This window comes from Pseudomonas sp. G5001 (genome assembly GCF_013385475.1).
GTDB lineage: Bacteria > Pseudomonadota > Gammaproteobacteria > Pseudomonadales > Pseudomonadaceae > Aquipseudomonas.
Window position 1 is genome coordinate 113517 of sequence record NZ_JACAPZ010000029.1, and the last position, 112129, is coordinate 225645.

A 112129-nucleotide genomic window follows, 5' to 3' on the forward strand; every position below is an offset into this window, starting at 1 on the left:
GCTGGCTCCCGCACGGCACGACCGCAGCGTTGACCGCTGAATCGACTACCGCTATGCGCAGGGAAGCTGGCATGTGCTGATCTTTTATGAAGGGATGAACAAGGTGTCTGGAAACACCTGCGGCCGACTATAACCAGCTGGGGACATGCTTTGCAATAACTTCGCCCGCACAAATCCAGCGCATAAAAAAACCGCTCATCGGAGCGGTTTTTTCGTGCCAGCAAAAGCCTTAACCAAACAACCAATACCCCAGCGCCGTCAGCACCACCACCGCCAGCACTGGCCGCAGGATGCGATAAGCCTTCGGATGCTTGCGCTTCCACTGCTTGACCACGCCACTGAAGCTGTCGCTGAAGCGCTTGCTCCAGGCATACGCCTGGTTGATCCCGCCAACGCGTTCGTCATCCAGGTTCTGCGGTGCGGTGGCGCGCCCCAGTTGCGCGCTGACCCAACGGTTGATGCGGGTCATCAGGCGGTTGCTCAGCGGGCGTTCGATGTCGCAGAACAGGATCACCCGGGTGTGCTCGGTTTCGTTCTTCACCCAGTGCACGTAGGTCTCGTCGAACATTACATCTTCACCGTCGCGCCAGGCGTACACCTGGCCGTCGACGAAAATACGGCAGTCGTCGGAGTTCGGCGTGGACAGCCCCAGGTGATAACGCAGCGAACCGGCAAACGGGTCGCGATGCGGGTTGAGGTGGCTGCCACCTGGCAACAGGGCGAACATCGCGCCCTTGACGTTGGGAATACTGCTGACCAGGGCCACGGTTTTCGGGCACAGCAGTTCAGCCGACGGCAACGGTTTGTCGTACCACTTGAGGTAGAAACGCTTCCAGCCCTTCTTGAAGAACGAGCCGAAACCGGCGTCGTTGTTCTTCTCCGCGGCGCGGATGTAGCCCTCGTCGAACAGGTGCATGGCCTCTTCGCGAATCACTTCCCAGTTGTCCTTGAGCACGTCCAGCTCCGGGAACTTGCTGCGGTCCAGGTACGGCTTGGACGGCACGGCGGAGAAGATGTACATCAAGGCGTTGTACGGGGCGAACAGCGCTGAATGGTTGACGAACTGACGCAACATCGGCAAACGGGCCTTGCCACGCAAATGCACATACAGCGTGCTGCCGATAAACAGCAGCAACACCGACAGTTTGGCGGCCAAAGAAAAGGTCATGCAGCAACTCCTGGAAATAGGCGTCTGGCCATTAGCCTCCCGTTACGGGGAAACCAGACGTAGCAGCCGGCCATGATAAACACTCCGGGCCTCGGGAAAAACCCGCGCACTCCAACAATCAGCATCTAGCGGTGCGCGATAACGGGCCAATTATGCATAAGGGCCACGCCATCGCGCTGATTTGAATCAAGCCTGGTTTTCCTGATCGGTGAACAAATCGGCGAACAGCATGCTCGACAGGTAGCGTTCACCGGAGTCCGGCAGCACCACGACGATGGTCTTGCCCTGCATTTCCGGCTTCTCCGCCAGTCGCACCGCCACGGCCATCGCCGCGCCGCAGGAGATACCGCACAGAATCCCCTCCTCCTGCATCAGGCGCAACGCCATGGCCTTGGATTCTTCGTCGCTGACCAGCTCGACCCGGTCGACCATCGACAGGTCGAGGTTCTTCGGCACAAAACCGGCGCCGATACCCTGGATCTTGTGGGGGCTGGGCTTGATCTCTTCACCGGCCAGCGCCTGGGTAATCACCGGCGAACTGATCGGCTCCACCGCCACCGACAGGATCGGCTTGCCCTGGATGTTCTTGATATAGCGCGACACCCCGGTGATGGTGCCGCCAGTGCCCACGCCCGCTACCAGCACGTCCACCGCGCCATCAGTGTCATTCCAGATTTCCGGACCGGTGGTTTTCTCGTGGATCGCCGGGTTGGCCGGGTTTTCGAACTGGGCCGGCATAAAGTACCTGGCCGGGTCGCTGGCAAGGATTTCGCCGGCTTTTTCAATCGCGCCCTTCATGCCCTTGGCCGGCTCGGTCAACACCAGTTCGGCGCCGAGGGCCTTGAGCACCTTGCGGCGCTCGATGCTCATGGAGGCGGGCATGGTCAGCAACAGCTTGTAACCACGGGCGGCGGCGACAAATGCCAGGCCGATCCCGGTGTTGCCGGAAGTTGGCTCGACAATGGTCATGCCCGGCTTGAGTTTGCCGCTGCCTTCGGCATCCCAGATCATGTTTGCGCCAATCCGGCACTTCACCGAATACCCCGGGTTACGCCCTTCGATCTTGGCCAGGATAGTCACGCCACGCGGCGCGATACGGTTGATCTGAACCAGGGGCGTGTTACCGATGGAGTGCGCGTTGTCTGCAAAAATGCGGCTCATGACGGGTCCTTAAGGCAATTTCAGGAAGGCCCCAAGGGTATGCCTCGTGCTGCAAGGCGTCCAGTCAAGCGAACGTCCGGCGGCGCCAGCAGTCAATCGCCTACACGGATGGAGAATTTTCCTATGAAACGTCGCTACAGTTGGCCGCTCTGGACCCTCGTCGGGGTCGTGGTACTGCTGGTCGTCCTGGATATCGCCCTGCCCTATCTGGTGCGCAATTACCTGAATGACAAACTCGCCGACATGGGCGATTACCGCGGCCAGGTCACCGATGTCGACCTCGCACTGTGGCGCGGCGCCTATCGGATCAACGGCTTGCAGATCGTCAAGGTCGACGGCAAGGTGCCGGTACCGTTCGTCAAGGCACCGGTGATCGACCTGTCGGTCAGCTGGCATTCGCTGTGGTACGACCACGCAGTGGTGGCCGAGGCACAGTTCATCAAGCCGGAGCTGAACTTCGTCGACGGCGGCACCAACAAACAGGCGTCCCAGACCGGTCAGGGCACCGACTGGCGGGCACAACTGAGCAAACTGTTGCCGATCACCCTCAATGAGGTGCGCATCAACGACGGCAAGATCGCGTTCCATAACTTCAGTTCGAAACCGCCGGTCAATATGTACGCGACCCAGGTCAACGCCAGCTTCTACAACCTGACCAACGTGGTGGATGTCAAAGGCCAGCGCGACGCGCGCTTCGACGGCAAGGCGCTGTTCCTGGGCCAGGCACCGCTGGAAGCCACCGCCACGTTCGACCCCTTGAGCAATTTCGAAAACTTCGAATTCCGCTTCCGGGCCCGGGATATCGAACTCAAGCGCATGAATGACTTCGCCTCGGCCTACGGCAAGTTCGACTTCAATGCCGGCAACGGCGACCTGGTGGTGGAAGCCCAGGCCGAAAAAGGCCAGTTGACCGGCTACATCAAGCCTTTGCTGCGCAATGTCGAAGTGTTCAACTGGCAGCAGGATGTCGAGAACAAGGACAAGGGCATCTTCCGGTCGATCTGGGAGGCGGTGGTTGGCGTCAGCGAAACCGTGCTGAAGAACCAGCAGAAAAACCAGTTCGCCACCCGCGTGGAGCTCAGCGGCAACGTGCACCAGCAAGATATCAGCGCGTTCCAGGCGTTTTTGCAGATTTTGCGCAATGGTTTTGTCCAGGCCTTCAACGCCCGCTATGAACAACCCAAGCCCTCGACAGATTGATCTTCAACGTGACTGCCCATTCAGAGACTGAATAGCCCGTCTGCGTTCACAGTCGCCGGGGCTGCGCGGTATAGTCGGGCCAAGCTGATTACTCGCCCGCTTCGGTCCTGCACCGTTCGGCGTCACGTTCGAGGATTGATAGATGAAGTTCGAAGGCACCCAGGCCTACGTTGCCACCGATGACCTGAAACTGGCCGTCAACGCCGCCATCACATTGGAGCGGCCACTGCTGGTCAAGGGCGAACCGGGCACCGGCAAGACCATGCTCGCCGAGCAACTGGCCGAATCCTTTGGCGCCAAGCTGATCACCTGGCACATCAAGTCCACCACCAAGGCGCACCAGGGCCTGTACGAGTACGACGCGGTGAGCCGCCTGCGAGACTCGCAACTGGGCGTGGACAAGGTGCACGACGTACGCAACTACCTGAAAAAGGGCAAGCTCTGGGAAGCCTTCGAGTCCGAGGAGCGGGTCATCCTGCTGATCGACGAAATCGACAAGGCCGACATCGAGTTCCCCAACGACCTGCTGCAAGAACTCGACAAGATGGAGTTCTACGTCTACGAAATCGACGAGACCATCAAGGCCAAGAAGCGCCCGATCATCATCATTACCTCCAACAACGAAAAAGAGCTGCCGGACGCGTTCCTGCGCCGCTGCTTCTTCCACTACATCGCCTTCCCGGACCGCACCACCCTGCAAAAGATCGTCGACGTGCACTACCCGGACATCAAGAAAGACCTGGTCAGCGAAGCCCTCGACGTATTCTTTGACGTGCGCAAAGTACCGGGCCTGAAGAAAAAACCGTCCACCTCCGAACTGGTGGACTGGCTGAAACTGCTGATGGCCGACAACATCGGCGAAGCGGTGCTGCGCGAGCGCGACCCCACCAAGGCCATCCCGCCCCTGGCCGGTGCCCTGGTGAAGAACGAGCAGGACGTGCAGTTGCTGGAACGCCTGGCGTTCATGAGCCGTCGCGGTAACCGATAAGGGCGATTGCCATGCTGCTCAACCTGTTCAATGAAATGCGTGCAGCCAAGGTGCCGGTGTCGGTGCGTGAGCTGCTGGACCTGATCAACGCGCTGAAACAGCGCGTGACCTTCGCCGACATGGACGAGTTCTACTACCTGGCCCGGGCGATCCTGGTGAAGGACGAACGGCATTTCGACAAGTTCGACCGGGCCTTCGGCGCCTACTTCAATGGCCTGGAAAAACTCGATGATCACCTGCAGGCGCTGATCCCCGAAGACTGGCTGCGCAAGGAATTCGAACGCTCGCTGACCGACGAGGAACGCGCACAGATCCAGTCCCTCGGCGGCCTCGACAAGCTCATCGAAGAATTCAAGAAACGTCTCGAAGAACAGAAAGAACGCCACGCCGGCGGCAACAAGTGGATCGGCACCGGCGGTACCAGCCCCTTCGGCTCCGGCGGCTTCAACCCCGAAGGCATACGCGTGGGGGATGCCGGCAAGCGCCAGGGCAAGGCGGTCAAGGTCTGGGACCAGCGCGAGTACAAGAACCTCGATGACTCGGTGGAACTGGGCACGCGCAACATCAAGATCGCCCTGCGCCGCCTGCGCAAGTTCGCACGCCAGGGTGCGGCGGAAGAGCTCGACATTGACGGCACCATCGACCATACGGCCCGCGATGCCGGGCTGCTGAATATCCAGATGCGCCCGGAGCGGCGCAACACCATCAAGCTGTTGCTGCTGTTCGACATCGGCGGCTCGATGGATGCCCATGTGAAGACTTGCGAAGAGTTGTTCTCGGCGTGCAAGACCGAGTTCAAGCACCTGGAGTATTTCTACTTCCACAATTTCATTTATGAATCGGTGTGGAAGAACAACATGCGCCGGGGCTCGGAACGCACCTCGACCCAGGATTTGCTGCACAAGTACGGTGCCGACTACAAAGTGATCTTTATCGGCGATGCGGCCATGGCGCCGTATGAAATCACCCAGGCCGGCGGCAGCGTCGAGCACTGGAATGAAGAGCCCGGGTATGTGTGGATGCAGCGGTTCATGGAGAAGTACAAGAAGCTGATCTGGATTAATCCCTACCCGAAAGATACCTGGGGCTATACGGCGTCCACCGGGATTGTCCGGGATTTGATCGAGGACCAGATGTTTCCGTTGACGTTGCGTGGGCTTGAGGAAGGGATGCGCTTTTTGTCGAAGTAAGTTGTTTCCCAGACAACCACGATCAAATGTGGGAGCGGGCTTGCTCGCGAAAGCGCAGTGTCAGTCACCGAATATATTGGCTGATACACCGCCTTCGCGAGCAAGCCCGCTCCCACATTTGTCCTGCGGCGGTCTTTAGTTTCTGGCAAGGTACTGCAAATACTCCACTAGCTGGCGATGCGCCGTTTCCTGCACCACCGGCGCCAACCTCACCTTCTCCCCCGGCAAGCACTGCGCCAGCCGCGCCAACGCCAATGGCGTCAACGCGCCCAATCGTGGGTAGCCGCCAATGGTCTGCCGGTCATTGAGCAACACAATCGGCTGCCCGTCCGGCGGCACCTGGATCGCCCCCAGCGGGATGCCTTCCGAGATCAGCGACGGCCCCTGATATTCCAGCGGCGTACCCAGCAAGCGCATGCCCATGCGGTCGGCACGGCTGTCGAGGGTCCACTCGCTGTTGAACACATCAAACAGACTCTGCCCGCCAAACTGACCGATCTGCGCCCCGAGGATCACCTCAAGTGGCGCCTTGGAATCCAGCTTCGGCAATTGCCCGGCGGACAACACCTGCATCGCACCGCCCACGCCCGAATAGGTCAATTGCGCACCTTCGGCCAGTGACCGGCCAAAGCCATCCAGCCCGCCCAGTTCTTCACGGCCCACCGTGGCGCAGCTGCCCAGCACCTGCGGCGCATCAAACCCGCCCGGCGCTGCCAGGTAAGCCCGCGCACCGCTGAATGGCTGGGTAAAACGCAAGCGCTGGCCCTTTTGCAGAATAAAGCTGCGCCCCGGGCTGATCGCGCGCTCGTCGACATACGCGCCCAAGTCCGCCCCGGCCAGCGCCAGCAGGCAATAGGCCTCGGCCTGCACGGTGAAGCCACCCAAGGTGATTTCCACCACCGGCGCATCCAGGGCATTGCCCAGCAACCAATTGGCCCACGACATCGACACCCAATCCAGCGCGCCGCCCTGGGTCACGCCCAAGTGCCTTACGCCAAAACGTCCAGCGTCCTGCAACAAGCAGAGCGGGGTGCTGGCCTCGATCAACAAGCGGCTCATGCCTGGGCCTCCAACGGTGTGTCATCGCCACCCAGGTTGATGAATTCGCGATGGCTGACCGCTTCGTAACGCACGGTGTCCCCCGGCTGCATCAGACTGTAGCCGTCGCGTTCGCGGTCAAACAACTTGGCCGGTGTGCGGCCGATCAGGTTCCAGCCACCTGGCGAGACCACCGGATAAGCCGCCGTCTGCCGCTCGGCGATGCCCACGCTGCCCGCCGCCACCCGCTTGCGCGGGGTGTTGAGCCGCGGTGTCGCGAGCTGTTCATCCACCAGCCCCATAAAGGCAAACCCCGGGGCGAAGCCCAAGGCGAATACCTGGTACTCATGCTGGCTGTGACGGCGAATCACCTCCTCCACTGCCAGGCCACTGCGCTGCGCCAGCAACGCCAACTCCGGGCCGACACTCAGGTCATACCAGACCGGCAACACATGGCATTGCCCGCTGCCCTTGGGTTCGGGCTGCAATTCCTTGAGCGCCTGGTCGATCAACGCCCGTGCCTGGCCAGGGTCCAGCGCCAGCAGGTCGTAGTGCACCATCAGGGTCGTGTAGGACGGCACCAGGTCCACCAGCGCCGGGCCAAAACCTTCGCGCAAACGGCGGGTGGCGGCGAGCATCCAGGGCATGTTGTCTTCGGCGATCACCTCAAACAGGCGCACCATCAGGCAGTCGATGGCCACCACTTCAATCCGTGGCTTCATGCTGGGGTCAACGCCTCGCGGATGCGCTGCACGGCAGCCACTGAGCTAGCGTTATCACCATGCACGCACAAGGTATTGGCTTGCAGGTGCAACGGACTGCCATCACTGGCGACCAACTGTTCTCCCCGGGCGATGATCAAGGCCTGCTGGATGATCTTTTCCGGGTCATGATGCACCGCGCCCGGCAACTGGCGGGAGACCAGATGGCCGGCGCTGTCGTAGGCACGGTCGGCAAAGGCTTCGAACCACAGGGTCACGCCATATTCGTCACCCAGGGCCTGGGCGGCGCTGTTGTCGCGGGTGGCCATCAGCATCAATGGCAGGCTGGCGTCGTAGGCCGCCACGGCCTGGATCACCGCACGCAATTGCGCAGGTTTGGCCATCATGTCGTTGTACATCGCGCCATGGGGTTTGACGTAGCTGACCCGTCCGCCCTGGGCCCGGCAAATACCGTCGAGGGCGCCGACCTGGTAGTGCAACAGGTCCTGGATTTCCTGCGGGGTGTAGGCCATGGAGCGGCGGCCGAAGCCCTGCAGGTCCTGGTACGCCGGGTGCGCGCCCACCTGCACGCCATGCTCGAAGGCCAGGCTGACGGTCTTGCGCATGATGCTCGGGTCGCCGGCGTGGAAACCGCAGGCTACGTTGGCGCAATCAATGAACGGCATGACTTCGGCGTCCAGACCCAAGGTCCAGTTGCCAAAGCTTTCGCCGATGTCGCAGTTCAATAGCAGGCGGCTCACGGTAGGGCTCCTGTAGGCTTTATTTTTTTGTAGTGTGGGATCTTTTACCAAGATCTCGCAACGATGTTGTCCCGAGCCCCAACGACGCTTATCGTGAGACAGCTCGATTTTTGGCGGTTGCGGCACGCTGCGTCCAACTAATAAAAAACAATCCATGCATAAGAAAAGTTGATCCCATGAATTTGAAGTTCCTCGAAACCTTCGTCTGGGTGGCCAAGCTCAAGAGCTTTCGCCTCACGGCAGAGAAGCTGTTCACCACCCAGGCCTCGATCTCCAGCCGCATCGCCGTGCTGGAAAGCGAGTTGGGGGTGAAGCTGTTCCTGCGCGATTCCCGAGGTGTGAGCCTGACGCCGGAAGGCTTGAAGGTGCTCGATTATGCCGAGCAGATGATGGCGACCATGCAAGGGCTCAAGCAGTCCCTGGAAACCACCAGCAGCAAGGTCGGGCGTATCCGCATCGGAGTGATGGACACGGTGATTCACACTTGGCTGAGCGCGCTGGTGGCAGAACTGACGGACAACTTTCCGCGGGTAGAAATCGAGTTGGTCGCCGATACCGCGTTGAACCTCAGCGATCAGTTGCAAAAGGGCTTTCTCGACCTGATCCTGCAAACCGACCTGCTGCGCCAGGAAACCTTGCGCAGCCTGGAACTGGCCAGCCACCCCATGGGCTGGATCGTCGCCAGCCACTCGATCTACAACCGCGACTACGCGTCCCTCGCCGAACTGGCCCAGGAGCGCATCATCACCTACTCGAAAAACTCCTGTCCGCACCAGGACGTGCTCAGCCTGATGCAGGCTAACGGCGTATCCGCCCCACGGATGAACTGTGTGAACTCGGTGTCAGCGATCACCCGCCTGCTGCGGGACGGGTTCGGGATTGGTGCGTTCCCGCCCGTATTGGTCAGTGAAGAGCTGGCACGAGGTGAATTGACCATGCTGCCCATGGAACAACGGCCGCCGAACCTGCAGGTGGTGGTGTCGTGGCGAGTGGGCGTGGAGTTGGTGGAGGAGATTGTGGCGCTGTGCCAGAGCGTGGTGCAGCAGTATGCGCAGAAGGTGGGCGAGGACTTGATGGTGTTGAGCAAACCCATGCCACTGAAGGAACCGATTTAAAACTGTGGGAGCGGGCTTGCTCGCTCCCACAATTTGACCGCGTCAGCCTTTAAAGCCCCTTGAGGTCCCGCTCTTCAATCGGTCGGCTCTGGCGCAGGCGCTTGCCGCCCAACACCACCCAGTCGATCAGGCGGAACAGGCACTCGATGCCGAACGACAACAACATCGCCCCGCCCAGGCCCCAGCCCATGGCTTCCGGGGTCAGCAACAGCATGTAGCTGTAGCCGTTCCAGGTTTCCTGGCGAATCGCCGGGTCGGCGGCCACCGCCACTTGCAGCGCGCGGATGTACCACGGGCCCTGCATCGCCTGGAACTGCTTATCCAGCGCTACCTGGCGGTCGAGCAAGGTGCCCAGGCTGTTGGCATCGCTGCGAAACACCGGGTCGTCACTGGCACGGTAATGGGCCACCAGCGCCTGCAAGTCACCGTTGAAGAACTGTTGCGCCGTGGCATCGAAGCCGCGCAAGCCGGTCTGGGCTTCGATCAAGTGGGCTTCGACGCGCTTGGCGTAGTCGCTGATAAACCCCGGCACCTGCACACCGACCAACAGACCCACGGCAAACAACACCAGTCGCAAATAGCTGAGCAACATATTCGACGTCCTTATTCCGTTTTACCTTGGCTGACACATTCGCCGCGTCGCCACAGGCTCCACTGGCCCGGTTCGTAGCGGGTCCAGGTCTCGTTTTCGGTCAGGGGTTCGGTGGCAATTACCGTCACCACGTCATTGGGGGTGGTTTCGGCCTGAAAATCGACGATCACGTCGACATCTTTCAACCGTGCGGGGCCAAATGGCGCACGCCGGGTGATCTGTGCCAGCTTGGTCGAGCAATAGCAGAACAGCCAGTCACCGTCGCTGAGCAGGCAGTTGAACACGCCCTTGCTGCGGTATTCGCTGCAGGCGGCGATCAGGTCCGGCAGCACCTGTTCGATGTCCACCGGTTCCGGGAACGCTTCACGGACTCGGTTGAGCAAATCGCAGAACGCCGCTTCGCTGTCGGTATCGCCCACCGGGCGGTAGAACGTGGCGCGGGGGTTGAAGTCCGCCAGTTGACCGTTATGCGCAAAGCACCAGTTACGGCCCCACAGTTCACGGACGAACGGATGGGTATTGGACAGGCACACCTTGCCCACATTGGCCTGGCGGATATGGCCAATCACCACTTCACTCTTGATGGGATAACGCTGCACCAGCAGCGCGACTTCCGATTCGCTGCTGGCCGCCGGGTCCTGGAACAACCGCAGGCCACGGCCCTCGTAGAAGGCGATGCCCCAACCGTCGCGGTGGGGCCCGGTACGTCCGCCGCGCTGCATCAGCCCGGTGAAGCTGAAGACGATATCGGTCGGTACGTTGGCACTCATGCCCAATAATTCACACATGCCAGGCTTCTCGATACAGGGCGTACAACGTTAAAGGCGCGGTTCGACCCGCATACCGCTGACAGGTGCCGGGCGACCGTAACGCTCATCGGCGAAGGGTTCGTCGTCATCCTCCGGCTCGGCAGCAGCGGCTGCCGCAGCGGCGGCCTTCTGCTCACGACGAACCCTGGCGGCACGCTCGATGGGCCAGCGGATCAGCACGAACACCAGGTACACGCCGAACGCGATCATGCAATACATGAACAGATCGGAAATCGCCCGCCAGGCGTTGTTGCCGACCTTGAGCACCAGGTCCAGGGCGGTGATGGCCACGGCCGGGGCGAACTGGGTCTTCACCGGATCGACGATGGTCGGGCTGAACAGCAGCACCGCCACCAGCAACCGCAGTGGCTCGCGCAGCCAGCGCCACATCCAGCGGGTCATGGCAAACCACACCAACAGGCAACCCAGGGCTGCGAAGGCGTAGAGGCCCCAAGCGATCAGATAGTCGTTCTCGGTCATGGTGTCCATGGCAAGGTAGGCAAACAGGCCGCTATGATAACGGCTTTTCAGTGCCGAGGCTGCAATGCCGTCGGCCAACCGCCAGACAGAGAGTGATCCATGCCCCCATCGACCCACATCACTGCCGCCCCGATCGCCCGCAAGGCCCCAGGCACCGACCCGTATGCCTGGCTGCAAGCGCGTGACAGCGCCGAGGTGCTCGATTACCTCAAGGCGGAAAATGCCTGGCAAGAAGCACAATTGTCCGACCAGCAGGCGCTGCGCGAGACCCTGTTCGAGGAGATCAAGGGCCGCATTCTCGAAACCGACCTGTCCTTGCCCTCGCCCTGGGGCCCGTACCTGTATTACACCCGCACCACCGCCGGCGACGAATACGCCCGCCACTACCGCTGCCCGCGCCCGGCGGACGACAGCCAACAGGTCGACGAAAGCGCGGAAGAGCTGCTGCTGGACCCGAACGTACTGGCCAATGGCGGCTTTTTCTCCCTCGGCGCCTTCAGCATCAGCCCGGACCACCAGCGCCTGGCCTACAGCCTGGATACCAGCGGCGAAGAGATCTACACCCTCTACGTGAAGGAATTGGCCACCGGCAAGGTCAGCGAACTGGAGTTTGAAGACTGCGATGGCAGCATGACCTGGGCCAACGACAGCCTGACCCTGTTCTTCACCGAACTGGACGACACCCATCGCCCGCACAAGCTGTATCGCTATCGCCTGGACGGCACTGCCGCCGAAGAAGTGTTCCACGAGCCTGACGGACGTTTCTTCCTGCACTGCTACCGCTCCAGCTCCGAGCGTCAGTTGCTGCTGGCCCTGGGCAGCAAGACCACCAGCGAGATCTGGGCCCTGGACGCCGAAAAGCCGCAGCAGGCGTTTACCTGCATGGCGCCACGGGTCGAAGGCCATGAATATGACGTCGACCACGGCAAGCTGGACGACCAGTGGACCTGGTTTATCCGCAGCAACCGTGACGGCATCAACTTTGCGCTGTTCCAGGCGGCCGACACCGGCAGTGTGCCGACCCAGGACGACTGGCTGAACCTGATCCCCCACGACGACGCGGTAATGCTCGATGGCGTAAGCCTCAATGCCCGGGCCATGACCCTGAGCCTGCGGATCGGCGGCCTGCCGATCATCGAAGTGCACCCACAGGGGCAAGCCGCTTATCGCGTGGAGTTACCGGACGCGGCCTACAGCCTCTATGTGCAAAACAGCCTGGAATTTGCCAGCGACAAGATCCGCCTGCGCTATGAGGCCCTGAACCGCCCGGCCCAGGTTCGTCAGCTGGAACTGGCCGGCGGCGCACAACAAGTGCTCAAGGAAACCCCGGTGCTGGGCGTGTTCAACGCCGACGACTACGTCAGCCAACGCCTGTGGGCAACGTCGGCCGATGGCACTCAGGTGCCGATCAGTCTTGTCGTCCGACGCGACCAGTTGGGTAAGCCGACGCCCCTGTATCTGTACGGCTACGGCGCCTACGGCCACAGCCTCGACCCGTGGTTCTCCCACGCCCGCCTGAGCCTGCTGGACCGTGGCGTGGCCTTCGCCATTGCCCATGTACGCGGCGGCGGCGAACTGGGTGAGGCCTGGTATCGCGGCGGCAAGCAGGAGCACAAGCAAAACACCTTCAGCGACTTTATCGCCTGCGCCCAACACTTGATCGCCCAGGGCCTGACCACCTCCAAGCAACTGGCCATCAGCGGCGGCAGCGCCGGTGGCCTGTTGATCGGCGCGGTGCTCAATCAACGCCCGGAGCTGTTCCAGGCGGCGATTGCCGAAGTGCCGTTCGTCGATGTGCTCAACACCATGCTCGACCCCGAGTTGCCGCTGACCATCACCGAGTACGACGAATGGGGCAACCCGCAGGAGCCCGAGGTGTATGAGCGGATCAAGGCGTACGCACCGTACGAAAACGTCAGCGCCCAGGCCTATCCGGCCACGCTGGTGATCGCCGGCTACAACGACAGCCGCGTGCAGTATTGGGAAGCGGCGAAGTGGGTGGCCAAGCTGCGCGACACCAGGACCGACGACAACCTGTTGCTGCTCAAGACCGAGCTGGGCGCCGGCCACGGCGGCATGAGTGGTCGTTACCAGGGATTACGTGACGTAGCACTCGAATATGCATTTGTTTTCAAGGCGCTGGGGCTGATTTAAGGAACTCCGCCTGGCGGGCCGGTCTGAACACTTGACCGCCGGGCGCGCCCTGCACGATTTATGGACAAAGACTGTAAGCCTCATGCCAGAACCGACCTTACTCAATAACGAAATCCGCGACATGCTGATGGATTGCGGCCTGTTCGACCCGTTGCTGCCGGAAGACTTCCACGTAGCGGCGGGCTATTTCAACATCAGCAGCATCGCCCGCGATGAGGTGATTTTCCTCGAGGGCGACGCGGGCACCTTCATGTGCATCATTCACTCAGGCCAGGTGGCGGTGCAGAAGACCAACCATGCAGGCCAGCGCCTGACTATCGCCACCTTGCGCAGCGGGCGGACCTTTGGCGAGATGGCTGTGCTGGACGGCGAGCGCCGCTCCGCCAGCTGTGTGGCGGCCAGCGATTGCGTGCTGTTGAACCTGGGCAAGGATTCCCTGGAAAAGATGCTCAACGATGCACCGAAAATCGCGGCCAAGATCATTCGTGCGATTGCTATCGCCCTGTCCAGGCGCCTGCGCATGGCGGACGGGCAATTGCTGTCCCAGCAGTTTTAGCCGCCTGGGGTCTTGGGCTTGATGTCGTTTTGCTGCAAGCCGGGGATCGTCTGGTCCTTCGGCGGCGCGGGCAGCACGATCGGCGCCAACAATGGCTCACCGCTGCCGGCCGCCTTTGGCGTTGCCGGTGGCGTGACTTGCGGGTAAGGCGTGGGCGTTGCAGTACCCGGTGAACCCGCCGTGGGCGCGGGGGTAATCGGCACGGTTTGCGACTCCTGAGCCTGGGCCACACCGCCAAGGGCGAGCGCGCTCCACACAATGACCGTTAGAATGCTGCACTTCATCGATGGCTCCATGGCCTGACCGTAAAGTCGTAAGGCTACTCCCAACCGCGCAAGAATGCCCTTCCCAATGAGATTTCCATGAAACGTTTCGTTCTGCTGGACACCACCCCGATCCCCGACAACGGCGGTGCCTTGTGCCTGTTCGAGTACGGTGAGGATTTTGTCATCAAGATTCAGGGCGGTGACGGTGGCCAGTTGATGAACACGCGCATGCACGGTTCCGAGGATGCGCTGGCGGAGATTCCGTGCCGCAAAGTCGCCGGTCGGCCCGGCTCCAGGGTGTTGATTGGCGGCCTGGGCATGGGTTTTACCCTGGCGGCAGCGCTCAAGCATTTGGGCAAGACTGCCGAAGTGGTGGTTGCCGAGCTGGTGCCCGGCGTGGTCGAGTGGAATCGCGGGCCCCTGGGGGAAAAGTCCGGCCGCCCGCTGCTGGACCCGCGCACCGTGATCCGTATGGAAGACGTGGCCAAGGTGCTGCAGGCCGAGCCCCAGGGGTTTGACGCAATCATGCTGGACGTCGACAACGGCCCCGAAGGCCTGACGCAAAAAGCCAACAGCTGGCTGTATTCCGCCGGTGGCCTAAGCGCCTGCGCCAAGGCGCTACGGCCCAAGGGCGTGCTGGCGGTATGGTCGGCCAGCGCCGACAAGCAGTTCAGCGACAAACTGCGCAAGGCCGGCTTCAAGGCCGAGGAAGTGCAGGTGTTTGCCCATGGCAACAAGGGCACGCGGCATACCATCTGGATTGCCGAGAAACTCAAGGGCTGAAACAGCCGCCTGAATTCACTGCGCGGGTCGTAGGTCAGATCGACCGGCGCAGTCGATTCAAATGCCTCAAGCCTTCCAGCACCAACACCACCACGGCCAGCCAGATCGGCAGGTAGGTCATCCATTGGCCCGGTTTGAGGGCGTCTCCCAGCATCAGCGACACGGCCACCAGCAGCACCGGCTCTGCGTAACTGAGCAAACCGAACAGGCTGAACGGCAACAGCCGGCTGGCCAGGATGTAGGAATAACCCGCCGCCGCGCTGACCAACCCCATGAGTGGCACCAGCCAATAGAGCGCCGGGCGCTGCGCCAGGGTCTCGTTGATGGGCTCACTACCGAGGACGAACCACAGCGCGACCGGAATCATCAGCATCATGTCCAGCCACAGCCCGCCGAGGTTGCCGGTGCCACAACGCCTGCGCAGCACGAAATACAGCGGATAACCGACGCACACCACCAGGGTGGTCCAGGAGAACCCGCCCGTGCGATACAGCTCGTTGGCCACGCCCACCGCCGCCAGCGCAGCGGCAATTTTTTGCAGATGGGAAAGGCGTTCGCCGTAAACGATGCGCCCGGTGATGACCATGGTCAGCGGTAACAGGAAATAGCCCAGCGACACATCCAGGCCGTGGCCATTGAGGGGCGCCCACATGAAGATCCACAACTGCACACCCACCAGGGCACTGGTGAGCACGACACAAGGCAGCAACGCGGGTTTCTCCCGCAGACGCTTGTAGATCAACGGCACCCACTTCCAATCCCCGGACAGGCACAGCAGCAACGTCATGAAGGGCAAGGAGATGAGCATTCGCCAGCCAAATATCTGCTGGCCATTCAAGGGTTCAAGAAGGGAGGTAAATAAATACAGCACACCAAACAGGAAGGAAGCGGAAACCGCCAGAACAACGACTTTAGACACAACAGCCTCTACAAAAAATTGCATGCATTCAATTGAAGCAGGCCGTTGCATTCACGCAGTGTGAATGTCAGTGAGATGAACATCAGAAGTTTATTAACGGGCACCATAAACTTACAACTTGCACAGGACACCTATCCCGAATCTTCAAGTTATAACAACAGGGTAACGCGTTGATTTTTTATTATTTGCACGACGATCATCAGACACTTCAACCACCCGACTTCGGTTATTGGAAGCAGTACGCTCTGGATGAGCGCTTCTGATTTGAAACGCCACAACGTCAACCACGGCGGTTGATATCGTGAAAGGAAAGCCCGGCTTGCGGGAAACTGACAGTCGCCAGGAAAGACCTGACGTATTGACTACCTGACGCCACCACAGAACACACTAACGGCAGTAGGCCAAGAGGCGCCACATTAAACAAACTGGCAAAGTTAGTCCAACACTTTATCACCCTGAAGCCAATTAAATGCCCCACGGCATTTAAATCGATATCTGCCGGATCTTTACTGTATATTCAGCCGTTATACGCCCGACAGAAACAGCACAAGGCCGCCCCTGCCGGTTCGTCACTTAGTTACTTCTACTGTCGATAACGTAGGGCACTTTCTTCTTGAACGTATCGTTCAGTTCTTTGCGGTCAAGTGACGTGAAGCCGCCCAACTGCCGGGCGCTGAAGCCGCTGTCTCCTACCGGTGCCTCGGGCGCCAGGCTGACCATGCGCTTGGCTACCGCCTCGATTGCCTTTTCATACCCGCCTTGCTTGTTCAGGTTGAACGCGCCGAGGTCAATCTGCGTGCGCAACCACCCTCCCCAGTAAAACTCCAGGAATTCCGGCACCACCTCACCAGAGGTCGGCTTGCCGTAGGACGCCTTGCGGGAGAAGTAAACCAGGCTGCGGAACATATCGTCGCCGAGGTCCTTGAAGCCCAGGTGTGCCGGAATTTGCTCAGGTGTGATGGTCTTGCCCTGGCCGTCCTTGAGCCAGACCTTGCGGCCCTGCTCCATGCGTTTCCAGAAAGTCGCCAGGTCGGGACTGTCGCTGAAGTTATCGGTGACCCGCACCCACATCTTCAGTTTGGCGCCGGCACCTGGCTGCTCCCACAAGGTACTGAACGAGTGGTGGCCGTCGGTGAGGTACAACTGGCCAGCGGGACCGACCACCACGGTTTTCATATCCGCCGGGTGAGCGCCTACCGGGTCTTTGCAGGTGAAGCTGCCCGGCTTATGCAGATCGGCATCTTCAGGCACCTTGTCGACACCGCCCTGGCCGTTGGTTTCACAGTATTCGTCGAACACTTTTTTGGGCGACTCGGCAAATACCCCCAGCTTGTAATGGATCTGATCAAAACCGATGACGGCCTGGGTCGGGTGGAGCTGCTCCAGCGCCACATCGATCACCTGGCCTGGCTGGGGCGTGGAAAACGCCTGGACCTGAACACTGACGGCGCACAACAGCAGCGCCCACAACCATGAATGCATCCGCATGAGTACCGCTCCTTATGAATTCAGTTCGTCGATACTACAAACAATCCCCCTCACCGGCATGACCGCGCCTGAAAAAGCCGGAGGTTTATTAGCCCGCAAGCAGCTAGAATCAACGCTATCCGTGATCCACTAAAAGACAGGAGCCATGATGAGCTCGACCAACCCGCCCTCCCACACCGCCAAGCTGGATCGCATCCTCGCCGATGCCCAGCGCGACCGGGAAATGGGCTACCGCGACAAAGCCCTGAAGATGTACCCCCACGTGTGTGGCCGCTGCGCCCGTGAATTCGCCGGCAAGCGCCTGAGCGAACTGACCGTGCACCACCGCAACCACAACCATGACGACAACCCCCAGGACGGCTCCAACTGGGAGTTGCTGTGCCTGTATTGCCACGACAACGAACACTCGCGTTATACCGACCAGCAGTATTTCGGCGAAGGCTCCACCAGCAGCCCGACGATCGCCAAGGCGACGCACAACCCGTTTGCGGCGTTGGCCGGGTTGATGAAGAAAGACGACTGAGTATCTTCGCTGAATGTGACGGCCTCATCGCGGGCAAGCCCGGCTCCCACAAGGGATTGCATTCCAAATGTGGGAGCCGGGCTTGCCCGCGATAGCGATCGCCCAAGCAATGCATTAGCCCGAGGCCGTATAATCGCGGTTTTTCTCGAAGGCACCCTCTCCCGTGGGCAATAAACGCTACAGCTGCATCGGTCTGTACAACCCCAAATCCCCCGAAAACGTCGGCTCGGTGATGCGCGCCGCCGGCTGCTACGGCGTGGCCTCGGTGTTCTACACCGGCAAGCGCTATGAGCGGGCCCGGGACTTTATTACCGACACCAAGAAGGTCCACCACGACATTCCGCTGATCGGTATCGACGACCTGAAAAAGATCCTGCCCCTGGGCTGCATCCCCGTCGCCGTCGAGCTGGTGGAAGGCGCCCGCCCTCTCCCCGAATACACCCATCCGGACCGTGCGCTGTATATCTTCGGTCCGGAAGACGGCTCCCTCGACAAAGAGATTCGCGACTGGTGTGAAGACGTGATCTACATCCCGACCACCGGTTGCATGAACCTCGCCGCCACCGTCAACGTGGTGCTTTACGACCGTCTGGCCAAGGGCAACAACACCCGTTCGGGCCCCAAATACTGATTTTTTGGGAACATCCGCGGCCTGTGTGCAGTCAGCTGCATATCAATCAGCCCTTGTTGGAGACAGATCATGAGCGACAGCAAAACCCTGCGACCCGTTATCCGGTCCACCCCGTTCGAGCCCCAACCCACGCAAAACGTCCAGGGCTGGGAACGCATCGGCTCCCTGGCTGGCGGTGTGGTGATGATGGGCAAAGGCCTGCGCCGTGGCGGCTTTTTCGGTTTGATCCAGGTGGCGATTGGCGGCGTAGCGCTGGCACGCGGGATCAGCGGGCATAGCTCGGCGAAAGAGTTGCTGGAGCGCAGCCGCCAGGAAATGAACAGCGTGCGGACCAAGATCGAACGCGCCGGTGAGGAACTGAAAAACCTCAAGACCAAGGCTGAAGTGGCGGCTGAAAACGCCAGCAAAACTGTGGGTTAACCCGATCAAAAGTGGGAGCGGGCTTGCTCGCGAAAGCGGAGTGTCAGTCACTGACTGTGTTTCTGATACACCGCTTTCGCGAGCAAGCCCGCTCCCACCTTGGTTTCAGTGCAGCAGTTTGGTATCGAGTACTACCGACGACTCGCCAATAATGCTCTCCCCCAGCTGCACGAATTCCTTTGTGCTGATGCTGTTCAAGCGCATCACCGCCTGGGTCAAATCATCCAGCGAACGCTTGTTGTGGGTTTTCACACGAATCTCGCGGTCCAGCTCCTGCAACAACACCACCGCCCGTGAGACGGTCGCGCTACTGGCGTGCTCGACCCGCAGGGTGGTCACGTCCTTGCCTTCGTTGGCCAGCCGGGCCTGCAGGGCGGCATAACGATCGTCGCTGATCCCCCCTGCGCGGCGCATCAGCTCAATGGCGTAGTACTGCGCCAAGCCCTCGCTGATCCAGTCGCTGCCCTGGTGGTCGTTGAAGCGGCCGATAGCCTGCACCACTTCACGGATCAACGGGCTGCTGCCGTTCTCGCTGACCAACGGCGTACGGCTGTTGAGGTAAATCGAGTCCCGCGCCGAATACGCACCGCGCCTCATCAGGTCACTGGCGCCCACCACCAGCAATTTCGCCGGGTGCCGTGGGAATGCCGCTTGCACTTGCGGCCAGACAAACGTCAGCAAGGTCAGCACATCCATGCGATGCATGCCTTGCCCTTTGGGCGACGCCACGGTGATTTCGGTTTCCCCCAGGCGCATCCTGCGACTGCCCAGCGTACCCGCGAGCATCCAGCCGGTGGGCCGGTCAAACAGGCGGGAAACGTTATCGATGCGGAATTTGTTCTTGCCGATGCGCGGCCAGGACGTCTCGACGCTTTTCCAGCCGGCAGGCAGTTCAAACACCAGGCGCGACACCAGTTCAATGCCGTCCTGTTGATCTAGACGTGCAGTGGGCACCAGGTCTTCGCCGCGAAACAGCGCCCAACTCGGGGTCATCCGCGCTTCATAGACGCCTTTCTTGCGGGCGTGGGTGAGGCGTACACGGTAGGTCAGGCTGGCCTTGTCGGCACTCGGTTGCCACAGGCCGCGGCTGTCACCCGGGGTATTGCCCGGCAACACTTGCCACTGGCCATCGGCCTTGAAGTCGCTGTAGTCGCCGTCGCGGCCCAGGTCGAAGTTGAGGCTGCGCACCGCCGAGCCCTGGGACAGGCTCAGGCGCACTTCTGCCTGATCACTTTGGGGCAACAGCTTGACGTGATAGTCCAGGTCAACTTTCTTCGCCGCCCACGCCGGCGCACTCAATACCAACAACAGCAGGCTCGCCGCCAGCCTGGCTCCAACCGTCATACACACTCCTTCTCAGCCTGCTCGAAAAATCAGGTAATCCTCCCAGTCATCCTCGGGCACGCTGCCTTCGCTGAGCATGCGCCCGGACTGGGAAATGCGTTCCTGGTGCACAGCGTCGCGATCGCCGCAGACCAGGTGGTGCCACAGCGGCAAGTCCTTGCGCTCGCTGACCAGCCGGTAACCGCAGGTGGGCGGCAGCCATTTGAACTGGTCGGCCTGGCCCGGAGTGAGCTGGATGCAATCGGGCACCGAGGCGCGACGGTTGGGGTAATCGGTGCACTGGCAGGTTTTCAGGTCCAGCAGTTTGCAGGCGATGCGCGTGTAGTAGACGCTGTTGTCGTCTTCATCCTCGAGCTTTTGCAGGCAGCACAGGCCGCAGCCGTCGCACAACGACTCCCACTCATCCTGGTCGAGTTGTTCGAGGGTTTTGCGGATCCAGAAAGGTTCGACTTTGGCGGCCATGGCTCTACATCAATATCGGTATGTTAAAAGGCCGCCAGTCTAGTGCCCATGGCCCCCGGGGCCAAGCGCTTACGACTGTCGGTAGAACAAGACTTGTCAGCCACCCGGCGGCGAAGTAGTTTTGAACCCCGGTTTTTCATCAGGATCAGCCCAATGAGCAGCAACCCACGCGTCGCCGACTATCCGATCCACCCACAATTCACCGACCGCTGGTCGCCGCGCGCCTTCACCGGCGAAAGCATCCCGGTGGACACCCTGTTGAGCTTCTTCGAAGCCGCGCGCTGGTCACCTTCGGCCTACAACTCGCAGCCATGGCGTTTTCTCTATGCGCGCCGCGACACGCCGAACTGGGAACGTTTCCTGGGCCTGCTGAACGAATTCAACCGTGGCTGGGCGCAGCATGCCTCGGCCCTGGTGATCGTCGCGTCGAAGACGACCTTTGCCGTGCCTGGTGCCGCCGAAGAAACCCCGGCCCTGTGGCACACCTTTGACACCGGCTCGGCCTGGGGCCACCTGGCGCTGCAAGCCAGCCTCAGCGGCTGGCACACCCACGGCATGGCCGGTTTCGACCAGGAACTGACCCGCAAGGAACTGAAGATTCCTGAAGGTTACGCCCTGCACGCTGCCGTGGCGATTGGCAAGCTCGGCGACAAATCGACCCTGGCCGACTACCTGCAAGCCCGGGAAACCCCGAGCCCGCGTCGTCCATTGAACGAGCTGGTGTCCGAAGGCGACTTCAACCACCAGGACTGAACACGCTCTGGCAGTCGTTGACGGTCACGTCAAAACCCTGCTGCTGCGATCACAGCAGGGTACACCCGCCACAAGTGCAGCTACGCCTTGGCGATCAGCGCGTAATAGGCCCTGCGCAGCTCGTCTCGATCACGCTTGTACATACTGGCGAGAAACGGTGTCATGTCTTCAAGACCGTTTGCGTTCAAGTCCACTGGATAGATTTTATTATCCCTCGCTGAATACAGGAAATTACTTAACTGCAGATCGTTGTGGTAAAGATTTTTCTGTTCCATGCGCCGAAATGCGTCATCCAGTAAAAGCCTGGCCTCTGGGGGCAAACTTCCCCTTGCCAGGGTATTTACATCCACCCCGTCCAGCTTGCTCATTTTCAAATAACGGCGACCATTTTCAAATATCGTGGTTGCAAAGCCGTCACCGTAATAGCTGTTCAGGCACAGGGTCTCGTTATCGACAAAGTCGTCGGCAGAAGTCATGGATGAAGGGCCATAGTCCTTATAGACACTTTTCCCGTCGAGACTGTCGTAGATCGTCCCCTCACCACCCCCGCCAATTTCCGGCCCCAGGTCTGATGCCACAGAAGGCGGGTTACCGCCGCGTGCCCCCAGGCGCTGCCATTGGTCCCCCTGAAGGTGCTGCACCAGCAGCGGCGTTTGCCGGTTGTTGTGATAAATCTGCGCCTGTACGGCACCGTCGGCGGTGCGAGTCACTTGCCGCACTTCGTAGACCGCAGTGTTGCCGGCAGTATCGGTATGGCGGATGTGGGACAAGTGACCGTCCGCCGCCACATAGATCCCCTGACTGTTGCGCGCAAGCCCGGCTATTTTCGATTCGGCCACGCTGTAGTCGCCAAGCAACCGGTTGTTCAGGGCGCTGCCCGGCTCGGCAGGCGTGGTGATGATCGCCCCATCCATCGCACTCGTTTTTGCGGTGAAGCCTTCAAGAGGGCTGCCGTAAGGCCGCATCCTGTCCACATCAAACGCATACCATCGACCGTTCTGGAGTACCGCGCCTCCATCAACGCTTTGCCCGGCGACCTTGAAGGTACCCGTCGCTGCTGCGTCATAGTGTTTACTGGCAGCCTTCAACAGGTCATAGCTGCCGCTCGCGCCCCTGAGCTTGTTGACCACCTCTGCACCCGTGGCGCGTACAAAGTTGGCGCCTTTGCCCAGCAACCGGGCACCGCCCGCGACCAGTTCGCTGAAGCCATCCAATGGGTTGAATGCTTGAATGGCAGCCACACCGATGACTTTTGCCACTTGAATGGCCTTGGCGGCGGCGCTCGCGACCTTGGCCCCCGCCTTCGTGACTTTCGCCGCCACACCCGCGCCCGCCGTGACAAAACCAAAGACATCCAGCGCCAGGTCACTGGCCCCTTCCAGGTGGTTGCCCCTGGAAAAATTCACGATGGCTGACCTGAGCGGAATCAGGTCAAGAAAAAAGTGGGTGACGTTCCACTCGGTTGCCATTTGTTTATCGAATGAGGTGACACCCCGGGCATAGGTTTTTATATCATCACTGTCGAGATCAAGATGCTCAACAAAGGCATCGGCGATGTGCTGGGTTCGCGCACTGGAAAAACTGGGGGGCGGCGTTGACAAGCCGTCCTGGCTCTTTTGGCCAAGGGCAGCCTCGCTCACGGTCTTGGGCTTGAAGGGCTCCGTCTTGAACTCCTTGTTGGCCTGCCGCTCGCGTTTTGTTGTTAACTCCGAGGTCGGCACCGACTTGATTGCACCTGCGTTCAAATCAATTTCATAAACAGTGTTGCCATTCCTTCCGGTGGCCTTGACCCACAGTTTGTTTTCCGCGCCCTGGCGTTTTTTAGAGGTGAAGTCGAGGCCCAGTTCATAAGTGTTTTTCTGAAAAAACTCGAGCTTTGCAAACTCCAGGTTTTCCCGGTCAACCAAGGGCAGTGTTGCGACAAGGTGCTTGATGACGCGGCGAACCCCTTGCTGGCGAGAAGTGATTGCTTGTTCAAATTCTTCGTTGAAGATTTTGTTCACGCTGAAATCCAGGCTCTTGCCTTTGATTGCCTCGGCAATGCTCGGGTCCCTGGTTTCCCATGGGTATTGGCCAAGTCCGCTCATGGCGATGTCCAACAACGAGAAAAGCCCGCCGGGCGCCCGGTTCGGATCATAAAGTGGTTGGGCTGACGGTTGTTTCGAGTCAACGATCTTCAGTCGTTTCTCTTCAAAAGGTACGTGTTCGCCAAACCGCTCCTTCAAATGGGCCAACGCAATGTCTTTACGGCTTGGAATCTCGGCTTCCAACAAACCGGTAGCCGCAAGCGTCGACTTCAGTTGTGCGTTGAATGCCGTCCTTGCACGGTCTATCTCATCGTCGCTGTAATGATCACCTGACTGGCATGTGACGATCCCGTTGACCACGGCCCAGTCCACCAATGCCGCCTTTTGTGCATGTTCGGCGGCGGCTCGATTCGTCAGGATCGCGTTTTCCGCGCAGGACATGACTTGGGCAAAGGTCATGTGCGCCACCTTTCCGGGGAACTGCGCCTCTATGGCCGCCGCTGCGACCGCGAGGCTTACCCAGGCAGGGCTGCCGTAGGTCACGCGGTCGGGGATATCCTTGATCAAAAACTCGGGCGCCTTTCGTGCCAGTAACAAATAGGCGCCGGCCTTGGCCATCTCGGGACTGGTCTTGTGATTTTCGTGCAGGTAAGTGCTCAGGCGCTCGAGCACTGTCGAAGCCGGCTTGCCCCAATGGGCTTGTTGGGCGAGGTCGAAACCCGCCACGCGGTTACGGTGCGGCGCCGTGATGGACTCCGGGTCAAGCAGCAGATGGATCGCACTCAGTGCGTACTCGTTCACGCTGGTCTCGGACGCGGCGCCCCCAAGCTGGTCCTGTATGGCTTGCCCCAGTGCCTGCCCGCGGGTGGAGCTGACGAGGGTTTCGAGTGCCTTGGCAGGATCAGCCAATGCCTCGCCCGACAACGGCTGGTTCGCGTTCAGATATTCCAGTACACCCACGCTTGCGCCGATGTGCGGTGCATTGGGGTTCTGGCTGCCATGGTCGGTAGCCGCCGCCAGTACCCTGCGTTGTTCAGCGGCGCTCATGGGAACAGGCCAGGACAACCCGCCGCCAAAATTGCCGAGCGGATGCTCCAGTGCCCTGTCACTCACCGCGTGGGCATGACCGGTCAGCTGAAAATGATTGGTGGGCAACCCCAAGCCGATACTTCCGAGAAAGGTCTCTACCGTCGCCGCTTTACCCGCCTGGGTCGGGTAGGACGAGTCGGGGTGTATTTGCATCGGTGTCGTTTGCAGCGCGGCCAGCACCGCTTGAGGACTGGCATTCACGCCAAGACGGCTGGCGATTTCGTTGAGCTTCTGGCCCAGTGTCCGCAGATTCTCGCGGTCGCCCAACGCCGCGGTGAGACCGGATTGCCGGGGGACTGGGGCGAGGGCCTGCGTATCGCGATCGGCCGTAGCACCCAGAGCAGAGGGCAATAGAGGGAGCTCCGCCGGCTCGGTAGAAAGCAGGGAAAGTTGCGAAGTTACCCGTGGAGGGAGAGACACAGTGCCAGCATTCAACATGAGAATGTACCCATCTGGAGAGGGGTACGAGCCTCACATACGGCCTGCGAAACGAACATCTGATTAGTGTTTGCAGAAATTTGTAAGCGCCCGGCAACACGCGTTGCCGGGCCTTCGCGCTGTCAGTAACCGCGCTCGAAACTCACTTCGCCGCGCAACGTTTCCTGCGCCTGGTACGCGCGCAAATTCTCGACAAATAATTGCACCATCATCCCCGGCGAAGTCGGCGCCGAGCTGTGGCCGGTCAACAGCAAGCCCCAGGCAGTCCAGAACGGATGGCGCTGGGGCAATGGTTCCTGACGGCAAACGTCAATCACCGCGCCGGCCAGATGGCCTTCCTTCAACGCTTCCACCAGGTCCGCATCGACCACCGCCACGCCGCGCCCGACGTTGATGAACAACCCGGTCGGCTTGAACTGCTTGAACAGCGCCGCATTGTACAAATCGTGGGTGTTCGGTGTGTTAGGCAGCAGGTTGACCACGTAGTCCACCTCACCCACCAGGCGCGGCAACGCGTCGAGCCCGGCAACTTCGACAAACGGCGCCTGCTCACGGGCCTCACTGGCAATGCCGTACAGCTCAACGCCAAACGGCTGCAGGAATTGCGCAACGCTGCGGCCGATATCACCGGTACCGACGATCAGCACTTTGCGCCCCGCCAGGCTCTGGCCCATGCGGTTATCCCACTTGCGCTCGACCTGGCTGACCAGCCGCGCCAGCACTTCACGCTCATGGCCAAGCATGTAAGTCAGCACGTATTCGGCCATCACCTGGCCAAAAATGCCCACGGCGCGGGTCAGGCGGTAATCCCGCGGCAGGCCGTCGGCCAGCAGCGGCGTGATGCCGGCCCAGGTGGATTGCAGCCATTGTGGCTGGTGCCCCTGGCGCAGCAAGGTGGCCAGAAGATCCGGCTGGCCCAGCCACACCGGGCAATCGGCCGCCAGGCGCGACAATTCGGCGGAGTCGCCGCTGGTCATGACCTCAAGGTCCGGCGCCGCTTCGCGCAGCAGCCGGGCGTACAGCGGGTGATCGTGTTCAGCAATCAGAACGCGCATGGTTCAAACCTTTCAAAAACACTGCAGGCGGCCGCCGGTCCAGTTCACTGTACCGTGCGGCCGCCGCCAAAAATTGAATTCCATTGATGAATGTGCCCCGGACGGGGCACTGACCGATCACATCGGGTCATTGCGTCGCAGCAGCTCTTCGGGCAAGTGTTCGATGTACTCGTCCTCGGCCGGCGGCATTTGCAGGTGGTAACCCTGCTTTTCGAGGTTATCCAGAACCACGGTGATGTCCTCGCGGGACAGCTTGCGCTCCGGGCTCAGCACTAGGTCGAAGGCGTGGTGCGGCTTGCCGAAGGCGGCCAGCAGACTTTCCGGCACGCGCTCCAGTGCATCGCTTTTCAGCACGTAGAGGTACATCTCGTTTCGTTTGAGGCTGCGATAGATGGAGCAAATACGTTTCAAGGCTGTTCTCCGGCAGTGGCCAGGCTGTCCAGCAGCGCCTGGCCCATCAGTTCGCGGCGCCAGCCACGCAGCGAATCTGGCAATTGGTAAGGCCCCTCGGGGTAGCCGCTCTTGACCAGGGCTTCAAGGGTTTTCTTGCGCAGCATCAGTTCCGGCGCCATGTCCAGGCGTTCGGCCTCGGCCTGGCCCAGGGCGCGCAGTTGCTTGATCAGCGTGGCGGCGTCCACCGGCAATGGCTCGGCAACCGCCGGTGGCCACTGGTCCATGGGCACGCTGCCGGCGCGCTTGATCAGGCCCAGCAGGAACTCGCCGTCCTGGCGCACGGTGCGCGGGTGCATGTCTTCGATCTTGCCCAGCGCGGCGAGGTTATCCGGCTGGGATTTGGCCAGGGGCCATAACGAGTGCTCACGGATGATCCGGTTGCGCGGCAGGTCACGGGCACGGGCTTGCTGTTCGCGCCAGGCGCACAGTTCCCGCAATACGGCGAGCTGGGCACGGGAGAGTTTCCAGGCGAGCTTGGCGTCACGGTAAACCTCGTACGGGTCGACTTCGCGGCGCAGGTTGGCCACCAGTTCGGCACCGTCTTCCAGGACCCAGGCGTATTTGTCGTCGGAAAGCTTCGGGCGCAGGCGTGTGTAGACTTCTGCCAGGTGCACCGCGTCTTCGGCGGCGTAGCTGATTTGCGTCTCGGACAATGGCCGCTGCAACCAGTCGGAGCGGGTCTCGCCCTTGGGCAACTCGATATCGAGGACGGCTTGCACCAACCGCGAATAGCCCATGGAGAAACCGAGGTTCAGGTAGGCCGCCGCCAGTTGCGTGTCGAACAACGGCACCGGCAGGCTACCGGTCAGGCGCAGCAACACTTCCAGGTCTTCGCTGCACGCGTGTACCACCTTGATCACCGCCGGGTTCTCCAGCAAGGCGGCCAGGGGTTGCCAGTTGTCGATGGTCAGGGGGTCGATCAGGTAAGCGCGCACGCCATCACCGATCTGGATCAGCCCGGCAATGGGATAAAAAGTGTCGACCCGCATGAATTCGGTGTCGAGGGCGACGAATGGCAACTGCTGCCATTCGGCGCAGTGCTGGCCGAGGCTATCGTTGTCGCAGATCCAGTGAATATCGATGGCCACACGGCTCTCCCTTGAAGAATGGCGCGCAGTATATATCGCGAAAGGGAGTTGCGAGCATTCGCAGTACAGCATCCGCCATGAAAACTCTTATAGGAGCTGAAGAATAGTCCGACAGTCGGTACTTATCCTCTCTTACGCAGGACATACACCCGCCACATGGCTGAGCCGGGCATGAACTCCTGTTGACCGAGGACCTTGAAACCCGCCAGGCGAAACTCCGCCTCCACTTGCGCCCGGTGGCTGGCAACTGCCGCCGGGCCAGGCTGCAACGCCCGGTACCCGCTGTCGCTGTTGACCGAGACGATTACCGTGTCGCGGCTTACCCGATGAAACTCACCGAGCAGGGCCAGGCGCCCTTCTGCCGTTGGCACATGGCGAAACAACTCCAGGCAAAAAATGCAGTCCACCGCGTTGGCCGAAAGGCCGATGGAAAATGCCGAGCCCTGGAAGGTCTTGATCCGCTTGAGCAAGCCCGGCGCGTGGTGGGTACGGGCGTGGTCGAGCATGTCCTGGGAGTTGTCCGACGCCAGGATCACCCGGTTGCTGTGCTCGGCCAGCACCGGCCAAAAGCGCCCGGAGCCGCACGCCAGGTCGAGAATCAGCCCTGGCTCGCCGGCGATCTTCAGCGCACGGCGCACCAATTGCTCATCGCGCCACAACCCCAGGCGCCGCAACAGCCCCGGCGGACGCGTGTCGGCGCAGACCAGGGCATGCTGCTGGCCAGCGCGTTCGGCAAATTCAATCTCGATGGAAGACGGCGGTTGCGACGGCATCACACGACTCTGTTAATGGATCAGACATTCGCAGCTTAACCACCGTCTCGTGAAAAAAAGGTCGAAGGATTGTTCGCCGTTAATGCAGAACCAGTATCCAGCCCGCTGCCTGTCTGTTAACTGTCTGTGATCAGCGCCTTCATCTTCAGGCCTGGTGCAGATACCAGCGCCAATCCTGCTCGCCCACCTCGCCCATGAACTGACGGTATTCGGCCCGCTTGACCGCCAGGTACACGCCGAGGAATTCGCCGCCGAACGCCTCACGCGCCCAAACCGAGCCTTCAAGCGCACGCAAGGTGGTCAGCCAATCGGTGGGCAGCAACTCCTTGGCCTGGGCATAACCGTTGCCCTCCACCGGCGCGCCGGGGTCGCGCTGTTCGCGGATGCCCCGGTGGATACCGGCCAGAATCGCGGCCGCCGCGAGGTACGGGTTGGCGTCGGCGCCGCAGATACGGTGTTCGATATGCCGGGAAAACGCCGGCCCGCCGGGCACCCGCAGCGTGACGGTGCGGTTGTCCACGCCCCAGGTCGCGGCCAGCGGCGCGTAGCTGTTGGTCTGGAAGCGTCGATAGGAGTTGGCGTTGGGGCAGAACATCAGCAACGAGTCGAGCAAGGTGCTGAGCATGCCGCCCACCGCGTGGCGCAACAGCGGCGTGCCGTCGGGCGCTTCGCTGGCAAACAGGTTATTGCCGTCGCGGTCGGCCAGGCTGACGTGCATGTGCATGCCGGTGCCGGCCAGATCGTCAAACGGCTTGGCCATGAAACACGCGGTCATCCCGTGCTTGTGGGCTACGCCCTTGACCAGGCGCTTGTAACGCACCGCCTCGTCCATGGCTTGCAGGGCATCGCTGCGATGTTCCAGGGTGATTTCCACCTGGCCCGGGGCGTATTCGGAAATCGCCGTGCGCGCCGGGATGCCCTGGAGTTTGCAGGCGCTGTAGAGGTCGGCGAGGAACGGTTCGATCTGCTCCAGCTCCCGCAGGCCGTAGACCTGGGTCGAGCGCGGGCGCCCGCCGTCGACATCCCGCGCCGGTTGCGGGCGGCCGTTGCTGTCGGGTATCTGGTCGAGCAAATAGAACTCCAGCTCCGCCGCCATCACCGGGTAATAGCCGTCGGCCTTGAGGTCGTCAATCACCCTGGCCAGCAGGTGCCGGGGATCGGCCACGGTAGCGGGCATGCCTTCGGTGGGGTGCATGCTGACTTGCACTGCTGCCGTCGGGATCAGGCGCCACGGCATGCGCTGCAAACTGCCGCTGACCGGGTAAGCGCGGCAGTCGATATCACCGACTTCCCAGACCAGCCCGGAGTTCTCCACGTCGTCGCCATTGATGGTCAGGCCGAGGATGGTACTCGGCAGCGGCCGGCCACTTTCATAGACCGCCAGCAGTTCATCGCGGTGCAGCAGTTTGCCGCGAGGCACACCGTTGTTGTCGAGGATGAACAGCTCGAACATCTCGATATCCGGGTTCTGCTCAAGAAAGGACTGGGCTTCGTGCAGGGTGGCAAAGGGCGTGTTCATGGGCATTCTCATACGTTCGCGTCAGGCAGGCGCGCGGGCGCTGCCGGGCAGATGCGCGGGGCATCCATTCGGGCAAATCAACGTAGGAGAAAGGTGTCCGGTGGGCGCGCGTGGCGGCAGTGCCAGAGCGCCCAGAAGGCGAGTTCGGAAGGGAGGGCATCAGCGGTGACTCGACGACGATCCGGACGGCTGGACGCGGTGGCGCCTGGCGATGTCTCAGGGTGTGTGTCGGGGGAACCGTCCATGCGGGATTCACAGTAAAGAGATGCCGGGCAGCCTCACACGCGAGGTTAAGCCGTTAAATCCAGTCTTGATGGAGTTTGGTTGTGCCGTGGCTAAACATTTGCAAATAATGGCGGCCCTGCCCATGCCCAAGGACCCGACCGCATGAAAGCATTGCTGACCCTTTCCCTGCTGGCCGGCCTGTCTGCCCAGGCCCTGGCCGACAGCCCTGCGTCGCGCCTGGATGAAGTGCTCCAGCGCGGCGAAATGAGCGTCTGTACCACCGGCGACTACAAGCCCTACAGCTATTTGCGCCCGGACGGCAGCTACGAAGGCATCGACATTTCGATGGCCCAGTCCCTGGCCAAGAGCCTTGGGGTGCAGGTGAAGTGGGTGCCGACCACCTGGAAAACCCTGATGCCGGACTTCCTGGCCCAGCGCTGTGATATTGCGGTGGGTGGTATTTCAGTGTCCCTGGAGCGGCAGAAAAAGGCGTTTTTCAGCCAACCATTGGGCGTCGACGGCAAGATCCCGCTGGTGCGTTGCGCCGATGTGCAGCGCTATCAGACGGTGGAGCAGATCAACCAGCCGCAGGTACGCGTGATCGAGCCTGCGGGCGGCACCAATGAAGTATTTGCGCGGGCGCATTTGGGCAAGGCACAACTGACGCTGTTCCCGGATAACGTGACGATTTTCGAGGAACTGCTGGCGAACAAGGCGGACGTGATGATCACCGACGCCAGCGAGGCGCGGTATCAGCAGAAGCTCAAGCCGGGACTGTGCGCGGTGAATCCCGAGCGGTACATGCAGTACAGCGAAAAAGCGTTCCTGCTGCCCCGCGATGATGTCGCATGGAAGAGTTACGTGGACCAGTGGCTGCACTTGAGCACGGTGACCGGCGTGTATGACGGCATCATCAATCAGTGGCTGGCTGCGCCCTGACCAGCTCGACAAACGCCCTGCACGCCGCACTGCGATAGCCTCCCTTGCGGCTGAGCAACGCCGCCGTGCGTTGCGGCAACGGCGGGCTTAGCGGCACCGCCTGCAACCCCGGCTGCACCTGGGCAATCGCGCTGGGCAGGATGGTCGCCAACTGCGTATTTCGTACGATTTCGATAATCGCGCTGATGGAATTGGCCTCCATGGTAATCAGCGGTTTCACCGCCTGGCTGCGAAAATACTCATCGATATAGCGACGCGTGGCGAAGCCGGCATTCAGCAGCACCAACGGCTGCTGGAGCCACGACTGTCGATCAATGCCGGGATGACCGGCGCTCACCACTACGCTCAACGCCTCGACAAACACCCCTTCACACTCGATATCCGGCAAATGCTCGCCGGTAAAACCGATGCCGATATCCAGCAAATCCTCCGTCAGTGCCGCCTCCATGCGGTCCTGGGTCAGCTCCTCGACACTCACTGTAATCCCCGGATACAGCCCGTTAAATCGCGCCAGCAGCGGCCCGATCAGGTAGGCGGTAAATGTCGGCGTCATCGCCAGGCGCAAGCTGCCACGGCTCAGGTCCTGCACGTCATGCATGGCGCGGGTGCCGGCCTGCAGATCCTGCAAGGCCAGGCGCGCAAACCGCACATAGGCCTCGCCTGCATCGGTCAGGCTGACGCTTCTGCCGGAACGGTCCAGCAGTAGCGCACCGAGAGTGTCTTCCAGTTGCCGGATCTGCTGCGACAAGGTCGGCTGCGACACATGCAGCGCCTCCGCCGCCCGGGTGAAATTACGGTGCTCGGCAACGGCCAGCAGGTAGCGGATATGACGCAGCAACATGGAAGGCGCTCCAACTATAGGCATGACTTATAGAAACCATAATAAGCCGGTCTTGGACGCTATAGCTGAAAACTTCCATCCTTGCCCCATCAGCGACGCAAGGAGAACCACCATGCAAGATCTCATCGACGGCTTTCGCAAGTTCCAGGGTGAAGCCTTCACCCAACGCAGCGACCTGTTCAAACACCTGGCTACCACGCAAAACCCCGGCACGTTGTTCGTGTCTTGTTCCGACAGCCGCGTAGTCCCGGAACTGCTGACCCAGCAGGAACCCGGAGACCTGTTTGTGATCCGTAACGCCGGCAACATCGTCCCGTCCTACGGGCCGGAGCCTGGCGGCGTGTCGGCCACCGTCGAATACGCAGTGGCCGTTCTCGGCGTCAGCGACATCGTGATCTGCGGCCACTCCGACTGCGGTGCCATGACCGCGATCTCCACCTGCAAATGCCTCGACCACTTGCCCGCCGTGGCCAACTGGCTGCGCCACGCCGAGTCGGCCAAGGTGATCAACGCCGCCCGCACTCACGCATCGGATGCCGACCGGCTGAACTCGCTGGTACGGGAAAACGTGGTCGCCCAACTGGCCAACCTCAAGACCCACCCTTCCGTGGCCCTGGCCCTGGAACAAGGCCGGCTGAGCCTGCACGGCTGGGTCTACGACATCGAAAGCGGCGCCATCGACGCCCTGGATGGCCGCAACGGGCGCTTCATTTCGCTGCTCGACCACCCGGCCACCCGTGCCTACGCCGCCTGAACCTTATTCAAACCCAAGAGGACATCACCATGTTGCAATCCCAATTCGCCCAATCCCCACGCCTGGCCCTGGCCGACACCGTCATCGACATCAAGGCGCGCAAGAACCTGTCATGGCAGGACCTCACCGACGGCACCGGCCTGAGCCTGGCGTTCGTCACCGCCGCCCTGCTCGGCCAGCATCCGCTGCCCAAGGACGCTGCCGATGTGGTCTGCGACAAGCTTGGCCTCGACCAGGACGCCAGCCGCCTGCTGCAAACCGTGCCCCTGCGCGGCAGCTTCCCGGGCGGCGTGCCGACGGACCCGACCATGTACCGTTTCTATGAAATGCTGCAGGTCTACGGTTCGACCCTCAAGGCCCTGGTGCACGAACAATTTGGCGACGGCATCATCAGCGCGATCAACTTCAAGCTGGACATCAAGAAGGTCGAAGACCCGGACGGCGGCTCCCGCGCGGTGATCACCCTGGATGGCAAATACCTGCCGACCAAACCGTTCTGATTTGCCGGCAAACCGTCTACGCTCTTGGCACACCAACAAGATCGAGGGACGGGTAATGAAGGCAATGCTCCGAGCCACCTGGCTGCTGCTGTTATGTGTTGGCCAGGTGCACGCCGCCACCGCTGAGGAGGCGGATGCCCAAGCCGCCAAGGCCTTGCTGGAAAAGGCCTTGGCGTATTACCAGACGAATGGTGACAAGGCTTTTGCGGCGTTCAGCCGCCAGGGTGAATTCGTCGACCAGGACCGTTACGTGTTCGTGGTCAACACCAAGGGCGTGCTGCTGGCGAGTGGCGGGCCCTCTTCTGCGTTGATCGGGCGCAATGTTTCCGAGGTACTGGGGCCGGATTTGAACAAGTCGTTCAAGGAGGCGTTGGCGGTGCCTGAGGGCAGTGGCATCCAGCAGGCCGATTACCGGTGGCAGAACTGGAATGACGGCAAGGTGGAGCGCAAGCATGTGTATTACCAGCGCGTCGGGCAGCGGATTTTGGCCGTTGGCTACTACCTGCCGCGGGCGACGCCGGAACATGCCAGAGCGCTGCGAAACAAAGCCGTCAAGGCGCTGGAGAAAGACCCGGTTGGGACGCTCAAGGCCATCAACGCCATGCAGGGTGGTTTTCTACAGGACGATTTGTATGTGTTTGTGGTTGACCTCGACACCCAGCGCTACGTGGCCCATGGCACGACTCCGCGGCTGGTGAATACGGATTTCAGCAAGATCAAGGATCCCGACGGGAAGCCGGTGGGTGAGCCGATCCTGGCGGTCATGGCCGAGCAGGATCAGGGGGAATACAAGTACCGCTGGAAAAATCCGGTGACCGGAAAGGTTGAGAACAAGCATGCGTATTTGCGCAAAACCGGACATTTCATGGTGGCTGTGGGGTATTACAGCCCGTGAAGGTCAGCTATTTAAATGCTGGAACGTGATCGAATGTGGGAGCGGGCTTGCTCGCGAATGCGGTGTATCAGCCAACCTATTTATCAGCTGACAGACCGCATTCGCGAGCAAGCCCGCTCCCACATTTAATCTTCATTTTTTCGACTATTTGGCCTTGTCTTCCCGCCCCCGCAACACCCGATCAGGCATGGCAATCGCCGCCGCCAACCCCAACAACGACACCCCGGCACTGACCATCAGCAAATGCCTGAAGGTAATCAACAACTCCCCCCGCAAGGCATCCTGCGCCGGCCCAGGCGCGGCATTCAAACCATCCAGCAGCACATTCCCCGAACTCCCCTCCGCGACCAGCGCCCCACTGGCCAGGTGCGCAAAACTGGAGTCCTGCAACAACGCCAGCAACAGCGCCGACATGCATGCCACCCCAACCGCACCGCCCAGGGAACGGAACAGGTTGGTGGTGCTGGTCGCCACCCCGATATCCCGCTGCTCCACCGAGTTCTGCGTACCCACCAGGGAAGTCGGAAACTGCATCCCGGCGGCAATCCCGCACAGCAACATAAACAGACTGGTGACCGCCACCGCCTGAGGCGCACTCAACGCCATGCCGAAAATCGCGATCGGGCTCAGGAAGGCGCCAATCAGGATCATCGGTTTATAACGCCCGGTCACCGAGGTCATGCGCCCGGCAAAATACGCCCCCATCGGCAAGCCCATCGCCAGCGGCAGCAAATGCAAGGCGGCACTGTCGGCACCGGAACCGGTGACGGTCTGGTAGCGCAGCGGCATCAGCACCGTCAGGGAAATCGCCTGGAAACTGGTAAAGAAAATCGTGCACCAGCACAATACCGCGCTGCGGTTGGCAAACAGGTGCATCGGCAACAAGGGCTCCCGCGCCCGGCGCTCGTGCCACACAAACACCGTCAACGCCACCACGGCACAGACCAACAGCCCCAGCACTTCATCGTCGCGCCAATGATGGCCCTGGCCGATTTCGGTGATACCCAGCAACAGCGCCGTCAAACCGACGATCATCAGCACAGTGCCGAGGTAGTCGATCACCGGCTTGCGTTGCGGCACCGGCAGCCCCACCAGCGTGCGATGGGCCACCCACCAGGCGCCCGCGCCCAGCGGCAGGTTGATCAGGAACACCCAGCGCCACGACAGGTACTCGGTCATGTAGCCGCCCAATACCGGGCCGGCCACGCTCGCCACCGCGTACATGCTGCTGAAGTACCCCTGGTAGCGCCCGCGCTCACGGGGCGGAATAATGTCGCCGATAATCGCCTGGCTGACCGAAATCATCCCGCCGGCACCGATGCCCTGGAGAATCCGCGCCAGCACCAGTTGCTCCATGCTCTGGGCCATGCCGCAGAACAGTGAAGCGAGGGTGAACAGCCCCATGCCGATCAGCATCATTGGCCGGCGCCCGTACAAGTCGCCGAGCTTGCCGTAGATCGGCACGGCCACGGTCATCGCCACCATGTAGCCGGAGATCACCCAGGCCAGCAGGTTTACATCATGGAACTGCGCGGAAATGGCCGGCATGGAAACGGCGACGATGGTCTGGTCCAGGGCCCCGAGAAAGATCGCCATCATCAAGGCGACAAGGACACTGCGCACGGCGGGTGTGGCGGGCTGATTGAGGTTGGTCACGGCAGAACCTGCGAGCAAGGGCCCGCGGGAAAAGGAGGCCCACGGGAATGCTCGTCAGTGTACTAGATAGCTGACTATTCGATAGCCTCGTAAGGAAGTCCGACGTAATTTTCTGCAATGGTTTTACGGCCCGCCTCTGAGTCCACGAAATACTCCAATTCGCTCTGAGCAATGCGCTGGCTGAAGCCGTCTGCCTCAGGAAACTGATGCAGCATCGAGGTCATCCACCAGGAAAACCGTTCGGCCTTCCAGATCCTTCGCAGGCAAATCTGTGAGTACTTTTCCAGCAACTCTACCCGGCCCTCGCGATACACCTTGAGCAGGATATTGAACAAGGTACTGACATCGCTGGCCGCCAGGTTCAAACCCTTGGCGCCGGTGGGCGGCACGATGTGGGCGGCGTCGCCCAGCAGGAACAGGCGGCCGTACTGCATCGGCTCCACCACAAAACTGCGCAGTGGCGCGATGCTCTTTTCGATGGACGGGCCGGTCACCAGTTGCTCGGTGAGTGAGCTGGGCAAGCGGGTTTTCAGTTCATCCCAAAAGCGTGCATCGGACCAGTCGTCCACCGACTCATCGGCCGGCACCTGCAGGTAATAACGGCTGCGGGTCGGTGAACGCATGCTGCACAGGGCAAAACCGCGTTCGTGCTTGGCGTACACCAGTTCATCGTGGATCGGCGGGGTGTCGGCGAGGATGCCCAGCCAGCCAAACGGATAGACCCGTTCAAAGACTTTCAATGCCTCGGTGGGAATCGACTGGCGCGCCACACCGTGAAAACCATCGCAGCCAGCGATGTAGTCGCAGTCTAGCCGGTAATGCTCGCCTTTATGTTCGAAGCTCAGCCACGGCTCCGGGCTTTTCAGATCATGGGGCTGCACGTTGCCGGCTTCATACAACGTTGTCGCGCCGCTGGCCTGGCGCGCGGCCATCAGGTCGCGGGTGACTTCGGTTTGCCCGTAGATCATCACCGTCTTGCCGCCGGTCAGCGTCTTGAGGTCGATATGGGTCAGTTGCCCATTCAGCGCCAGCTCAAAGCCCTCATGCACCAGGCCTTCGGCATCCATCCGCGCACTCACGCCGGCCTGGCGCAGCAGGTCGACCATGCCTTGTTCCAGCACCCCGGCACGGATGCGCCCTTGCACGTAATCCGGCGTCTGGCGCTCAAGAATCAGGGTTTCGATCCCGGCGTTGTGCAACAGTTGACCGAGCAGCAGCCCCGAGGGACCGGCGCCGATGATGGCGACTTGGGTTTTCAGCGTTTTCATTATTTTTATGGCCCGCAAGCTTCACCCGAACGTATCCGGTGAAAGAGTTGTCATTGAAGGTGTTGCTGGCATTTTTCACTTGAGTGCCCGGCATAAGAAGGTGAAAACTGAGCCCAAAGCTGCGCTTTTCGCCAATTGGGGCGATTACCGCACAACTCTCCCGAAGTATCGGATGAAGCCATGACCAAAACTGCCAGTGCCGCGATTCCAGTGTTCAAACTCTACGGTGAGAGCCAGCAATGGCCGACCCCGGATTTGTTGCACTGTGAAACCATCTCCCGGCGTAGCCGTGAGTACCAGTGGGAAATCCAGCCCCACCGGCATGCGGACCTGTGCCAGTTGCTTTACGTGCACAAAGGCCAGGCACAACTGGAGATCGAGGGGCAGCGCAGCACCCTGAATGAATCGACGCTGCAGGTGCTGCCGCCGTTATGCGTGCATGGCTTTCGCTTTTCCGAAGACGTCGAGGGGTTTGTGGTCACCCTGGCCGCGCCGCTGATGGCGCACCTGCAGGGGCAACTGGGCGCGGCGCTGGATGGCCTGAATGCCCTGGGCAGCTACCCTGCCGGCAACGACAGTGACTACCTCAACAGCCTGTTTGCGCGCCTGCAGGAGGAATACGCCAGCGACCAACCGGCGCGGGACATGATGATGCACGCCCTGGTCAGCGTGCTGCTGGTGTGGATCAGCCGCCAGGCCATCCAGCGCCGCCATCCACGGGCACCGCGGGGCCGCGAATACTTCCGCCGGTTCACCCAGCTGGTAGAGCAACATTATCGCGAGCACCCGAAAATCGAAGACCTGGCCCACAAGCTCGGGATCTCGGTCTCACACCTGAACGGGACGTGTCGGGAGTTGGGCGGGCAGCCCGCGTTGCAGATCATGCACGACCGCCAGTTGCTGGAAGCCAAGCGCCTGCTGACCTACACCAGCATGACCATCAATGAAATGTCGGAGGTTTTGGGCTTTTCCGACCCGACCAACTTCTCACGGCTGTTTCGCCGACGCGTCGGGTTCTCCCCGAAGGCGTTTCGGGAGCAGTTGAAAGCCGACCAGGACGCTAGCGAAGCGAACTGAAGGCAGCCATGTGGCCAACGCATTGACCGTGATTGCAGCTGGAGGCGAAGCCCGGCTGCATGCGGGTCTGTTCGACGCGGTAGGCGGCAGTGCCATAGAGCGCGGTGGCGGCGGCGCACAGGGTGAAAATCATCAGGTACTTTCTTGTTTTGATCGACATGATGCTGACCTCTGATCCGATCAAGAAGGTGCTTTGATAAGCATAGGTCAGCTGGGGCAAGTCGCCATTATCGGGCGACATTCAACCTGTTTATGTCGGCTTAGAGACCGACGTCCCACACCGGCTCTTCCGGAAACCTCAATACCAGGAAATCCAGCAGGCTGCGCAGCGCCGCCGGCATATGCTTGCGCGAGGCGTACACCGCGTAGATGTTCATCTGCTGCGGCTCGGCCTCGGGCAACAAGCGGATCAACTCGCCACTGCGGATGTAGTCGCCCGCCTGATAACTCGGCAGCCGCGACACCCCTGCCCCCGCCAGCGTCACCCGCAATAAGGTACTGGCCTCGTTGGCGCTGATATTGCCCTGCACCGGCACCGACACCGGCTCGCCGTTCTCCATGAAGTGCCACAGGCTTTTGCCGAAGTAGGAGTGGGTCAGGCAATTGTGCCGGGCCAGGTCCTGTACCTGCCGCGGTTGCGGGTGCTCCAGCAGGTAAGCGGGCGATGCGCAGATCACCGAACGGCACAGCGTGAGTCGGCGGGCGATCAGGTTGGGGTCCAGTTCGAAGCTGGTGCGGATCGCCAGGTCGATGCGCTCATCCACCAGGTTCACCGTGCGATCAAGCATCTGCATATCGATGTTGACCAGCGGGTAGCGCTTGACGTATTCGGCCATGGCATCGGCCAGCTGTGCCTGGCCGAACGAGGTGCTGACACTCAGGCGCAGCAGGCCGCGAGGCGCTTCGTCGGGTTCGCTGACGGCGGCCTGCATGTCGCTGCACAACTCCAGCATCTGCCGGCAACGGGGCAGGGTTTCGCTGCCGGCGGCGGTCAGGCTGAGCTTGCGGGTGGTGCGGTGCATCAGGCGCGCGCCGACCCAGTCTTCCAGCTCCGCCAGGTAGCGCGACACCACCGGGCGCGACAGGTCCAGATGGTCGGCTGCCGCCGACTGGCTGCCCAAGTCCACCACCGCGACAAACACCCGCATTGCTTGAAGACGATCCATGATTTGCCCGCTTTTAGAAACAAACTATGTCCAAGCATCGCATTTTTTGTAGCGTTTGGTGCAACTAAGCTCTGTCCACACCTTACCGATGACTGGAGCTGCACATGTTTGGATTCTCCCCGCTCAAGCGCGTGGCCCTGGCCGCCGCCTCCCTGGCCTTCGCCGCGCACGCCATGGCGGCCGACTTGACTCTGGACGCCTACAACCCGGGCGAGACCGCGATGATGCCGGTCACCTCGGTACTGGTCAGCGGCGACAAAGATGCGATCCTGGTGGACGCCCAATTCGGCAAGACCCAGGCCGAGCAACTGGTGCAAAAAATCCGCGCCAGCGGCAAGCGCCTGACTACCATCTACATCAGCCACGGCGACCCGGACTACTACTTCGGCCTCGATACCCTGACCGCCGCCTTCCCCCAGGCCAAAGTCCTGGCACCGCAGCCGGTGGTGGACCATATCAAGGCCACCGTTGAACACAAACTGGCGTTCTGGGGCCCGAAACTGGGCGCGGACAAGCCTGGCAAAGCCGTCATTCCCCAGGTGCTTGAGGGCCACAGCCTGACCCTCGAAGGCAAGCAGTTGGAGGTGATCGGCCTCGACGGCGCACAACCGGACCGCACCTTTGTGTGGATCCCGTCGATCAAGGCGGTGGTCGGTGGTGTAGTCGTCGCGGAAAACATTCATGTGTGGATGGCCGATACGCAGACCGCGAAGTCCCACACCGATTGGCTGGCCACCCTGCAACGTATCCAGGACTTGAAACCGCGCACGGTGATTCCGGGTCACTACCTGGGCACGCCGTCGCTCAAATCCGTGGCGTTCACCGCCGACTACATCAAGGCCTTTGACGAAGAAACCGCCAAGGCCAAGGACTCCGCCGCCCTGATTGCGGCGATGCAAAAGCGTTACCCGAACCTGGGTGACGAGAGCACCCTGGAACTGGGCGCCAAAGTCGCCAAGGGCGAAATGCAGTGGTGAGTTGATTCAACCCTTAACCGTACTGGAGAACGTCATGAGCAAGATCGCAATCATTGGTGCCACCGGTCGTGCCGGTAGCCAACTGCTGGAAGAAGCGCTGCGTCGCGGGCACACCGTCACGGCCATCGCACGTAATACCGACAAGATCGGCGCGCGCCCTGGCGTCACCGCCAAGCAAGTCGATGCGCTGGATGCCCAGGCGCTGGAACAGGCCATCCGCGGCAACGACGTGGTGATCAGCGCGGCGCACTTCGCCACCCTGCCTGCGGAAGCGGTGATCAACCCGGTGAAAAAAGCCGGCGTGAAGCGCCTGCTGGTGGTCGGCGGTGCCGGTTCGCTGTTGTTGCCGGGCGGCAGCCGAGTGATCGACAGCCCGGGCTTCCCCGAGGAATACAAAGCCGAAGCCAACGCCGGCAGTGTTTTCCTCGATACCCTGCGCCAGGAAAAAGACCTGGACTGGACCTTCCTGTCACCTTCGGCGGAGTTCGTGGAGACCGCACGCACCGGCACATTCCGCCTGGGCCGGGATGAATTGCTGGTGAGCAGTGAAGGCCGCAGTTGGATCAGCTTTGCCGACTTCGCGATTGCGCTGATTGATGAAGTGGAAACACCGAAGCATTCGCGCCAGCGGTTCACCGTCGGCTACTAAGGCTGACGCGCACTAAAAATGTGGGAGCGGGCTTGCTCGCGAATGCGGTGTGTCAGTCAACAGATGGATTGGCTGACCCGGCGCCTTCGCGAGCAAGCCCCCTCCCACATTTTGATCTTCATTGTGACGGCGACTGTGCCTGGCTCACCAGCCAATCCATAAGCTGCTCCAACCCCGCCGAGGGCTCAGTGCCCGGCGGGTACACCAGGTAATACCCCATCCCCGTCGGCACCCGTAGTTCAAACGGCGTGGCCAACCGCCCCGCCTTCAGGTCCTCGCCAATCAGCGCGCTGTCACCAATTGCCACGCCCGAGCCTTGGGACGCCACCGTCATCGCCAGGTCCAGGGTTTCAAAATGATGCCCCTGGGCCAGATTGCTCAAGCGTGTATTCGCCGCTTTCAACCACAACGCCCAATCCCGCTCATCCCGCGTAGGGTGCAACAACACCTGTTGCTGCAAATCGGCGGGCGTGTGCAAGCCACCGAGCAAGGCCGGCGCGCACACCGGTGTCAGGCGCTCATCGAACAGATGCCGGGCCTGGGCCGACTGCTCGGCAATCGGCGCGTAGATCACCGCGGCATCGAACTGCTCGCGGCGAAAGTCGACCGTGTAGGCCACGGTGGTGGTCAACTCCACCGGCACATCCGGGCGTTCCTGCTGCCACTGCATCAGGCGCGGCAACAGCCAGCGCATCACGCAGGTGGAGGCCTTGAGCTGCAAGGTCTCGCGGCGGGTGCCGATCTGCTCCACCGCCTCGCCGATCAGGCCGAACACCTGCTGCGCCCGCAGTGACCATTCGCGGCCCTCTTCGGTGAGGCTCAAGCCACGAGCCTGGCGCTGGAACAACGCATAGCCCAGATGACTTTCCAGCCCGGCAATCTGCCGGCTCACCGCGCCCTGGGTGATGTGCAATTGCTCGGCGGCTCGGGTGAAGTTGCAGCACTGGGCCGTGACCCAAAAGGTGTGCAGGGCCGGCAGCGGCGGAAGACGTTTCATAAGGGCGCAGCCATGACGTGAGGACATGGCTAGTATGACTTTTTATCGATTGTTGCCGCTACGGGCCAGCCGTTCCAATACGGGCCTTTATCAACAATAAGAGCGACGACAATGGCGACCTGCGGCGAAGTATTGGTCAACCTGCTGGAAGGCTACGGCGTGGACCAGGTGTTTGGCATCCCCGGCGTGCACACCGTGGAACTCTACCGGGGCCTGGCGCGCTCGAGCATCCGCCACGTCACCCCGCGCCACGAACAGGGCGCCGGTTTCATGGCCGACGGCTATGCGCGCACCAGCGGCAAGCCCGGCGTGTGCTTCATCATCACCGGCCCCGGCATGACCAACATCACCACCGCCATGGGCCAGGCCTACGCCGACTCGATCCCGATGCTGGTGATCTCCAGCGTGCAGTCCCGCAGCCAGCTGGGCGGCGGGCGCGGCAAGCTGCATGAGCTGCCGAACCAGGGCGCGATGATCGCGGGCGTGGCGGCGTTCTCCCATACCTTGATGTCGGCAGCCGAATTGCCCGGTGTACTGGCCCGGGCATTTGCGCTGTTCCAGGCCGGACGACCGCGCCCGGTGCACATCGAAATCCCGCTGGACGTGCTGGTGGAAAACGCCGACGCGTTGCTCGGCAGCGAACCGGTCAGCGTTTCCCGCGCTGGCGCTGCGCCGTCGGCGGTCAAGCAGATGAGCCAGTTGCTGGCGGCGGCAAAACGCCCGCTGATTCTCGCCGGTGGTGGCGCCATCGACGCAGCGCCCGAGGTGACGCAACTGGCCGAAGCCCTCGGCGCGCCGGTGGCGCTGACCATCAACGCCAAGGGCATGCTGGCCGCCAACCACCCGCTGCTGATCGGCTCGACCCAAACCCTGGTCGCCACCCGCGCGCTGGTGGCCGAGGCAGACGTGGTGCTGGCGATCGGCACCGAGCTGGCGGAAACCGACTACGACGTGACCTTCGCCGGCGGCTTCGACATTCCCGGCGCCCTGCTGCGCATCGACATCGATTCCGACCAGACCGTGCGCAATTACCCGCCGCAAGTCGCGCTGGTAGCCGACGCGCAAATCGCTGCGCAGGCACTGCTTGCCGAGCTGGGCAACAAACCCCTGGCCGCCCGGGACAGCAACTGGGGCGCCCGCCGCGTCGCCCGCCTGTGGAGCGAACTGGAACCCACCTGGGACGCCGCCACCCGCGCGCAAACCCTGTTCCTCAACACCGTCCTGGACGAACTGCCCGACGCCGTACTGGTGGGCGACTCCACTCAACCGGTGTACACCGGCAACCTGACCCTGAACCTCGACCAGCCGCGCCGCTGGTTCAACTCCTCCACCGGCTACGGCACCCTCGGCTACGCCTTGCCGGCGGCCATCGGTGCGTGGCTGGGGCGCGGCAACGGCGCGCCGGTGGTGTGCCTGATCGGCGACGGCGGCCTGCAATTCACCCTGCCGGAACTGGCCAGCGCCGTGGAAGCGCGCACGCCGGTAATCGTGCTGCTGTGGAATAACCAGGGCTATGAGGAGATCAAGAAATACATGGTCAACCGCGCCATCGAACCGGTGGGCGTGGACATCTACACCCCGGACTTTATCGGAGTGGCCAAGGCCCTCGGCGCTGCTGCCCAGCGCATCCAGGGTGTTGAGGAATTACGCAGCGCCTTGCGTGCCGCGACTGATCGCCAGGGCCCGACGCTGATTGAAATCGACCAGGGCCTTTGGATGAAGGAGGTGGCGGTATGAGCGCGGTATTGAATGGGCTGTTTATCAATGGCGCGTGGCGTGCCGGCCATGACGTGCTGGACGTGATCAACCCGGCCACCGAGGCCACCCTGGCCCAAGTGAGCGTGGGTGATGCAGGCGCGGTGACTGAGGCCATCGGCGCCGCCAGCGCGGCCTTCCCGGACTGGTCGAAAAGCACCGGCCGCGACCGCGCCGCGCTGTTGCGCAAGATCGCCGAGGGTGTGAGCGCAGAGCGTGAACACCTGATGCAACTGCAATCGAGCAACAACGGCAAGCCGCTGTTTGAAGCCGGCATCGATGTGGATGACGTGATCGCCACCTTTGCCTACTACGCGAACCTGGCCGACGAAATGGACGCCACCCAGGACCGTCCGGTGGTACTGCCCACTGAGGATTTCAGCGCCCGTGTACGCCGTGAACCCTGCGGCGTGGTGGGCCTGATCGTGCCGTGGAATTTCCCGATGGTGACCACCGCCTGGAAACTCGCCCCGGCGCTGGCGGCCGGTTGCTGCGTGGTGCTCAAGCCTTCGGAAGTGACGCCGCTGGCAGAGCTGGAACTGGCCCGGATCATCGCCTCGGTGGGCTTGCCTGCCGGTGTGTTCAACCTGGTCTGCGGCACTGGCCTGGCGGTGGGCGCGCCGATGGCGGCTGACCCACGGATCGCGAAAATCTCCTTCACCGGCAGCAATGCCGTGGGCGTGCAGGTGATGCAGCGCGCCGCCGAAACGGTCAAGGGTGTGAGCCTGGAACTGGGCGGCAAATCCGCGTTGCTGGTGCTGGCGGACGCCGACCTCGACCTGGCCGTGGAACTGGCCTGCGGCGGTGGTTTCTTCAACGCCGGGCAGATGTGTTCCGCCACCAGCCGGGTGTTGGTGGCCGACGAACTGGCGGACGAGTTTCTCACCCGCTTGCAGGCCAGGGCCGAGAGCATTCGCGTGGCGGACCCGTTTGCCGAAGACGTGGAAATGGGCGCATTGGTCAACCGTGCGCAGTATCAGCGGGTGCTGGGGCATATCGAACGTGGCCTGCAAGCCGGCGCGAAGCTGCTGTGTGGCGGCGGGCGCCCGGCGGATTTGCCTCATGGGTATTTCATTCGCCCGACGGTCTTCACTGAAGTGCCGTTGGACAGCGCGTTGTGGAACGAGGAGATCTTCGGCCCGGTGCTGTGCGTGCGCAGTTTTGCCAATGAGGCCGAGGCGGTGGCGCTGGCCAATGACAGTGAGTTTGGCCTGGTCGCGAGCGTGCTGAGCAGCAACGTGGAAGCGGCTGAGCGAGTGGCCAATGCTTTGCAGGTGGGTTTGGTGTGGATCAATGCGCCGCAGGTGATCTTCCCGCAAACGGCGTGGGGTGGTTACAAGCAGAGCAGCATTGGCCGCGAACTGGGGCCTTGGGGGTTGCAGGCGTTTCAGGAGATCAAGCATGTGATCCGGGCGGTGTAGAAACACTCAAGAGCACCACTGTTCCCTGTGGGAGCTGGCTTGCCTGCGATTGCGGTCTATCAGACACAGATGTGTTGCCTGACCCACCGCTATCGCAGGCAAGCCAGCTCCTACCTGTTGATTTGTGCCGTGTCAGCAGATGCATTTTTTCAATAGCGCCAACGACTTTCTCATTTGCCGCCCTCCCCCACGCCCGGCCTAATACTGCCCTTGTCAGTTCAAGGCCTGCCCATGGAAAACGTCCGCGCAAAACCCGCCACCGCCGTTTGGCTGATGATCAGCGTTGTGCTGGTCGCCCTCAACCTGCGCCCGTCGATGGCCGCCGTCGGCCCGTTGTTGTCGTCGATTCGCGCCGATGTGGCCCTGAGTTTCAGCACAGCCTCGTTGCTGACCATGCTGCCGGTCATGGCCATGGGCCTGGCGATGTTTTTTGGCATGGCCGTGGCCAAACGCTTCGGCGAGCATCGCAGCATTGTGCTGTCGCTGGTGGTGATCGGCCTGGCCACCGTCTCCCGGTTGTTCCTGGACTCGGCGGTTGAGCTGATCCTCAGCGCCATCGCGGCCGGTGTGGGGATCGCGATGATCCAGGCGTTGATGCCCGCCTTGATCAAGTCGCGCTTCAGCGACAACGTTTCCCTGTTCATGGGCCTGTACGTCACCGCGATCATGGGCGGCGCGGCCCTCGCCGCTTCGTTCTCGCCGTTTATCCAGGTGCGAACCGGCAGCTGGCGCATCGGCCTGGCCATCTGGGCGGTTCTCGCGGTATTGGCGCTGGTGTTCTGGTACGCCCAACGCTCGGTGCTGCCGCCGCTGCCGCAAGCCGGCGCAGGCCCGCAGGCGTCATTCTTCGGCAATCGCCGGGCCTGGTTGCTGGCGATTTTCTTCGGCCTCGGCACCGCGTCCTACACCTGCGTACTGGCCTGGCTGGCGCCGTACTACGTGGAACAAGGCTGGAGCGAACAGAACGCCGGCCTGTTGCTGGGCTTTTTGACGGCCATGGAAGTGGTCTCCGGCCTGATTACTCCGGCCATCGCCAACCGCCGGAGGGACAAGCGGGGTGTGGTCGCGGTGCTGCTGGTGCTGATCATCGCCGGCTTCTGCGGGCTGATCCTGAGCCCGCAATACCTGAGCCTGCTGTGGCCGTGTTTGCTCGGCCTGGGGATTGGCGGCTTGTTTCCGATGAGCCTGATCCTGTCCCTCGACCACCTCGACAACCCGCGCCGTGCCGGTGGCCTGACGGCCTTTGTGCAGGGCATCGGCTACCTGATCGCCGGTTTGTCGCCGCTGATTGCCGGGATGATCCGCGACCAGTTGGGCAGCTTCGAGTGGGCCTGGTGGTCACTGACGGCCGTGGTGGTGGTGATGCTGCTGATCGTACTGCGCTTCGATCCCCGGCATTACGCGCGGCATATTCGCTGAGGTCGTGTTGTAAACATTATTTGTCCCACCTCAAACAGAGAAAGGTCCGACAGAGCTTTCTATTGGTACGAGCGTTCCGTTAACATTTTGTATTGTCTTGTACCGAGTTCGGTACAAAGCGCTTGCGGACGGAACGGATGCTAAACAGCAACTTGCTTAGAAAGCTCGATATGCAGGACCTGATGGTGTTTGTCGCTGTTTACGACCAAAGCAGCGTCACCGAGGTTTCCGAAACCCTGTTCGTCAGCCAGTCCACCGTGAGCTACAGCCTGAAGAAGCTGCGCACGAGCTTCGAAGACGAGTTGTTTATCAACACCCGGGCGGGCATGCGTCCTACGTACAAAGCCGCCACCATGTACGGGCATGTGCAGAAAATCCTCGAAAGCATCAACCTGTGCCATGCCGGCAGCCAAACGTTCGACCCCACCCAGAAAACTGTGACCTTCAACGTCTGCGCCCCCGAATACTTCGAACAGTTGATCCTGCCGCGCCTGCTGAAAAACTTCGACCGCGCCGACCTGCCGGTGATCGTCAACGTGCAGAAGCTCGAAACCGAGGTCCCGGCCGACGCCTTGCGCGACGGGCGTCTGGACCTGGTGATTTGCTTCGGGCCGCACTTTCATCGCGAGCACAAGGACATCAAGACCCAGATGCTGCTGGAGGACGACCTGGTGTGCGTGTTCGACAAACACTCGGCGCCCCGGGAACCGGCGTTCAGCCTGCAATCCTTCGTCGCCCGGCGCCATGTGTTCCCCACGCCCTGGAGTTCCGACACCAACATGATCGACGGCTGGCTGGCGCGCCAGTCCCACAAACGCCAGGTGATCGCCCGCGCCAACAGCTACAGCGCGGCGCTGAAGATGATCACCGGCACTGACTTTATCGTCACCTTGCCCCGTCGAGTGCTGAAGCTGCTGGCAGACACGACCGTGTTCGGCCATTGCGAAGCGCCGAACGGTTTGCCGGGGTTTACCCTGGATATGCAGTGGAATGAACACAGCGCGCAGGACAGCGCCAACACGTGGTTCAGGGAGCAGGTGGTGAAGGTGTGCGCGGATCAGGGGTTGCTATAACTTTTTTGTAGGAGCGAGCTTGCTCGCGAAGAACGTTAACGATGACACGGGCATTCAGGATCCCCGCGTCGTCTGTTAGTTTTTCGCGAGCAAGCTCGCTCCTAAAGTAGTTAGCCGATGGTGACTTTGCTGTAGGAATCGCGATCCATGTCTACCAGCAGGACGCTGAGCTGAACCTGCAAATCCGCCGGCCAATCGCCCAGGTCCTGCAGCGCCGCCAACAGGCTTTCCGACAATTGCTTCTTGACCTGCGGTGAACGCCCGCTGAGCAGCGACAGCTTCACCGCGATAAAAGCGCGCGGGCTGATGGACGTGCCAACCTGGAATGTCTCCACCTTCAGCGCGCGGCTTTTGATATCGAACTCGGAACCGAACTGCCCGGACGCCATCAGCACGTTGTTGAGCCGCAACAAGGTTTTCTCAACGGCCAGCTCTGTGAGATTGGCGGTGTATTCCAGATGCAGATGCGGCATGAAAGGCTCCGAGTTGTTGTAGGAAAAGAGTCATACATATAGCACGGGGCCGAGCGGAATCAGACCGCTTTCAGTGTGAAACTTCGGTCAGGCTGTGCAGCGAGCGATTTTCCCAGATCGCCACGATCACCAACACCGCCGACGTCAACGCCCCCAGTACCAACGCCGAAAACACCTGCTGCAATCCCAGCGGCAGCAACACCAGTAACATCAGCAAGCCGCCCAGGTGCGAAAACGGTGGCAACGGCCGGTCGCTCATCACCCACTTGAACAGCGCACTGCCCAGCAAAAACAACCACGGGCCGGCGATGATCGCCACCACGCCTGCCTGGCTGGCATGCCCCGGATGCACCAGCACCAGTTCGTCGGCCACGGCGCTGACGATAATCCCGGCGACGATCAATACATGCAGGTAGGTGTAGGCGATCCGCGCCTGACGGCCCGGGTCGGCAGAGCTGGCAATGCGATGGTGGGCGCGCTCGGCGCCGCTGTCGAAATAGATCCACCACAGGGCGATGCTGCCCACCACTGCCACCAGGAATGCCGCCAGCCCGTCCACGCTCCAGGGCAGTTCGGCGAAGGTCGCGCCGGTCACCAGCAACGACTCACCCAAGGCGATGATCACAAACAGGCCGCAGCGTTCGGCCATGTGGTTGCCTTCCACATTCCAGTCCGCAAGCGTCGAGGGCCCAAGCCCGGGCACCCAGAAATACACCGACGGGGAAATCAACTCGATCAACAGCGCCAGGGCCCAGAAGGCCAGGCGCTGCTCGCCTTCGAGCAGCGCACCGGTGATCCAGAACACCCCGGAAAACAGCATCCACGCCAGGATCCGCTGGAAATTGCGGGTCATGTTCAGCGACTCGCCGCGCACCGCCCACAACGCAAACAGCGTGCGTCCTACCTGCATGAACACATAGGCGCCGGCGAACAACAGCCCGCGATCGGTAAACGCCTTGGGGATCGACGAGGACAGCAACAGGCCCGCCACCATCAAACCGAACAGGCCGATGCGGATCGGGATTTTTTCCGGGTCCAGCCAGTTGGTGACCCACGAAGTGAAGATCCACACCCACCACACCGCGACCATCATCAACGCCACCTGCACGGCACCGCCGATGGACAAGTGGGCGAGCAGCGAATGGGACAACTGGGTCACGGCAAACACGAACACCAGGTCGAAAAACAGCTCGACCATGCCAACCTTGCCGCTGTCATGACTGCCGCGCCCACGCAGCAAGGAACGGGATGGGGCCATGCCTGGATCTCCCTGAAGGTTTTATCTCAAGATTTGGGTGCGACCACCGGCAGCATGTCCCGCTCGCTCATGAACGCCTCCAGCCGCGAACGCATCCAGCGCTCCGCCGGATCGGTGTCAACGTGGCTGAGCCAGACCATCGACAAGTCCAGGGTCGGGGTTTCGAACGGGAACGGTTCACAGAACAGATTGCCTCCGGCGGCCATGGCCTGGGCGGTGTAATCCGGCAGGCTGGCGATCATGTCGGTGCCGGCGAGCAGCGCCGGCAATGCGCTGTATTGCGGCACCGAGAGCACCACGTGGCGCTTGCGACCGATTTCCGCCAGCCACTCATCGGCAAACCCGGACACGTTGGCGGTGTGGGACACCAGCACATGGGGCCGTGCGCAATATTCGTCGAGGGTCAGGGGTTTGTCCGAGGCATCCGCCCGCAGCAGGCACGGGCGGATATGCCGCAATAATTTGCGCTTGGCATTGGCCGGCAGGCCGCGGGTCTGGGTGATGCCGACGGTGATATCCCCGGAACCCAGCAGGTCAGGGATGCGCCAGTAATCCACATGCTGCACCACGAACACCACCTGCGGCGCTTCCTGGCGCAAGGCGCGCAGCAGCGGCGGCAGCAGGCCGAACTCGACGTCATCGGACAGGCCGATGCGAAAGGTCATGGTGCTGATGGACGGGTCGAAATCGTGGGTCAGGCTCAGGGCCGACGACAAGGAGTCGAGGGCCGGCGACAGGTGCTTGATGATTTCCTCGGCCCGCGCGGTAGGTTCCATCCGATGGCCGACACGAATGAACAGCGGGTCATTGAACAACGTACGCAGGCGGTTGAGGGCCGAACTGATGGTGGGTTGCCCGAGAAACAGCTTCTCCGCCACCCGGGTCACGTTGCGTTCGAGCATCAAGGTTTCAAAGACCACCATCAAATTGATGTCGGCCTTGCGTAATTCATTGCGATTCATCGGCGACCGCCCCACTGCCCTGGATAAGTCGCAGTTTAGAAACACCCGGGGCCCTGCGTCTATGCGCACACTGTTCAACACGGGCCTTTGGGACTATAAAGCAGCTTCCAAGGCTTGCGAGAACACCATCGTGCTGGTCATTTCTGCCTTGAGCATCCTGGTTGCCGGGATTTTGCTCTGGGCCATCAAATTCATCGCTCATCCCACCGCCAGGACACTGTTACGGGTATTTGTCGGTTTGTGCCTGGCGGCAGTCGTGGCTTACCTGGTGCTGGCTTCGGGGTTTCCTACCTCGTTGCTGGTGTGACCGGGCTCCTGCTCCTGCCCCTGACGCAAACGCAAGGCGGCCAACGCGGCCACCACCAGCACCACGGCAATCACTTTCAAGCCATTCGTGGCATTGCCGGTGCTCATCTCGATCGCGCCCATCACCGACGGCCCGACAAACCCGCCGAGCAATCCGCAGGCATTGACGAAGCCCAGCCCGCCCGCCAGCGCCACGCCCTTGAGGCGCGAGGCCGGGTAGAGAAAGATGATCGACTGCACCACAAAGAACATCACCGCCGACACACAAAAGCCCAGCAGGCTGAACACCGGCCCCGACACCGAGGCAATCCCCAGTCCCAACGCCATGGTCAGCAAACCGGTAATCAACAGCCGCCGGGCACGGGTGGGCGTGGTCGCAAAGCGCGGCAGCAACACAGCGCCGGCCGCTGCGGCAATCCACGGCAATGAGGTCAGCAAGCCGACGCTCATGGTGCTCAATTCACCGTATTTGCTGATGATGCTCGGCAGGAAAAAGATCACGGTGTAGATGGTGATCTGATGGCAAAAATACACAAAGATCGCCAGCAGGATCTGCGGTGTCAGCCAGTTCTTCAGGGAATGCCCGCCCTCGCCTGCGCCCTCTTCGGTCTCCATCGCGATGCGCTGTTCAATCCCGCGCGCCTCTGCGGCCGAGAGCCATGGCGCCTTGCTCGGACGGTCCGGCAACTTGCACCACACCACCCAGGCAAACGCGACTGCCGGCAGCCCTTCGAGCAGGAACATCCACTGCCAGCCGTGCCAGCCGAGCAGCCCGTCCATGCGCATCAACGCCGCGCCCACCGGGCCACCGATGATGTTGGCAAAACACACGCCGAGCAGGAAATACCCGGTAGCCCGCGCCCGTTGCTCGCGGTTGAACCAGTAGGTGAGGTACAGCATCACCCCGGGAAACAGGCCGGCTTCGGCAATGCCCAGCAGCAGGCGCAGGATATAGAACGAGGTCTCACCCTGGACGAACGCCATGGCCGCCGAAATCAGGCCCCAGGTCACCATGATCCGGGCTATCCAGAACCGCGCGCCGACCTTGTGCATGATCAGGTTGCTGGGGATTTCCGACAGCGCATAGGTCAGGAAAAACAGCCCGGCGCCCAGGCCATAGGCCGCTGCTGAAATCCCCAGGTCAACGTCCAGGTGGTGCTTGGCCAAGGCGATGTTGGTGCGGTCCAGGAAGCTCAGCACGTAGGCGATGATCAGCAGGGGCATCAGCTTGACGAACATCAGTTTGTTCAACTCCCGTGGTTCACGGGTGGTGTTGGCAGTCTTCATCGGGCAATTCCTCTTGGCGCCCCGCCAGCGCAACGGCTGGGGGACGCATCGGTGTTGTTCTAGGGTTCGAGTTGCGCAACCAGCGCCGGCGGGCGATGGGAAAACAATTGCAGCAGCGCCCCGCCCAGGGCACAGCCGGCCATCACGAAGAAGCACACCGTGTAGCCGTGCAAGGTGGTCCAGCCTCCGCCCATGGCAATCAGGCTGCCCATCAGCACCGGCGCCAGGCCGCCACCGATAAACATCGCGGTGGTGATGATGCCGTTGGCGGTGGAGGTCGCCGACGGCTCGGCCGAGTCGCAGGCCACCGCGTAGTAGATCGGCCACACTGCGTTGGCCACCAGGCCGAACAGCAGTTGTACGACGATGATCAGGGTCAGGGTGTTGGCGAAGTAGAACGCACCGACACTGGCCGCCATCCACACCCCGCAGATGATCAGGGTGACGCGCCGGCCAATGATGTCCGACAGCGACGGCCACACCAGTTGCCCGAGAATCCCGGTCAAGGTGAACACCACGCTCATCCCCGCCGACTCGGCCAGGGACAGCCCGGCAATGTTGTACAGGTACGCCGGCAGCACGATGTTGACGCCCATGTACACGACTTGGGTCAGCATCGTATTACCCGCCGTCAGGGCGATATTGCGGTTGCGCAACGTGGCGATAAACGTGCGCCAGGCGTGGCCCTTCACTTGGCTGGCCGGTGCGTTGTCCGGCGGGGTCATGCCCTTGGCGGCGATGTCGACGTACAGCGCGGTGATGCGTTCGGCGGTGGAATAGCGCGCCCAGAAAATCATCAGCGGCAACGCCACCACGAACGCGAAGAAGAACACGTAGCGCCAGTTGTCTTCACCGAAGGTGCTGATGACAAAGCTGGCGACGATGCCACTGAGCATGGCGCCGATCGGGTAACCGGTGTGGTGCGCGCCAAGGGCAAAACCACGACGCTCCACCGGCCACCATTCGGCGGTGTTGCTCACGCCCACCGGCTCGCCCCAGCCTGCGCCGAGGTTGACGCCGACCCGCAGCGCGATAAAGGTCGCGAGGTTGCCGCTCAGGGCCTTGAACCCGGAGAGGAACGAAATAGCCGTGTAGCCCAGCACCAGCGGCACCTGGAACCGTGCGCGCTTCCAGCCACCGCCGTAGCGGTCACTCCACATCGAGCCTGGAATATCCAGCAGGGCCAGGGCGAGCATGATCACCGTGGCCATGGTGCCCCACTGGTCGGCCGACAAATCGAAATGCTTGGAGATGGTCGGCCCCAGGCGCAGCACGATCTCACGGTCGTAGGCGTTGAGGATCCAGATCATCCAGCACACCAGCAGCGACACCCAGGAGTGCCGGTGAATACTGCGCAGCGAGGCTTTTTTCAAGGTTGCCATGGGTTTCTCCAGGCGCGCGAGGGCGCGCACTGACACAAGGTTGCGAAAGGAAAGTGCCTTGTTGAAAAAAACGCGCTAGCTGGCGAACCGTCGCTCGGCTATTCCTTGCACGCCCAGCCCGGTGATCGCAAAAAGCGCCCCGCGCTGCTGACCGTCGGCCGGGAAACGCGGCAACGGTGGCTTGGCCATGGAGGTGACAAACAGGGTGTCCAGGTTCGGCCCGCCAAAGGTCAGGCTGGTGACCTTTTTCACCGGCATCTGGATGATCCGGTCGACCTCGCCGTCGGGTGTGTAGCGCACCAGTTTTCCGGCGTAGACCAGCGCCTGCCACAGGCAGCCTTCGGCATCCACGGTGCAGCCGTCGGCAGCGCCACCGCCGCTGGTATCGACCTTGGCGAAGGTGCGTCGATTGCTCACCGCGCCGCTGGCTGGGTCGTAGTCATAGGCCCAGATCTCGCCGGACCAAGTGTCGCAAAAGTAGAACGTATCGCCCGCCGGGCTCCAGCACGGACCGTTGGACACGATGATGCCTTCGTCCAGGGTGTGCAGGCTCAGGTCCGCGTCGAGGCGGTAGAGTTTGGCGCTGGCGCTGTCTTCGAGGGTGTCCATGGAGCCGAAGACAAAGCGCCCCTGGCGGTCGACCTTGCCGTCGTTGAGGCGGTTGTTGGGTAGTGCGGGTTCCGGGTCGATCACCAGGACCAGTTCGCCGCTGTTGAGGTCCAGGAGGTGCACGCCGTTTTGCAGGGCGACGATGGCTTGCTCGCCGCTATGGCGCAGGGCCATGGAGCCGATTTTCTGGCCCACATCCCAGGCGCGCAATTCGCGCCCATCCTCGGTGCAGCGCAGGATCCGGCCGTCGGCGCTGTCGATCCAGTACAACCGTTGTTGTTCGACGTCCCACACCGGGCCTTCGCCCAGGGTGGTCTTCACGTCCACAAGCACTTCGATACGCATGGTGTTATCCCCTTTTTTGTTGTTGTGCGGGATGGGCATGGCCGCGCCGTGACGCGGCCGGTTTATCACTTAGAAATTGACCTGGTCACGCCCCTTGAGCCCGAGGATTTCCCGCGCTTCATCCGGCGTGGCGACCTGATGGCCGAGGGCTTCGATCACTGTGCGAATGCGCCGTACCTGGTCGGCGTTGGACGCGGCCAGTTTGCCCGGGCCATCCCACAGCGAATCCTCCAGGCCGACCCGGGCGTTGCTGCCCATGGACAGGCCCATGGTGGCCAGCGGAATCTGCCCACGGCCGGCGCCGAGGATCGACCACACGTAGTCGTCGCCAAACAGGCGGTCGGCGGTGCGGCGCATATGGGCCAGGTCTTCCGGGTGCCCGCCGATGCCACCGCGCAAACCGAATACCGACTGGATAAACAACGGTGGTTTCAGCAGGCCGCGCTCCAGGAAATGGGCGGCGGTGTACAGGTGGCCGATGTCGTAGCACTCGATTTCAAAACGGGTGCGGTTCTCGGCGCAGGAATTGAGGATGTGGGTAATGTCGCGGAAGGTATTGCGAAAGATCCGGTCGTCGCTTTCTTCCAGGTACGGACGCTCCCAGTCATGCTTGAACTCGGTGAAGCGGTTGAGCATTTCGTACAGGCCGAAGTTCATCGAGCCCATGTTCAGCGAGGCCAGTTCCGGCTTGAACTGCATCACCGGTTGCAGGCGCTCTTCGACGCCCATGGTCGGTGCGCCGCCGGTGGTGATGTTGATCACCACGTCGCTGGCGGCCTTGATGTGCGGCAGGAATTCGGCGAACAGCGCGGGATCCTGGCTGGGACGGCCATCGATGGGATCACGGGCATGCAGGTGGACAATGGCGGCGCCGGCTTCGGCGGCACCGATGGCGGCGTCGGCAATTTCCTGCGCGGTGATCGGCAAATGCGGCGACATCGACGGCGTATGGATGGCACCGGTGACGGCGCAGGTGATGATCACAGGACGATTTTTGGACATGACGATTCTCCGACTTTTATTCTTATGAAAAAAATCCCGGGTGTGGCTTGTGTGTTCTTCCCTGGCTTAACGCTGACGCGGCCTACAGGTACTCGACGTTACCGTCGACACTGATCGCCTGGCCGGTGACATTGCGGGCGGCAGGCGAGCAGAGAAACAAGGCCATGGCCGCGACGTCTTCGGCGGTGACCATGCGCTTGAGGGAGATCTTGTTCAGGTATTCCTGGCGCATCTCGGCTTCCGGCACACCGACCTGTTCGGCACGGGCGCGGATCACGCCGTCCATGCGCGGGCCTTCAACGATGCCGGGCAGCAAGGCGTTGACGCGGATGTCGCTTTCACCCAGCTCCGAGGCCAGGGATTTCATCAGGCCGACGATGGCCCATTTGGTCGCCGCATACGGCGTGCGCCAGGCGTAGCCGAGGCGCCCGGCGACCGAGGCGATATGCAGCAGATGGCCGTGGGACGATTCCTTGAGCATCGGCACCGCGTGGTGGGCAAAGCGGTATTGCGCCGTCAGGTTGATATTGATCGTGGCTTGCCACTCAGCATCGCTGATGGCGTCGATGCCGCCGGTGGGCCCGGCAATCCCGGCGTTGTTGACCAGCACGTCCAGCCCGCCGAATTGCTCGCGCTGCACCTGGAACACCGCCTCGATCTGCGCGGCATCGCTCACGTCGGCACGGGTGGCGACAGTGCCCGGGTACTTGTCGCGAAACGCCGCCAGGGCCGCTTCGCTGACATCACACACATGCACCTTGGCACCCGCCTCCAGATAGGCCGCCGCCAACACTTCACCGATGCCGGCAGCCCCGCCGGAAATCAACACACGTAACCCAGGATAGGGCTGCAGCCGCTGTAGGACACTCATGCACGTTTACCTCCTGAAACAGACGACCGCGAACGGTCGTTCTTGACGAGCAGGCGCGCCAGGGAATCGGCGGCCTGCATGATGTCATCGGTCACGGCCGCGCGGGCACCGGCGCCATCGCGGGCGGCCAGGGCTTCGACGATGCGCGTATGCGCCTCCATCGAGCGTTGCAAGTGAGCTTTATCGGGGGCGACCAGGGCAAAACACGGGCCCATGTGCAGCCAGAAGTTTTCCACGGCGGCCATGGTCAATTCGGCCTGGGCGACGGCATAGATCCGACGGTGAAAGGCGAAGTTGGTCCACAGGTAGCGGGAAACGTCGACTTCGTCGGCGGCCTGTTGCATCTGTTGGCAGAGGTCGGAGATTTCGTCGAGGTCGGTTTTTTCCAGGAGCAATACGGCCTTTTCTGCCAGCAAACCTTCCAGGGCGACCCGCGCATCGCGGATTTCCCGCAGGCGTTCGACCGTCATCATGCGTACCCGCAGGCGGGAGGTTTCGGTGACTTCAAAGGCGTTTTCGGCGCTGAGGCGCTGGAGGGCTTCGCGCACTGGCATGGGGCTGGAGCCGAGGGCTTCGGCGAGGCCGCGGATGGTGAGTTTCTGGCCGGGCTGGAAACGACCACTCATCAAGGCTTCGCGGATCTGGCGATAGACCTGGTCTTGCAAGGTATCGCGGGACACCTGGCGCAAGGTCGGAAGGAGTAGCGGGCCATCTGTCATGAGTCAAAACCTGTGTTGTCGTTCTTATGGCTCCAATATGTGATCACAAATCAAATATGTCAAATAGTTTCCCGTTGACGGTATGGCTTCAGTCGCCGTCGACTGTATTAATCAGGGATCTATGGCGAGCGGGATACCGGCGACACCACCCTCTGCTTCGCAGGGCGGGATGAACTTCAAGGGCGGCGTGGGGAGGCGCAAAGGTTGTTTCTTGTGTGCGGTGCCCAGATGGCACGCTGGTGGAGTTGGGAATGCCGATTCAGTGAATCGTAATGTGGCGAGGGAGCTTGCTCCCGCTGGACCGGGCTGGCGCTCCAGTGCGAAGCGCTCCCAAAAATCTTGGGGCCGCTTCGCAGCCCAGCGGGAGCAAGCTCCCTCGCCACAGCAAGCTCCCTCGCCACAGTGAATTGCCTGCATCAAGGCCTGAGCGGGCGCTCCTGATCGCGCTCCGACAGCTCGGTGCCATCGTCCGGATGCTTCCAGGTCTGCGGCTTTTCTTCCTCGCGAAGCTTCCTCGCCCGCTCCTGCTCCAACTCTTCGCGCTGCTTCTGTTCGTTGCTCATACCCACCTCCCATCCGTAAGAATTGGACACACTGGGCAAGCATAGATGAGGGAGCGGTTTTGTGTGCATCCGGCAATTGATAACCACGACGCATCAATACATGTAAACAACTCACTTATCATTTCCAAATGTGTCAGCCACTATCCGCGGTCTTAAGCGAAACAAGCACTTTAAAAAGAACGCTGGAGACACAAGAAAATGCAAAACCCTTCACGGCCTGACTCTGCCCGCTCCAAAGTCGGCGCGGTCTTTCGCGTCACCTCCGGCAACTTTCTCGAACAGTTCGACTTCTTTCTGTTCGGTTTCTATGCCACCTATATCGCCGCCGCCTTCTTCCCTGCCGCTAATGAATTTGCGTCATTAATGATGACCTTCGCCGTGTTCGGCGCAGGCTTTTTGATGCGTCCGCTGGGGGCTATCATCCTCGGCGCGTACATCGATGATGTGGGCCGTCGCAAAGGCTTGATCGTGACCCTGGCGATCATGGCCAGTGGCACCCTGCTGATCGTGCTGGTGCCCGGCTATCACACCATTGGTTTGTGGGCACCGCTGCTGGTGCTGATGGGTCGGCTGTTGCAAGGTTTCTCGGCCGGTGCCGAACTGGGCGGCGTGTCGGTGTACCTGGCCGAAATGGCCACCCCGGGCCGCAAGGGTTTCTATACCAGCTGGCAATCGGGTAGCCAGCAGATCTCCATCGTGGTCGCGGCCGCCCTGGGTTATGGCCTGAACCAGTGGATGGAACCAGCCGTGGTTGCCGATTGGGGCTGGCGCATTCCGTTCGCCATCGGCTGCGTGATCATCCCGTTCATCTTCGTCCTGCGCCGCAACCTGCAGGAAACCGAAGAGTTCGCCAACCGCAAGCATCGCCCGACCATGCGCGAAGTGCTGGCCACCCTGGTGAAGAACTGGACCATCGTGATCGGCGGCATGATGATGGTGGCGATGACCACCACGGCCTTCTACCTGATCACCGTGTACGCACCCACCTTCGGCAAAACCGTACTCAACCTGACCACCGCCGACGCCCTGCTGGTGACCTTGCTGGTGGCCGTGTCGAACTTCATCTGGCTGCCCATCGGCGGCACCCTCAGTGACCGTTTTGGCCGCAAGCCGGTGCTGATCGCCATGACTGCTTTGACCGTGCTGACCGCTTACCCGGCACTTTCCTACGTGGTCAATGCGCCAAGCTTCGCGCACATGCTGGAAACCCTGCTGTGGTTCTCCTTCCTCTACGGCATGTACAACGGTGCCATGATCCCGGCCCTGACCGAGATCATGCCGGTGGAAGTGCGTGTGGCGGGCTTCTCCCTGGCCTATAGCCTGGCGACCGCGATCTTCGGCGGTTTTACCCCGGCGATTTCCACCTGGTTTATCCACGAGACGGGCGACAAGGCATCGCCCGCCTACTGGCTGATGTTCGCCGCGCTGTGCGCCCTGTGCGCGACGTTCGCACTGTATCGCCGCGCCAGCGCCCGTCTGCAAGTTGCCTGAGGAGTCGCACTGATGAACCCCATGCTGAAAACACTGGCGGTACTGGCGATCGGTTCCCTGGCGATGGTCGCCCACGCCGAAGAGCTGAAAGTCATGACCTCCGGCGGCTTCACCGCTGCCTACAAGGTGCTGGGTGCGCAATACGCCACCCAGAGCGGCGACACCCTCGACACCATCCTCGGCCCGTCGATGGGCAAGGCGCCGGAAGCGATTCCCAACCGCCTGGCCCGTGGCGAACACGCCGACGTGGTGATCATGGTCGGCTACGCCCTGGATGAGCTGATCAAGCAAGGCAAGGTCGACAAAGCGTCCCGGGTTGAACTGGCGGACTCGCGCATCGGCCTGGTGGTCAAGGAAGGCGCGGCCAAGCCCTCGATTGCCACCGATGCCGAACTGAAGACGGTACTGACCAACGCCAAATCCGTCGCGTACTCGGACAGCGCCAGCGGCGTCTACGTCGAAAAGGAACTGTTCAAGAAGCTCGGCATGCCGTCCAAGGGCACCATGATCGAACGCATCCCGGTGGCCTCACAGGTGGCCAAGGGTGATTACGAAGTGGGCTTGCAACAGGTGTCCGAACTGCTGCCAATTCCAGGCGTGACCTACGTCGGAAAGATCCCTGAAGACGTGCAGTCCGTCACCCGTTTTGCCGCCGGCATTCCGGTAAATGCGCAGCACCCGGCGCAGGCGAAAAAGCTCCTGCAATTCCTCGCCTCGCCCCAGGCGCAACCCGTGGTGCAATCCACCGGCCTGGATTCGGTCTCACACTGACCGGAACGGCATCTCCCGCGTCAACCGCTCCAGTTCCAGTGCCGCCGGCGTCAACGTACGCCCGCGGCGCTTGATCAACCCCACGTTGCGCACCACCTCCGGCTCCACCAGCGGCACGCTCGTCAGAATCGGATGTTCGCCGCCCGGCATCGCAATCGACGGCACCATCGCCACCCCAAGCCCCGCCTCCACCAGCCCGATCATGGTCGTCACGTGATGAGTTTCGCAGATGCTTGGTTTCTTCACCCGCACGCCGCGCAGGGCCTGGTCCAGCAGGAAGCGGTTGCCTGAGGTCTTGTCCACGGTGATGTAGTCGTGCTCGTACGCCTCGGCCCACGTCACACTGGCGCGGTCCGCCAGCGGATGCTCCCGGCGACAGGCCAGTACATAACGCTCCTGCAACAGCAGCTCGAACTCCACCCCGTCTGCCAGGCTGCCGCTGAAACTCACGCCGAAATCCGCCTCGCCACTTTCCACCGCCGCACACACCTCGCCCGCACTCGCGTCCAAGACCCGCAGGCGAATCTTCGGATAGAGCTTGTGGAATTCGGAGATCACGTGGGGCATGAAGTAGTACGCGGTGGACGGCACACAGGCGATGGTGACATTGCCCATGCGGGTCGAGGCGACGTTGCTGATGCCCATCAGGGCGATGTCCAGGTCATCGAGCATGCGCTCGACTTGCGGCAGGAACGCGCGGCCGACCATGGTCAGGCTGACCCGGCGCGTGGTGCGTTCGAAGAGTTTGACGTCGAGGGCGGATTCGAGCTTCTCGATACGCCGGCTGAGGGCCGGCTGGGAGATACGGATGGCTTCGGCCGCCGCACGGAAACTGCCCTTATCTACGACGGCGCGGAAGGCCTGGAGGTCGTTGAGGTCGAAGTTGATGATCATCGAGTGGGCCGTTGGGTAGTCGCGGGAGAAAAACGCTCAGATGCAAAAAACCCAGCAACAGGCTGGGTTTTTCCGGTATCTGCCGTATACAAAAATCCTGCCTCTGCTAACAGCTCAGTGAGCTGGGCTTGATCATAGGTCTCGGGTATTAGGGCGTCAATTGTCGCAAAACTGGCATCAAGCTTCACACGCTCGCTGGCACCGTCAAAACCCTTGATCAGCAGGTCTACGTGAATCTGCACACCGTATAAGCGTTTCAGTTCAATGACCTCTTGATGCTGTCCGGCTTCCTACGTGCAAGTCAGCTTCTTCCTGTTTTTCCTGAAGCAAAGACACCTCTGCCCAGTTTGCCTAGAATCGCGCGTTCGACTCGTTATGACTAAGGATTAAGCCATGACCGCCCCAATCTCCAAAAGCACACCGCTGACTTGGTATGTTGAAAATTTCCCTGCATTCAGCGGCATCGTTACTCTACTCGCCGTTGTGTGGCTGCTTTGTTTCATCTACCGACGCTCCGGCTCTCTGTTGTTTCTGCGCGACTGGATTTGGCGTTTTTTTGGTGGGCAGCCGCACTTCGAAACCGAACGTTTCGAACGCATGCGCAAGGACCTCCGTGAGCTGGAGTACTACCGCTATGAGTTCAACATTCCTGCAAACACCTTGCAGGATGCAGACTCGGCTGAAGAGTGGATGTACAACAATGGATTCACCCCACGCGATTTCGGTCGAGTGAAGCGCTACATTGACTGGAGCGACTTCACTGCCTTGAGCTTCATCACCAGAAGGTTCGCGCAGTGGAGGACCAATTGCTGTTTCTTGTTGGCCATCGTGCTGCTGGCAGGCGTAGCGATCACTCCACCTTTGATTGAATCCGGGTATTTGATGGTGTCACTGAAAAACTCTCCGGAGTCGCCATCATTCTACCTCTCCGAAGAAAACGTGAAGTTCGGGATATGGTCCGACGCAAGGCTCACTGTTGAGCAATGTCGGTCATCAGGGTCTCTGCAAGCCTTCATCCTTCCCGGTCTGCCAGAAGAAAAGCTCGACGTCATCTGCTCATTTTTTATCGATAAAAACTACAGTAAATACGTGCGCGACGGTTTGAGCGAACAGCGCGGGCTCCTGCTGTGGTTCGCCTTGCTCTCGATGGGCGGGATGATCTGGCTGGTTATCCTTATCGCGCGAATGGAAGTCGCCCGTAAGCTATACCGCCAGTGGCTTGCCAGAGGGATCAGGTGATTCCCAGAGACGTTTCAGGTGGGGCACGATATGCAGCCCTCTTGCAGGTGACCACGACAATTAATTTATATTCAGATCTTTTCTATTCACGACTACCTACCGGCAGCGCACTCAATGGATAACACAATAAAAAGGACTTCCAACCCAGCGCCTCTCTATCGCGCGCTTCTTCTGGGTCTGTGGCTACTGGGGTTGCTCTGCCTTGCCACCCTGGGCTTCTTCGCCTGGCAAAGTTTCTATCCGGTCAGCGCTGCCAATAACTGGAGTGTGCAAGTGATCCACCGCAATGTGGAAAAGGCTGCGTCGCTGATGCCAATGCTTGACGGTTCGCTGATGGTCAGCCAGGAATTGAGCAACAGCCTTGGCAGTATCGTGCGCATCTTGCCCGACGGAAAACGCGAACAGGTGGTAGGAAATTTATCCAAACCGGATGGGATGGTCGCCACTCAAGGCGGTTGGGTATTCAGCCAGGAAGTGGACGGCGCGCCGGTCAGTTTCCTCAAGGACGGCGTCGTTACCGAGCTGTTCAAGGGCGACAGCGTGCAAGGGCTGTGGGACGACGGCGAGTTCCTTTACGCCATCGAAGACCGCAAGGTAGCTGCCCGCATACTGCGCTATCGCTGGAGCGACAAGACCTTGAGCGTCGTGCGTGACCAACTCAGCGAAGGCGAGTCGATCGTTCGCTGTACCGATGGGCGCATGCTCTACACGGAAAAGAAGAAGGGTGTGGTCCGCGAATTAACCGAGGACGGTAGCGATCCAGTGGTACTGAGCCAATTGAACAAACCCACCTTCCTGATGTGCGATGAACGCGGGTTATGGATCAACGAGGATTCCACCCACCGCGCGCGTTTGTTGTTGATCGACAAGCAAGGACGCCAGCAGACGATCCTGTCTTTCCTGAAGGCGCCACAGTCGATTGTGCGTACGACGAAGGGAACGTACCTCGTGGCCGAAGGTGGCCGTGACCGTATCCTGGAACTGGTGCCATCCGTGGCACGAGTAGACCCCGTTACAGCTGAAACCGCGCCACCGCCTCATTGAGCGACACGGCCAAGCGCGCCAGCTCTAGGCTCGACCCGTTGATCTGCCCTGCTCCCGAAGACGATTGCGCGGACAGGTCACGAATGTTGACGATGTTGCGATCCACTTCCTTGACCACCTGGGCCTGCTCCTCGGCGGCGCTGGCGATGACCAGGTTGCGCTGGTGAATCTGGTCGATGGAGTCGGTGATCTGGCTCAAGGCTCCACCGGCGCCTTCGGCCAGGATCAAGGTTTCGCTGGCCCGCTGGGTGCTCGATTGCATTGAGGTCAGTGCTTCGCTGGAGCCACTGCGCATCGCGGTGACCATCTGGTCGATCTCCAGGGTCGATTGCTGGGTGCGATGGGCCAGCGCACGCACTTCGTCGGCCACCACGGCAAAGCCACGCCCGGACTCACCGGCACGCGCCGCCTCGATGGCGGCGTTCAGGGCCAACAGGTTGGTCTGCTCGGCGATGGAGCGAATCACATCGAGCACCTTGCCGATGTCCCGCGATTGATCGGCGAGGTTTTGCACCAGGCTCGAGGTTTCACCGATGTTGGTACTCAACGCCTGAATCGCGCTGACCGTCTCGCCGACGCGCTGCTGGCCATCGCGGGCCGTTTCATTAGAGAGCCGGGTGGATTCGGAAGTGGAGACTGCATTACGTGCCACCTCATCGGCGGCCGAGGTCATCTCGTTGACCGCGGTGGCGGCTTGCTCGATTTCAGCGGTCTGCTTTTGCAGGCTACGGCGGCTCTGGTCGGTGATGCCGTTGAGGTCGGTGGCCGATGCCGCCATCTGCCCGGCCGACTGGCGAATCAGCTGCAAGGTACTGCGCAGGCTGCCTTGCATGCTCTGCAGTGCCACCAGCAGGCGGGTCACTTCGTCATCGCCGGTGACGTCAACGGTCTGGGTCAGGTCGCCTTGAGCGACGTTTTCGGCGGCGCGCACCGCGTGGCTGAGCGGGCCGACAATGCTACGCGTCAGCAACCAGGCCAAGGCCACGGTGCTCAACGCCGCCAGCAGCACGAAGCCGAAGACCATCGTGCGCGAGCGGCTGTACTGCAACTCGGCCGTCTGGCCCTGCAGGTTTATCTGGGCGTTGTAATAGTCGGCCAGGGCATTGAGCTGATTGCCGGAACCGTCGACCACGGTCTTCATGTCCACCAGCAGCAACTTGTTCAGCTCGGCGGTCTGCTGCTTGTCGGCAAGGATGAACGACTGTGTGAGGCCTTGCTGGTATTGCCGCAGGGAGACCTGAAACTGGTCGTAGAGATTGCGTACCTCAGGTGTATCAAGCACCGCACTCAGGTCGGCCAGTTTCTTTGCCAGATCCTGGCTGCGGGTGTCCATCTGGCTGCGGTATTGCGAGAGGCTCGCGGGATTGGGATCAAGGGCCATGCGCAGGGAAATAGTGCGGATGCGCAGCATGATTTCGCGAATGTCCGAGACCAGGCGCATTTTCGGCACCAGGCCACTTTCAACCTGCACGGCGCTTTCGCGGATGCTTGCCATGTTCGAGAGCGCAAAGAACCCCAACAGCGCCACGAGCAAGGCAATCAAGGCAAAACCGAGACCCGCACGGCGGGCGATGGACAGGCTGCGGAGCGACATGGCGATTGTTCTCATTATGGGCATACGACATCGTATGACAGAGTTTCGGCCAGTCGGGGCGGGACTTTAGGGGTGTCGACCAGAAGTTAAGAGATATAAATTATCGACGTGAAAGGCCCACGGGTCGGACGCGCCTTGAATGTATTTCCAAGGCAGTCCGGGGCGCTTTATTCAGCGGGTTACATTGACCACGCCTGCGCACTTGCAAAAAAAGCCTGAGCATTACTGTCCAGCGTTTCCAGGTGATACCCGCCCTCCTGCACGATCACACACGGCAACCCCAATCCACGAATGCACTCCCCCAGCCGCGCAAATCCTTCCCGCGTCACCGCCACTTTGCTTTGCGGATCCAGCTCGTAGATATCGAACCCCAGCGACAACACCAGCACGTCCGCCGAGAAGTCCTTCACTGCCTTCAATGCCAGTTCCAGCTTTTGGAAAAACACCGCCTCACTCGCGCCATGCGCCATCGGCAGGTTGAGGTTGAAGCCTTCCCCCTTGGCTGCGCCGCGCTCCTCCGCAAAGCCTGCAACCCCCGGATAGAAGTTGGTCGGGTCGCCATGAATCGACACGTACAGCACGTCATCACGCTCGTAGAAAATCTCCTGGATGCCTTGCCCATGGTGCATGTCGGTGTCGAGCACGGCGACGCGCTCGAAGCCAGCGCGCAACGCCTGCGCCGCAACCGCCGCGTTGTTGATATAGCAGAACCCACCGGCTGCATCAAAACGCGCGTGGTGGCCTGGCGGGCGGCACAGCGCGTAGGCCGCGGGTGCGCCGTCGAGGATGTCCCGGGCGGCAGCGACGGCGCTTTGGGCGGACCAATAGGCCGAGCGCCAGGTGAGTTCGCCAATTGGGCAACTGCCGTCGGCGAGGTAGCGCGCCGCCTGGGCAAGGATGCCGCGCAGGGCGTTGGGCTCGCGCACGAAGATGTTGGACATGACTTCGTCGCCCCAGTCTTCGGGGATTTCTTTCCAGCGCTGGTGGGCTTCCTGGAGGAAGGCCAGGTAGGCCGCACCGTGCACAGCCAGCAGTGGATCAAGGCCGTGGTCGTGGGGTTGCTGGATGTCGAAGCCCAGGTTTTGCGCGGCCAGCAGCAGATTGCGGGCGCGCTCCGGGACTTCCTGCGGGGTACGCATCTGGCCACGGGAGTAGTAGCTGCGAGGATGGTGCAGGAGTTGTTCGGGGTGGAAATAAGTACGCATGGGATTTCTCCTGATGGGCACACATCTGCGGTTGAACACCGGACCTGTAGGAGCTGGCTCGCCTGCGATTGCGGTGGCTCAGATACAAATTTGTTGCCTGAACCACCGCTATCGCAGGCAAGCCAGCTCCTACATTTTGATCGCGTTCAACCTTGCAGAAATGTTTCGTTAATTAGCCTGGCCGGCACGTTTCAACACGGCATTGAGCAATACATCGGTGCCCTGGCGAACATCCTCGGGCAGCACATCTTCGGCTTCGTTATGACTCAAGCCTCCCACGCACGGAATGAACACCATCGCCGTGGGGCAGAACCGCGCCAGGTGGATGGCGTCATGGCCAGCACCGCTGACAATCGATTGCTGGGCATAACCCAACGCATCCACGGCGGACTGCACACAGGCGACACACTCGGCATCAAACGGTGTCGCCGGGCTGATCCAGTGCGGGCTGACGGTGACGCTCAGACCACGTTGGGCAGCGATATCCTGCAAGCGGGTGCGCACCTGTTGCTCCATGGCTTCTATGTCGGCGTCGCGGTGATGGCGCAGGTCGACGGTAAAATTCAGCAGGCCGGGAATGGTGTTGCGCGACGACTTGGCGATGCTCAATTCACCCACGGTCGTGAGGCCCTCAGGCGCAAAATCAGCCGCCAGGTTTTCCAGCGACTGGATCATCTGCGCGGCGCCGTACAAGGCGTCCTTGCGCAGCAGCATCGGCGTAGTCCCGGCATGGGCGGCCATGCCTTCCACGCGCACGTCGAGCCAGCGAATCGCCTGCCCACCGGTGACCACGCCAATGCTCTTGGCATTGTCTTCCAGAATAGGACCTTGCTCGATGTGCGCTTCAAAATACGCATCCACCGCGCCACCCAAGGGGCGCTCGCCGTTGTAGCCGGTGCTGCGCAACGCATCCGCCACGCTGACACCGGCGACATCCCGGGTGGCCAGCGCGTTATCCAACGCCAAGGTGCCGGTGAACACCGCCGAGCCGAGCATGGCCGGGGTAAACCGGGCGCCCTCCTCGTTGGTCCATACCGCGATTTCCAGTGGTTTGCGGGTCTTGATGCCGTGGTCGTCGAGGCTGCGGATCACTTCCAGTCCGGCCAGCACACCATAGACGCCATCAAAACGCCCGCCTTCCGGCTGGGTGTCGAGGTGGCTGCCCATCATCACCGGCGCAGCTTCAGGGTCGGTGCCAGCCCGGCGGGCGAACAGGTTGCCGATGGCATCGACGCTCAGGGTCAGCCCGGCCTCTTCACACCAGCGGCTGAACAGTGCGCGGCCCGCCTGGTCTTCGGCGCTCAACGCCAGGCGGCAACTGCCACCGCGGGCCGTGGCGCCGATTTCGGCCATGGCCATCAGGCTGGCCCACAGGCGCTCGCCATCAATCTTCAACATACACATTCTCCGATCAAACGCTTCAAGCCATTTCAAGACGGTGGGCGGTGGCGTGACGCCGGGACAACGCAAGTACGCACAGCAGCGAAACCGCCGCGATCGCGCTGTAGAACACAGCCATCGGCCACCACTGGCCCTGGTATTCATGGGCCAGCCAGGTGCCGATCAACGGCGTGAGGCCACCGGCCAGCGCGCCGCACACTTGATAGGCCAGGGAGATGGCGGTGTAGCGCACGCGGGTTTCGAACAAGCCGCTGACGAAGCCTGCAATCACCGCATAAAACGAGGCCATGCACACCACGGCCAGGGCGATGCCGAGGATGATCAATGGCGCCTGGCCGCTGCTGACAAGCACGAACATCGGATAAGGCGAGGCCATCGCAAGCACGCTCATCGCACACAGAAAGCGTGTGGCACCGACCTTCTCCGCCACCCAGGCCGCCAGCGGCTGGACACAGAACTGGATGATGGCCACGACAAACAGGCATTCCAGAATCAACGAGCGCGGCAGGTTAAGTTGCTGGGTGGTGTAGGCAATCATGAAGGTGTTGGTGAAATACACCCCGGCAATCCCCAGGGTGTTGGCACCGATGCACAGCAGCAGCGGGCGCCAGGCCGTTTTCAGCACTTCGATCACCGGGGCCTGATCCTGGGTGATGGCCCGGGCCTTTTCTGCCTTGGCTTTGTCTTCCAGGAACTCAGGCGATTCGTTGACGCCCAGGCGGATTGCCAGACCGACGATCAACAACAAGGCACTGGCCAGGAACGGCACGCGCCAGCCCCAACTGAGCAGGTCGGCCTCCGGCAAACGGGTTACCGCACTGAAGGCCAGCAACGACAGGATCAAACCCGCCGGGCTGCCCAACTGTGCAAAGGAGGCAAAGAAATTGCGACGGCCTTTGGGTGCATGTTCGCCGGCCATCAGCACCGCCCCGCCCCACTCCCCGCCAACGGCGATGCCCTGCACGATGCGCAGCAGCACCAGCAACACCGGCGCCGCGACGCCGATCTGCGCGTAGGTCGGCAACAGGCCGATACATACGGTGACCACGCCCATCATCACCAGCGTGATCACCAGGGATTTCTTGCGACCGATACGGTCACCGATATGCCCAAACACAATGCCGCCCAATGGCCGGGCGAAAAAGCCCACGGCAAAGGTGCCGAACGCGGCCATGGTGCTGAACAGTTTGTCGTCGGAAGGGAAGAACAATTGACCGAACACCAGCGCGGCGGCGGTGGCGTAGATGTAAAAGTCGTACCACTCGATCATGGTGCCGATGAAAGCGGCGGCCGCGGCACGGCGCGGCTGCGGCGAAGCGGAAGGCTTCATGGGGCTGGCTCCTTTGGTTATTTTTTTGGCAGGAGAAAGGTCTGGCGCACGCGCTCTGATGGCGCTGGTTGAGGGTGATTTTTCGTCTCGGCCCTATGATTAGTCAATTTTCTATTTATTATTCCGATTATAAATCCTGCTTATTATCGAGCTGTCGACATGCCTGAAAATCGCCGCGATGTTCATCCGCTGCTCAATGACCGCCTGGACTGGAACCTGTTGCGCACCTTCCGGGTGATCGGCCAGGAGTTGAGCATCAGTCGCGCCGCCGCCCGCCTGCACCTCACCCAGCCGGCCATCAGCCAGGCGCTCAAGCGCCTGGAAGAACAGCTCGACTGCCAGTTGATCGCCCGGCGCGGCCCGCGCTTCGTGCTGACCGAAGCCGGCGAGCAGATTTTCGCGATCGCCGGCGAGATGTATGGCCAGGTCTCGCAGATGAGCAACGCCCTGCAAAAGCCTGGCGACGAGGTGCTTGGCAAAGTGCGGTTGCTGATGATCAGCCGGATCAGTTCGGACACCTTTGATGACTTCCTGGCGGACTTCCATCGCCAGCATCCCCGGGTCGACCTGGACGTTGAGGTGATGCGCAGCTCTGACATCGTCGCCGCCCTGCTGGAGAAAACCGCGACGCTGGGCCTGAGCCTCAATCGCCGGCCGCAACCACGGCTGGAGCAGCACCTGTTCCTGCGTCAGCGTTATGCATTTTTTTGCGGGCGGCATCACCCGTTGTTCGGACGCACCGGGCTGGCGGAGGGAGATTTGCAGTCGGAGAACTTCGTGAGTTTTACCAGCGACCAGATCGGCGGGATGCTCTCGCCGTTGACGATCTTTCGCGACCAGCAGGGCTTCAGCGGGCGCATCGTGGCGTCGTCCTCCAGCCTGGAGGAAGTGCGGCGGTTGGTGATTGCCGGGTTTGGCCTGGGCTGCCTGCCGATTCATGTGGTGGCCGAGGATGTGAAGCATGGGTTGCTCTGGCGCTTGCCGCCAGACGAAGGGATTACCGACGTGGATATCCACCTGCTGTGGAACCGTGAGCAGAAGATGAGCCGGGCGGAGACGGTGTTTATCGAAAGCCTGTCGGCACGGTTGGCCGCAGAATAAATGGCGTGATATGCAAGTCACTTGGCGGCCTCTTGCTAGTGTATGAGAGAGGCCCGTCGACCATCATTCGTTCACAAGTTACTCCCGCAGTCTCAAACGAAGAGGTGTTCGAATGTCCAGGATATGGTTTATCACCGGCAGTTCCCGCGGCCTCGGCCGCTCGATTACCGTAGCCGCCCTGCGCGCCGGTGATCGTGTGGTTGCCACCGCGCGCAATCCCAAGCAGTTGGATGACTTGGTGGCCGAATACGGCGAGGCGATTTATCCGGTCACGCTGGACGTGACCAATAACCAGCAGGTGCTGGAAGCGGTGGATGCCGCGGTGAAACATTTTGGTCGCCTGGATGTGGTGGTCAATAACGCCGGCTACGGTGACCTGGCGTCGGTGGAAGATGTGACGCTGGAGGATTTTTCCGCGCAGATCAGCACCAACTTCTATGGTGTGGTGCACGTGAGCAAGGCGGTGGTGCCGGTGCTGCGCGCCCAGGGCCGTGGGCATATCTTCCAGGTATCGTCGTTGGGTGGCCGCATCGGCATGGCCGGCCTGGCCGCGTATCAGAGTGCGAAATGGGCAGTCGGTGGATTTTCCACAGTACTGGCACAGGAAGTCACACCACTGGGCATCCAGGTGACCGTGCTGGAGCCGGGCGGCATGCGCACGGACTGGTCGGGCAGTTCCATGACGATTCCGGCCATCAGTGAGCCCTACCAACAAACGGTCGGCGCCCTGGTTGAATTGCTCAACTCCCCCGGCATCCTGCCGACGGGTCCGGACCGGGTTGCCGAAATCGTGCTGGAGCTGGCACTGAACAAAGACGCCCCGCTACGCTTGCTGATCGGCAGCGATGCCGTGCAATACGCCGCCCGGGCAGCAGCAGACTTGGCCGAGTCGGATAAAAAGTGGCATGACCTCAGCGTGTCGGCCTCGGATTAATCTCACGCTTTTGAAAAAGGTGCCGCATGCCTGACGTGACCCAACCCCGTTTCAACATACCGGATGTGTTCTGGCTGGCGCTGCAGAGCGTCGGGCTGGAGCCGTCGGTGGTGTTGCGTCAGGCACGCTTGCCCATGACCCTGCATATCCGCGAGCGGCGAGACCGGCGGCAGGTGACGACGCTGGAGTTCTTTCGCTTGTGGGAGGCGGTGCGCATACTTAATCCTGATCCGGCTGTCGGGATATTACTGGTGACGCGGCTGGATATCACCGCGCTTCCACCCTCCAGCTTTGCCGCTTTTATCGCCCGGGATTATCGGGATGGCCTGCACCGCCTCGCCCGCTTCAAGCAATTGTGCACACCCGAGCGCCTGCTGGTTTGCGAGGATGGCCGTGCCTGTACGGTGACCATCGACTGGTTGCACACGCCAGAATTACCGCCTGCGCTGCTGGTGGATGCGGCGTTTGCGACGTTTGTTGAATTGGGGCGACGGGGAGCACGGACGCAGATCACTCCCCTGCAGGTCGAACTGGTTCGCCCGGACGATGGCAGCCGTGCACTGGCCGAGTTTTTCGGTTGCTCCGTGCGTTTTGGTGCCGGGCGCAACGCGCTGATACTGGACGCCGCCGATCTGGACCGACCTTTTCCGGCGTACAACCCGCAAATGCTCGAAATGCTGAACCCGGGCCTGGTGGCAGCGCTTGCGGAGGCCTCGACACCGGCCAGCATCAGCCATCAGGTCAAGATCACCCTCAAGCGCTTCCTGGCCAGTGGCCGCCCCGAGATGGTCGAGGTAGCGCGGGAGCTGGGCATGAGCGAACGCACGTTGCAACGGCGCATTACCGAGGCCGGCACCAGTTTCAGGCAACTGATGCTGGAAACCCGCCAGGAAGTGGTGCGGCATCTGCTCACCGAGCCGTCGATTGAGATAGACGAGATCGCGTGCCTGGTGGGCTATGAAGATACCAACTCGTTTTATCGTGCGTTTCGTTCCTGGGAGGGGACGACGCCGGCTCGGTGGCGGGCGTTGCAGACGCCCTCATCGTCTCATTGAAGCTATGCCGACAAAGCCTTCTCGGCACTGCGCGCCATGATCTGCAAATCCTCGAACGGGTTTCTGCCAATCAACATGAACGCATGGGACGGGCTGGACCAAAACACCACGTTCATGCCCCGGCGCTGTTCGGTGGCCATGGCCACCGCACCTTTTTTCGCCGCCGTAATGCACAGCGCCAGCGGGCCGTGGCGCGCGTCGAGGTAGGTCAGTTGACCGATCAGTACGCCGTCATAATCGAGGATTTGTGCGCGGCGAAATTCGGCGCCAGGCAGGTGTACTGCATCCGGGTTCAACGGCAGGCCGAGCTGGGTCCCGACCGAACTCAGCTGGGCGATATGGGCGTCGGGATCGGCGCTGAGGTTTTCCAGGGTCTGGGGCGTATACAGCGCCATGTATTCGGCAACCGAGGCACGCCAGCCCGAACCGGGCTCAGGCCGGGGCCAGGTCATGAACAAGCGATCAGCGACCACACCGGCCACCGCAAAGCTTGCTGCTACCGCGAGAAATTTGCGTCGACTCAGGGTGGGTGTTTGTGTCGGCGGCAACGCATCGAGCATCACCTGCAAACGCTCTGTAGGGGCTTGATCGAGAACCGAATCGAAGGCTGATTTGAACGGCAAGTGGCCGCGCTTGAGCAGCTCCAAGCGGGCTGTCACGGCAGGATCGATCCCCAGCAGGTTATCGATAAGCTGGCGCTGCCGAGGGTCTAACTCACCGTCCAGGTAAGCCACCAGCAGTTCATCCGACGGTGGTGTATTTTGAGTCATCGTCGTTCTCCGCTCGATTTATCCAACAAGCCGCTTGAGTGCGCAGTTTCAGCCAGCTTCATGCGTGCAGCGGCCAACCGGCTCATCACCGTTCCTACGGGAATATGCAGGACTTCGGCAATTTCCTTGTATGAGAGGCCTTCGACGTAGGCCAGAAAAACAGTCTCCCGCTGCGCTTCGGGTAATGCATTGACGCGCTTGATCACCTGCGCGGCCAGGACCTGGTCCTGAGCCAGGGCTTCACCGTCGAACGACAACGCCTGCTCGGCGTCGACAAACCCCTGCCCTTGCCGTACTCGCTGGGCGCGCAATTCGTTAAGCCAGATCGAATGCATGATCGTCAGCAACCAGCGGTCCAGCCGCGTGCCAGCCACGAACTGGCCTGCACGCTCCAACGCCCGCACGCAGGTGGCTTGCACCAGGTCATCAGCCACATGCTTTTGTCGCGACAGCACCAGCCCGTATCGCCATAAACGTGGCAACAGCTGGCTCAACTCTCGGCGCAACTCAGCGTCTGTGGTGATGGCAATCTCCCGGCTGTTCGCTCACAGCTTCAAGCCTGAGGCGCGGCGGCGATGGCTTCTGCCAGGTCTTCGTACTCTTCGCAGGTGGTGCTGCACAACGCCTTGATCTTCACCAGTTGCTCCTGGGCCAGGTCCACACGGCCCTTGATGACGTAGGCCTCCCCCAGGTACTCACGGACTTGTGCGTAGTTGGGGTCCAGTGCCACGGACTTCAGATAGTAGCTGATGCCTTCATCGGTGCGCCCCAGTTTGCGGGTGGCGTAGCCGCGGTAGTTCAGGGCCTTGGCGGTGTTCGGGTTTTGCAGGGTGTCGAGCAGTGACAGGGCTTCTTCGTAACGCCCGTCCTTGGCCAGGCGGTAGGCGTAGTCGGTGCGGTCGGCGTCCGACGTGGCCTTGCTGGTTTGCAGCACACACTTGCCGGTCTTGGTATCCCAGACCTGGCCTTTGGGGCAGTTGGGCTTGGGCGGCGCCGATTCGTCACCGGAGGCATGGGCCTGGCCGGCCAATAGCGCGGCGGCCATACAGGCGCCAAAGAACAAAGCGGTGCGGTAACCAACGGCGTGCTCGGGACGATTCTTCATGGCATTCATGCTCCGTAACGATAGGGAAAGTACAGCAGCAAACTCAGTAGGGAAGATCGCCACGAGGGGCCGGCAGCATGCGGCGCAACGTGCTGTCGCGCTGGATGTAGTGATGCCACAGCGCGGCGCAGGCATGCAGCCCGGCGAGTACGATGATCGCCCAGGCGACATTGTTGTGCAGGCCGCCCAGGGTGCCACGCAATTCGTGATCAATCACAAAAGGCGCTGGCACCGGGAACAGTCCGAAAAAGTTGAAGGGCTCGCCCTGGGCCCAGCGGAACAGGAAGCCCAGGGTCACCTGCGTCAGTAACAACAGGTATAGACAGCCGTGGGCGATTTTGGCGGCCACGTTAAGCGCAGGGTGATTGTCGGCCTTTGGGTGATTGCCGCCGAACACACGCCAGAGGATACGTGCAGCGATCAGCACCGCCATGGCGATGCCCAGGGAGATATGGACCGATTGCAGGCCCTTGCGCAGTGGCGTGCCTTTTTCCAGGTTTTCCCAGACGTGGGCGCTGGCGAACATGAAGATCACCAGGGCGGCGGTCAGCCAGTGGAAGGTGCGGGTCAGGCGGTCGTAGCGGTCGGCGGGATTGTTCATGGGCGTTTCCTGAGTGGTCTGTGTGGTGAACACCGCAGCAGGAAAACTTATTCAGAGGGATGGAAAATTTACAGATTAGACTTGTTTATTTTCCAACCCCGCATCCTTGGTCAAAATATGCGAACTAAATGCTAGAAACTCATCCAGGTGTTTTGTAATGATCGCTACAGTAATCGGCAATTGAAGCGTCTGGTACTCGTGAACAGCAATGTTACGGAACCCGACCATGTTCTTCAGGTTGGTCAGCAACGCAGGATTGACCCAACCGCCCTGACATAACAACTCAAACACGTCACGAGCTCCTTGTGGAACACCCAGGCGCTCACGACGAATCAAATGCTGGCCCATGTCCAGCGCTGCCTCACAGGCACGCTGAATATTCAAAATCGCCGCATCCTGGCGCGTGAAATCGGTGGTGAAGCTGGTGGGATCCTTATCGTATTCCTGACGGGCGCGCGCAACGCAACGCTCAATACTGGCTGCTTTATTGATGAGAACATCATCGACCATAAACTTTCCCTTCCTTCTGGATATCCGCCAACAACTCAGCCCTTGCCGTGTCCAGCGCGGTTTTTTCGCTCAGGACGTAGCTCTCGAATAGACCCGCCTGGACGTTCCCGGACCAGAGCCGACGCCCAGTGGTCAATACTTGGTATTGCATTACCGTTGAGGCTGCGCGCAAATCAAGCAAGTCGACGGGAACTCCAACGATATCGGCCAACTCCCCAGAAAGCTGCCATAGCAATAAAGGCTCGACCACTCCCGCAGAAAGGACCGCAACATCCAGATCACTCTCACTACCTGCCTCACCCGTCACTTGGCTACCGAACACATACACAGCCAATAGCTCGGGAACTTCAGCCTGCAAATGCGCCAGTACTTTTTTAAAATTCATGACCGATGTCCGAAGCGCCAATTAACGAAGACCGTAGCAGAATTCATTATGCAGTTTCTGACTGAAAGCAAAAAACCCCCGACAACATTGAAGTTATCGGGGGTTTTTCATTTTTCAATAATGGCGGAGAGATAGGGATTCGAACCCTAGGTACCGGTGAAGGTACAACGGATTTCGAATCCGTCCCATTCGGCCACTCTGGCATCTCTCCAACGGCGCGCATCATAACAGCCTGTTTCCTGGAAGCAAAGCGCAAAAGCGATTTTTTTCCGTGCTATCAGATGCTTGCGTCGATTACAGCGGTACGCCGAGACGGTTGGCGACTTCTTCGTAGGCTTCGATAACGTCACCGAGGCCCTGGCGGAAGCGGTCTTTGTCCATCTTCTTGCGAGTGTCTTTGTCCCACAGGCGGCAGCCGTCCGGGCTGAATTCGTCGCCCAGGACGATGGAGCCGTCGTGGAACACGCCGAATTCCAGTTTGAAGTCCACCAGCAGCAGGCCGGCGTCGTCGAACAGTTTGCTCAGGACGTCGTTGACCTTCAGCGACAGCTCCTTCATGCGAGCCAGTTGCTCAGCGGTGCCCCAACCAAATGCCACCACGTGGGATTCGTTGATGAACGGGTCACCCTTGGCGTCGTCTTTCAGGAACAGCTCGAAGGTGTAGGGGTTGAGCTTGAGGCCCTCCTCCACGCCCAAACGCTTCACCAGGCTGCCGGCCGCATAGTTACGCACGACGCACTCGACCGGGATCATGTCGAGTTTTTTCACCAGGCATTCGTTGTCGCCCAGCAGTTTGTCGAATTGGGTCGGAATGCCGGCCGCTTCGAGTTTCTGCATGATGAAGGCGTTGAACTTGTTGTTCACCATGCCTTTGCGGTCGAGCTGTTCGATGCGCTTGCCGTCGAACGCCGAGGTGTCGTTGCGAAACAGCAGGATCAAGCGGTTGGCGTCGTCGGTCTTGTAAACCGATTTGGCTTTGCCGCGGTAGAGTTCTTCACGTTTTTCCATGATGGGCTCCGCTTGCTAAGTAGGTGGGCTAGGCGATGTGTCGCCAGTCGAGCCCTGAATCTTGATCGGCCAGTTGCAGCCAGTCCGGGTCGCACCCAAGGGTGTCGACAAAACATTGCCGGGCCAGCTGCGGCAGGTTGTTCTTGCTGCTCAGGTGGGCCAGGACCAGGTGTTGCAGGTCTTGCCAGCCCAACTCATACACCAGGTACGCCGCCTGGTGGTTGTTCAAATGTCCAAACTGCCCGCCGACCCGCTGCTTGAGAAAGGCCGGGTAGTGGCCACGCGCAAGCAGGTCACGGCAGTGGTTGGACTCGATCATCAATGCGTCGAGGTCCCGGTAACCGTCCAGCACCTTGGCGCAGTACGAACCCAGGTCAGTGAGCAGGCCAAAACGCCGTTCACCGTCACTGAATACGTATTGCGTCGGTTCCTGGGCATCGTGGGCCACTTCAATCACATCGATGCTCAAGGCACCGATCTGCAATTGTTCGCCACCGGCCAGCAAACCTGCGGGCTCAATCGGTTTGCGCATCCCGCGCAAGGTACCGCGACTCAGGTACACCGGAAGATTGTAGCGCCGAGACAGCAAACCCACGCCATGCACGTGGTCGGCATGTTCGTGGGTCACCAGAATCGCGCTCAGCTGCGCGGGGTGAACCCCCAGGCGCAGCAGGCGCCGCTCGGTTTCCCGCAGGGAGAAACCACAATCCACCAGGACGTACGTGTCGTCATGGGCTACAAGCGTGCCGTTCCCTTGGCTACCGCTGCCGAGAACGGCAAAACGCATCGGATCAGCCCAGGTTGTCCTGAATCACGCCCAACACTTTGCGCGCCACTTCTGCCGGCGCCACGGTGTTGATGTTTTTCTCGACGGTGACTTGCACGCTTTCGCCTACCTTGCTCAAACGAACCTGGTAACGCTCGGCGCGGGTCTCGATCTCTTCCTTGGTCGGCTTGCTGCCGAACAACTTGCTGAAGAAACCTGGCTCGTCGTCTTTCTTCTCGGCTTTTTCGGCCAGGTTGATGTAGTACAGGCCCAGGCTGCGGTTGATGTCTTCAACGCGCCATTCGCCGTGCTCCAGCGCGCGGCCGACACTCGACCAGGCGCGGTCCAGGTCTTCACCCAGGTTGAGCACCACGTTGCCGCTGCCGTCTTCGCTGAGGCTGACGCGGCTAGGTGTGTCAAAGCTACCGGCGGCGAGCAGGGAGACGGAGCCGCCCTTCTCGGAAATACGGCTCATGCTGGCGAGCATTTCGTCGACCAGGGCAGCGTCCACGCCGGTGTTGACCGAGCGTGGGGTGAAGTCGACGTTGGCGGTGCTGCCGGCAGGACGCTCGGCGCTGACTACGTAGACTTCACTGGTGTTGCGTTGCACGCCTGGCTCGATACGCACGCGGATGCGGGCTTCGCTGTCATTGGCTACACCACCGGCCTGCAGGCGCTTGGCCATGGATGCCGACAGTTCGCTGGTGTGCTGCCACGCGGTGGTGAACTCACCGGTCTGCGGGCGTTGTTCGTCAAGGCGGAAACCGTTGTCCTGGAAGAACTGCACGGCCACCGGCCAGACTTCGGCAGGTGGGCGCTGGGCCATGACCCAACGGGTGTCGCCGCTCTTCTGCAGGCTGTAGTCGCTGGCATCGGCCACGGCCGACAACGGCTGTGGACGCGGCACTTCGTATTCACCCTTGACGGTGTCGTCGGCCACGTTGCGCGGAATCGGCAGCAACGGGTCAAGGCGCTTGGCGACATTGACGTCCGGCGGCAATTTCATCGGGGCGGTTTGTTGGGCTTCCAGGTAATCGCTACCGCGGTCGCGGAAGTAGCCTTCCGGGCCCCAGATCCAACCGCAGCCACTGGTGCTGGAGATAATCAAGGCAAGTGCGGAAAGTCCGGCCAATCGCTTCATGCGTAGTGCTTCCTCAATTAAACCAGGACGCCGGACTGGCGCAGGGCCTGTCGCAGCGGTTCGTGACAGGCTTCGCTGAGCCAGGTGAGCGGCAGACGGATACCGTCCGGCATCAGGCCCATCTCATGCAGCGCCCATTTCACGGGGATAGGGTTGGATTCGATAAACAGGGTTTTGTTGAGCGGTGCCAGTTGTTCGTGGATCGCCCGGGCCTTGACCGCATCACCGGCGATGGCCGCGGCACACAGCTCGCTCATGGCGCGCGGTGCAACGTTGGCAGTCACCGAGATGTTGCCTTTGCCGCCCAGCAGGATCAGCTCGACCGCCGTGGCGTCGTCACCGGAATACACCAGGAAGTCGCTGCTGACGCCGGCCAGGATGTCCTTGGCGCGCTGCAGGTCACCGGTGGCTTCCTTGATACCGATGATGTTCGGTACGGTGGACAGGCGGATCACGGTCTCGGCCTTCATGTCGCAGGCGGTGCGACCGGGTACGTTGTAGAGGATCTGCGGGATATCGACCGCTTCGGCAACGGCGCGGAAGTGCAGGTACAGGCCTTCCTGGGTCGGCTTGTTGTAGTACGGCGTCACCAGCAGGCAGGCATCGGCGCCGGCTTTCTTGGCGTTGCTGGTCAATTCGATCGCTTCGCGGGTCGAATTGGCGCCCGTGCCGGCGATGACAGCAATGCGCCCTGCAACGCGCTTGACCACGAACTCGATCACTTCGATGTGTTCTTCCACATCCAGTGTGGCCGATTCACCTGTGGTGCCGACCGCCACGATGGCGTTGGTGCCCTCTTGCAGGTGGAAGTCCACCAGTTTGCCCAGGCTGTCCCAGTCGAGATTACCTTGTGCATCCATGGGTGTGACCAGTGCCACCATACTGCCCGCAATCATGCAACCGCTCCTGCCGGAAAAAGAGAGCGGTAATGGTACTGGCGCCAAGATGCTTGTACAAGCGAAGTACCGCCTGAGGATGCGTTCTGGATCAACTTAGTTCGCGGCAGCGCCATCATTCTGCCAAAGCGGGGTTTGATGAAGCTGATTACGTAATGAAAACGCCACCTCCTAGCCCTTGGCGATGGTTTTCGCTACCCTTCATCCTTTGATTGATACCGCTTGCATCGTATCGACCGCTCATCGCTTTAGGAAGGCTGCATGTCCACCCCCACAGTCCGCGAACAATTCCTTGTCATCAGTGCCCTTGGCGCCAACCCCATGGAGCTGACTAACGTCCTGTGCCGCGCCAGCCATGAAAACCGCTGCGCCGTCGTGACCTCCCGCCTGACCCGCCATGGCGAGTGCAGTGCGCTGGTCCTGCAGATTTCCGGGACCTGGGATGCCCTGGCCCGCCTTGAAACCGGTTTACCGGGTTTGGCGAAGAAGCATGACTTCACGGTCAACGTGGTGCGCAGCGCCGCCCTGGAGAACCGTCCACAGGCCCTGCCCTACGTGGCCTATGTCAGTTCGGCCTACCGCTCGGACATCGTCAACGAGCTGTGCCAGTTCTTTATCGACCACAACGTCGAGCTGGAAAACCTGACCTGCGACACCTATCAGGCTCCGCAGACCGGCGGCACCATGCTCAACGCCACCTTTACCGTGACCTTGCCGGCCGGCGTGCAGATCAGTTGGCTGCGCGACCAGTTCCTGGATTTCGCCGATGCCCTGAACCTCGACGCACTGATCGAGCCTTGGCGCCCACAGAACCCTATGTAAGGAAGTCTTCATGTCTGTAGTGATCGACCAACCGGTAGCCGACTTCGAAGCCCAGGCCACCAGCGGGCAAACCTTCAGCCTCGCCGGGCTCAAGGGCAAGCAAGTGGTGATCTACTTCTACCCGAAAGACAGCACCCCGGGCTGCACCACTGAAGGCCAGGGCTTCCGTGACCAGCATGCTGCGTTCAAGGCGGCCAACACCGAGGTGTTTGGCGTGTCCCGGGACAGCGTGAAGTCCCACGAGAACTTCAAGGCAAAGCAGGAATTCCCCTTTGAGCTGATCAGCGACAAGGACGAAGCGGTTTGCCAGCTGTTTGATGTGATCAAGCTGAAGAAGCTGTATGGCAAGGAATACCTGGGTGTTGATCGCAGCACCTTCCTGATCGACAAGAATGGCGTACTGCGCCAGGAATGGCGCGGTGTGAAAGTGCCAGGCCATGTGGATGCAGTGCTCGAAGCGGCACAGGCGCTGAACCAGGCTTGATTCACCTGCTGGCTTTGAAATAGCTATCGCAGCCAAGCCAGCTCCCACCTGTGATCATTGTTCGACAGGACAACTCAGTCAATGTGGGAGCCGGGCTTGCCCGCGATGAGGCCCTGCACCGGCACCACAAATATCAGAGTAACGGCGCCACCACCGGCTCCTGCCGAGGCCAGGCATCCAGCACCGCCTTGAACAGCGTCGCCAGGGGAATCGCAAAGAACACCCCCCAGAAGCCCCACAACCCGCCAAACAACAACACCGCACAGATGATCGCCACCGGATGCAGGTTCACCGCCTCGGAGAACAGCAGCGGCACCAGCACGTTGCCGTCCAGCACCTGGATGATGCCATACACCGCCATCAGGTAGATGAACTGATCACTCCAGCCCCACTGGAACAGCGCGATCAACATCACCGGCACCGTCACCACCACCGCGCCAACGTATGGCACCACCACTGAAACACCCACCAGCAGCGCCAACAGGGCAGCGTAGTTAAGCCCCAGCGCGACAAAACCGATGTAAGTGACGCCACCGCAGATAAAAATCTCGATAACCTTGCCGCGGATGTAGTTGGCAATCTGCCGGTTCATTTCCTCGGCGACCCGGGTAATCAGCGCACGCTCACGGGGCAGATAGCCACGCACCCAGCGACCGATCATCTCGCGGTCCTTGAGGAAGAAAAACACCAGGATCGGCACCAGTACCAGGTAGATCATGATGTTGACCAGCAGCGGCAAGCTCGAAAGGGAAAAGGTCAGCGCCCATTGTCCGAACTTTCCGATTTCGCCGCGAGCCACCTCAATGGCCTGCAGGACCTGCTCGTCCGACACCAGGTGCGGATAGCGCTCAGGCAACAGCAGCAGCAATGACTGCCACTTGGCGAGCATGCCCGGTAGCTCGTTGAACAAGGTGATCAACTGGTGCCACAGCAAAGGCACCACGATCACGATAAATACCAGCAACAGCCCCATGAACAAGGCAAACACCAGACCCACCGCTGCCCCACCCGGCAAGCGCAGACGCTCCAGGATGGAGACCAGGCCTTGCATCAGGTATGCCAGAACCATCCCCGCCAGTACCGGCGCCAGCATGCCGCCCAAAGTGAGCACGGCCGTAAAGGCAAGAAATAGCAGGACGGCCAGCACCACGGCTTCTTCGTCGGAGAAGTAGCGCTGAATCCAGTCACGTAACACTTTGAACATCAATAAACCTCAGGCGATAAGGACAGCATATTCAAGCGATTCAGGCCTTGCGCAACCAGTAACGATAGACGCCCGCTTCGTCTTCTTCATGCAGCAGGGTGTGGCCGGCCAGCTTGGCAAACGTACGAAAGTCCCGCTGGGAGCCAGCGTCCGTGGCGATCACCTTGAGCACCGCGCCGCTGGCCAGCCGATTGAGCTCCAGCTTGGCCTTGAGCAAGGGCAGCGGGCAGTTAAGGCCACTGGCATCCAGTTCGGCATCGAAGGCTACAGCGTCGGTCATGGTCTAACTCCGGGTGGGCGTCGAGGGCGCTTAGAATATCTGGTCCGAAGCTCAGTGTCCGGCTACAGTAAGCTCTTTGTCGAAAGGCTTTGTGCATGACTTTTTTGCGCCCTACCCTGCTGACGCTGGCTTGCCTGCTTGCCTCTCCAGGCTTCGCCGACGACCTGCCGTCACTTGGCGACGCCAGTTCTGCCATTGTTTCGCCAAAACAGGAATACGATCTGGGTCGGGCATGGCTGGCCTACCTGCGTGGCCAGGTCTCGCAACTCAACGACCCGCAGCTCAAGGATTACGTCGAATCCAGCGTTTATAAGCTGGTGGAAACCAGCCAGGTCAATGACCGGCGCCTGGAATTCATTCTGATCAACAGCCCGCAGTTGAACGCCTTTGCCGCACCGGGCGGCATCGTCGGGGTCAACGGCGGCCTGTTCCTCAACGCCCAGACCGAAGGCGAATATGCCTCGGTACTGGCCCATGAATTGGCTCACTTGTCCCAACGTCACTTCGCACGAGGCGTGGAAGCACAGCAGCGCATGCAGATCCCGATGATGGCTGCGCTGCTCGGCGGCATCATCGCTGCCGCCGCTGGCGCAGGCGATGCGGGCATTGCCGCGATCGCCGGCAGCCAGGCCGCCGCGATCCAGGAGCAACGGCGCTTTTCCCGGCAAAACGAGCAAGAGGCTGACCGCATCGGCATTCTCAACCTGGAGAAAGCCGGCTACGACCCACGGTCCATGCCAACCATGTTCGAGCGCTTGATGCGCCAGTACCGTTTCGATGCCAAGCCGCCTGAATTCCTGCTGACTCACCCGGTAACCGAATCGCGGATCGCCGACACCCGCAACCGTGCGGAGCAAGCCAAGCTGGGTGGCATTGAGGACAGCCTGCGCTATCAACTGATCCGTGCTCGAGTGCAACTGTATTACGAAGACACCCCGGGGCTGGCCGCCAAACGTTTCCAGGCCCAGCTGGATGAAAATCCGAAGAACGATATCGCGCGTTATGGCCTCGCCATCGCTCAGATCAAGGGTGCCCAGTTCAACCTGGCCCGGGAAAACCTCAAGCCGCTGCTGGCCAAGGCGCCCAACGACATCACCTACAACCTGGCGCAGATCGAGCTGGACATGACCAACAATCGCCTGCCGGATGCCCAGCAGCGTACGGACCGAATGTTGACGCAATATCCAGGCAACTATCCGCTGAACCAGGTTCGTGTGGATCTTCTGCTCAAGCAGAACCGCAACGCTGACGCGGAAAAAGCCCTGGAAGGATTGTTGAAGTCTCGCCCGGACGATCCGGACGTCTGGTACCAGGTTGCGGAAACCCGTGGGTTGTCGGGCAATATCATCGGCCTGCATCAGGCCCGGGCCGAGTACTTCGCGCTGGTGGGAGATTTCAAGCAGGCCATCCAGCAATTGGATTTCGCCAAGCGTCGCGCCGGCAGCAACTTCCCGCTTTCGTCACGTATCGACGCACGCCAGCGTGAACTGATCGACCAGGAACGCATGATCAAAGACATGATGGGCTAAACCTTTCAGCCACAAAAAAGCCCCGCTCTCGAACATCGAGAGCGGGGCTTTTTATTGGACTAGCGGATTACTCGGCCAGTTTGAAGGTAATGAAGCTGGCACGCCCCTGACGCAGGACGCGCATCGACACCGAACGGTTCTTCGGCAGCGCCTTGGCGATGTCGGTGAACTCTTTGGTGGAGTTGATAGCCTGGTTGTTCAGGTGGGTGATGACATCACCTGGTTGCAGGCCGATCAGGGAGGCAGGACCGTCCTGGACTTCCTTGATCACTACACCGCTCTTGAGGTCGAAGCTCTTTTTCTGTTCGTCGGTCAACTCGACTACAGCAATGCCCAGGCGATTGCTGCTGCGCTCGGCACCTGGCTTGCTGTTGCCCAGCGCATCCAGCGCCGCGCCTTCTTCCGGGATCGCACCGACGGTCAGTTCGACGTTCTGGCGCTTGCCGTCACGAATCACTTCCAGCTTGGCCTTGCTGCCGGCCTTGAGCGCGCCCACCAGGTGTGGCAAGTCCGCAGACATGACGATCGGCTGGCCGTTCATGCTCAGGATCACGTCACCGACTTGCAGGCCACCTTTGGCAGCAGGGCCATCGTCCTGGATCTGCGCGACCAGGGCACCGGCCGGCTTGTCGAGACCGAAGGATTCAGCCAGGTCCTTGTTCACTTCCTGGATCACCACGCCCAGCCAGCCGCGGCTGACTTTGCCACCAGTTTTCAGCTGGTTCGAAACGTCCATGGCCACATCGATCGGAATCGCGAACGAAACGCCCATGAAACCACCGGAGCGGGTGTAGATCTGCGAGTTGATGCCAACGACTTCACCCGCCAGGTTGAACAACGGACCGCCGGAGTTGCCCGGGTTGATCGGCACGTCGGTCTGGATGAACGGCACGTAGTTTTCGTTCGGCAGGCTGCGACCGATGGCGCTGACGATACCCTGGGTCACAGTATGGTCAAAACCAAACGGCGAACCGATGGCGACGACCCATTGGCCGGCTTTCAGGTCCTGGGATTTGCCCAGTTTCAGCACCGGCAGGTCCTTGCCTTCGATTTTCAGCAGGGCCACGTCGGAACGTGGGTCGGTGCCCACCAGCTTGGCTTTCAGCTCACTGCGGTCCGCCAGGCGCACCAGGATCTCGTCGGCGTCGGCAATCACGTGGTTGTTGGTGAGGATGTAGCCGTCAGGCGAGATGATGAAGCCCGAGCCCAGGGACTGGGCCTCACGCTGGCCGCCACCACCGCCACGCGGCGTGCGCGGCTGGGGCATGCCGCGTTCGAAGAACTCCCGCAGCATCGGCGGCAGGCCTTCCAGGTCGGGCATCTGCTGGTTGGAGACCTTACGATCCGGCAGCTTCTGCGTAGTACTGATGTTCACCACGGCAGGCGACGCCTGCTCCACCAGTTGGGTGAAGTCAGGCAGCTCGGCCGCTTGCGCGGTAACGGCCTGACCCAGCACCAGCACCGTGGCGACTATGGATAGGTAAGACTTCAAACGTGGTATCGACATACAGCTCCCGTTACGACGAGCAGGGTTGAGCGACAGGGTTCAATAAACGCCGAAAAACTGCGACCGACATTTTTGTTCCGCGAACAAAACAAGGCCAGGGCCGTTAAGCCCTGACCTATAAAAAACATAGGGGATATTAGCAAGTGAAAAAAATGATCCAGACATTTCATGCTCTCGGCAGAGGCAGGCATCGACTATCTCCTGCGCAACATTGAAATATCAGGATGAACATAGGATTAACAACTCAAGGCTTGGCGGGCACGGTGCCACTGCGTAGTGACAGCGCAATTCGCTCGGCGGTGCCAATCGGGATCTCGCCGACGACGGTCACCATCACCTCGCCTTCCAGGGTATTCAACCGCCGTGAAACGGCGACTGTCGGGCCCAACTGGGTGCGGGTCTCGTTTACGGTCGCACCGTTAAGCGGCTCCAGGAATACCGAAAAACGCGCCAGACCATCGTCATACATCAGACTGCTGACGGTTACCTTGGTGTGGGAGTCTTTATGGGCACTGCTGTTGACCAGCTGAAAGCCTGGTGGCAACCAGTCGAGGCGCCAATCCTGAGGGATCTCGACCTCCGGGGCCTTGGCGTTGGTCACCGCCACCGGCGTGCATTCGCCACTGGGCTGCAAATCACGATCGTCAGGCACCGATGTATTGAGCTGGGTGAACTGGAAACGCTCCAGCAACTGGCCCTGGTCGTTAAGCAACAATGACTTCAATGGCAGCGCAGTTTCACGATCCAGATGCAGCTCAAAACCATAACGGTATTGATCGCGGGGGGTCACGGAGACGATCACCGCATTCCGACCGGCCACGCGCGATTTGCCGATGACGGCAAGATCGTAGAATGCTTTGAGTTTTTGCGGATCAAGGGTACGCGCAGAGGTATTGGGGGAGCCCCCAAGCCCGGCAACCAGCGTGCCGCTCACGCATTGGGTACGGCCATCGACCCGCAGGACTTCCTGGGCAGAACCATCGAGCTGCAAAAGCCGCTCACGGACCTGACCATTCTGGACACGATGCCAGATGTCATGGGTAGAAAAACTACCGTTACGCTCGTAGATGAAGGTGCCCTGAAAGCTTTGCTGCTGCTCCGCCCGCCCAAGACGCGTCAGCCAGTCTTGGGCTTCATCGGCATGGGCGGGGACTGCAAACCAGCCACTGAGCAAAAGCGCAAGGAGCGGTATGGCGCGCATAAAGCTCCTTGGCGGACTAGCGGTTTTCCAGGCTTGCAGCGCGGGCGTAAGGCAGAGCGCTTTCAGTGCCTTTCAAGGCCGATTCCTGTGCGTGTTGGCGCAGGTAGCCTGGAAGACGCTGATCCTGCCAGCCGGATTGCCCTTGAAGTACACCGTTGGCCATAGGCCCGGTGGTATCGGAGCTTTCCTTGTAGCCGGCCAGTACGGCTGGACCCTTGACCTGCGGGCCGGCCATGACCGGTTGCTGGGTCTGCTGGGCCAGTTCGGCACCGGCGATTTCGTCCTGGTTGTACAGGCGGACACCTGCCAATACAGCGACGGTCACCGAAGCAGCGACTGCCAGACGGCCCAGGCTACGCCAAGGACCGCGAGCAGCTTTTGCCGGAACGGCTTCATCAGCCAGTGCAGCAGAAACGGCCGCAGCAATATCCAGACGAGGGATTAGAAGATCCTTGTGCATCACCGCCCGAGCGACTTGGTAACGAGACCAGGTATCACGGGTTTCGGCATCATCAAATGCATTAAGCACTCGACGAAGTTCCAGTTCATCCGCTTCGTTATCCATCACTGCGGACAGCGATTCCTGCAGGGCATCACGACTCATGGCGGTTCCTCTCTTGGCTGTCGCCGCTGTCTCAGTTTTCCTGCAACAACGGCTGCAGGGCTTTATCGATGGCTTCCCGAGCCCGGAAGATCCGGGAGCGTACGGTACCCACCGGACATTGCATGACGCTCGCAATGTCTTCGTAACTCAGACCATCGAATTCACGTAAAGTTAACGCCGTACGCAAATCTTCTGGCAGTTGTTGAATAGTGCGATGGACGGTTCCTTCGATCTCGTCGCGCAGCAATGCACGCTCCGGCGACTCGAGATCCTTGAGGCCGTGATCACCATCATAAAATTCAGCATCTTCCGAACTAACATCACTATCCGGCGGGCGGCGACCGCGAGAAACCAGATAGTTCTTCGCCGTGTTAATGGCGATGCGATACAGCCACGTGTAAAACGCACTGTCACCGCGGAAATTACCGAGTGCACGGTATGCCTTGATAAAGGCTTCCTGTGCAACGTCCTGCGCTTCATGGGTGTCGTGCACAAACCGCACGATCAACCCGAGAATTTTGTGCTGGTATTTCAGCACTAGCAGATCAAATGCCCGCTTGTCGCCGCGTTGAACGCGCTCGACCAGCTGCTGATCCTCTTCCTGGGTTAGCATGAACACTCCTCGTTGTACTTGAAGGAGGCTTGCATAACTAATCGATCAGGCTTGCAAACATAGACTCGGACTTTTCGCAAAAGTTCTCCCCCTCCAAGCAAGTTTCCGGCGCGCACTGATTTGGCACACACGAAAAACGCAGCGCGGGCAATGCCGGCTGCGCGAATAATCTGTCGCCAGTTTCCTGACGCGCCTGACACAGACGCGGCTCAGCAAATCCAGCGTGTTCCCAGCTTTCGGGCATCCTGCTATTGAGTCGGGGCCTATGCAAAAAGTTCCCATCCCAATCGCTGTCCGTTTCATGAAAGCCGTGCAGTTCGTTGCCCGTAGTCTCACAATGCCACGAATGCCCGGCTATTGTGCCGCTCCCCCCCTCTATATACTAGTGGGCCGTGTCACCCTTTGATTCGCCGATCCAGGCGTCCTGTTTGCGCCCCCCTACGGATCGCTTTTTGCGGAATCCTTCAAATGAGCCAACAGTTTCAACACGATGTCCTGGTGATTGGCAGCGGCGCTGCGGGCTTGAGCCTTGCACTGACCCTGCCGGGCCACCTGCGCATAGCCGTACTGAGCAAGGGCGACCTCGCCAATGGCTCGACGTTCTGGGCCCAGGGCGGTGTCGCCGCGGTGCTCGATGACACCGACACCGTGCAATCCCACGTCGAAGACACCCTGAATGCCGGCGGCGGCCTGTGCAATGAAGAAGCGGTGCGCTTCACCGTCGAGCATAGCCGCGAAGCCATCCAGTGGCTGATCGACCAGGGCGTGCCCTTCACCCGCGACGAACATTCCGGCACCGACGACGGCGGCTTCGAGTTCCACCTGACCCGCGAAGGCGGCCACAGCCACCGGCGGATCATCCATGCCGCCGACGCCACCGGCGCCGCGATCTTCAAGACCCTGCTCGCCCAGGCCCGGCAACGCCCCAACATCGAACTGCTGGAACAGCGGGTCGCCGTCGACCTGATCACCGAAAAGCGCCTTGGCCTGCCGGGCGAACGCTGCCTCGGCGCCTACGTGCTCAACCGGGCCAGCGGCGAAGTCGACACCTACGGCGCGCGCTTCACCATTCTCGCCTCGGGCGGCGCAGCGAAGGTCTACCTCTATACCAGCAACCCCGACGGCGCCTGCGGTGACGGCATTGCCATGGCCTGGCGTTCGGGCTGCCGGGTGGCGAACCTGGAATTCAACCAGTTCCACCCCACTTGCCTGTATCACCCGCAGGCCAAGAGCTTCCTGATCACCGAAGCCCTGCGCGGCGAAGGCGCACACCTGAAGCTGCCCAACGGCGAACGTTTCATGCAGCGCTTCGATCCACGAGCAGAACTGGCCCCGCGGGACATCGTCGCCCGGGCCATCGACCATGAAATGAAGCGCCTGGGCATCGACTGCGTCTACCTGGACATCAGCCACAAGCCCGAAGCCTTCATCAAGACCCATTTCCCGACGGTCTACGAGCGCTGCCTGGCGTTCAATATCGACATCACCAAGGGCCCGATCCCGGTCGTCCCGGCGGCGCACTACACCTGCGGCGGCGTAATGGTCGACCAGAACGGCCGCACCGACGTGCCCGGCCTGTACGCCATTGGCGAAACCAGCTTCACCGGCCTGCACGGCGCCAACCGCATGGCCAGCAATTCGTTGCTGGAGTGTTTCGTGTACGCCCGCTCCGCCGCCGCCGACATCCTTGAACAGCTGCCGCGCATCCCGGTGCCGGCCGCCCTGCCCCGCTGGGACGCCAGCCAGGTGACCGATTCGGACGAAGACGTGATCATCGCCCACAACTGGGACGAGTTGCGGCGCTTCATGTGGGACTACGTGGGCATCGTGCGCACCAACAAGCGCCTGGCGCGGGCGCAGCACCGGGTTCGACTGTTGCTGGATGAGATCGACGAGTTCTACAGCAACTATAAAGTCAGCCGCGACCTGATCGAGCTGCGCAACCTGGCCCAGGTGGCGGAACTGATGATCCGCTCGGCCATGGAGCGCAAGGAAAGCCGGGGATTGCATTACACCCTCGACTACCCGCAAATGCTGCCCGAAGCGCGCGACACTATTCTGGTGCCAACCACCTACGGCGGCTGAACTTCAAGCGCACCCGCAGGCGCCGATGCACATCGGTAGCCTGCGAATCCCGTGGCACGCAGATCGAACGCACCCGCCAGTCACCCTGCACCCGAAAGCGCAGCACCACGATCAACGGCAACGCCAGGCTGTCGGGGCGCAGTTGCACGCTGTGCCAGCCACGCGCGGCGCTCCACAACTGCCAGCCATCCTCGTCGCGACGCAGGCCACGGATCGACGAACGGTGAGTCAGCAGGATATGACGCGGCAATACCCAACCGGCATGGGCCAGGCACAACAAGGCGCCAAAGGCTCCGAACCACGGGGACACATCGAGAAACCACAGCGCACCCAGTGCGAACGCCTGGGCGAAAAGATAAGCCGCCAGCAACTGCCCGGAGGCGTGCCAGCGGCATTCGAACGTATTACTTGGGCTGGACACGATCCAGAATCATCCGAACCATGCGCTGCAGCTCCGGGTCTTCCGATTCGGCGCGTTCCATGAACCAGCCGAACATGTCCTGATCCTCGCATTCCAGCAGCTTGCGGTAGCAGTCGCGGTCGACGTCGTTGAGGTGCGGATAGACCTCCCTGACGAACGGTACCAGCAACACGTCCAGTTCAAGCATGCCGCGTCGGCTGTGCCAGTAGAGGCGATTGAGTTCTACATCTTCGACCATGGAGCGCTCCTCAAATAGAGCGCAAGTATACAGGCCGAAGCTGCCTGGAACAGTCGGCTTTGGTCGGCCATACGGAAACTATCCATTTGCCGGGCGCCCCTCTATGATGCACTCATGACTTTTTAACCTGCGATGACCCATGGCTGACTCTGCTTTTTTCTGCCCCCTGTCCCACGAAGGCGTTCTCGCCGTCCGCGGTTCCGACGCTGCCAAGTTCCTCCAGGGACAACTGACCTGCAACCTTAACTACCTGAGTGACACCCAGGCCAGCCTGGGCGCGCGCTGCACCCAGAAAGGGCGCATGCAGTCGAGCTTCCGCATCCTGCTGCAAGGCGATGGCGTGTTGCTGGCCATGGCCACCGAACTGCTGGAGCCACAACTGGCGGACCTGAAAAAGTACGCCGTGTTCTCCAAATCCAAACTCACCGACGAAAGCGCTGCCTGGGCGCGTTTCGGTGTGTCGGATGCCGATCAGGTACTGGCCGGCCTCGGCCTCCAACTACCCGCCGAGACCGACAGCGTGGTGCGCAGCGACGACCTGATCGCCATCCGCGTATCGCCGGGCCGTGCCGAACTCTGGGCCCCCGCCGCCCAAGCTCAAACCCTGCACAGCCAACTCGTCGCACAATTGAACGAAGGTGAACTGAACCAATGGCTGCTGGGCCAGATCCGTGCCGGTATCGGCCAGGTCATGCCCCACACCCGCGAACTGTTCATCCCGCAGATGCTCAACCTGCAAGCCGTCGGCGGCGTCAGCTTCAAGAAAGGCTGCTACACCGGCCAGGAAATCGTCGCGCGCATGCAGTATTTGGGCAAACTCAAGCGTCGCCTGTATCGCCTGAGCCTGAATGCCGGCGAGCTGCCTGAGCCCGGCACCCCACTGTTTTCCCCGAATCACAATAGTGCCATCGGCGAGGTGGTGATTGCCGCCCGTGCCGATCAGGCGATTGAACTTCTAGCGGTGCTGCAAGCCGAAGCAGCAGAGAGTGGCGATGTGCATGTGGGCACGCTGGAAGGCCCGGGCCTTCAGCTGCTCGACCTGCCCTACCAGCTGGACCGTGATCGCGAGATCCAGCGCTGATCGTCGTACCTTTTTGCTACACCCTAGAGATCTTGAATGAACAAGCTGGCGGAAAAAGTCCAACAGGCGTTGGTTGTGGCCATCGATAACGATGACCTGGTTCTGCCAACGCTGCCGGAAGTAGCCCTGAACATTCGTCAGGCCGCCGAAGACCCGGACATCAGCATCAGCCACCTGAGCAAAGTGATCGGCCGCGACACCGCCTTGTCGGCGCGGCTGATCAAAGTGGTCAACAGCCCGCTGTTGCGCGCGACCCAGGAAGTCACCGACCTGCACACCGCCATCACCCGCCTGGGCACCAACTACAGCAGCAACCTGGCGATCGGCCTGGTGATGGAACAGATCTTCCACGCCCGTTCCGAAGTGGTCGAACAGAAGATGCGCGACGTCTGGCGGCGCAGCCTGGAAGTGGCCGGCGTGAGCTATGCGTTATGCCGCAACCACAGCCAGTTGAAGCCTGACCAGGCGGCGCTGGGTGGGCTGGTGCACCAGATTGGCGTGCTACCGATCCTGACCTTCGCCGAAGATCACTATGAACTGCTGTCCGATCCGGTCAGCCTCGATCACGTGATTGAAAGCATCCACCCGTTGCTGGGGGACAAGCTGCTGCGGCGCTGGGACTTCCCGGAAATGCTGGTGAACCTGCCGGCGCAGTACATGAACCTTGAGCGCGACTCCGAGCGCCTGGACTATATCGACCTGGTGCAGGTCGCCGTGTTGTATTGCCACCGCGACACTGACCACCCGCTGGCCAGCGTACCGATATCGACGGTACCTGCGATCAAGAAACTGCGACTCGACCCCTACAGCGACACCTTGCGCGCCGAGCTGGATGAAGCACGGTCAATGTTCTACTGATTACCCCGCGATAAAACTGACCCGCACTTTCAACCCCGCCAACTCTCCGTCATGCAAGCTGATCTGCGCCAGGTGTGCCCGGCAGATCTCGCCAACAATCGCCAACCCCAAGCCCGCCCCCAAGCCCTGCTGGCTGCGCCGATAGAAGCGCTCGAACACTCGGTCCCGCTCATCCAGCGGGATGCCCGGGCCGTCATCTTCCACCTCAAGTACCGCCGGCGCCGTGACCCGCAGGATCACGTTGCCGCCCGGGGGCGTGTGGGCCAGGGCGTTGTCCACCAGGTTGCTCAACAACTCGTTCAACAAGGTGGGCTCGCCCCGCAGCCACACCGGTTCATCCGCCTCCAGCGCCAGGGCCACGCCACGCGCATGGGCCAGCGGCGCCATGGCCATGCCCAGCTCGCGAGCCAACTGGCTCAGGTCCAGCAACTGCGCCCCGCCTTCGGCAATCGCCCGGGCGCCGTTTTCGATGCGCGCCAGCGAGAGCAATTGATTGGCCAGGTGAGTCAGGCGATCAGTGCCCTGGGCTGCGGTTTCCAGGGTGGTGCGCCAGGTAGCCGGGTCTTCGGCACGCAGGCCAAGCTCCAAGCGTGCCTTGAGCGCTGCCAACGGAGTGCGCAGCTCATGGGCGGCATCGGCAATAAACTGTGCCTGGCGCTCGAACTGCCCGCGCAGGCGTTCGGTGAAATGGTTGAGCGCATGTACCAGCGGGCCCAATTCATGCTGCACCTCCACCAGCGGCAATGGCCGCAGGTCATCGGGCTGACGCTCTTCCACGGCCGTGCGCAAGCGCTCCAACGGCCGCAGCGCCGCACTCACGGCAAAGAACACCAACAACAATGCACCGATGGCCAGCATCCCCAGGCGCAGCAAGGTATCGGCCATCAGGCTGCGCGCCATCGCCACCCGCGCTTCGTCGGTTTCGGCCACGCGGATTTCCGCCATGCCGTTCATGTTCGGTTCGGAGACTGCCTTGAGCAGGCTGACCACTCTCACGTTCTGGCCCTGATACTTGGCGTTATAAAAGCGCGCCAGCGCCGGATAGTCATCGGTGCGTGGAGTTCCCGGCGGCGGGCCCGGCAGGTTTTCGTAGCCGGAGATCAGCTTCTGGTGAATATCGTTGACCTGGTAGTAGATCCGCCCGGCGCTGTCGTAGGCGAACGTATCCAGGGCGACGTAGGGCACATCGGCACTCAAGGTACCGTCGCGGTGGGACAGGCCGGCCGCAATGGTCCGCGCCGAGGCCAACAGCGTTCGGTCGTAAGCCGTGTCCGCCGCCTCGCGCCCATTCCAGTAAGCGCTCAAGCCGCTGGCAATCATCAACACCACCAGCAACAGCGCCAGGTTCCACAGCAGGCGCCAGCGCAGGCTGCTGGGCTTATGCATCGCGGGCTTCCAGCAGGTACCCCAGGCCACGGAAGGTGACGATGGCCACAGGCTGGCCATCGAGTTTCTTGCGCAGGCGGTGCACGTAGATTTCGATGGCATCGGGGCTGGCCTCTTCATCCAGGCCAAACACCTGGGAAGCCAGTTGCTCCTTGCTCATGACCCGGCCCGGGCGCGCGATCAGCGCCTCAAGCACCGCCTGCTCGCGGGAGGTCAGGGTCAGCAGTTCACCACCCAGGGTGAAGCGCCGCGTATCCAGGTCGTAAATCAGCACGCCACACGCCTGTTGCCGCTCACCGCCCAGCACGCTACGGCGCAGCAGCGCCTTGACCCGGGCTTCCAGCTCCGTCAGTTCGAACGGCTTGGCCAGGTAGTCATCCGCCCCCAGGTTGAGGCCATGCACGCGGTCCTTCACATCGCTGCGTGCGGTCAACATCAACACCGGCAGATTTTTTCCACGGGCCCGCAGGCGCGCCAATACTTCAAAACCGTCCATGCGCGGCAGGCCCACATCGAGAATCGCCACCGCGTATTCCTCGCTGCTCAAGGCCAGGTCCGCCGCCACTCCGTCGTGCAACACGTCGACGGTCAAACCCGTGCTCTTGAGCGCCTGGGCGACACTTTCGGCTAGCTGCAAATGGTCTTCGACCAGAAGGACACGCATGGGTTTTTACCTCGTTCGGGGGTGGTCGGCGCCACACTTTGCCGGGGAGTTTACAGGCGCGGCCTGCGCTGTGAAGCCCGAAAACATTGAAAGGCGACTGAAAGGTTAGTGAAAGCTTCGCCCTTTAGCATCCAGCCACGGTGGGTTTCGCCTGCCGAGCTATTTCACCCATAGCGCCCGAAAAACGCCTCGAAGCGTTTTCGCCAAAATAAGAACAATAACGGAGTACACCCACGATGCTGCGCACACAGCCGCCTGCTCGTTCTTCTCGTATCACCCAGACCGCCCTTGCCAGTGCCGCCGCCCTCGCCGGCTTTTCGCCCGCAGGCCAGGCCGCCTTTTTCGAGGACAGCACCGCCACCCTCGAAACCCGCAACATGTACTTCAACCGCGACTTTCGCGACGGCACCAGCGCACAACAATCCAAGCGCGACGAGTGGGCCCAGGGCTTCATGCTCAACCTGCAGTCGGGCTATACCGACGGTACCGTCGGCTTCGGCGTGGATGCGCTGGGCATGCTCGGGGTCAAGCTCGACTCCAGCCCCGACCGCACCGGCACCGGGCTGTTGCCGACCCACGACGACGGCCGCGCCGCCAACGAATATTCCAAACTCGGCCTGACCGGCAAAGTGAAGATCTCCGCCACCGAGCTGAAGATCGGCGCGCTGATCCCCGAATTGCCGATCCTCAAGCCCAACGACGGGCGCATCCTGCCGCAGACGTTTGACGGCGGCCTGCTCAGTTCCAGGGAATTCAAGAACCTGGTGTTCACCGGCGGCCGCCTGAACAAGGCCAAGGACCGCGACGACACCAACTACGAAGACATCGGCCTCAACAACAAGAACAGCCGCTTCCTCAGCGGCGCCACCGGCAAGCATTTCGACTTCGGCGGCGTGGACTACAAGTTCGCCGACAAGATCACCGGCAGCTACCACTTCGCCCAACTCGACGACGTGTACCGCCAGCATTTCCTCGGCCTCGTGGCCTCGCGCCCGATGGGCCCCGGCACCTTCGGCGCCGACCTGCGCCTGGCCGTCAGTGACGACACCGGCGCGGCGCGCGGCGGCAAGATCGACAACACCTCCCTCAACGGCCTCTTCAGCTATGCCCTCAATGGCCATAAGCTCAGCGCCGGTTACCAGCACATGTCCGGCGACAGCGCCTTTCCCTACGTGGACGGTAGCGATCCTTACCTTGTCAACTTCGTGCAGATCAACGACTTTGCCGGCGCCGAAGAACGCTCCTGGCAGGCTCGCTACGACTACGACTTCGCCAAGCTGGGGATTCCCGGCCTGAGTTTCATGAGCCGTTACCTGTCGGGTGACAACATCAAGCTCAAGAACGGCGAGACCGGCAAGGAGTGGGAACGCAACAGTGAGATCCGCTACGTGGTGCAAAGCGGCACGTTCAAGGACGTGGCCGTGCGTCTGCGCAATGCCACCTACCGTTCCAACTATTCGGCCCGTGATGCGGATGAAGTGCGCCTGCTGGTGAGCTACAGCGTCGCACTCTGGTAACAGCAACCTCATAACAACAATGATGGAGATGAACATGACCCTTTCACTGCGTAAATTTGCCCTGACGGCCAGCTGCATGCTGTTCGCCAGCCAACTGCTGGCCGCCGAGCCCAAGCGCCCGGAGTGCATCGCCCCGGCGTCCCCTGGCGGTGGTTTCGACCTGACCTGCAAACTGGCGCAGAGCGCGCTGGTCAACGAGAAACTGTTGAGCAAGCCGATGCGCGTGACCTACATGCCCGGCGGCGTGGGCGCGGTGGCCTACAACGCCGTCGTGGCGCAGCGTCCGGCCGACGCCGGCACGCTGGTGGCGTGGTCCAGCGGCTCGCTGTTGAACCTGGCCCAGGGCAAATTTGGCCGCTTCGATGAAAGCGCCGTGCGCTGGCTCGCGGCCGTCGGCACCAGCTACGGTGCCATCGCGGTGAAAAACGATTCGCCCTACAAAAACCTCGACGATCTGGTCAAGGCCCTGAAGAAAGATCCGGGCAGCGTGGTCATCGGTTCCGGCGGCACCGTCGGCAGCCAGGACTGGATGCAAACCGCCCTGATCGCCAAGGCCGCCGGCATCAACCCGCGTGACCTGCGCTACGTGGCACTGGAAGGCGGCGGCGAGATCGCCACCGCCCTGCTAGGCGGCCATATCCAGGTAGGCAGTACCGACATCTCCGACTCCATGCCGCACATCCTCAGTGGTGACATGCGCCTGCTGGCGGTGTTCTCCGACGAACGCCTGGACGAGCCGGAAATGAAGAACATCCCGACCGCCAAGGAACAAGGCTACGACATCGTCTGGCCGGTGGTGCGTGGCTTCTACCTCGGGCCAAAAGTCAGCGACGAAGACTATGCCTGGTGGAAAGACGCCTTCGACAAACTGCTGGCTTCCGAAGAGTTCGCCAAGCTGCGTGACCAGCGCGAGCTGTTCCCGTTCGCCATGACCGGCCCGGAGCTGGACACCTACGTGAAGAAACAGGTGGCTGACTACAAAGTGCTGGCCAAAGAGTTCGGCCTGATCCAGTAATCGCCCCTCTGTGGGAGCGGGCTTGCTCGCGAAAAACTTCAACGATGACGCGTGCTGCCTGTATAAACGCGACGTCCTGGCGTTCTTCGTGAGCAAGCTCGCGCCTACAAGAGTCTCCAAGGAGTTTCCCATGCTCTTACAACGCATTTTCGCCTCAGTGATGTTGCTGGTCTGTGCCGGCCTCGCACTGATGGCCTGGCCATATCAGGCGTCGTTTTCCTACGAGCCGGTAGGGCCTCGGGCCTACCCGCTGCTGATGCTCGGGCTGATGGGCCTGGGCCTGATCTACATGCTGTTTCGTCCACAGCCCACCAAGCACACAGAAGAAGAGCCCGCGCTGGACCGCCAGACCCTGATCAAGATCGGCATCTGCGTCGGGTTGCTGCTGGTGTTTGCCGGCACATTCGAACCCTTGGGTTTCATCCTCAGCAGCATGCTGATCGGCATTCCGATGGCGCGCCTGTATGGCGGCCGCTGGATGCCCAGCGTGGTGATCGTGACCTTGATGAGCATCGGTCTTTACCTGCTGTTCGACAAGGCCATGGATGTACCGCTGCCGCTCGGCCTGCTTGAAGTTCTGGAGAACTGATATGGATACGTTCAGCTATTTGGGCCAGGGCTTCGGCGTTGCACTGACCCCTTACAACCTGATCACCGCACTGTGCGGCACCTTGATCGGCACCGTGGTCGGCCTGTTGCCGGGCCTTGGGCCGATCAACGGCGTAGCGCTGTTGATCCCCATCGCATTTGCCCTGGGGCTGCCGCCTGAGTCGGCCTTGATCCTGTTGGCGGCCGTGTACCTGGGCTGCGAATACGGCGGGCGCATCAGCTCGATCCTGTTGAACATCCCGGGTGAAGCTTCCACCGTGATGACCACCCTCGACGGCTACCCGATGGCTCGCAAAGGCCTGGCGGGCGTGGCGTTGTCGCTGTCGGCGTGGAGTTCGTTCATCGGTGCGTTTATCGCCACCTGCGGCATGGTGCTGTTCGCCCCGCTGCTGGCCAAATGGGCGATTGCCTTCGGCCCGGCGGAATATTTCGTACTGATGGTGTTTGCCATCGTCTGCCTGGGCGGCATGGCCGGTGACAAGCCCCTGAAGACCTTTGTCGCGGCATTGATCGGCCTGTTTCTGTCAGCAGTGGGTATCGATGCCAACAGCGGCGTATACCGCTTCACCGGCGATAACATCCACCTGACCGACGGCATCCAGTTCGTGGTGCTTGTATTGGGCCTGTTCTCCATCAGCGAGATCCTGTTGCTGCTGGAAAAAACCCACCGTGGCCAGGAAGCCGTGAAAGCCACCGGACGCATGATGTTCAACCTGAAGGAAGCTTGCGCGGTATTCGTCGTGAATATTCGCTGCGGCCTGCTGGGTTTCATCATGGGCGTATTGCCGGGCGCGGGTGCCACACTGGCCTCGGCCGTGGCCTACATGACCGAAAAACGCCTGGCCGGTGCCAGCGGTAAATTCGGCCAGGGCGACATGCGCGGCCTGGCGGCTCCGGAAACCGCGATCGGCGCTTCCGCCTGCGGCGCCCTGGTGCCGATGCTGACCCTCGGCGTACCCGGCTCGGGCACCACGGCGGTGATGATCGGCGCCCTGTCGCTGTACAACATCACCCCCGGCCCGCTGCTGTTCCAACAGCAACCGGACATCGTCTGGGGCCTGATCGCCTCGTTGTTTATCGCCAACATCATGCTGGTGATCCTCAACATCCCGATGATCCGCATCTTCACCCGCATCCTTGCCGTGCCGAACTGGGCACTGGTGCCGGTGATCGCCATCATCACTGCGATCGGTGTGTACGCGGTTCACGCCACCACCTTCGACCTGTTCCTGATGGTCGGCATCGGCATCTTCGGCTACATCCTGCGCAAGCTGGATTTCCCGCTCTCGCCGGTGCTGCTGGGCTTTATCCTCGGCGGGTTGATGGAGCAGAACCTGCGTCGTGCGCTGTCGATTTCCAACGGCGAATTGCAGATCCTCTGGTCGAGCCCGATCACCTTCGGCGTGTGGGTACTGACGGCCTTGATGCTGTTGTTCCCGCTCCTGCGCATCTGGCGCAAGCGTTCCCTGCAGCGTCGTGCCGTGGCCGATGTCTGAGGCCACGTTCAGAAACTGGTGGGCAACACCGCTGGTCGGTCTGCTGGGCGGGTATCTCGCCAGCCAGATCGGCTGGCCACTGCCGTACATGGTCGGCTCGTTGCTGGCGATCATCCTGGTGCGCTGCCTGACACCCTGGCAGCTCGCGGAAATTCCCGGTGGCCGCAAATGCGGCCAATGGGTGGTGGGCATCGGCATCGGCCTGCACTTCACCCCGGTGGTGATCGAGCAGGTGATGAGCCACTTCGGCCTGATCTTCTTCGGCGCGCTGGTCACCAGCCTCTCCAGCATTGTGGGCGTGTGGTTGATGCGCCGCAGCGGTGAAGACCGTGCCACGGCGTTTTTCTCGAGCATGCCGGGTGGGTCGGGGGAGATGGTCAACCTCGGCGCACGCAATGGCGCAGTGCTCAGCCGCGTCGCGGCGGGCCAGAGTTTGCGGGTATTGGTGGTGGTGCTCTGTGTGCCGGCGGCGTTCAAGTATTTGCTGGGGGAAGGTGCCCCGCAGTTTCATCCGGCGACGGTGGATTGGACCTGGCTGGCGCTGCTGTTTCCCGTCGGCGCCCTGGTGGCCTGGGGCTGGCAACGCTTGCGTCAGCCAAACCCCTGGCTGTTCGGGCCGCTGCTGGTCAGTGCCGCCGCCAGCATTACCTGGGACTTGCACATCGGGCTGCCCGACGGCGGCAGCCAGATCGGCCAGTGGCTGATCGGCAGTGGCCTGGGCTGCCACTTCAACCGGCAGTTCTTCCGGCGCGCGCCGTTGTTCATGGGACGTACGTTGATCGGTACGGCGTTGACTATGTTGATTGCGACGCTGGCGGCTGTGGGCTTGAGTGCACTCACACATCTGGACCTGCGTTCGCTGACACTGGGCATGATGCCAGGCGGAATTGCGGAAATGAGCCTGACGGCGGAAACCCTGCAATTGTCGGTGCCGTTGGTGACGGCGATGCAGGTGATGCGTTTGTTGTTTGTGCTGTTTCTGGCGGAGCCGTTGTTTCGGCACTGGAACCGGCAGCCAGACAAAATCTGAAGCCCAAGAGACGTTCAATTGTAGGAGCTGTCGAGCTTTAGCGAGACAGCTCCTACATTGGAGCTATGTCAAACCGGCGGCAATCGCCACTCGATCGGCGTCTCGCCATTCTGCTCAAGAAACTTGTTGGTGCGGCTGAAATGCCCGCAGCCAATAAACCCTCTATAGGCCGACAACGGCGACGGATGCACCGACGTCAGCACCAGGTGCTTGGTAGCGTCGATCAGCTTCTGCTTGCCCTGCGCATGGGCGCCCCACAGCAAGAACACCAAGTGCGGCTGATGCTCGCTCACCACTTCAATAATCCGATCGGTAAAGAACTGCCAGCCCTTGCCCGCATGGGCGTTGGCATTCGCGCGCTCCACGGTCATGGTGGTGTTGATCATCAGCACGCCCTGGTCGGCCCAGCTTTGCAGGTAGCCGTGGTTGGGAATGTCGATGTTCAGGTCACGCTTGAGTTCTTTGTAGATATTGACCAGCGACGGCGGTGCCGGCACGCCCGGTTGCACCGAGAAGCAAAGGCCATGGGCTTGGCCCGGGCCGTGGTAGGGGTCCTGGCCGAGGATTACCACCTTGACCTTGTCCAGCGGCGTTGAGTTGAGCGCGTTGAAGATCATCGGGCCCGGCGGGTAGATTTCCTTGCCGGCCGCGTGCTCCTGGCGCAGGAATTCCCGCAGCTGGGCCATGTACGGCTGGTCGAACTCGTCACGCAGGGCGTGTTTCCAGCTGGGTTCGAGTTTGATACGGTCGTCGGTGGTCATGGTTACGCTGTCTAGTCAAAAGAATGAGGCGAACCCTAGGAAAGCCGACCTTGCTTGTCAATTGATCTGACGCAGATACCGCACTTTCCTGCGAAGCGATCATACTGAACCTTCACTTTCTCGATTGAGGTCATGATGAACCTGCACTTCGAAGAGCTGATTGGCACCGGCGGCGCCCGCGTTGGCATCGCCAGCCTGGACGCGGAAAAATCCCTCAATGCCTTGTCGTTGCCGATGATCCTGGCTCTGAGCGAACGCCTGGACGCCTGGGCCAAAGACCCGCAAATCGTCTGCGTGCTGCTGCGCGGCAATGGCCCCAAGGCCTTTTGCGCCGGTGGCGAAGTGCGCAGCCTGGCCCAGGCCTGCCGTGAACATCCCGGCGAAGTACCGGCGCTGGCCGCGCAATTTTTCGCCGCGGAGTACCGCCTCGACTACCGCCTGCACACCTATCCCAAACCGCTGATCTGCTGGGGCCACGGCTATGTGCTGGGCGGTGGCATGGGCTTGCTGCAAAGCGCCGCCGTGCGCATCGTCACGCCAAGCAGCCGCCTGGCCATGCCGGAAATCAGCATCGGCCTGTACCCGGACGTGGGCGCCAGTTGGTTCCTGTCTCGCCTGCCCGGCAAGTTGGGGTTGTTCCTCGGCCTGACCGGCGCCCATATGAATGGCCGCGACGCCCTGGACCTGGGCCTGGCCGACCGCTTCCTGCTGGATGAACAACAAGACGAACTGCTTGAAGGCCTCCTGCAACTGAACTGGCAGGAACAGACCGACATGCAGCTCAACAGCCTGCTCAAGGCCCTGGCCCAGGAAGCCACCGGCCAGTTGCCCGAAGCCCAATGGCTGCCGCGCCGTGGGCAGATCGACGAGTGGCTGGACGTGGGGGATGTGCGCTGTGCGTGGCGAGCCTTGAGCCAGTTACGCGATCACACCGACCCGCTGCTCCGCCGCGCAGGCAAGACCCTGAACGAAGGCTGCCCGCTGACCGCGCACCTGGTGTGGGAACAGATCCAGCGCGCGCGGCACCTGTCCCTGGCCCAGGTGTTCCAGATGGAATACACCTTGAGCCTGAACTGCTGCCGTCACCCGGAATTCAGCGAAGGTGTGCGGGCGCGGTTGATCGACAAGGACCAGCAGCCACACTGGCACTGGCCGGACATCAACTTGATCCCCGAGGCCGTGGTGCAGGCGCACTTCCACAAGGTCTGGGAAGGGCGGCATCCGCTGGCGGACCTGTCTGACTATTGAGCGCCCGTCGGCGCTTTTTTGCCCTCGAACGTGAAGGCACAATTATCGGGTTGGTGGTCGTCGCACTGGAAAATCTGTTGCCCGAAAGCATCGGTACCCGGTACCCAATGCGTGGTATCTGCCAGCGACATTGAGCCCCCGGCTTGAGCCGTGCCGTACCTCAGGGTGACTGTCTTACCCCTCAGGGTTTTATAAATGCACTTTTCCAGATAGCCATGCTTGCGCTCGTCCTGCTCGCTTGGAGTAAAAAGCGCGCCGACAAAGGTTTCCACGAATTCCCCGCCGCTCATTGCCTGGCTTATCCATGGCGAGTCGCTGTCAGTTCCCTGAAAGTGACCGTCAACGTAGCGTACAACACTCGGGTAAGGACAGGATTGCGCTGCTGCCAACGTACTGACGCCAAGAAAAGCAAAAAATAACAGGTAGAGCGGGCTGACGTTCATGTCATGGGTTCCATCAGTCGATGCTGGAAGCGATACGCCAAACAGGCGACTGCTCCCAATTAACTACAGGCGTAACCCACAGGATAGCTGTCAAATATGACAGTGCCGACCAACGGTAAACAAAAACGGCGCCTGAGCGCCGTTTTTCCAATTATTCCTATCAGCGATGACCGCCGCCACGGCCTCCACCCTGACCACCACCCTGGCCATGTCCGCCACCATTACCCCAGTGACTGTTGCCCCAACCCTGGTTTGGGTAAGGCCGATAACCCGCGCGCGGCCCCGCAGGATAATAGCGCGGCGCCGGCTGGTAATAACGCGGCGACGGGTAATAACGCTGCGGTGGCGGATAGTAACCCTGGCGGTAATGGTAATACGGGCCGCCGCCGTAGTAATACGCCGGCGCGGGCGCCGTGTAGACCTCGGAACCGTAGTAGGCCTGGCCGCCACCGTAATAAGGCGCGCACGCAGAAAGGGTCAAGCCGAGCAAAGCGATGAGAAGCAGTCGACGATACATGGCGGCCTCCTGGACCGCGGAAGAGCACACCCAGCGACGCTGGGGGGCGGCAAACAGCTTTCACTGCCTGACGAAATATCTGACATCAAAAACGGAATCTGGTGCGATTTAGACATAGATTGATACATCTGCCGGTCGCCTCATTGCAGTGCAACCCCGCACCACCACGACGCATATTCACCGCACGTTGCGCCCCCCTCCTCGCGCCAACCCACGCCATTACTGCACCCGTGCCACTTGGCACGACTCTCGCTTTACCTCTCCCGTGCAGGAGTCATCACAGGTTCGCGGCACCACAATTTGCAATGGCTGACTAGGGTTCCGGCTCGCTAAGGCGAGTGGCTGGTCCGAGAGTCGGCGACCTCCAGTTGAGGTTACACGGCGGGATAAAAGCCCGGGAGACAAGCCACCGTTCACGGTGCCGCGTTGCTCCTGCTCGCCCTTGATCAACTGGAGAAGCATCCATGCCCCCGATACGTTTACCCGCCCTGCTCGCCGCCGCCTTCGCCGCCGTGGTGAGTTTTTCCGCCCAAGCCGCCCCCAAAGACCATTTCAGCGTGTGCTGGACGATCTATGCCGGCTGGATGCCGTGGGAATACGCCGGCAGCCAAGGCATCCTCGACAAGTGGGCCAAGAAGTACGGCATCAAGATCGACATGGTGCAGCTCAATGACTACGTCGAATCCATCAACCAGTACACCGCCGGCCAGTTCGACGGCTGCACCATGACCAACATGGACGCCCTGACCATTCCCGCCGCCGGCGGCGTGGACAGCACCGCGCTGGTGGTCAGCGACTTCTCCAATGGCAACGATGGCGTGGTCATCAAAGGTGAAGGCAAGACAGTCGCCGACCTCAAGGGCATGAACGTCAACCTGGTGGAACTTTCCGTGTCCCACTACCTGCTGGCCCGCGCCCTGGAGTCGGCCAACCTCAGCGAAAAAGACCTGAAAGTGGTCAACACCTCCGACGCCGACATCGCCGCCGCCTTCAACACCGACCAGGTCAAGGCCGTCACCACCTGGAACCCGATGCTCTCGGAGATCAAGGCCAAGCCCGGTGTCACCGAAGTGTTCGACTCCAGCAAAGTGCCCGGCGAAATCATGGACATGATGGTGGTCAACACCCAGACCCTCAAGGACAACCCCAAGCTGGGCAAAGCGTTGACCGGCGCCTGGTTTGAAGTGGTGGCGCTGATGAACGCGAAAAACGCCGCCAGCACCGACGCCCTGGAGCACATGGCCAAGGCCTCCGGCACCGACCTCAAGGGCTTCCAGTCGCAACTGGACACCACCAAGCTGTTCGCCACGCCCAAGGAAGCCCTGGCCTTTGCCACCAGCGCGCAGTTGCCCGCCACCATGGGCAAGGTCGCCGAGTTCTCGTTTAAACACGGCCTGCTGGGTGAAGGTGCCAAGGATACCAACGCCGTGGGCATGAGCTTCGCCAATGGCGTGACCCGCGGCGACACCGCCAACCTCAAGCTGCATTTCGACCCCAGCTACGTACAGATGGCCGCCGACGGCACGCTGTAAGAGGACCCGGCCATGCGCCTGATCAACCGTCACCCGGAACGCTCCAGTCGCCTGCTGTTGGTGCTGCTGCCCTTCGCCCTGCTGCTGTTCGCCTACTTCGTGGGCTCGGCCGAGCGCCTGGCAGACAACCCCAACGACAAGCTGCTGCCCAGCGCCGCACAAATGGGCGACGCAGTGAAACGCCTGGCCTTCAGCGCCGACACTCGCACCGGTGAATACGTGCTGTGGCAAGACAGCGCCTCAAGCCTGCGCCGCCTGGCGATCGGCCTGGGCATCAGCGCCCTCGCCGGCCTGTGCCTGGGCATTGCAGCCGGCACCTTGCCGCTGTTTGGCGCACCGTTGTCCCCCTTGCTGACGGTGCTGTCGATGGTGCCGCCGCTGGCGATCCTGCCGATCCTGTTCATCGTGTTCGGGCTGGGGGAATTGTCGAAAGTGATGCTGATCGTGATCGGTATCACCCCGGCCCTGGCGCGGGACCTGGAACAGCGGGCACGGGAAATTCCCGTGGAGTTGCTGGTGAAGGCACAGACCCTCGGCGCCTCCACCTGGACCCTGATGCTGCGGGTGGTGCTGCCGCAATTGCTGCCACGCTTGCTGATCTCCCTGCGCCTGATGCTCGGCTCGGCGTGGCTGTTCCTGATTGCAGCCGAAGCCATCGCCTCCACCGACGGTTTGGGTTACCGGATCTTCCTGGTGCGCCGCTACCTGGCGATGGACGTGATCCTGCCCTACGTGGTGTGGATCACCCTGCTGGCCTGGCTGATGGACTGGGGCCTCAAGGCCCTGACGCGGCGCGCGTTCCCCTGGTACGAAGGAGCGCGGGCATGAGTTTTATCAGCGTCAACAATGTGTGGCAGCGCTATGGCGACCAGGTGGTATTGGAGCGCCTGAACCTGCACGTGGCCGAAGGCGAATTCTGCACCCTGGTCGGCACCTCCGGTTGCGGCAAATCGACCTTCCTGCGCCTGCTGCTGGGGCAGGAAACCGCCAGCCGTGGCGAGATCCTGCTGGACGGTAAACCGCTCGCCGCCGAACCCGATGCCAGCCGTGGCGTGGTGTTCCAGCGCTACTCGGTGTTCCCGCATCTGACGGTGCTGGACAACGTTGCGCTGGGCCTTGAGTTGCCGCGTTCAGCGTTGCTCGGCCGCCTGTTCGGCAGCGCGAAAAAACAGGCCCGGGAACAGGCCGCAGCGCTGCTGCATAAAGTCGGTTTGGGCCATGCCCTGGACAAGTACCCGGCGCAGCTTTCCGGCGGTATGCAGCAGCGGCTGGCCATCGCCCAGGCGCTGATCATGAAGCCCCGCGTGTTGCTGCTGGACGAACCCTTCGGCGCCCTCGACCCGGGCATTCGCAAAGACATGCACCTGCTGTTGCTGGAGCTGTGGCGCGAAACCAGGCTGACGGTGTTCATGGTCACCCACGACCTGAGTGAAGGCTTCAGCCTCGGCACCCGCTTGCTGGTATTCGACAAGGTGCGCCTCGACCCACACGCCCCCGGCGCCTACGGCGCCCGCATCACCTACGACATCCCTTTGAACAGCGAGCGCCGCAAGGCGATCGCCGCCGAACTTGGAGCCACTTCCAAATGACCGACTCAACTCAATTGTTCCCACCTTTTGCCGAGGAAATGCTCCCCGGCGGCGGCCACCGTTCCTTTGTGCTCAAGCGCGGCCAACTGCTGCGCCTCACCGACATTCGCGGCGGCGCCAACGTCAGCCTGACCCTGCTCAATGCCAATGAAAAAACCGAGCGCCTGAACCTGCCCGACAGCCTCAAATGCCAACACACCGCCAAGCTCACCAACGGCCATTGCCTGTACTCGGACATGGGCCGCGTGCTGGCTGCCATCACCGCCGACACCTGCGGCTGGAGTGACAGTATCGGCGGCGTGTCATGCGCCTCCGAGGTCGCGGAAAAATACGGCAAAGGCCGCTATCAAGAGCTGCGCAACGGCTTCTACCGCAACGGCACCGACAACCTGCTGGTGGAACTGGGCAAGTGGGGCCTGGGGCTGTCCGACCTGCTGATGACCCTCAGCCTGTTCAGCAAAGTCACGGTAGATGAAGCTGGCAGCCTGCACTTTGTCCCCGGTCACTCCAAGGCCGGCGACTACATCGAACTCTACGCACCGATGGACACACTGGTGGTGCTCACCGCGCTGCAACATCCCATGGACCCCAACCCCGAGTACGCGCCGCAGCCGCTGAAACTCAGCTGGATGAACGCCGACCCAAGCGTCGCCGAACACTGCCGTACCTCGCGCCCGGAAAACGAGCGCGGCTTTATCAACACCGACCGTCTGTTCGCCTGAGGACCTGCCATGTCTATCGCACTCGCCAAACAACCGGACGCGGCCGTGTACCGCGCGACCATTCCCGCCGGCGAACCCTGGCTGATGGAAGTCAAGGCCGGCCAGACCCTGCGCATCCTCGACCTTGAGGGCAACCAGGCGGTCGACACGCTGTTCTACAGCCTGAAAAACCCCAGGGAACGCTACGACGTGCAGCGCACCCTGCGTCGGCAAAACAGCGTGTACCTGAGCACCGGCAGCGTGCTGTATTCCAACCTCGGCCAGCCGATGCTGACCATCGTCGACGACACCTGCGGACGCCACGACACCCTTGGCGGCGCCTGCGCCCAAGAGAGCAACACCGTGCGCTACGCCCTGGAAAAACGCTACATGCACAGCTGCCGCGACAACTACCTGCGGGCCTGCGCCCACGATGGCCGGCTGGGTAAAAGCGACATCGGGCCGAACATCAATTTCTTCATGAACGTGCCGGTGACCGCCGATGGCGGGTTGACCTTCGAGGACGGGATTTCCGCCCCCGGCAAGTATGTCGACCTGCGGGCCGAGATGGACGTGATCGTGCTGATCTCCAACTGCCCGCAACTGAACAACCCGTGCAACGGCTACAACCCAACCCCTGCGGAGTTACTGGTATGGAACTGAAGATCAAGCGGTTGCGCCAGTGGTTGTTCGCCCTGTGCCAGGCTCGCGCCGGGCAGTGCCTGCGAAAACGCTGAAGATCACCTGTGGGAGCGAGATTGTGTGGGAGCGGGCTTGCTCGCGAAAGCGGCGTATCAGGCGACTGATGTATTGACTGAACCACCGCATTCGCGAGCAAGCCCGCTCCCACACTCCACCTCCCACACTGACTGCATGCGCTGCGGACGACCGTAGCGCCATCCACATTTGCGGGACGGCCCGCATCCCAGGACAAGGCCGAGCACTCATCGGCCTGCGGGGTTTTGCCATGTTCGAAAAACTGTTGATCGCCAACCGTGGCGCCATCGCCTGCCGCATCCTGCGCACTTTGCGTGAGCTTTCGGTCAAGGGCGTGGCGGTGTATTCCGAAGCCGATGCCGCGAGCCTGCATATCCAGCAGGCCGACGAAGCCTACAGCCTGGGCGAAGGCGCGGCGGCCGGCACCTATCTGTCGGTCGATAAAATCCTCGCCACGGCCAAGGCCTGTGGCGCCACCGCGATTCATCCCGGCTATGGCTTTCTATCGGAAAACGCCGCCTTCGCCGAAGCCTGCGAAACAGCAGGCATCGCCTTCGTCGGCCCGACGCCGGAGCAACTGCGGGTGTTCGGCCTCAAGCACACCGCGCGTGCGTTGGCCAGGCAGCACAACATCCCGCTGCTGGAAGGCACCGAGCTGCTCAACAGCCTCGACGCCGCACTACTGGCCGGGGAAACCCTGGGCTATCCGATCATGCTTAAAAGCACCGCCGGTGGTGGCGGGATCGGCATGCGCGTGTGCTACAGCGCCGATGAATTGCGCGACTGTTTCGAGGCGGTGAAACGCCTGGGCCAGAACAATTTCAGCGATGCCGGTGTGTTTATCGAGAAGTACATCCAACACGCCCGGCACCTGGAAGTGCAGGTGTTTGGTGACGGCTGCGGCGAGGTCATCGCCCTCGGCGTGCGCGACTGTTCGGTGCAGCGGCGCAACCAGAAAGTGCTTGAAGAAACCCCGGCGCCGAACCTGCCCGACGGCATGGCGGATGAGCTGTGCCGTGCCGCCATCACCCTGGCCAAGGCAGTGAATTACCGCAGCGCCGGCACCGTGGAATTTATCTTTGATAGCGCCGATGGCCGCTTCTATTTTCTGGAAGTGAACACCCGGTTGCAGGTGGAACATGGCGTCACCGAGCAAGTGTGGGGCGTGGACCTGGTGCGCTGGATGGTGCAATTGGCCGCCGGGGAAATGCCGCCATTGCGGGAACTGCAACTGAAGCCTCACGGCCACGCGATTCAGGCACGCCTGTACGCCGAAGATCCGGGCCGGGAGTTTCAGCCAAGCCCGGGGCTTTTGACGTATGTGGACTTCCCGGTCGCTGAAGGCCTGCGCATCGACACGTGGGTGGAGGCCGGTTGCGAGATTCCGCCCTACTTCGACCCGATGATCGCCAAGCTCATCACCTGGGCGCCGACCCGCGAACAGGCACGCCTGGATTTGCATCAAGCCCTGAGCAACAGCCAACTGTACGGCGTGGAAACCAACCGCGATTATCTGCGCCAGATTCTGCTCGCTACACCGTTCGCCAGTGGCCATCCGTGGACGCGCTGCCTTGAAGATTTGGTGTACCACGCCAACACGTTTGAAGTGCTCAGCGCCGGCACGCAAACCAGTGTGCAGGACTATCCGGGGCGCCTCGGTTACTGGGCCGTAGGCGTGCCGCCGTCGGGGCCGATGGACAGTCGCGCGCTGCGCCTGGGCAATCGCCTGCTGGGCAATGCCGAGGGCACCGCTGCGCTGGAAATCACCATGAGCGGGCCGTTGCTGCGCTTCAATTGTGCGGCGGTGGTGGCGGTGACGGGTGCAGACATTGTGCTGCGCTTGAATGATGAAGCGGTACCGATGAACACCGCGTTGCTGATCCCGGCGGGCGCAACCTTGAGCCTGGGCACCATCGCCGGGGCCGGAGCTCGCAGCTACCTTTGCGTGCGCGGCGGGCTGCAGGTTCCGGATTATCTGGGAAGCAAAAGTACCTTCACCCTTGGCCAGTTTGGTGGGCATGGCGGGCGGGCTTTGCGGGCGGGTGATGTGTTGCACTTACTGCCGTTGGAGGATCTCAGTTGCGGCAATACGCTAGTGCCTGAACCGCTTGGCGAGGTGCGAACACTGCGGGTGATCTACGGCCCCCACGGCGCGCCGGAATACTTCAAGCCCGAGTACATCGAGACGTTCTTTGCCACCCAGTGGGAAGTGCATTTCAACTCCAGCCGCACGGGTGTGAGGTTGATCGGGCCGAAGCCTCTGTGGGCGCGTACGGATGGCGGTGAGGCGGGGTTGCATCCGTCGAATATTCACGACAATCCGTATGCGATCGGTGCGGTGGATTTTACCGGGGACATGCCGGTGATCCTCGGCCCCGACGGCCCGAGCCTGGGTGGGTTTGTATGCCCGGTGACGGTGATCGAGGCGGACTTGTGGCAGCTGGGCCAGCTCAAGGCGGGTGACAAAATCTGCTTCACCCCCGTCGATATCAAGACCGCCCGAGACCTCGCCTTGAACTGGGATCGTTCCCACGCTCTGCGTGGGAATGCCGCCTGGGACGCTCCGCGTCCCGCTGTCGACGCAATGACGCAGAGCGTCACAGGATGCATTCCCACGCAGAGCGTGGGAATGATCAGGTCGCCTGTTGTTCTGGACATCGGCCAGGCCGACACCCGCCTCGTCGCCCGCCTCGCCGGCGACACCCACCTGCTCCTGGAAATCGGCGCCCCGGAACTCGACCTGGTGCTGCGCTTTCGCGCCCACGCCCTGATGCAAGCCCTCGAAGCACAAGCCCTGCACGGCGTCATCGACCTGACACCCGGCATCCGCTCCCTGCAAATCCACTACCAGCCCGAACAACTTACCCTCGCCGACCTCCTGGCGCTGATCACCGCCGAATGGCACGCCGTCTGCGCCAGCCAAAACCTGCAGGTGCCGTCGCGCATCGTCCACCTGCCACTGTCCTGGGACGACCCGGCCTGCCAACTGGCGATCGAAAAATACATGACCACCGTGCGCAAGGATGCCCCGTGGTGCCCGAGCAACCTGGAGTTCATCCGCCGCATCAACGACCTGGCCAACCTCGACGAAGTGCGCCACACCGTGTTCGATGCCAGCTACCTGGTGATGGGCCTGGGCGACGTCTACCTCGGCGCGCCCGTGGCCACGCCGCTGGACCCGCGTCACCGCCTGGTCACCACCAAGTACAACCCGGCACGCACCTGGACCGCCGAAAACTCCGTGGGCATCGGTGGCGCCTACCTGTGCGTCTACGGCATGGAAGGCCCCGGCGGTTATCAGTTCGTCGGGCGTACCTTGCAGATGTGGAACCGCTACCGGGAAGTGGCCGCGTTCGATGGCAAACCGTGGTTGCTGCGCTTCTTCGACCAGATCCGCTTTTACCCGGTGAGCGCCGATGAGCTGGTGCAGATTCGCCGGGATTTCCCCCTTGGGCGGTTTGAACTGAGCATCGAACACAGCCAGTTGAACCTGACGGATTACCAGGCCTTTCTCGCGCAGGAAGCCGAAAGCATCGGCGCGTTTCGCGGGCAACAGCAGCGCGCGTTCAACGCCGAACGCGAACGCTGGATCGCCAGCGGCCAGGCGCATTTCGACAGCGAGGAACTCGCCGCACCACAGGGCGCAGACACGCCCTTGCAGGCCAACGAATACAGCATCGACAGCCACATCGCCGGCAATCTCTGGCAAGTGCAGGTCAGCGCTGGCGAACGCGTGGCGGCGGGAGATGTGCTGGTGATCCTGGAGTCGATGAAAATGGAAATCCCGGTAGTCGCACCGTTCGCCGGCACCGTGCGGGAAATTCCGGTGCAGCCCGGCAGCGGCATCGGTGCAGGCCAACGGGTGGTGGTGCTGGAGCGTGATTTGCAATAACGCGGCGGGGCTGTATCGTGCAAGGCACACCGGGTTTCACCGGGACTTTGTCCGATACAGCCTGAACCGACCGATGACCACGCCAACCCTCTGCCCCGCCTGCGGCGCCCGCAACGATTGCGCCCTGGCCGACCCGCGCACTGCCGACCAGGCATGCTGGTGCTATTCCGTCAGCATCGACCCCGCAGTGCTCGAAGCCTTGCCGGCGGAACTGCGCAACAAAGCCTGCCTGTGCCCGCGTTGTGCCCAGGTGGACGAACAACTGCGCGGCAACGAGCGGTCGTAATGCGCGTAGATCGTTTCCTCAGCAACCTGCCGCGTTTCAACCGTAAACAGGTTCGCCTGTTGCTGGTGGAGCGGCGGATCAGCGTCGACGGCCAGGCCATCAGCGATCCGCACCACCCGGTAAGCGAGTTCAGCCGTGTGTTGCTGGATGGCGAAGTGCTGCAAGCCGGCAAACCCGCGCGTTACTTCATGCTGCACAAACCCCAGGGCTGCGTCAGCGCCACGTCCGACCCGCAACACCCCACGGTGCTCGACCTGCTGGATGAACCGGACAAGCACGAGCTGCACATCGCCGGTCGTCTGGATTTCAACACCACCGGCCTGATGCTGATTACCAACGACGGCCAGTGGTCGCGCCGCCTGACCCAGCCGCAAACCAAGTTGCCCAAGGTGTACTACGTCGAGACCGAGCAGGACATCGGCCCGCAATACACGGCCACCTTCGCCGCCGGCCTGTACTTCGCCTTTGAAGACCTCACCACCCAACCGGCGGAACTGGAACTATTGGGCCCCAGAACGGCGCGCCTGAGCATCATTGAAGGGCGTTATCACCAGGTGAAGCGCATGTTCGGGCACTTCGACAACAAAGTGATACGCCTGCACCGCGAACGCATGGGACCGCTGGAGTTGGACGCAGCCCTTGCGCCAGGCCATTACCGGGCGCTTACAGAGGCTGAAATCCAACAGGTCTGATGACCGTTCAGCCGATGATGGCAAAAACCCACGCCATCGACTGGCGAACTGGCATCCCTGATGCTTGAATCAACCCAGCCAGCCGCAATCTGACTGGCGAGTCACCCCTACCTACAAGAAACACTTTGCCCGTCCGCACGCTTGACCTGCGGGCCTCTCACGGCAAATTGCCCGCCATAACAACACCCGTCGGCCAGCCAGTACCGGATCGACATGGGCCCTCACTTCCAGGCGTATGCCTACCTGTCACAAAGCTCGTGCAGAGTGATCTGCGCGCATTACCCGCTTGCCAGGAGTCTTACGACATGAGGCCAGAAATCGCTGTGCTGGATATACAGGGTCAGTATCGGGTTTACACGGAGTTCTATCGCGCGGACGCAGCAGCCAAGACCATCATCCTGGTCAACGGCTCAATGGCCACCACTGCGTCTTTCGCCCAGACCGTGAAAAGCCTGCACCCGACGTTCAACGTGGTTTTGTATGACCAGCCCTACGCTGGCCGCTCCAAAATCCACAACCGCCACGAGCATATG

Annotated in this window: 115 protein-coding genes, 1 tRNA gene, 1 pseudogene and 1 riboswitch (1 of these 118 running past the window's edge); of the genes and pseudogenes, 51 read left to right on the forward strand and 66 right to left on the reverse strand. The window is 61.3% G+C overall.

Features of this window, described 5'->3' with window-relative positions; genetic code table 11:
- Window positions 1–229 precede the first annotated feature (229 nt).
- Window positions 230–1168, reverse strand: a complete 939-nt coding sequence (locus HX805_RS22910) for an aspartyl/asparaginyl beta-hydroxylase domain-containing protein (protein ID WP_003210693.1) — start codon at window positions 1166–1168, stop codon at window positions 230–232.
- A 186-nt stretch (window positions 1169–1354) separates the two neighbouring features.
- Window positions 1355–2329, reverse strand: coding sequence for a cysteine synthase A (gene cysK / locus HX805_RS22915; protein ID WP_102368330.1), 975 nt, complete (start codon window positions 2327–2329; stop codon window positions 1355–1357).
- Window positions 2330–2452: 123 nt separating this feature from the next.
- On the opposite strand from cysK, the gene HX805_RS22920 reads away from it, so the two are divergent.
- The 3 genes from HX805_RS22920 (at window position 2453) to HX805_RS22930 (ending at window position 5707) form a co-directional block, all read left to right on the forward strand.
- Entirely contained in the window at window positions 2453–3529 is a 1077-nt protein-coding gene (locus tag HX805_RS22920; protein WP_008437961.1) for a DUF748 domain-containing protein, read from the forward strand.
- Window positions 3530–3671: 142 nt separating this feature from the next.
- Entirely contained in the window at window positions 3672–4517 is an 846-nt protein-coding gene (locus HX805_RS22925; RefSeq protein WP_003210690.1) for a MoxR family ATPase, read from the forward strand.
- Window positions 4518–4528: 11 nt separating this feature from the next.
- Window positions 4529–5707, forward strand: coding sequence for a VWA domain-containing protein (locus tag HX805_RS22930; protein WP_003210689.1), 1179 nt, complete (start codon window positions 4529–4531; stop codon window positions 5705–5707).
- Window positions 5708–5842: 135 nt separating this feature from the next.
- Here HX805_RS22930 and HX805_RS22935 read toward each other — a convergent pair whose 3' ends face one another.
- From HX805_RS22935 to HX805_RS22945, 3 genes are read right to left on the reverse strand one after another with little or no spacing between them, the layout of a single operon-like run.
- On the reverse strand, window positions 5843–6766 hold the full coding sequence (locus HX805_RS22935) for a biotin-dependent carboxyltransferase family protein (RefSeq protein ID WP_177117331.1): 924 nt from the start codon (window positions 6764–6766) through the stop codon (window positions 5843–5845).
- The gene (gene pxpB / locus HX805_RS22940) at window positions 6763–7467 is read right to left on the reverse strand and encodes a 5-oxoprolinase subunit PxpB (protein ID WP_177080158.1); all 705 of its coding nucleotides are present in this window, start codon (window positions 7465–7467) and stop codon (window positions 6763–6765) included. Before pxpB ends, HX805_RS22935 begins: the two co-directional genes overlap by 4 nt.
- Complete coding sequence (locus HX805_RS22945) at window positions 7464–8207, reverse strand: 5-oxoprolinase subunit PxpA (protein WP_087692567.1); 744 nt, start codon at window positions 8205–8207, stop codon at window positions 7464–7466. Before HX805_RS22945 ends, pxpB begins: the two co-directional genes overlap by 4 nt.
- A 176-nt stretch (window positions 8208–8383) precedes the next feature.
- Here HX805_RS22945 and HX805_RS22950 point away from each other — a divergent pair, with 176 nt between their 5' ends.
- Window positions 8384–9322 (forward strand): LysR family transcriptional regulator, encoded by a 939-nt coding sequence (locus HX805_RS22950; RefSeq protein WP_008437943.1) that lies wholly within the window; start codon window positions 8384–8386, stop codon window positions 9320–9322.
- A gap of 49 nt (window positions 9323–9371) precedes the next feature.
- On the opposite strand, the gene HX805_RS22955 is transcribed toward HX805_RS22950, so the two are convergent.
- The 3 genes from HX805_RS22955 to HX805_RS22965 are packed head-to-tail and all read right to left on the reverse strand — an operon-like array spanning window position 9372 to window position 11281.
- Window positions 9372–9914, reverse strand: a complete 543-nt coding sequence (locus HX805_RS22955; protein ID WP_003210684.1) for a DUF2937 family protein — start codon at window positions 9912–9914, stop codon at window positions 9372–9374.
- 11 nt (window positions 9915–9925) lie between these two features.
- Window positions 9926–10702, reverse strand: coding sequence for a class II glutamine amidotransferase (locus HX805_RS22960; RefSeq protein WP_003210683.1), 777 nt, complete (start codon window positions 10700–10702; stop codon window positions 9926–9928).
- A gap of 30 nt (window positions 10703–10732) precedes the next feature.
- A complete protein-coding gene (locus HX805_RS22965; protein ID WP_003210682.1) occupies window positions 10733–11281 on the reverse strand; it encodes a hypothetical protein in 549 nt (182 codons plus the stop codon).
- Between the two features lie 21 nt (window positions 11282–11302).
- On the opposite strand from HX805_RS22965, the gene HX805_RS22970 reads away from it, so the two are divergent.
- Complete coding sequence (locus tag HX805_RS22970; RefSeq protein ID WP_134325909.1) at window positions 11303–13357, forward strand: S9 family peptidase; 2055 nt, start codon at window positions 11303–11305, stop codon at window positions 13355–13357.
- Between the two features lie 82 nt (window positions 13358–13439).
- Window positions 13440–13913, forward strand: a complete 474-nt coding sequence (locus HX805_RS22975) for a cyclic nucleotide-binding domain-containing protein (RefSeq protein ID WP_003210680.1) — start codon at window positions 13440–13442, stop codon at window positions 13911–13913.
- Here the strand turns inward: HX805_RS22975 and HX805_RS22980 are convergent.
- On the reverse strand, window positions 13910–14197 hold the full coding sequence (locus HX805_RS22980; RefSeq protein ID WP_003210679.1) for a hypothetical protein: 288 nt from the start codon (window positions 14195–14197) through the stop codon (window positions 13910–13912). The genes HX805_RS22975 and HX805_RS22980 overlap by 4 nt on opposite strands.
- Before the next feature lie 78 nt (window positions 14198–14275).
- Here HX805_RS22980 and HX805_RS22985 point away from each other — a divergent pair, with 78 nt between their 5' ends.
- Window positions 14276–14962, forward strand: coding sequence for a spermidine synthase (locus tag HX805_RS22985; RefSeq protein WP_063032534.1), 687 nt, complete (start codon window positions 14276–14278; stop codon window positions 14960–14962).
- A 34-nt stretch (window positions 14963–14996) separates the two neighbouring features.
- On the opposite strand, the gene rarD is transcribed toward HX805_RS22985, so the two are convergent.
- Window positions 14997–15881 carry an EamA family transporter RarD gene (gene rarD / locus HX805_RS22990; protein ID WP_177080159.1) on the reverse strand — a complete coding sequence of 295 codons (885 nt, stop codon included), beginning with the start codon at window positions 15879–15881 and terminating at the stop codon, window positions 14997–14999.
- 573 nt (window positions 15882–16454) lie between these two features.
- Entirely contained in the window at window positions 16455–17369 is a 915-nt protein-coding gene (locus tag HX805_RS22995) for a ParB/Srx family N-terminal domain-containing protein (protein WP_177080160.1), read from the reverse strand.
- 148 nt (window positions 17370–17517) lie between these two features.
- Between HX805_RS22995 and HX805_RS23000 the strand changes: the two genes are divergently transcribed.
- The 3 genes from HX805_RS23000 (at window position 17518) to HX805_RS23010 (ending at window position 18943) form a co-directional block, all read left to right on the forward strand.
- Complete coding sequence (locus tag HX805_RS23000) at window positions 17518–17892, forward strand: YajD family HNH nuclease (RefSeq protein WP_003210675.1); 375 nt, start codon at window positions 17518–17520, stop codon at window positions 17890–17892.
- A gap of 163 nt (window positions 17893–18055) precedes the next feature.
- A complete protein-coding gene (locus HX805_RS23005; RefSeq protein ID WP_003210674.1) occupies window positions 18056–18523 on the forward strand; it encodes an RNA methyltransferase in 468 nt (155 codons plus the stop codon).
- A 69-nt stretch (window positions 18524–18592) separates the two neighbouring features.
- Window positions 18593–18943 (forward strand): DUF2892 domain-containing protein, encoded by a 351-nt coding sequence (locus tag HX805_RS23010; RefSeq protein WP_003210673.1) that lies wholly within the window; start codon window positions 18593–18595, stop codon window positions 18941–18943.
- 105 nt (window positions 18944–19048) lie between these two features.
- Here HX805_RS23010 and HX805_RS23015 read toward each other — a convergent pair whose 3' ends face one another.
- Both HX805_RS23015 and HX805_RS23020 read right to left on the reverse strand, forming a co-directional pair.
- On the reverse strand, window positions 19049–20287 hold the full coding sequence (locus tag HX805_RS23015; protein WP_177117332.1) for a hypothetical protein: 1239 nt from the start codon (window positions 20285–20287) through the stop codon (window positions 19049–19051).
- A 12-nt stretch (window positions 20288–20299) separates the two neighbouring features.
- On the reverse strand, window positions 20300–20749 hold the full coding sequence (locus HX805_RS23020) for a YcgN family cysteine cluster protein (RefSeq protein ID WP_003210671.1): 450 nt from the start codon (window positions 20747–20749) through the stop codon (window positions 20300–20302).
- 153 nt (window positions 20750–20902) lie between these two features.
- Between HX805_RS23020 and HX805_RS23025 the strand changes: the two genes are divergently transcribed.
- Window positions 20903–21502 carry a nitroreductase family protein gene (locus tag HX805_RS23025; protein ID WP_003210670.1) on the forward strand — a complete coding sequence of 200 codons (600 nt, stop codon included), beginning with the start codon at window positions 20903–20905 and terminating at the stop codon, window positions 21500–21502.
- 80 nt (window positions 21503–21582) lie between these two features.
- On the opposite strand, the gene HX805_RS23030 is transcribed toward HX805_RS23025, so the two are convergent.
- The 6 genes from HX805_RS23030 to HX805_RS23055 form a co-directional block, all read right to left on the reverse strand.
- A complete protein-coding gene (locus HX805_RS23030; RefSeq protein WP_256344525.1) occupies window positions 21583–24969 on the reverse strand; it encodes a hypothetical protein in 3387 nt (1128 codons plus the stop codon).
- Window positions 24970–25178: 209 nt separating this feature from the next.
- Window positions 25179–26111: a D-2-hydroxyacid dehydrogenase gene (locus tag HX805_RS23035; RefSeq protein ID WP_003210668.1), complete on the reverse strand. Its 933-nt coding sequence runs from the start codon at window positions 26109–26111 to the stop codon at window positions 25179–25181.
- Between the two features lie 117 nt (window positions 26112–26228).
- Entirely contained in the window at window positions 26229–26522 is a 294-nt protein-coding gene (locus HX805_RS23040) for a YcgL domain-containing protein (RefSeq protein ID WP_177044945.1), read from the reverse strand.
- On the reverse strand, window positions 26519–27652 hold the full coding sequence (gene rnd, locus HX805_RS23045; protein WP_003210666.1) for a ribonuclease D: 1134 nt from the start codon (window positions 27650–27652) through the stop codon (window positions 26519–26521). Before rnd ends, HX805_RS23040 begins: the two co-directional genes overlap by 4 nt.
- A gap of 122 nt (window positions 27653–27774) precedes the next feature.
- Window positions 27775–28425 (reverse strand): class I SAM-dependent methyltransferase, encoded by a 651-nt coding sequence (locus HX805_RS23050; protein WP_003210665.1) that lies wholly within the window; start codon window positions 28423–28425, stop codon window positions 27775–27777.
- A 145-nt stretch (window positions 28426–28570) separates the two neighbouring features.
- On the reverse strand, window positions 28571–29944 hold the full coding sequence (locus HX805_RS23055; RefSeq protein ID WP_177080163.1) for a glutamine synthetase family protein: 1374 nt from the start codon (window positions 29942–29944) through the stop codon (window positions 28571–28573).
- Between the two features lie 387 nt (window positions 29945–30331).
- On the opposite strand from HX805_RS23055, the gene HX805_RS23060 reads away from it, so the two are divergent.
- A complete protein-coding gene (locus tag HX805_RS23060) occupies window positions 30332–31108 on the forward strand; it encodes a transporter substrate-binding domain-containing protein (protein WP_008437921.1) in 777 nt (258 codons plus the stop codon).
- On the opposite strand, the gene cynR is transcribed toward HX805_RS23060, so the two are convergent.
- Window positions 31083–31949 carry a transcriptional regulator CynR gene (gene cynR, locus HX805_RS23065; protein WP_177080164.1) on the reverse strand — a complete coding sequence of 289 codons (867 nt, stop codon included), beginning with the start codon at window positions 31947–31949 and terminating at the stop codon, window positions 31083–31085. The genes HX805_RS23060 and cynR overlap by 26 nt on opposite strands.
- A gap of 112 nt (window positions 31950–32061) precedes the next feature.
- Between cynR and HX805_RS23070 the strand changes: the two genes are divergently transcribed.
- The 3 genes from HX805_RS23070 to HX805_RS23080 are packed head-to-tail and all read left to right on the forward strand — an operon-like array spanning window position 32062 to window position 34098.
- Window positions 32062–32703 (forward strand): carbonic anhydrase, encoded by a 642-nt coding sequence (locus HX805_RS23070; RefSeq protein ID WP_177080165.1) that lies wholly within the window; start codon window positions 32062–32064, stop codon window positions 32701–32703.
- 29 nt (window positions 32704–32732) lie between these two features.
- Window positions 32733–33203, forward strand: a complete 471-nt coding sequence (gene cynS, locus HX805_RS23075; protein WP_003210659.1) for a cyanase — start codon at window positions 32733–32735, stop codon at window positions 33201–33203.
- A 55-nt stretch (window positions 33204–33258) separates the two neighbouring features.
- A complete protein-coding gene (locus HX805_RS23080; RefSeq protein WP_003210658.1) occupies window positions 33259–34098 on the forward strand; it encodes a cache domain-containing protein in 840 nt (279 codons plus the stop codon).
- A 144-nt stretch (window positions 34099–34242) separates the two neighbouring features.
- Here the strand turns inward: HX805_RS23080 and HX805_RS23085 are convergent, their stop codons facing one another.
- Together HX805_RS23085 and pobA are read right to left on the reverse strand one after the other, a co-directional pair.
- Complete coding sequence (locus HX805_RS23085) at window positions 34243–35754, reverse strand: MDR family MFS transporter (protein ID WP_177019679.1); 1512 nt, start codon at window positions 35752–35754, stop codon at window positions 34243–34245.
- Between the two features lie 74 nt (window positions 35755–35828).
- The gene (gene pobA, locus HX805_RS23090; RefSeq protein WP_173883010.1) at window positions 35829–37013 is read right to left on the reverse strand and encodes a 4-hydroxybenzoate 3-monooxygenase; all 1185 of its coding nucleotides are present in this window, start codon (window positions 37011–37013) and stop codon (window positions 35829–35831) included.
- 189 nt (window positions 37014–37202) lie between these two features.
- Here pobA and HX805_RS23095 point away from each other — a divergent pair, with 189 nt between their 5' ends.
- Window positions 37203–38099, forward strand: a complete 897-nt coding sequence (locus HX805_RS23095) for a helix-turn-helix domain-containing protein (protein ID WP_003210655.1) — start codon at window positions 37203–37205, stop codon at window positions 38097–38099.
- Here HX805_RS23095 and HX805_RS23100 read toward each other — a convergent pair.
- Entirely contained in the window at window positions 38083–38259 is a 177-nt protein-coding gene (locus HX805_RS23100; protein ID WP_162835184.1) for a hypothetical protein, read from the reverse strand. The two genes, HX805_RS23095 and HX805_RS23100, sit on opposite strands and share 17 nt — an antisense overlap.
- 100 nt (window positions 38260–38359) lie before the next feature.
- Window positions 38360–39265 carry a LysR family transcriptional regulator gene (locus tag HX805_RS23105; protein ID WP_003210653.1) on the reverse strand — a complete coding sequence of 302 codons (906 nt, stop codon included), beginning with the start codon at window positions 39263–39265 and terminating at the stop codon, window positions 38360–38362.
- A gap of 104 nt (window positions 39266–39369) precedes the next feature.
- Between HX805_RS23105 and HX805_RS23110 the strand changes: the two genes are divergently transcribed.
- A complete protein-coding gene (locus HX805_RS23110) occupies window positions 39370–40242 on the forward strand; it encodes an MBL fold metallo-hydrolase (protein ID WP_102368312.1) in 873 nt (290 codons plus the stop codon).
- Between the two features lie 34 nt (window positions 40243–40276).
- Window positions 40277–40891, forward strand: coding sequence for an NAD(P)-dependent oxidoreductase (locus tag HX805_RS23115; protein WP_177054954.1), 615 nt, complete (start codon window positions 40277–40279; stop codon window positions 40889–40891).
- A 118-nt stretch (window positions 40892–41009) separates the two neighbouring features.
- Here the strand turns inward: HX805_RS23115 and HX805_RS23120 are convergent, their stop codons facing one another.
- Window positions 41010–41888, reverse strand: a complete 879-nt coding sequence (locus HX805_RS23120) for a LysR substrate-binding domain-containing protein (RefSeq protein WP_008437911.1) — start codon at window positions 41886–41888, stop codon at window positions 41010–41012.
- 111 nt (window positions 41889–41999) lie between these two features.
- Between HX805_RS23120 and HX805_RS23125 the strand changes: the two genes are divergently transcribed.
- From HX805_RS23125 to HX805_RS23140, 4 genes are all read left to right on the forward strand, one after another.
- Window positions 42000–43625 carry a 5-guanidino-2-oxopentanoate decarboxylase gene (locus HX805_RS23125; protein WP_177080167.1) on the forward strand — a complete coding sequence of 542 codons (1626 nt, stop codon included), beginning with the start codon at window positions 42000–42002 and terminating at the stop codon, window positions 43623–43625.
- Window positions 43622–45064: an aldehyde dehydrogenase family protein gene (locus HX805_RS23130; RefSeq protein ID WP_177080168.1), complete on the forward strand. Its 1443-nt coding sequence runs from the start codon at window positions 43622–43624 to the stop codon at window positions 45062–45064. The genes HX805_RS23125 and HX805_RS23130 overlap by 4 nt, the downstream gene beginning before the upstream one ends.
- Window positions 45065–45295: 231 nt before the next feature.
- On the forward strand, window positions 45296–46483 hold the full coding sequence (locus HX805_RS23135; RefSeq protein WP_177080169.1) for a cyanate transporter: 1188 nt from the start codon (window positions 45296–45298) through the stop codon (window positions 46481–46483).
- A gap of 137 nt (window positions 46484–46620) precedes the next feature.
- Window positions 46621–47556 carry a LysR family transcriptional regulator gene (locus HX805_RS23140; RefSeq protein ID WP_087692583.1) on the forward strand — a complete coding sequence of 312 codons (936 nt, stop codon included), beginning with the start codon at window positions 46621–46623 and terminating at the stop codon, window positions 47554–47556.
- Window positions 47557–47666: 110 nt separating this feature from the next.
- Here the strand turns inward: HX805_RS23140 and HX805_RS23145 are convergent, their stop codons facing one another.
- From HX805_RS23145 to HX805_RS23155, 3 genes are all read right to left on the reverse strand, one after another.
- A complete protein-coding gene (locus HX805_RS23145) occupies window positions 47667–48029 on the reverse strand; it encodes a 5-carboxymethyl-2-hydroxymuconate Delta-isomerase (protein WP_177066763.1) in 363 nt (120 codons plus the stop codon).
- Window positions 48030–48099: 70 nt separating this feature from the next.
- Window positions 48100–49287 (reverse strand): low temperature requirement protein A, encoded by a 1188-nt coding sequence (locus HX805_RS23150; protein ID WP_008437907.1) that lies wholly within the window; start codon window positions 49285–49287, stop codon window positions 48100–48102.
- A gap of 26 nt (window positions 49288–49313) precedes the next feature.
- Entirely contained in the window at window positions 49314–50249 is a 936-nt protein-coding gene (locus HX805_RS23155; RefSeq protein WP_003211897.1) for a LysR substrate-binding domain-containing protein, read from the reverse strand.
- Between the two features lie 130 nt (window positions 50250–50379).
- Between HX805_RS23155 and HX805_RS23160 the strand changes: the two genes are divergently transcribed.
- Entirely contained in the window at window positions 50380–50556 is a 177-nt protein-coding gene (locus HX805_RS23160; protein WP_177080170.1) for a hypothetical protein, read from the forward strand.
- Here HX805_RS23160 and HX805_RS23165 read toward each other — a convergent pair.
- From HX805_RS23165 to HX805_RS23195, 7 genes are all read right to left on the reverse strand, one after another.
- Window positions 50511–51842, reverse strand: coding sequence for an MFS transporter (locus tag HX805_RS23165; RefSeq protein WP_177080171.1), 1332 nt, complete (start codon window positions 51840–51842; stop codon window positions 50511–50513). The genes HX805_RS23160 and HX805_RS23165 overlap by 46 nt on opposite strands.
- 59 nt (window positions 51843–51901) lie before the next feature.
- Window positions 51902–53224 (reverse strand): MFS transporter, encoded by a 1323-nt coding sequence (locus tag HX805_RS23170; protein ID WP_003211904.1) that lies wholly within the window; start codon window positions 53222–53224, stop codon window positions 51902–51904.
- Between the two features lie 75 nt (window positions 53225–53299).
- A complete protein-coding gene (locus HX805_RS23175) occupies window positions 53300–54178 on the reverse strand; it encodes an SMP-30/gluconolactonase/LRE family protein (protein WP_177080172.1) in 879 nt (292 codons plus the stop codon).
- A gap of 69 nt (window positions 54179–54247) precedes the next feature.
- Window positions 54248–55180: a 3-keto-5-aminohexanoate cleavage protein gene (locus HX805_RS23180; protein ID WP_008437904.1), complete on the reverse strand. Its 933-nt coding sequence runs from the start codon at window positions 55178–55180 to the stop codon at window positions 54248–54250.
- 82 nt (window positions 55181–55262) lie between these two features.
- On the reverse strand, window positions 55263–56051 hold the full coding sequence (locus HX805_RS23185) for an SDR family oxidoreductase (protein WP_087692590.1): 789 nt from the start codon (window positions 56049–56051) through the stop codon (window positions 55263–55265).
- Window positions 56048–56770: a GntR family transcriptional regulator gene (locus HX805_RS23190; protein WP_087692591.1), complete on the reverse strand. Its 723-nt coding sequence runs from the start codon at window positions 56768–56770 to the stop codon at window positions 56048–56050. The genes HX805_RS23185 and HX805_RS23190 overlap by 4 nt, the downstream gene beginning before the upstream one ends.
- Before the next feature lie 416 nt (window positions 56771–57186).
- Window positions 57187–57333 carry a hypothetical protein gene (locus HX805_RS23195; RefSeq protein ID WP_003211914.1) on the reverse strand — a complete coding sequence of 49 codons (147 nt, stop codon included), beginning with the start codon at window positions 57331–57333 and terminating at the stop codon, window positions 57187–57189.
- A gap of 198 nt (window positions 57334–57531) precedes the next feature.
- Here HX805_RS23195 and HX805_RS23200 point away from each other — a divergent pair, with 198 nt between their 5' ends.
- Both HX805_RS23200 and HX805_RS23205 read left to right on the forward strand, forming a co-directional pair.
- Window positions 57532–58824: an MFS transporter gene (locus HX805_RS23200; protein ID WP_003211917.1), complete on the forward strand. Its 1293-nt coding sequence runs from the start codon at window positions 57532–57534 to the stop codon at window positions 58822–58824.
- A gap of 12 nt (window positions 58825–58836) precedes the next feature.
- Window positions 58837–59595 carry a substrate-binding domain-containing protein gene (locus tag HX805_RS23205; protein WP_087692592.1) on the forward strand — a complete coding sequence of 253 codons (759 nt, stop codon included), beginning with the start codon at window positions 58837–58839 and terminating at the stop codon, window positions 59593–59595.
- Here the strand turns inward: HX805_RS23205 and HX805_RS23210 are convergent.
- The gene (locus HX805_RS23210) at window positions 59587–60489 is read right to left on the reverse strand and encodes a LysR family transcriptional regulator (RefSeq protein ID WP_008437881.1); all 903 of its coding nucleotides are present in this window, start codon (window positions 60487–60489) and stop codon (window positions 59587–59589) included. The genes HX805_RS23205 and HX805_RS23210 overlap by 9 nt on opposite strands.
- Window positions 60486–60731, reverse strand: coding sequence for a hypothetical protein (locus tag HX805_RS32455; protein ID WP_008437880.1), 246 nt, complete (start codon window positions 60729–60731; stop codon window positions 60486–60488). Before HX805_RS32455 ends, HX805_RS23210 begins: the two co-directional genes overlap by 4 nt.
- 151 nt (window positions 60732–60882) lie before the next feature.
- Here HX805_RS32455 and HX805_RS23220 point away from each other — a divergent pair, with 151 nt between their 5' ends.
- Entirely contained in the window at window positions 60883–61728 is an 846-nt protein-coding gene (locus HX805_RS23220) for a DUF6216 family protein (RefSeq protein ID WP_003211924.1), read from the forward strand.
- Window positions 61729–61920: 192 nt separating this feature from the next.
- Window positions 61921–62772 (forward strand): hypothetical protein, encoded by an 852-nt coding sequence (locus tag HX805_RS23225; protein WP_177008921.1) that lies wholly within the window; start codon window positions 61921–61923, stop codon window positions 62770–62772.
- Here HX805_RS23225 and HX805_RS32650 read toward each other — a convergent pair.
- The 5 genes and pseudogenes from HX805_RS32650 to HX805_RS23245 all read right to left on the reverse strand — a co-directional run bounded on the left by HX805_RS32650 (window position 62741) and on the right by HX805_RS23245 (window position 68302).
- Complete coding sequence (locus HX805_RS32650) at window positions 62741–63604, reverse strand: methyl-accepting chemotaxis protein (protein WP_371132901.1); 864 nt, start codon at window positions 63602–63604, stop codon at window positions 62741–62743. The genes HX805_RS23225 and HX805_RS32650 overlap by 32 nt on opposite strands.
- Window positions 63599–64390: pseudogene (locus tag HX805_RS32655) on the reverse strand (MCP four helix bundle domain-containing protein); the annotation flags it as partial. The gene HX805_RS32650 and the pseudogene HX805_RS32655, both read right to left, overlap by 6 nt.
- A gap of 155 nt (window positions 64391–64545) precedes the next feature.
- Window positions 64546–65571 carry a histone deacetylase family protein gene (locus tag HX805_RS23235; RefSeq protein WP_177035881.1) on the reverse strand — a complete coding sequence of 342 codons (1026 nt, stop codon included), beginning with the start codon at window positions 65569–65571 and terminating at the stop codon, window positions 64546–64548.
- Between the two features lie 168 nt (window positions 65572–65739).
- Window positions 65740–66969: a Zn-dependent hydrolase gene (locus HX805_RS23240; RefSeq protein ID WP_177080174.1), complete on the reverse strand. Its 1230-nt coding sequence runs from the start codon at window positions 66967–66969 to the stop codon at window positions 65740–65742.
- Window positions 66970–66991: 22 nt separating this feature from the next.
- The gene (locus HX805_RS23245) at window positions 66992–68302 is read right to left on the reverse strand and encodes an MFS transporter (protein ID WP_003211933.1); all 1311 of its coding nucleotides are present in this window, start codon (window positions 68300–68302) and stop codon (window positions 66992–66994) included.
- A gap of 159 nt (window positions 68303–68461) precedes the next feature.
- Between HX805_RS23245 and HX805_RS23250 the strand changes: the two genes are divergently transcribed.
- From HX805_RS23250 to HX805_RS23260, 3 genes are all read left to right on the forward strand, one after another.
- Window positions 68462–69403: a LysR family transcriptional regulator gene (locus HX805_RS23250; protein WP_003211934.1), complete on the forward strand. Its 942-nt coding sequence runs from the start codon at window positions 68462–68464 to the stop codon at window positions 69401–69403.
- Window positions 69404–69515: 112 nt separating this feature from the next.
- On the forward strand, window positions 69516–70337 hold the full coding sequence (locus tag HX805_RS23255; RefSeq protein ID WP_008437872.1) for an SDR family NAD(P)-dependent oxidoreductase: 822 nt from the start codon (window positions 69516–69518) through the stop codon (window positions 70335–70337).
- Window positions 70338–70363: 26 nt separating this feature from the next.
- Window positions 70364–71392 carry an AraC family transcriptional regulator gene (locus HX805_RS23260; protein ID WP_177117333.1) on the forward strand — a complete coding sequence of 343 codons (1029 nt, stop codon included), beginning with the start codon at window positions 70364–70366 and terminating at the stop codon, window positions 71390–71392.
- Between the two features lie 2 nt (window positions 71393–71394).
- Here the strand turns inward: HX805_RS23260 and HX805_RS23265 are convergent, their stop codons facing one another.
- From HX805_RS23265 to dapA, 11 genes are all read right to left on the reverse strand, one after another.
- Window positions 71395–72162, reverse strand: coding sequence for an anti-sigma factor (locus HX805_RS23265; RefSeq protein ID WP_177080176.1), 768 nt, complete (start codon window positions 72160–72162; stop codon window positions 71395–71397).
- Window positions 72159–72656, reverse strand: a complete 498-nt coding sequence (locus tag HX805_RS23270; protein ID WP_003211943.1) for an RNA polymerase sigma factor — start codon at window positions 72654–72656, stop codon at window positions 72159–72161. Before HX805_RS23270 ends, HX805_RS23265 begins: the two co-directional genes overlap by 4 nt.
- A gap of 59 nt (window positions 72657–72715) precedes the next feature.
- Window positions 72716–73267, reverse strand: a complete 552-nt coding sequence (locus tag HX805_RS23275; protein WP_017479232.1) for a tetratricopeptide repeat protein — start codon at window positions 73265–73267, stop codon at window positions 72716–72718.
- Window positions 73268–73310: 43 nt separating this feature from the next.
- Complete coding sequence (locus HX805_RS23280; RefSeq protein WP_087692600.1) at window positions 73311–73868, reverse strand: cytochrome b; 558 nt, start codon at window positions 73866–73868, stop codon at window positions 73311–73313.
- A 75-nt stretch (window positions 73869–73943) separates the two neighbouring features.
- Window positions 73944–74378, reverse strand: coding sequence for a DUF86 domain-containing protein (locus HX805_RS23285; RefSeq protein WP_003211948.1), 435 nt, complete (start codon window positions 74376–74378; stop codon window positions 73944–73946).
- Window positions 74368–74763, reverse strand: a complete 396-nt coding sequence (locus HX805_RS23290) for a nucleotidyltransferase domain-containing protein (RefSeq protein WP_087692601.1) — start codon at window positions 74761–74763, stop codon at window positions 74368–74370. The genes HX805_RS23285 and HX805_RS23290 overlap by 11 nt, the downstream gene beginning before the upstream one ends.
- 121 nt (window positions 74764–74884) lie before the next feature.
- A tRNA-Ser gene (locus HX805_RS23295) sits at window positions 74885–74974 on the reverse strand.
- Window positions 74975–75057: 83 nt separating this feature from the next.
- A complete protein-coding gene (purC, locus tag HX805_RS23300) occupies window positions 75058–75771 on the reverse strand; it encodes a phosphoribosylaminoimidazolesuccinocarboxamide synthase (RefSeq protein WP_003211975.1) in 714 nt (237 codons plus the stop codon).
- A gap of 28 nt (window positions 75772–75799) precedes the next feature.
- Entirely contained in the window at window positions 75800–76558 is a 759-nt protein-coding gene (locus HX805_RS23305) for an MBL fold metallo-hydrolase (protein ID WP_003211977.1), read from the reverse strand.
- Window positions 76559–76562: 4 nt separating this feature from the next.
- Complete coding sequence (gene bamC, locus HX805_RS23310) at window positions 76563–77678, reverse strand: outer membrane protein assembly factor BamC (protein WP_177080177.1); 1116 nt, start codon at window positions 77676–77678, stop codon at window positions 76563–76565.
- A 17-nt stretch (window positions 77679–77695) separates the two neighbouring features.
- Window positions 77696–78574, reverse strand: a complete 879-nt coding sequence (gene dapA, locus HX805_RS23315; protein ID WP_003211981.1) for a 4-hydroxy-tetrahydrodipicolinate synthase — start codon at window positions 78572–78574, stop codon at window positions 77696–77698.
- A 261-nt stretch (window positions 78575–78835) separates the two neighbouring features.
- Between dapA and HX805_RS23320 the strand changes: the two genes are divergently transcribed.
- Together HX805_RS23320 and HX805_RS23325 are read left to right on the forward strand one after the other, a co-directional pair.
- Window positions 78836–79396, forward strand: a complete 561-nt coding sequence (locus HX805_RS23320) for a glycine cleavage system protein R (RefSeq protein ID WP_003172487.1) — start codon at window positions 78836–78838, stop codon at window positions 79394–79396.
- A gap of 10 nt (window positions 79397–79406) precedes the next feature.
- A complete protein-coding gene (locus HX805_RS23325) occupies window positions 79407–79880 on the forward strand; it encodes a peroxiredoxin (RefSeq protein ID WP_003211984.1) in 474 nt (157 codons plus the stop codon).
- Window positions 79881–80013: 133 nt separating this feature from the next.
- Here the strand turns inward: HX805_RS23325 and HX805_RS23330 are convergent, their stop codons facing one another.
- A complete protein-coding gene (locus HX805_RS23330; RefSeq protein ID WP_003211986.1) occupies window positions 80014–81084 on the reverse strand; it encodes an AI-2E family transporter in 1071 nt (356 codons plus the stop codon).
- Window positions 81085–81124: 40 nt separating this feature from the next.
- The gene (locus tag HX805_RS23335; RefSeq protein ID WP_003211989.1) at window positions 81125–81364 is read right to left on the reverse strand and encodes a sulfurtransferase TusA family protein; all 240 of its coding nucleotides are present in this window, start codon (window positions 81362–81364) and stop codon (window positions 81125–81127) included.
- Between the two features lie 95 nt (window positions 81365–81459).
- On the opposite strand from HX805_RS23335, the gene HX805_RS23340 reads away from it, so the two are divergent.
- Entirely contained in the window at window positions 81460–82893 is a 1434-nt protein-coding gene (locus tag HX805_RS23340) for a M48 family metalloprotease (protein WP_087692605.1), read from the forward strand.
- 67 nt (window positions 82894–82960) lie between these two features.
- Here the strand turns inward: HX805_RS23340 and HX805_RS23345 are convergent, their stop codons facing one another.
- From HX805_RS23345 to rpoE, 4 genes are all read right to left on the reverse strand, one after another.
- Window positions 82961–84400: a DegQ family serine endoprotease gene (locus tag HX805_RS23345; RefSeq protein ID WP_003211993.1), complete on the reverse strand. Its 1440-nt coding sequence runs from the start codon at window positions 84398–84400 to the stop codon at window positions 82961–82963.
- Between the two features lie 244 nt (window positions 84401–84644).
- Window positions 84645–85601, reverse strand: coding sequence for a MucB/RseB C-terminal domain-containing protein (locus HX805_RS23350; RefSeq protein WP_003211995.1), 957 nt, complete (start codon window positions 85599–85601; stop codon window positions 84645–84647).
- Window positions 85602–85617: 16 nt separating this feature from the next.
- A complete protein-coding gene (locus tag HX805_RS23355) occupies window positions 85618–86205 on the reverse strand; it encodes a sigma-E factor negative regulatory protein (protein ID WP_003172479.1) in 588 nt (195 codons plus the stop codon).
- A 31-nt stretch (window positions 86206–86236) separates the two neighbouring features.
- The gene (gene rpoE, locus HX805_RS23360) at window positions 86237–86818 is read right to left on the reverse strand and encodes an RNA polymerase sigma factor RpoE (protein ID WP_003172477.1); all 582 of its coding nucleotides are present in this window, start codon (window positions 86816–86818) and stop codon (window positions 86237–86239) included.
- A 468-nt stretch (window positions 86819–87286) separates the two neighbouring features.
- Here rpoE and nadB point away from each other — a divergent pair, with 468 nt between their 5' ends.
- Entirely contained in the window at window positions 87287–88903 is a 1617-nt protein-coding gene (nadB, locus tag HX805_RS23365; protein ID WP_003211997.1) for an L-aspartate oxidase, read from the forward strand.
- Here the strand turns inward: nadB and HX805_RS23370 are convergent.
- Both HX805_RS23370 and HX805_RS23375 read right to left on the reverse strand, forming a co-directional pair.
- The gene (locus HX805_RS23370) at window positions 88872–89324 is read right to left on the reverse strand and encodes a protein YgfX (protein ID WP_008437845.1); all 453 of its coding nucleotides are present in this window, start codon (window positions 89322–89324) and stop codon (window positions 88872–88874) included. The two genes, nadB and HX805_RS23370, sit on opposite strands and share 32 nt — an antisense overlap.
- The gene (locus HX805_RS23375) at window positions 89308–89562 is read right to left on the reverse strand and encodes a succinate dehydrogenase assembly factor 2 (protein ID WP_003212000.1); all 255 of its coding nucleotides are present in this window, start codon (window positions 89560–89562) and stop codon (window positions 89308–89310) included. The genes HX805_RS23370 and HX805_RS23375 overlap by 17 nt, the downstream gene beginning before the upstream one ends.
- Before the next feature lie 139 nt (window positions 89563–89701).
- On the opposite strand from HX805_RS23375, the gene HX805_RS23380 reads away from it, so the two are divergent.
- Complete coding sequence (locus HX805_RS23380) at window positions 89702–90643, forward strand: folate-binding protein YgfZ (protein ID WP_177080179.1); 942 nt, start codon at window positions 89702–89704, stop codon at window positions 90641–90643.
- Between the two features lie 36 nt (window positions 90644–90679).
- A complete protein-coding gene (locus HX805_RS23385; protein ID WP_177035873.1) occupies window positions 90680–91501 on the forward strand; it encodes an HDOD domain-containing protein in 822 nt (273 codons plus the stop codon).
- Here the strand turns inward: HX805_RS23385 and HX805_RS23390 are convergent, their stop codons facing one another.
- Both HX805_RS23390 and HX805_RS23395 read right to left on the reverse strand, forming a co-directional pair.
- A complete protein-coding gene (locus tag HX805_RS23390; protein WP_177068329.1) occupies window positions 91502–92887 on the reverse strand; it encodes a sensor histidine kinase in 1386 nt (461 codons plus the stop codon).
- Window positions 92880–93551: a response regulator gene (locus tag HX805_RS23395; RefSeq protein ID WP_003212008.1), complete on the reverse strand. Its 672-nt coding sequence runs from the start codon at window positions 93549–93551 to the stop codon at window positions 92880–92882. The genes HX805_RS23390 and HX805_RS23395 overlap by 8 nt, the downstream gene beginning before the upstream one ends.
- Before the next feature lie 236 nt (window positions 93552–93787).
- On the opposite strand from HX805_RS23395, the gene HX805_RS23400 reads away from it, so the two are divergent.
- From HX805_RS23400 to HX805_RS23420, 5 genes are all read left to right on the forward strand, one after another.
- A complete protein-coding gene (locus HX805_RS23400) occupies window positions 93788–95068 on the forward strand; it encodes an OprD family porin (protein ID WP_177046260.1) in 1281 nt (426 codons plus the stop codon).
- Between the two features lie 28 nt (window positions 95069–95096).
- Window positions 95097–96083 carry a tripartite tricarboxylate transporter substrate binding protein gene (locus HX805_RS23405; RefSeq protein ID WP_166742143.1) on the forward strand — a complete coding sequence of 329 codons (987 nt, stop codon included), beginning with the start codon at window positions 95097–95099 and terminating at the stop codon, window positions 96081–96083.
- Between the two features lie 130 nt (window positions 96084–96213).
- Complete coding sequence (locus HX805_RS23410) at window positions 96214–96672, forward strand: tripartite tricarboxylate transporter TctB family protein (protein ID WP_008437838.1); 459 nt, start codon at window positions 96214–96216, stop codon at window positions 96670–96672.
- Between the two features lies 1 nt (window position 96673).
- Entirely contained in the window at window positions 96674–98188 is a 1515-nt protein-coding gene (locus HX805_RS23415; RefSeq protein ID WP_087692609.1) for a tripartite tricarboxylate transporter permease, read from the forward strand.
- Window positions 98181–99218 carry an AbrB family transcriptional regulator gene (locus HX805_RS23420; RefSeq protein WP_003212018.1) on the forward strand — a complete coding sequence of 346 codons (1038 nt, stop codon included), beginning with the start codon at window positions 98181–98183 and terminating at the stop codon, window positions 99216–99218. The genes HX805_RS23415 and HX805_RS23420 overlap by 8 nt, the downstream gene beginning before the upstream one ends.
- 68 nt (window positions 99219–99286) lie before the next feature.
- Here the strand turns inward: HX805_RS23420 and ung are convergent, their stop codons facing one another.
- Complete coding sequence (gene ung, locus HX805_RS23425) at window positions 99287–99979, reverse strand: uracil-DNA glycosylase (RefSeq protein ID WP_003212020.1); 693 nt, start codon at window positions 99977–99979, stop codon at window positions 99287–99289.
- Window positions 99980–100114: 135 nt separating this feature from the next.
- Here ung and HX805_RS23430 point away from each other — a divergent pair, with 135 nt between their 5' ends.
- Window positions 100115–101227 (forward strand): enoyl-CoA hydratase/isomerase family protein, encoded by a 1113-nt coding sequence (locus HX805_RS23430; RefSeq protein ID WP_177028564.1) that lies wholly within the window; start codon window positions 100115–100117, stop codon window positions 101225–101227.
- Here HX805_RS23430 and HX805_RS23435 read toward each other — a convergent pair.
- Window positions 101221–101670: a DUF3757 domain-containing protein gene (locus HX805_RS23435; RefSeq protein ID WP_177066746.1), complete on the reverse strand. Its 450-nt coding sequence runs from the start codon at window positions 101668–101670 to the stop codon at window positions 101221–101223. The genes HX805_RS23430 and HX805_RS23435 overlap by 7 nt on opposite strands.
- A gap of 160 nt (window positions 101671–101830) precedes the next feature.
- The gene (locus HX805_RS23440) at window positions 101831–102187 is read right to left on the reverse strand and encodes a hypothetical protein (protein ID WP_003212026.1); all 357 of its coding nucleotides are present in this window, start codon (window positions 102185–102187) and stop codon (window positions 101831–101833) included.
- A gap of 302 nt (window positions 102188–102489) precedes the next feature.
- Window positions 102490–102590, forward strand: a riboswitch (guanidine-I (ykkC/yxkD leader).
- Between the two features lie 61 nt (window positions 102591–102651).
- On the opposite strand from HX805_RS23440, the gene HX805_RS23445 reads away from it, so the two are divergent.
- The 9 genes from HX805_RS23445 to HX805_RS23485 all read left to right on the forward strand — a co-directional run.
- Entirely contained in the window at window positions 102652–103719 is a 1068-nt protein-coding gene (locus tag HX805_RS23445) for a putative urea ABC transporter substrate-binding protein (RefSeq protein WP_177117334.1), read from the forward strand.
- Between the two features lie 12 nt (window positions 103720–103731).
- A complete protein-coding gene (locus HX805_RS23450; protein ID WP_003212030.1) occupies window positions 103732–104547 on the forward strand; it encodes an ABC transporter permease in 816 nt (271 codons plus the stop codon).
- Window positions 104544–105308 (forward strand): ABC transporter ATP-binding protein, encoded by a 765-nt coding sequence (locus HX805_RS23455; protein ID WP_177080181.1) that lies wholly within the window; start codon window positions 104544–104546, stop codon window positions 105306–105308. The genes HX805_RS23450 and HX805_RS23455 overlap by 4 nt, the downstream gene beginning before the upstream one ends.
- Window positions 105305–106030, forward strand: a complete 726-nt coding sequence (locus HX805_RS23460) for an urea amidolyase associated protein UAAP1 (RefSeq protein WP_177080182.1) — start codon at window positions 105305–105307, stop codon at window positions 106028–106030. The genes HX805_RS23455 and HX805_RS23460 overlap by 4 nt, the downstream gene beginning before the upstream one ends.
- Window positions 106031–106039: 9 nt before the next feature.
- Window positions 106040–106672 carry an urea amidolyase associated protein UAAP2 gene (locus HX805_RS23465; RefSeq protein ID WP_003212037.1) on the forward strand — a complete coding sequence of 211 codons (633 nt, stop codon included), beginning with the start codon at window positions 106040–106042 and terminating at the stop codon, window positions 106670–106672.
- Window positions 106673–106976: 304 nt separating this feature from the next.
- A complete protein-coding gene (gene uca, locus HX805_RS23470) occupies window positions 106977–110618 on the forward strand; it encodes an urea carboxylase (RefSeq protein WP_177080183.1) in 3642 nt (1213 codons plus the stop codon).
- 73 nt (window positions 110619–110691) lie between these two features.
- Entirely contained in the window at window positions 110692–110904 is a 213-nt protein-coding gene (locus tag HX805_RS23475) for a cysteine-rich CWC family protein (RefSeq protein ID WP_003212042.1), read from the forward strand.
- Window positions 110904–111596, forward strand: coding sequence for a pseudouridine synthase (locus HX805_RS23480; RefSeq protein ID WP_177066742.1), 693 nt, complete (start codon window positions 110904–110906; stop codon window positions 111594–111596). The genes HX805_RS23475 and HX805_RS23480 overlap by 1 nt, the downstream gene beginning before the upstream one ends.
- A gap of 305 nt (window positions 111597–111901) precedes the next feature.
- Window positions 111902–112129 carry the start of an alpha/beta fold hydrolase gene (locus HX805_RS23485; RefSeq protein ID WP_003212046.1) on the forward strand. The gene runs 657 nt beyond the window's last position, so only the first 228 of its 885 coding nucleotides appear in the window; it begins with the start codon at window positions 111902–111904; its stop codon lies beyond the right edge, outside the window.

Bases quoted from the DNA above. Each gene is read 5' to 3' on its own strand.
- uca (WP_177080183.1), top strand. From the start codon at position 106,977: ATGTTCGAAAAACTGTTGATCGCCAACCGTGGCGCCATCGCCTGCCGC.
- HX805_RS23330 (WP_003211986.1), bottom strand. From the start codon at position 81,084: ATGTTCAAAGTGTTACGTGACTGGATTCAGCGCTACTTCTCCGACGAA.
- HX805_RS23255 (WP_008437872.1), top strand. From the start codon at position 69,516: ATGTCCAGGATATGGTTTATCACCGGCAGTTCCCGCGGCCTCGGCCGC.
- HX805_RS23350 (WP_003211995.1), bottom strand. From the start codon at position 85,601: ATGCGCGCCATACCGCTCCTTGCGCTTTTGCTCAGTGGCTGGTTTGCA.
- purC (WP_003211975.1), bottom strand. From the start codon at position 75,771: ATGGAAAAACGTGAAGAACTCTACCGCGGCAAAGCCAAATCGGTTTAC.
- dapA (WP_003211981.1), bottom strand. From the start codon at position 78,574: ATGATTGCGGGCAGTATGGTGGCACTGGTCACACCCATGGATGCACAA.
- HX805_RS23440 (WP_003212026.1), bottom strand. From the start codon at position 102,187: ATGTATCGTCGACTGCTTCTCATCGCTTTGCTCGGCTTGACCCTTTCT.
- HX805_RS23250 (WP_003211934.1), top strand. From the start codon at position 68,462: ATGCCTGAAAATCGCCGCGATGTTCATCCGCTGCTCAATGACCGCCTG.
- HX805_RS23145 (WP_177066763.1), bottom strand. From the start codon at position 48,029: ATGCCGCATCTGCATCTGGAATACACCGCCAATCTCACAGAGCTGGCC.
- HX805_RS23475 (WP_003212042.1), top strand. From the start codon at position 110,692: ATGACCACGCCAACCCTCTGCCCCGCCTGCGGCGCCCGCAACGATTGC.
- HX805_RS23385 (WP_177035873.1), top strand. From the start codon at position 90,680: ATGAACAAGCTGGCGGAAAAAGTCCAACAGGCGTTGGTTGTGGCCATC.
- HX805_RS23460 (WP_177080182.1), top strand. From the start codon at position 105,305: ATGACCGACTCAACTCAATTGTTCCCACCTTTTGCCGAGGAAATGCTC.
- HX805_RS23185 (WP_087692590.1), bottom strand. From the start codon at position 56,051: ATGAGTGTCCTACAGCGGCTGCAGCCCTATCCTGGGTTACGTGTGTTG.
- HX805_RS22980 (WP_003210679.1), bottom strand. From the start codon at position 14,197: ATGAAGTGCAGCATTCTAACGGTCATTGTGTGGAGCGCGCTCGCCCTT.
- HX805_RS22910 (WP_003210693.1), bottom strand. From the start codon at position 1,168: ATGACCTTTTCTTTGGCCGCCAAACTGTCGGTGTTGCTGCTGTTTATC.
- HX805_RS22955 (WP_003210684.1), bottom strand. From the start codon at position 9,914: ATGTTGCTCAGCTATTTGCGACTGGTGTTGTTTGCCGTGGGTCTGTTG.
- HX805_RS23010 (WP_003210673.1), top strand. From the start codon at position 18,593: ATGAGCGACAGCAAAACCCTGCGACCCGTTATCCGGTCCACCCCGTTC.
- HX805_RS23020 (WP_003210671.1), bottom strand. From the start codon at position 20,749: ATGGCCGCCAAAGTCGAACCTTTCTGGATCCGCAAAACCCTCGAACAA.
- HX805_RS23285 (WP_003211948.1), bottom strand. From the start codon at position 74,378: ATGGTCGATGATGTTCTCATCAATAAAGCAGCCAGTATTGAGCGTTGC.
- HX805_RS22985 (WP_063032534.1), top strand. From the start codon at position 14,276: ATGAAACGTTTCGTTCTGCTGGACACCACCCCGATCCCCGACAACGGC.
- HX805_RS22975 (WP_003210680.1), top strand. From the start codon at position 13,440: ATGCCAGAACCGACCTTACTCAATAACGAAATCCGCGACATGCTGATG.
- HX805_RS23430 (WP_177028564.1), top strand. From the start codon at position 100,115: ATGAACCTGCACTTCGAAGAGCTGATTGGCACCGGCGGCGCCCGCGTT.
- HX805_RS23210 (WP_008437881.1), bottom strand. From the start codon at position 60,489: ATGATCATCAACTTCGACCTCAACGACCTCCAGGCCTTCCGCGCCGTC.
- nadB (WP_003211997.1), top strand. From the start codon at position 87,287: ATGAGCCAACAGTTTCAACACGATGTCCTGGTGATTGGCAGCGGCGCT.
- HX805_RS23130 (WP_177080168.1), top strand. From the start codon at position 43,622: ATGAGCGCGGTATTGAATGGGCTGTTTATCAATGGCGCGTGGCGTGCC.
- HX805_RS23165 (WP_177080171.1), bottom strand. From the start codon at position 51,842: ATGAAGACTGCCAACACCACCCGTGAACCACGGGAGTTGAACAAACTG.
- HX805_RS23450 (WP_003212030.1), top strand. From the start codon at position 103,732: ATGCGCCTGATCAACCGTCACCCGGAACGCTCCAGTCGCCTGCTGTTG.
- HX805_RS23115 (WP_177054954.1), top strand. From the start codon at position 40,277: ATGAGCAAGATCGCAATCATTGGTGCCACCGGTCGTGCCGGTAGCCAA.
- HX805_RS23235 (WP_177035881.1), bottom strand. From the start codon at position 65,571: ATGCGTACTTATTTCCACCCCGAACAACTCCTGCACCATCCTCGCAGC.
- HX805_RS23125 (WP_177080167.1), top strand. From the start codon at position 42,000: ATGGCGACCTGCGGCGAAGTATTGGTCAACCTGCTGGAAGGCTACGGC.
- HX805_RS23415 (WP_087692609.1), top strand. From the start codon at position 96,674: ATGGATACGTTCAGCTATTTGGGCCAGGGCTTCGGCGTTGCACTGACC.
- bamC (WP_177080177.1), bottom strand. From the start codon at position 77,678: ATGAAGCGATTGGCCGGACTTTCCGCACTTGCCTTGATTATCTCCAGC.
- HX805_RS23220 (WP_003211924.1), top strand. From the start codon at position 60,883: ATGACCGCCCCAATCTCCAAAAGCACACCGCTGACTTGGTATGTTGAA.
- HX805_RS23380 (WP_177080179.1), top strand. From the start codon at position 89,702: ATGGCTGACTCTGCTTTTTTCTGCCCCCTGTCCCACGAAGGCGTTCTC.
- HX805_RS23195 (WP_003211914.1), bottom strand. From the start codon at position 57,333: ATGAGCAACGAACAGAAGCAGCGCGAAGAGTTGGAGCAGGAGCGGGCG.
- HX805_RS23080 (WP_003210658.1), top strand. From the start codon at position 33,259: ATGAAGGCAATGCTCCGAGCCACCTGGCTGCTGCTGTTATGTGTTGGC.
- HX805_RS23355 (WP_003172479.1), bottom strand. From the start codon at position 86,205: ATGAGTCGTGATGCCCTGCAGGAATCGCTGTCCGCAGTGATGGATAAC.
- HX805_RS23445 (WP_177117334.1), top strand. From the start codon at position 102,652: ATGCCCCCGATACGTTTACCCGCCCTGCTCGCCGCCGCCTTCGCCGCC.
- HX805_RS23435 (WP_177066746.1), bottom strand. From the start codon at position 101,670: ATGAACGTCAGCCCGCTCTACCTGTTATTTTTTGCTTTTCTTGGCGTC.
- cysK (WP_102368330.1), bottom strand. From the start codon at position 2,329: ATGAGCCGCATTTTTGCAGACAACGCGCACTCCATCGGTAACACGCCC.
- HX805_RS23275 (WP_017479232.1), bottom strand. From the start codon at position 73,267: ATGAAGAATCGTCCCGAGCACGCCGTTGGTTACCGCACCGCTTTGTTC.
- HX805_RS23100 (WP_162835184.1), bottom strand. From the start codon at position 38,259: ATGTCGATCAAAACAAGAAAGTACCTGATGATTTTCACCCTGTGCGCC.
- HX805_RS23320 (WP_003172487.1), top strand. From the start codon at position 78,836: ATGTCCACCCCCACAGTCCGCGAACAATTCCTTGTCATCAGTGCCCTT.
- HX805_RS32650 (WP_371132901.1), bottom strand. From the start codon at position 63,604: ATGCAAGGCAGCCTGCGCAGTACCTTGCAGCTGATTCGCCAGTCGGCC.
- HX805_RS23175 (WP_177080172.1), bottom strand. From the start codon at position 54,178: ATGCGTATCGAAGTGCTTGTGGACGTGAAGACCACCCTGGGCGAAGGC.
- HX805_RS23150 (WP_008437907.1), bottom strand. From the start codon at position 49,287: ATGGCCCCATCCCGTTCCTTGCTGCGTGGGCGCGGCAGTCATGACAGC.
- HX805_RS23055 (WP_177080163.1), bottom strand. From the start codon at position 29,944: ATGAACACGCCCTTTGCCACCCTGCACGAAGCCCAGTCCTTTCTTGAG.
- HX805_RS23240 (WP_177080174.1), bottom strand. From the start codon at position 66,969: ATGTTGAAGATTGATGGCGAGCGCCTGTGGGCCAGCCTGATGGCCATG.
- HX805_RS23200 (WP_003211917.1), top strand. From the start codon at position 57,532: ATGCAAAACCCTTCACGGCCTGACTCTGCCCGCTCCAAAGTCGGCGCG.
- HX805_RS23420 (WP_003212018.1), top strand. From the start codon at position 98,181: ATGTCTGAGGCCACGTTCAGAAACTGGTGGGCAACACCGCTGGTCGGT.
- pxpB (WP_177080158.1), bottom strand. From the start codon at position 7,467: ATGAAGCCACGGATTGAAGTGGTGGCCATCGACTGCCTGATGGTGCGC.
- HX805_RS23110 (WP_102368312.1), top strand. From the start codon at position 39,370: ATGTTTGGATTCTCCCCGCTCAAGCGCGTGGCCCTGGCCGCCGCCTCC.
- HX805_RS23390 (WP_177068329.1), bottom strand. From the start codon at position 92,887: ATGCATAAGCCCAGCAGCCTGCGCTGGCGCCTGCTGTGGAACCTGGCG.
- HX805_RS23245 (WP_003211933.1), bottom strand. From the start codon at position 68,302: ATGAAGCCTTCCGCTTCGCCGCAGCCGCGCCGTGCCGCGGCCGCCGCT.
- cynS (WP_003210659.1), top strand. From the start codon at position 32,733: ATGTTGCAATCCCAATTCGCCCAATCCCCACGCCTGGCCCTGGCCGAC.
- HX805_RS23345 (WP_003211993.1), bottom strand. From the start codon at position 84,400: ATGTCGATACCACGTTTGAAGTCTTACCTATCCATAGTCGCCACGGTG.
- HX805_RS23120 (WP_008437911.1), bottom strand. From the start codon at position 41,888: ATGAAACGTCTTCCGCCGCTGCCGGCCCTGCACACCTTTTGGGTCACG.
- HX805_RS23465 (WP_003212037.1), top strand. From the start codon at position 106,040: ATGTCTATCGCACTCGCCAAACAACCGGACGCGGCCGTGTACCGCGCG.
- HX805_RS22925 (WP_003210690.1), top strand. From the start codon at position 3,672: ATGAAGTTCGAAGGCACCCAGGCCTACGTTGCCACCGATGACCTGAAA.
- HX805_RS22950 (WP_008437943.1), top strand. From the start codon at position 8,384: ATGAATTTGAAGTTCCTCGAAACCTTCGTCTGGGTGGCCAAGCTCAAG.
- HX805_RS22960 (WP_003210683.1), bottom strand. From the start codon at position 10,702: ATGTGTGAATTATTGGGCATGAGTGCCAACGTACCGACCGATATCGTC.
- ung (WP_003212020.1), bottom strand. From the start codon at position 99,979: ATGACCACCGACGACCGTATCAAACTCGAACCCAGCTGGAAACACGCC.
- HX805_RS22935 (WP_177117331.1), bottom strand. From the start codon at position 6,766: ATGAGCCGCTTGTTGATCGAGGCCAGCACCCCGCTCTGCTTGTTGCAG.
- HX805_RS23400 (WP_177046260.1), top strand. From the start codon at position 93,788: ATGCTGCGCACACAGCCGCCTGCTCGTTCTTCTCGTATCACCCAGACC.
- HX805_RS23190 (WP_087692591.1), bottom strand. From the start codon at position 56,770: ATGACAGATGGCCCGCTACTCCTTCCGACCTTGCGCCAGGTGTCCCGC.
- HX805_RS23140 (WP_087692583.1), top strand. From the start codon at position 46,621: ATGCTAAACAGCAACTTGCTTAGAAAGCTCGATATGCAGGACCTGATG.
- HX805_RS23070 (WP_177080165.1), top strand. From the start codon at position 32,062: ATGCAAGATCTCATCGACGGCTTTCGCAAGTTCCAGGGTGAAGCCTTC.
- HX805_RS23000 (WP_003210675.1), top strand. From the start codon at position 17,518: ATGAGCTCGACCAACCCGCCCTCCCACACCGCCAAGCTGGATCGCATC.
- HX805_RS23375 (WP_003212000.1), bottom strand. From the start codon at position 89,562: ATGGTCGAAGATGTAGAACTCAATCGCCTCTACTGGCACAGCCGACGC.
- HX805_RS23335 (WP_003211989.1), bottom strand. From the start codon at position 81,364: ATGACCGACGCTGTAGCCTTCGATGCCGAACTGGATGCCAGTGGCCTT.
- HX805_RS23035 (WP_003210668.1), bottom strand. From the start codon at position 26,111: ATGCGCGTTCTGATTGCTGAACACGATCACCCGCTGTACGCCCGGCTG.
- HX805_RS23015 (WP_177117332.1), bottom strand. From the start codon at position 20,287: ATGACGGTTGGAGCCAGGCTGGCGGCGAGCCTGCTGTTGTTGGTATTG.
- HX805_RS23050 (WP_003210665.1), bottom strand. From the start codon at position 28,425: ATGCCGTCGCAACCGCCGTCTTCCATCGAGATTGAATTTGCCGAACGC.
- HX805_RS23405 (WP_166742143.1), top strand. From the start codon at position 95,097: ATGAACATGACCCTTTCACTGCGTAAATTTGCCCTGACGGCCAGCTGC.
- HX805_RS23340 (WP_087692605.1), top strand. From the start codon at position 81,460: ATGACTTTTTTGCGCCCTACCCTGCTGACGCTGGCTTGCCTGCTTGCC.
- HX805_RS23060 (WP_008437921.1), top strand. From the start codon at position 30,332: ATGAAAGCATTGCTGACCCTTTCCCTGCTGGCCGGCCTGTCTGCCCAG.
- HX805_RS22920 (WP_008437961.1), top strand. From the start codon at position 2,453: ATGAAACGTCGCTACAGTTGGCCGCTCTGGACCCTCGTCGGGGTCGTG.
- HX805_RS23025 (WP_003210670.1), top strand. From the start codon at position 20,903: ATGAGCAGCAACCCACGCGTCGCCGACTATCCGATCCACCCACAATTC.
- HX805_RS22930 (WP_003210689.1), top strand. From the start codon at position 4,529: ATGCTGCTCAACCTGTTCAATGAAATGCGTGCAGCCAAGGTGCCGGTG.
- HX805_RS23105 (WP_003210653.1), bottom strand. From the start codon at position 39,265: ATGGATCGTCTTCAAGCAATGCGGGTGTTTGTCGCGGTGGTGGACTTG.
- HX805_RS23455 (WP_177080181.1), top strand. From the start codon at position 104,544: ATGAGTTTTATCAGCGTCAACAATGTGTGGCAGCGCTATGGCGACCAG.
- HX805_RS23280 (WP_087692600.1), bottom strand. From the start codon at position 73,868: ATGAACAATCCCGCCGACCGCTACGACCGCCTGACCCGCACCTTCCAC.
- HX805_RS23135 (WP_177080169.1), top strand. From the start codon at position 45,296: ATGGAAAACGTCCGCGCAAAACCCGCCACCGCCGTTTGGCTGATGATC.
- HX805_RS23410 (WP_008437838.1), top strand. From the start codon at position 96,214: ATGCTCTTACAACGCATTTTCGCCTCAGTGATGTTGCTGGTCTGTGCC.
- rpoE (WP_003172477.1), bottom strand. From the start codon at position 86,818: ATGCTAACCCAGGAAGAGGATCAGCAGCTGGTCGAGCGCGTTCAACGC.
- HX805_RS23290 (WP_087692601.1), bottom strand. From the start codon at position 74,763: ATGAATTTTAAAAAAGTACTGGCGCATTTGCAGGCTGAAGTTCCCGAG.
- HX805_RS23265 (WP_177080176.1), bottom strand. From the start codon at position 72,162: ATGACTCAAAATACACCACCGTCGGATGAACTGCTGGTGGCTTACCTG.
- HX805_RS23205 (WP_087692592.1), top strand. From the start codon at position 58,837: ATGAACCCCATGCTGAAAACACTGGCGGTACTGGCGATCGGTTCCCTG.
- HX805_RS23155 (WP_003211897.1), bottom strand. From the start codon at position 50,249: ATGAATCGCAATGAATTACGCAAGGCCGACATCAATTTGATGGTGGTC.
- HX805_RS22995 (WP_177080160.1), bottom strand. From the start codon at position 17,369: ATGCGGATGCATTCATGGTTGTGGGCGCTGCTGTTGTGCGCCGTCAGT.
- HX805_RS23395 (WP_003212008.1), bottom strand. From the start codon at position 93,551: ATGCGTGTCCTTCTGGTCGAAGACCATTTGCAGCTAGCCGAAAGTGTC.
- HX805_RS23095 (WP_003210655.1), top strand. From the start codon at position 37,203: ATGACCAAAACTGCCAGTGCCGCGATTCCAGTGTTCAAACTCTACGGT.
- HX805_RS22970 (WP_134325909.1), top strand. From the start codon at position 11,303: ATGCCCCCATCGACCCACATCACTGCCGCCCCGATCGCCCGCAAGGCC.
- HX805_RS23260 (WP_177117333.1), top strand. From the start codon at position 70,364: ATGCCTGACGTGACCCAACCCCGTTTCAACATACCGGATGTGTTCTGG.
- HX805_RS23480 (WP_177066742.1), top strand. From the start codon at position 110,904: ATGCGCGTAGATCGTTTCCTCAGCAACCTGCCGCGTTTCAACCGTAAA.
- HX805_RS23305 (WP_003211977.1), bottom strand. From the start codon at position 76,558: ATGCGTTTTGCCGTTCTCGGCAGCGGTAGCCAAGGGAACGGCACGCTT.
- cynR (WP_177080164.1), bottom strand. From the start codon at position 31,949: ATGTTGCTGCGTCATATCCGCTACCTGCTGGCCGTTGCCGAGCACCGT.
- HX805_RS23325 (WP_003211984.1), top strand. From the start codon at position 79,407: ATGTCTGTAGTGATCGACCAACCGGTAGCCGACTTCGAAGCCCAGGCC.
- HX805_RS23170 (WP_003211904.1), bottom strand. From the start codon at position 53,224: ATGGCAACCTTGAAAAAAGCCTCGCTGCGCAGTATTCACCGGCACTCC.
- HX805_RS23180 (WP_008437904.1), bottom strand. From the start codon at position 55,180: ATGTCCAAAAATCGTCCTGTGATCATCACCTGCGCCGTCACCGGTGCC.